General features: G+C 71.5%; 102 protein-coding genes and 5 tRNA genes (1 of these 107 only partly in view). 29 read left to right on the plus strand and 78 right to left on the minus strand.

Annotation, left to right across the window (positions count from 1 at the left end; genetic code table 11):
* From ACFY1P_RS00005 to proS, 15 genes are all read right to left on the minus strand, one after another.
* Positions 1 to 1,079: ATP-binding protein (locus tag ACFY1P_RS00005; RefSeq protein ID WP_390749211.1), on the minus strand; the 1,079-nt coding region annotated here is incomplete at its 3' end.
* Positions 1,079 to 1,486, minus strand: a complete 408-nt coding sequence (locus tag ACFY1P_RS00010; RefSeq protein ID WP_361525281.1) for a YraN family protein — start codon at positions 1,484 to 1,486, stop codon at positions 1,079 to 1,081. The genes ACFY1P_RS00010 and ACFY1P_RS00005, both read right to left, overlap by 1 nt.
* A 124-nt stretch (positions 1,487 to 1,610) precedes the next feature.
* Positions 1,611 to 1,919 carry a DUF2469 domain-containing protein gene (locus ACFY1P_RS00015; protein WP_009714730.1) on the minus strand — a complete coding sequence of 103 codons (309 nt, stop codon included), beginning with the start codon at positions 1,917 to 1,919 and terminating at the stop codon, positions 1,611 to 1,613.
* A gap of 39 nt (positions 1,920 to 1,958) precedes the next feature.
* Positions 1,959 to 2,477 (minus strand): NUDIX hydrolase, encoded by a 519-nt coding sequence (locus ACFY1P_RS00020; protein ID WP_390749212.1) that lies wholly within the window; start codon positions 2,475 to 2,477, stop codon positions 1,959 to 1,961.
* Positions 2,467 to 3,252: a signal peptidase I gene (gene lepB, locus ACFY1P_RS00025; RefSeq protein ID WP_390749213.1), complete on the minus strand. Its 786-nt coding sequence runs from the start codon at positions 3,250 to 3,252 to the stop codon at positions 2,467 to 2,469. Before lepB (ACFY1P_RS00025) ends, ACFY1P_RS00020 begins: the two co-directional genes overlap by 11 nt.
* An 82-nt stretch (positions 3,253 to 3,334) precedes the next feature.
* Positions 3,335 to 4,342: a signal peptidase I gene (lepB, locus tag ACFY1P_RS00030; RefSeq protein WP_361525278.1), complete on the minus strand. Its 1,008-nt coding sequence runs from the start codon at positions 4,340 to 4,342 to the stop codon at positions 3,335 to 3,337.
* On the minus strand, positions 4,281 to 5,333 hold the full coding sequence (gene lepB, locus ACFY1P_RS00035; RefSeq protein ID WP_361525275.1) for a signal peptidase I: 1,053 nt from the start codon (positions 5,331 to 5,333) through the stop codon (positions 4,281 to 4,283). Before lepB (ACFY1P_RS00035) ends, lepB (ACFY1P_RS00030) begins: the two co-directional genes overlap by 62 nt.
* Positions 5,326 to 6,159, minus strand: a complete 834-nt coding sequence (lepB, locus tag ACFY1P_RS00040; RefSeq protein WP_390749214.1) for a signal peptidase I — start codon at positions 6,157 to 6,159, stop codon at positions 5,326 to 5,328. The genes lepB (ACFY1P_RS00035) and lepB (ACFY1P_RS00040) overlap by 8 nt, the downstream gene beginning before the upstream one ends.
* Positions 6,160 to 6,204: 45 nt before the next feature.
* Positions 6,205 to 6,555, minus strand: a complete 351-nt coding sequence (rplS, locus tag ACFY1P_RS00045) for a 50S ribosomal protein L19 (protein ID WP_030369336.1) — start codon at positions 6,553 to 6,555, stop codon at positions 6,205 to 6,207.
* A gap of 127 nt (positions 6,556 to 6,682) precedes the next feature.
* The gene (trmD, locus tag ACFY1P_RS00050) at positions 6,683 to 7,492 is read right to left on the minus strand and encodes a tRNA (guanosine(37)-N1)-methyltransferase TrmD (RefSeq protein ID WP_361525272.1); all 810 of its coding nucleotides are present in this window, start codon (positions 7,490 to 7,492) and stop codon (positions 6,683 to 6,685) included.
* On the minus strand, positions 7,492 to 8,088 hold the full coding sequence (gene rimM / locus ACFY1P_RS00055) for a ribosome maturation factor RimM (protein WP_390749215.1): 597 nt from the start codon (positions 8,086 to 8,088) through the stop codon (positions 7,492 to 7,494). Before rimM ends, trmD begins: the two co-directional genes overlap by 1 nt.
* Before the next feature lie 105 nt (positions 8,089 to 8,193).
* Positions 8,194 to 8,433, minus strand: coding sequence for an RNA-binding protein (locus tag ACFY1P_RS00060; protein WP_020868149.1), 240 nt, complete (start codon positions 8,431 to 8,433; stop codon positions 8,194 to 8,196).
* A gap of 2 nt (positions 8,434 to 8,435) precedes the next feature.
* On the minus strand, positions 8,436 to 8,876 hold the full coding sequence (gene rpsP, locus ACFY1P_RS00065; protein ID WP_361525207.1) for a 30S ribosomal protein S16: 441 nt from the start codon (positions 8,874 to 8,876) through the stop codon (positions 8,436 to 8,438).
* A 155-nt stretch (positions 8,877 to 9,031) separates the two neighbouring features.
* Positions 9,032 to 9,622, minus strand: a complete 591-nt coding sequence (locus ACFY1P_RS00070; protein WP_361525204.1) for a hypothetical protein — start codon at positions 9,620 to 9,622, stop codon at positions 9,032 to 9,034.
* A 279-nt stretch (positions 9,623 to 9,901) separates the two neighbouring features.
* Positions 9,902 to 11,317 (minus strand): proline--tRNA ligase, encoded by a 1,416-nt coding sequence (gene proS / locus ACFY1P_RS00075; RefSeq protein WP_361525201.1) that lies wholly within the window; start codon positions 11,315 to 11,317, stop codon positions 9,902 to 9,904.
* A gap of 274 nt (positions 11,318 to 11,591) precedes the next feature.
* Between proS and ACFY1P_RS00080 the strand changes: the two genes are divergently transcribed.
* Positions 11,592 to 12,419, plus strand: coding sequence for a class I SAM-dependent methyltransferase (locus ACFY1P_RS00080; RefSeq protein ID WP_390749216.1), 828 nt, complete (start codon positions 11,592 to 11,594; stop codon positions 12,417 to 12,419).
* Positions 12,420 to 12,489: 70 nt separating this feature from the next.
* Here ACFY1P_RS00080 and ffh read toward each other — a convergent pair whose 3' ends face one another.
* The 5 genes from ffh to ACFY1P_RS00105 all read right to left on the minus strand — a co-directional run bounded on the left by ffh (position 12,490) and on the right by ACFY1P_RS00105 (position 20,241).
* Entirely contained in the window at positions 12,490 to 14,037 is a 1,548-nt protein-coding gene (gene ffh, locus ACFY1P_RS00085; RefSeq protein ID WP_361525196.1) for a signal recognition particle protein, read from the minus strand.
* Between the two features lie 202 nt (positions 14,038 to 14,239).
* Positions 14,240 to 16,654 (minus strand): [protein-PII] uridylyltransferase, encoded by a 2,415-nt coding sequence (locus tag ACFY1P_RS00090; RefSeq protein WP_390749217.1) that lies wholly within the window; start codon positions 16,652 to 16,654, stop codon positions 14,240 to 14,242.
* 66 nt (positions 16,655 to 16,720) lie between these two features.
* Entirely contained in the window at positions 16,721 to 17,068 is a 348-nt protein-coding gene (locus ACFY1P_RS00095; protein WP_361534696.1) for a P-II family nitrogen regulator, read from the minus strand.
* Complete coding sequence (locus tag ACFY1P_RS00100; protein WP_390749218.1) at positions 17,065 to 18,390, minus strand: ammonium transporter; 1,326 nt, start codon at positions 18,388 to 18,390, stop codon at positions 17,065 to 17,067. Before ACFY1P_RS00100 ends, ACFY1P_RS00095 begins: the two co-directional genes overlap by 4 nt.
* Positions 18,391 to 18,729: 339 nt before the next feature.
* On the minus strand, positions 18,730 to 20,241 hold the full coding sequence (locus ACFY1P_RS00105; RefSeq protein ID WP_390749219.1) for a hypothetical protein: 1,512 nt from the start codon (positions 20,239 to 20,241) through the stop codon (positions 18,730 to 18,732).
* Between the two features lie 456 nt (positions 20,242 to 20,697).
* Between ACFY1P_RS00105 and ACFY1P_RS00110 the strand changes: the two genes are divergently transcribed.
* Positions 20,698 to 21,369, plus strand: a complete 672-nt coding sequence (locus ACFY1P_RS00110) for a bifunctional DNA primase/polymerase (RefSeq protein ID WP_361534690.1) — start codon at positions 20,698 to 20,700, stop codon at positions 21,367 to 21,369.
* An 85-nt stretch (positions 21,370 to 21,454) separates the two neighbouring features.
* Here the strand turns inward: ACFY1P_RS00110 and ftsY are convergent, their stop codons facing one another.
* Entirely contained in the window at positions 21,455 to 22,690 is a 1,236-nt protein-coding gene (gene ftsY / locus ACFY1P_RS00115; protein ID WP_390749220.1) for a signal recognition particle-docking protein FtsY, read from the minus strand.
* A 221-nt stretch (positions 22,691 to 22,911) separates the two neighbouring features.
* Here ftsY and ACFY1P_RS00120 point away from each other — a divergent pair, with 221 nt between their 5' ends.
* Positions 22,912 to 24,375 carry a purine-cytosine permease family protein gene (locus ACFY1P_RS00120; RefSeq protein WP_390749221.1) on the plus strand — a complete coding sequence of 488 codons (1,464 nt, stop codon included), beginning with the start codon at positions 22,912 to 22,914 and terminating at the stop codon, positions 24,373 to 24,375.
* A 508-nt stretch (positions 24,376 to 24,883) separates the two neighbouring features.
* Here ACFY1P_RS00120 and ACFY1P_RS00125 read toward each other — a convergent pair.
* From ACFY1P_RS00125 to ACFY1P_RS00140, 4 genes are all read right to left on the minus strand, one after another.
* Positions 24,884 to 26,302 (minus strand): sugar porter family MFS transporter, encoded by a 1,419-nt coding sequence (locus ACFY1P_RS00125; protein WP_390749222.1) that lies wholly within the window; start codon positions 26,300 to 26,302, stop codon positions 24,884 to 24,886.
* Between the two features lie 201 nt (positions 26,303 to 26,503).
* Positions 26,504 to 30,085 carry a chromosome segregation protein SMC gene (smc, locus tag ACFY1P_RS00130; RefSeq protein ID WP_390749223.1) on the minus strand — a complete coding sequence of 1,194 codons (3,582 nt, stop codon included), beginning with the start codon at positions 30,083 to 30,085 and terminating at the stop codon, positions 26,504 to 26,506.
* 280 nt (positions 30,086 to 30,365) lie between these two features.
* Positions 30,366 to 30,572, minus strand: a complete 207-nt coding sequence (locus tag ACFY1P_RS00135) for a hypothetical protein (RefSeq protein WP_361527654.1) — start codon at positions 30,570 to 30,572, stop codon at positions 30,366 to 30,368.
* Positions 30,573 to 30,995: 423 nt separating this feature from the next.
* Positions 30,996 to 31,277 carry an acylphosphatase gene (locus tag ACFY1P_RS00140; RefSeq protein WP_361527655.1) on the minus strand — a complete coding sequence of 94 codons (282 nt, stop codon included), beginning with the start codon at positions 31,275 to 31,277 and terminating at the stop codon, positions 30,996 to 30,998.
* A 212-nt stretch (positions 31,278 to 31,489) separates the two neighbouring features.
* On the opposite strand from ACFY1P_RS00140, the gene ACFY1P_RS00145 reads away from it, so the two are divergent.
* Complete coding sequence (locus ACFY1P_RS00145; RefSeq protein ID WP_361527657.1) at positions 31,490 to 32,383, plus strand: CAP domain-containing protein; 894 nt, start codon at positions 31,490 to 31,492, stop codon at positions 32,381 to 32,383.
* 33 nt (positions 32,384 to 32,416) lie between these two features.
* On the opposite strand, the gene mutM is transcribed toward ACFY1P_RS00145, so the two are convergent.
* From mutM to ACFY1P_RS00190, 9 genes are all read right to left on the minus strand, one after another.
* Positions 32,417 to 33,298: a bifunctional DNA-formamidopyrimidine glycosylase/DNA-(apurinic or apyrimidinic site) lyase gene (gene mutM, locus ACFY1P_RS00150; RefSeq protein ID WP_361527659.1), complete on the minus strand. Its 882-nt coding sequence runs from the start codon at positions 33,296 to 33,298 to the stop codon at positions 32,417 to 32,419.
* Positions 33,299 to 33,422: 124 nt separating this feature from the next.
* Positions 33,423 to 34,268 carry a ribonuclease III gene (gene rnc / locus ACFY1P_RS00155; protein WP_361527661.1) on the minus strand — a complete coding sequence of 282 codons (846 nt, stop codon included), beginning with the start codon at positions 34,266 to 34,268 and terminating at the stop codon, positions 33,423 to 33,425.
* 19 nt (positions 34,269 to 34,287) lie between these two features.
* Positions 34,288 to 34,461, minus strand: a complete 174-nt coding sequence (gene rpmF / locus ACFY1P_RS00160) for a 50S ribosomal protein L32 (protein WP_030087884.1) — start codon at positions 34,459 to 34,461, stop codon at positions 34,288 to 34,290.
* 2 nt (positions 34,462 to 34,463) lie between these two features.
* Positions 34,464 to 35,060, minus strand: coding sequence for a YceD family protein (locus ACFY1P_RS00165; protein ID WP_361527664.1), 597 nt, complete (start codon positions 35,058 to 35,060; stop codon positions 34,464 to 34,466).
* 189 nt (positions 35,061 to 35,249) lie between these two features.
* A complete protein-coding gene (locus ACFY1P_RS00170) occupies positions 35,250 to 36,344 on the minus strand; it encodes an ATP synthase F0 subunit B (protein WP_390749536.1) in 1,095 nt (364 codons plus the stop codon).
* A 99-nt stretch (positions 36,345 to 36,443) separates the two neighbouring features.
* Positions 36,444 to 36,923, minus strand: coding sequence for a pantetheine-phosphate adenylyltransferase (coaD, locus tag ACFY1P_RS00175; protein ID WP_361527703.1), 480 nt, complete (start codon positions 36,921 to 36,923; stop codon positions 36,444 to 36,446).
* A 26-nt stretch (positions 36,924 to 36,949) separates the two neighbouring features.
* A complete protein-coding gene (gene rsmD / locus ACFY1P_RS00180; protein WP_390749224.1) occupies positions 36,950 to 37,552 on the minus strand; it encodes a 16S rRNA (guanine(966)-N(2))-methyltransferase RsmD in 603 nt (200 codons plus the stop codon).
* Positions 37,553 to 37,660: 108 nt separating this feature from the next.
* Positions 37,661 to 39,904 carry an ATP-dependent DNA helicase RecG gene (gene recG, locus ACFY1P_RS00185; protein ID WP_390749225.1) on the minus strand — a complete coding sequence of 748 codons (2,244 nt, stop codon included), beginning with the start codon at positions 39,902 to 39,904 and terminating at the stop codon, positions 37,661 to 37,663.
* 78 nt (positions 39,905 to 39,982) lie between these two features.
* Entirely contained in the window at positions 39,983 to 41,704 is a 1,722-nt protein-coding gene (locus ACFY1P_RS00190; RefSeq protein WP_390749226.1) for a DAK2 domain-containing protein, read from the minus strand.
* A 325-nt stretch (positions 41,705 to 42,029) separates the two neighbouring features.
* Between ACFY1P_RS00190 and rpmB the strand changes: the two genes are divergently transcribed.
* On the plus strand, positions 42,030 to 42,215 hold the full coding sequence (gene rpmB / locus ACFY1P_RS00195; protein WP_087926075.1) for a 50S ribosomal protein L28: 186 nt from the start codon (positions 42,030 to 42,032) through the stop codon (positions 42,213 to 42,215).
* Positions 42,216 to 42,368: 153 nt separating this feature from the next.
* Here the strand turns inward: rpmB and thiD are convergent, their stop codons facing one another.
* Positions 42,369 to 43,157 carry a bifunctional hydroxymethylpyrimidine kinase/phosphomethylpyrimidine kinase gene (gene thiD, locus ACFY1P_RS00200; protein WP_390749227.1) on the minus strand — a complete coding sequence of 263 codons (789 nt, stop codon included), beginning with the start codon at positions 43,155 to 43,157 and terminating at the stop codon, positions 42,369 to 42,371.
* A gap of 10 nt (positions 43,158 to 43,167) precedes the next feature.
* Complete coding sequence (locus ACFY1P_RS00205; RefSeq protein WP_361527674.1) at positions 43,168 to 44,139, minus strand: thiamine-phosphate kinase; 972 nt, start codon at positions 44,137 to 44,139, stop codon at positions 43,168 to 43,170.
* A 137-nt stretch (positions 44,140 to 44,276) separates the two neighbouring features.
* On the opposite strand from ACFY1P_RS00205, the gene ACFY1P_RS00210 reads away from it, so the two are divergent.
* Together ACFY1P_RS00210 and ACFY1P_RS00215 are read left to right on the plus strand one after the other, a co-directional pair.
* Complete coding sequence (locus ACFY1P_RS00210) at positions 44,277 to 44,510, plus strand: Lrp/AsnC ligand binding domain-containing protein (protein WP_361527676.1); 234 nt, start codon at positions 44,277 to 44,279, stop codon at positions 44,508 to 44,510.
* Between the two features lie 20 nt (positions 44,511 to 44,530).
* Entirely contained in the window at positions 44,531 to 45,037 is a 507-nt protein-coding gene (locus ACFY1P_RS00215; RefSeq protein WP_390749228.1) for a DUF3515 domain-containing protein, read from the plus strand.
* Here the strand turns inward: ACFY1P_RS00215 and ACFY1P_RS00220 are convergent.
* Genes ACFY1P_RS00220 through ACFY1P_RS00230 form a run of 3 tightly spaced genes read right to left on the minus strand, consistent with a single transcriptional unit; the run spans position 45,034 to position 47,967 of the window.
* Positions 45,034 to 46,188, minus strand: coding sequence for a D-alanine--D-alanine ligase family protein (locus ACFY1P_RS00220; protein WP_390749229.1), 1,155 nt, complete (start codon positions 46,186 to 46,188; stop codon positions 45,034 to 45,036). The two genes, ACFY1P_RS00215 and ACFY1P_RS00220, sit on opposite strands and share 4 nt — an antisense overlap.
* 34 nt (positions 46,189 to 46,222) lie before the next feature.
* A complete protein-coding gene (locus tag ACFY1P_RS00225; RefSeq protein WP_361527682.1) occupies positions 46,223 to 47,224 on the minus strand; it encodes an NAD(P)H-dependent glycerol-3-phosphate dehydrogenase in 1,002 nt (333 codons plus the stop codon).
* On the minus strand, positions 47,221 to 47,967 hold the full coding sequence (locus ACFY1P_RS00230) for a lysophospholipid acyltransferase family protein (protein ID WP_361527684.1): 747 nt from the start codon (positions 47,965 to 47,967) through the stop codon (positions 47,221 to 47,223). The genes ACFY1P_RS00225 and ACFY1P_RS00230 overlap by 4 nt, the downstream gene beginning before the upstream one ends.
* Positions 47,968 to 48,127: 160 nt before the next feature.
* On the opposite strand from ACFY1P_RS00230, the gene cofC reads away from it, so the two are divergent.
* Positions 48,128 to 48,793 (plus strand): 2-phospho-L-lactate guanylyltransferase, encoded by a 666-nt coding sequence (cofC, locus tag ACFY1P_RS00235; RefSeq protein WP_390749537.1) that lies wholly within the window; start codon positions 48,128 to 48,130, stop codon positions 48,791 to 48,793.
* A 117-nt stretch (positions 48,794 to 48,910) separates the two neighbouring features.
* Entirely contained in the window at positions 48,911 to 49,120 is a 210-nt protein-coding gene (locus tag ACFY1P_RS00240; protein ID WP_361527688.1) for a hypothetical protein, read from the plus strand.
* An 83-nt stretch (positions 49,121 to 49,203) separates the two neighbouring features.
* On the opposite strand, the gene ACFY1P_RS00245 is transcribed toward ACFY1P_RS00240, so the two are convergent.
* From ACFY1P_RS00245 to leuC, 4 genes are all read right to left on the minus strand, one after another.
* Entirely contained in the window at positions 49,204 to 49,902 is a 699-nt protein-coding gene (locus ACFY1P_RS00245; protein WP_361527690.1) for an HU family DNA-binding protein, read from the minus strand.
* A 125-nt stretch (positions 49,903 to 50,027) separates the two neighbouring features.
* Positions 50,028 to 50,273, minus strand: coding sequence for a hypothetical protein (locus ACFY1P_RS00250; RefSeq protein ID WP_116214085.1), 246 nt, complete (start codon positions 50,271 to 50,273; stop codon positions 50,028 to 50,030).
* Positions 50,274 to 50,442: 169 nt separating this feature from the next.
* Positions 50,443 to 51,036 carry a 3-isopropylmalate dehydratase small subunit gene (gene leuD / locus ACFY1P_RS00255; protein WP_361527692.1) on the minus strand — a complete coding sequence of 198 codons (594 nt, stop codon included), beginning with the start codon at positions 51,034 to 51,036 and terminating at the stop codon, positions 50,443 to 50,445.
* 5 nt (positions 51,037 to 51,041) lie between these two features.
* Entirely contained in the window at positions 51,042 to 52,475 is a 1,434-nt protein-coding gene (leuC, locus tag ACFY1P_RS00260) for a 3-isopropylmalate dehydratase large subunit (RefSeq protein ID WP_361527694.1), read from the minus strand.
* Positions 52,476 to 52,605: 130 nt separating this feature from the next.
* On the opposite strand from leuC, the gene ndgR reads away from it, so the two are divergent.
* The gene (gene ndgR / locus ACFY1P_RS00265; RefSeq protein ID WP_087926089.1) at positions 52,606 to 53,334 is read left to right on the plus strand and encodes an IclR family transcriptional regulator NdgR; all 729 of its coding nucleotides are present in this window, start codon (positions 52,606 to 52,608) and stop codon (positions 53,332 to 53,334) included.
* A gap of 51 nt (positions 53,335 to 53,385) precedes the next feature.
* Here ndgR and ACFY1P_RS00270 read toward each other — a convergent pair whose 3' ends face one another.
* The 10 genes from ACFY1P_RS00270 to ACFY1P_RS00315 all read right to left on the minus strand — a co-directional run bounded on the left by ACFY1P_RS00270 (position 53,386) and on the right by ACFY1P_RS00315 (position 58,800).
* Positions 53,386 to 54,366: an anti-sigma factor RsbA family regulatory protein gene (locus ACFY1P_RS00270; RefSeq protein ID WP_390749230.1), complete on the minus strand. Its 981-nt coding sequence runs from the start codon at positions 54,364 to 54,366 to the stop codon at positions 53,386 to 53,388.
* Positions 54,356 to 55,276 carry an MEDS domain-containing protein gene (locus tag ACFY1P_RS00275; RefSeq protein ID WP_390749231.1) on the minus strand — a complete coding sequence of 307 codons (921 nt, stop codon included), beginning with the start codon at positions 55,274 to 55,276 and terminating at the stop codon, positions 54,356 to 54,358. The genes ACFY1P_RS00270 and ACFY1P_RS00275 overlap by 11 nt, the downstream gene beginning before the upstream one ends.
* An 87-nt stretch (positions 55,277 to 55,363) precedes the next feature.
* Positions 55,364 to 55,436, minus strand: a tRNA-Glu gene (locus tag ACFY1P_RS00280).
* Positions 55,437 to 55,464: 28 nt separating this feature from the next.
* A tRNA-Gln gene (locus tag ACFY1P_RS00285) sits at positions 55,465 to 55,536 on the minus strand.
* Positions 55,537 to 55,548: 12 nt separating this feature from the next.
* Positions 55,549 to 55,621 (minus strand) — tRNA-Glu (locus tag ACFY1P_RS00290).
* 60 nt (positions 55,622 to 55,681) lie between these two features.
* Positions 55,682 to 55,754 (minus strand) — tRNA-Glu (locus ACFY1P_RS00295).
* 73 nt (positions 55,755 to 55,827) lie between these two features.
* A tRNA-Gln gene (locus tag ACFY1P_RS00300) sits at positions 55,828 to 55,899 on the minus strand.
* 306 nt (positions 55,900 to 56,205) lie between these two features.
* Positions 56,206 to 57,684 carry a glutamate--tRNA ligase gene (gene gltX / locus ACFY1P_RS00305; protein WP_361534862.1) on the minus strand — a complete coding sequence of 493 codons (1,479 nt, stop codon included), beginning with the start codon at positions 57,682 to 57,684 and terminating at the stop codon, positions 56,206 to 56,208.
* The gene (locus tag ACFY1P_RS00310; protein WP_390749232.1) at positions 57,677 to 58,459 is read right to left on the minus strand and encodes a fumarylacetoacetate hydrolase family protein; all 783 of its coding nucleotides are present in this window, start codon (positions 58,457 to 58,459) and stop codon (positions 57,677 to 57,679) included. The genes gltX and ACFY1P_RS00310 overlap by 8 nt, the downstream gene beginning before the upstream one ends.
* Before the next feature lie 128 nt (positions 58,460 to 58,587).
* Positions 58,588 to 58,800 (minus strand): hypothetical protein, encoded by a 213-nt coding sequence (locus ACFY1P_RS00315; RefSeq protein WP_361534868.1) that lies wholly within the window; start codon positions 58,798 to 58,800, stop codon positions 58,588 to 58,590.
* 483 nt (positions 58,801 to 59,283) lie between these two features.
* Here ACFY1P_RS00315 and ACFY1P_RS00320 point away from each other — a divergent pair, with 483 nt between their 5' ends.
* The 8 genes from ACFY1P_RS00320 (at position 59,284) to ACFY1P_RS00355 (ending at position 69,583) form a co-directional block, all read left to right on the plus strand.
* Positions 59,284 to 62,886, plus strand: a complete 3,603-nt coding sequence (locus ACFY1P_RS00320) for a nitrate- and nitrite sensing domain-containing protein (RefSeq protein ID WP_390749233.1) — start codon at positions 59,284 to 59,286, stop codon at positions 62,884 to 62,886.
* 9 nt (positions 62,887 to 62,895) lie between these two features.
* Positions 62,896 to 63,309, plus strand: coding sequence for a roadblock/LC7 domain-containing protein (locus ACFY1P_RS00325; RefSeq protein ID WP_361526074.1), 414 nt, complete (start codon positions 62,896 to 62,898; stop codon positions 63,307 to 63,309).
* Positions 63,310 to 63,412: 103 nt separating this feature from the next.
* Positions 63,413 to 63,820: a DUF742 domain-containing protein gene (locus ACFY1P_RS00330; RefSeq protein WP_116214075.1), complete on the plus strand. Its 408-nt coding sequence runs from the start codon at positions 63,413 to 63,415 to the stop codon at positions 63,818 to 63,820.
* Positions 63,801 to 64,382 carry an ATP/GTP-binding protein gene (locus tag ACFY1P_RS00335; protein WP_361526071.1) on the plus strand — a complete coding sequence of 194 codons (582 nt, stop codon included), beginning with the start codon at positions 63,801 to 63,803 and terminating at the stop codon, positions 64,380 to 64,382. The genes ACFY1P_RS00330 and ACFY1P_RS00335 overlap by 20 nt, the downstream gene beginning before the upstream one ends.
* Positions 64,383 to 64,710: 328 nt before the next feature.
* Positions 64,711 to 67,971 carry a nitrate- and nitrite sensing domain-containing protein gene (locus ACFY1P_RS00340; RefSeq protein WP_390749234.1) on the plus strand — a complete coding sequence of 1,087 codons (3,261 nt, stop codon included), beginning with the start codon at positions 64,711 to 64,713 and terminating at the stop codon, positions 67,969 to 67,971.
* Between the two features lie 10 nt (positions 67,972 to 67,981).
* Positions 67,982 to 68,395: a roadblock/LC7 domain-containing protein gene (locus tag ACFY1P_RS00345; RefSeq protein ID WP_162890378.1), complete on the plus strand. Its 414-nt coding sequence runs from the start codon at positions 67,982 to 67,984 to the stop codon at positions 68,393 to 68,395.
* Between the two features lie 86 nt (positions 68,396 to 68,481).
* Positions 68,482 to 69,021 (plus strand): DUF742 domain-containing protein, encoded by a 540-nt coding sequence (locus ACFY1P_RS00350; RefSeq protein WP_361526065.1) that lies wholly within the window; start codon positions 68,482 to 68,484, stop codon positions 69,019 to 69,021.
* The gene (locus ACFY1P_RS00355) at positions 69,002 to 69,583 is read left to right on the plus strand and encodes an ATP/GTP-binding protein (RefSeq protein WP_116214070.1); all 582 of its coding nucleotides are present in this window, start codon (positions 69,002 to 69,004) and stop codon (positions 69,581 to 69,583) included. Before ACFY1P_RS00350 ends, ACFY1P_RS00355 begins: the two co-directional genes overlap by 20 nt.
* A gap of 153 nt (positions 69,584 to 69,736) precedes the next feature.
* Here ACFY1P_RS00355 and ACFY1P_RS00360 read toward each other — a convergent pair whose 3' ends face one another.
* The 3 genes from ACFY1P_RS00360 to ACFY1P_RS00370 all read right to left on the minus strand — a co-directional run bounded on the left by ACFY1P_RS00360 (position 69,737) and on the right by ACFY1P_RS00370 (position 74,128).
* Positions 69,737 to 69,934: an acyl-CoA carboxylase subunit epsilon gene (locus ACFY1P_RS00360; RefSeq protein ID WP_361526061.1), complete on the minus strand. Its 198-nt coding sequence runs from the start codon at positions 69,932 to 69,934 to the stop codon at positions 69,737 to 69,739.
* Between the two features lie 12 nt (positions 69,935 to 69,946).
* Entirely contained in the window at positions 69,947 to 71,530 is a 1,584-nt protein-coding gene (locus tag ACFY1P_RS00365; protein WP_361526058.1) for an acyl-CoA carboxylase subunit beta, read from the minus strand.
* A 219-nt stretch (positions 71,531 to 71,749) separates the two neighbouring features.
* Positions 71,750 to 74,128, minus strand: coding sequence for a polysaccharide lyase 8 family protein (locus tag ACFY1P_RS00370; protein ID WP_390749235.1), 2,379 nt, complete (start codon positions 74,126 to 74,128; stop codon positions 71,750 to 71,752).
* A gap of 423 nt (positions 74,129 to 74,551) precedes the next feature.
* Between ACFY1P_RS00370 and ACFY1P_RS00375 the strand changes: the two genes are divergently transcribed.
* Entirely contained in the window at positions 74,552 to 75,196 is a 645-nt protein-coding gene (locus ACFY1P_RS00375; RefSeq protein ID WP_361526052.1) for a YceI family protein, read from the plus strand.
* 12 nt (positions 75,197 to 75,208) lie between these two features.
* On the opposite strand, the gene ACFY1P_RS00380 is transcribed toward ACFY1P_RS00375, so the two are convergent.
* Complete coding sequence (locus tag ACFY1P_RS00380) at positions 75,209 to 76,762, minus strand: FAD-dependent monooxygenase (protein ID WP_390749236.1); 1,554 nt, start codon at positions 76,760 to 76,762, stop codon at positions 75,209 to 75,211.
* Between the two features lie 105 nt (positions 76,763 to 76,867).
* Here ACFY1P_RS00380 and ACFY1P_RS00385 point away from each other — a divergent pair, with 105 nt between their 5' ends.
* Entirely contained in the window at positions 76,868 to 77,500 is a 633-nt protein-coding gene (locus ACFY1P_RS00385) for a TetR/AcrR family transcriptional regulator (RefSeq protein WP_390749237.1), read from the plus strand.
* 228 nt (positions 77,501 to 77,728) lie between these two features.
* Here the strand turns inward: ACFY1P_RS00385 and cimA are convergent, their stop codons facing one another.
* The 4 genes from cimA to ACFY1P_RS00405 form a co-directional block, all read right to left on the minus strand.
* Positions 77,729 to 79,327, minus strand: a complete 1,599-nt coding sequence (gene cimA / locus ACFY1P_RS00390) for a citramalate synthase (RefSeq protein ID WP_361526043.1) — start codon at positions 79,325 to 79,327, stop codon at positions 77,729 to 77,731.
* Between the two features lie 280 nt (positions 79,328 to 79,607).
* Positions 79,608 to 80,924, minus strand: coding sequence for an MFS transporter (locus ACFY1P_RS00395; protein ID WP_361526041.1), 1,317 nt, complete (start codon positions 80,922 to 80,924; stop codon positions 79,608 to 79,610).
* 117 nt (positions 80,925 to 81,041) lie between these two features.
* The gene (locus ACFY1P_RS00400; protein WP_361526038.1) at positions 81,042 to 82,130 is read right to left on the minus strand and encodes a branched-chain amino acid aminotransferase; all 1,089 of its coding nucleotides are present in this window, start codon (positions 82,128 to 82,130) and stop codon (positions 81,042 to 81,044) included.
* Positions 82,131 to 82,326: 196 nt separating this feature from the next.
* Complete coding sequence (locus ACFY1P_RS00405; protein WP_361526036.1) at positions 82,327 to 83,370, minus strand: 3-isopropylmalate dehydrogenase; 1,044 nt, start codon at positions 83,368 to 83,370, stop codon at positions 82,327 to 82,329.
* Positions 83,371 to 83,500: 130 nt separating this feature from the next.
* Between ACFY1P_RS00405 and ACFY1P_RS00410 the strand changes: the two genes are divergently transcribed.
* Positions 83,501 to 85,099, plus strand: a complete 1,599-nt coding sequence (locus ACFY1P_RS00410; protein WP_390749238.1) for a purple acid phosphatase family protein — start codon at positions 83,501 to 83,503, stop codon at positions 85,097 to 85,099.
* A gap of 54 nt (positions 85,100 to 85,153) precedes the next feature.
* On the opposite strand, the gene ACFY1P_RS00415 is transcribed toward ACFY1P_RS00410, so the two are convergent.
* The 3 genes from ACFY1P_RS00415 to ACFY1P_RS00425 form a co-directional block, all read right to left on the minus strand.
* Positions 85,154 to 85,297: a hypothetical protein gene (locus ACFY1P_RS00415; protein ID WP_361526030.1), complete on the minus strand. Its 144-nt coding sequence runs from the start codon at positions 85,295 to 85,297 to the stop codon at positions 85,154 to 85,156.
* 300 nt (positions 85,298 to 85,597) lie between these two features.
* Positions 85,598 to 87,229 carry an L-glutamate gamma-semialdehyde dehydrogenase gene (gene pruA, locus ACFY1P_RS00420; RefSeq protein WP_390749239.1) on the minus strand — a complete coding sequence of 544 codons (1,632 nt, stop codon included), beginning with the start codon at positions 87,227 to 87,229 and terminating at the stop codon, positions 85,598 to 85,600.
* A 45-nt stretch (positions 87,230 to 87,274) separates the two neighbouring features.
* Positions 87,275 to 88,201, minus strand: coding sequence for a proline dehydrogenase family protein (locus ACFY1P_RS00425; protein WP_361526024.1), 927 nt, complete (start codon positions 88,199 to 88,201; stop codon positions 87,275 to 87,277).
* Between the two features lie 234 nt (positions 88,202 to 88,435).
* Between ACFY1P_RS00425 and ACFY1P_RS00430 the strand changes: the two genes are divergently transcribed.
* Positions 88,436 to 89,686, plus strand: coding sequence for a PucR family transcriptional regulator (locus ACFY1P_RS00430; RefSeq protein WP_390749240.1), 1,251 nt, complete (start codon positions 88,436 to 88,438; stop codon positions 89,684 to 89,686).
* 9 nt (positions 89,687 to 89,695) lie between these two features.
* Here the strand turns inward: ACFY1P_RS00430 and ACFY1P_RS00435 are convergent, their stop codons facing one another.
* Entirely contained in the window at positions 89,696 to 89,899 is a 204-nt protein-coding gene (locus ACFY1P_RS00435; protein ID WP_361526018.1) for a ferredoxin, read from the minus strand.
* A 174-nt stretch (positions 89,900 to 90,073) separates the two neighbouring features.
* A complete protein-coding gene (locus tag ACFY1P_RS00440) occupies positions 90,074 to 90,706 on the minus strand; it encodes a TetR/AcrR family transcriptional regulator (RefSeq protein WP_361526016.1) in 633 nt (210 codons plus the stop codon).
* Between the two features lie 96 nt (positions 90,707 to 90,802).
* On the opposite strand from ACFY1P_RS00440, the gene ACFY1P_RS00445 reads away from it, so the two are divergent.
* Positions 90,803 to 92,356 carry an MFS transporter gene (locus ACFY1P_RS00445; protein WP_390749241.1) on the plus strand — a complete coding sequence of 518 codons (1,554 nt, stop codon included), beginning with the start codon at positions 90,803 to 90,805 and terminating at the stop codon, positions 92,354 to 92,356.
* Between the two features lie 82 nt (positions 92,357 to 92,438).
* Here the strand turns inward: ACFY1P_RS00445 and ACFY1P_RS00450 are convergent, their stop codons facing one another.
* Entirely contained in the window at positions 92,439 to 92,780 is a 342-nt protein-coding gene (locus ACFY1P_RS00450; RefSeq protein WP_361526011.1) for a hypothetical protein, read from the minus strand.
* Between the two features lie 382 nt (positions 92,781 to 93,162).
* On the opposite strand from ACFY1P_RS00450, the gene uppS reads away from it, so the two are divergent.
* The 3 genes from uppS to ACFY1P_RS00465 are packed head-to-tail and all read left to right on the plus strand — an operon-like array spanning position 93,163 to position 96,056.
* A complete protein-coding gene (gene uppS / locus ACFY1P_RS00455) occupies positions 93,163 to 93,870 on the plus strand; it encodes a polyprenyl diphosphate synthase (RefSeq protein ID WP_390749242.1) in 708 nt (235 codons plus the stop codon).
* A 26-nt stretch (positions 93,871 to 93,896) separates the two neighbouring features.
* On the plus strand, positions 93,897 to 94,970 hold the full coding sequence (locus ACFY1P_RS00460) for a terpene synthase family protein (protein WP_361526007.1): 1,074 nt from the start codon (positions 93,897 to 93,899) through the stop codon (positions 94,968 to 94,970).
* A 6-nt stretch (positions 94,971 to 94,976) separates the two neighbouring features.
* A complete protein-coding gene (locus ACFY1P_RS00465) occupies positions 94,977 to 96,056 on the plus strand; it encodes a Rieske 2Fe-2S domain-containing protein (RefSeq protein ID WP_390749243.1) in 1,080 nt (359 codons plus the stop codon).
* Between the two features lie 47 nt (positions 96,057 to 96,103).
* Here the strand turns inward: ACFY1P_RS00465 and serA are convergent, their stop codons facing one another.
* The 6 genes from serA to ACFY1P_RS00495 form a co-directional block, all read right to left on the minus strand.
* The gene (gene serA / locus ACFY1P_RS00470) at positions 96,104 to 97,708 is read right to left on the minus strand and encodes a phosphoglycerate dehydrogenase (protein WP_361528130.1); all 1,605 of its coding nucleotides are present in this window, start codon (positions 97,706 to 97,708) and stop codon (positions 96,104 to 96,106) included.
* A gap of 220 nt (positions 97,709 to 97,928) precedes the next feature.
* Entirely contained in the window at positions 97,929 to 98,927 is a 999-nt protein-coding gene (gene ilvC, locus ACFY1P_RS00475; RefSeq protein WP_361528132.1) for a ketol-acid reductoisomerase, read from the minus strand.
* A 102-nt stretch (positions 98,928 to 99,029) separates the two neighbouring features.
* Positions 99,030 to 99,554 (minus strand): acetolactate synthase small subunit, encoded by a 525-nt coding sequence (gene ilvN / locus ACFY1P_RS00480; RefSeq protein WP_361528134.1) that lies wholly within the window; start codon positions 99,552 to 99,554, stop codon positions 99,030 to 99,032.
* A 22-nt stretch (positions 99,555 to 99,576) separates the two neighbouring features.
* Positions 99,577 to 101,439, minus strand: a complete 1,863-nt coding sequence (locus ACFY1P_RS00485) for an acetolactate synthase large subunit (RefSeq protein ID WP_361528136.1) — start codon at positions 101,437 to 101,439, stop codon at positions 99,577 to 99,579.
* 244 nt (positions 101,440 to 101,683) lie between these two features.
* Positions 101,684 to 104,587: a putative bifunctional diguanylate cyclase/phosphodiesterase gene (locus tag ACFY1P_RS00490; protein ID WP_390749244.1), complete on the minus strand. Its 2,904-nt coding sequence runs from the start codon at positions 104,585 to 104,587 to the stop codon at positions 101,684 to 101,686.
* 357 nt (positions 104,588 to 104,944) lie between these two features.
* Positions 104,945 to 105,907 (minus strand): 2-hydroxyacid dehydrogenase, encoded by a 963-nt coding sequence (locus ACFY1P_RS00495; protein ID WP_390749245.1) that lies wholly within the window; start codon positions 105,905 to 105,907, stop codon positions 104,945 to 104,947.
* Positions 105,908 to 105,979: 72 nt separating this feature from the next.
* Here ACFY1P_RS00495 and ACFY1P_RS00500 point away from each other — a divergent pair, with 72 nt between their 5' ends.
* From ACFY1P_RS00500 to ACFY1P_RS00510, 3 genes are all read left to right on the plus strand, one after another.
* The gene (locus tag ACFY1P_RS00500) at positions 105,980 to 106,972 is read left to right on the plus strand and encodes an aldo/keto reductase (protein WP_361528142.1); all 993 of its coding nucleotides are present in this window, start codon (positions 105,980 to 105,982) and stop codon (positions 106,970 to 106,972) included.
* A 128-nt stretch (positions 106,973 to 107,100) separates the two neighbouring features.
* Positions 107,101 to 108,285, plus strand: coding sequence for a PQQ-dependent sugar dehydrogenase (locus tag ACFY1P_RS00505; protein WP_390749246.1), 1,185 nt, complete (start codon positions 107,101 to 107,103; stop codon positions 108,283 to 108,285).
* Positions 108,286 to 108,362: 77 nt separating this feature from the next.
* Positions 108,363 to 108,527, plus strand: a complete 165-nt coding sequence (locus ACFY1P_RS00510) for a DUF6191 domain-containing protein (protein WP_361528146.1) — start codon at positions 108,363 to 108,365, stop codon at positions 108,525 to 108,527.
* Positions 108,528 to 108,777: 250 nt separating this feature from the next.
* Here ACFY1P_RS00510 and ACFY1P_RS00515 read toward each other — a convergent pair whose 3' ends face one another.
* The 5 genes from ACFY1P_RS00515 to gatA form a co-directional block, all read right to left on the minus strand.
* The gene (locus ACFY1P_RS00515) at positions 108,778 to 111,090 is read right to left on the minus strand and encodes an MMPL family transporter (RefSeq protein WP_390749247.1); all 2,313 of its coding nucleotides are present in this window, start codon (positions 111,088 to 111,090) and stop codon (positions 108,778 to 108,780) included.
* Between the two features lie 186 nt (positions 111,091 to 111,276).
* Positions 111,277 to 111,897: a hypothetical protein gene (locus ACFY1P_RS00520; protein ID WP_361528150.1), complete on the minus strand. Its 621-nt coding sequence runs from the start codon at positions 111,895 to 111,897 to the stop codon at positions 111,277 to 111,279.
* A 210-nt stretch (positions 111,898 to 112,107) separates the two neighbouring features.
* On the minus strand, positions 112,108 to 113,616 hold the full coding sequence (gatB, locus tag ACFY1P_RS00525) for an Asp-tRNA(Asn)/Glu-tRNA(Gln) amidotransferase subunit GatB (RefSeq protein ID WP_390749248.1): 1,509 nt from the start codon (positions 113,614 to 113,616) through the stop codon (positions 112,108 to 112,110).
* Between the two features lie 14 nt (positions 113,617 to 113,630).
* Entirely contained in the window at positions 113,631 to 113,894 is a 264-nt protein-coding gene (locus tag ACFY1P_RS00530) for a hypothetical protein (protein WP_361528154.1), read from the minus strand.
* A protein-coding gene (gene gatA, locus ACFY1P_RS00535; RefSeq protein WP_361528156.1) for an Asp-tRNA(Asn)/Glu-tRNA(Gln) amidotransferase subunit GatA crosses the window boundary here: on the minus strand, positions 113,891 to 114,483 show its 3' portion. It continues 910 nt past the right edge of the window; only the last 593 of its 1,503 coding nucleotides appear in the window; its start codon lies beyond the right edge, outside the window; the stop codon is at positions 113,891 to 113,893. The genes ACFY1P_RS00530 and gatA overlap by 4 nt, the downstream gene beginning before the upstream one ends.

Raw genomic sequence — 114,483 nt, forward strand, 5'->3', positions numbered from 1 at the left:
TGAGCGATCCTCTGCGGCACCCACTTCACATGGCGAACATGCTCGTTAGCCAAGGCGCAGGTCACAAGCCCTTCGCAGCCTCCATGGCCGGAAAACTTGAGGAACAACACGCCCCTGTGGGCCAGGGACACCGCGCCGGGCCGTGGGAGGCCGACGCCGCCGCCCACGAGGGCCGCCATCGTCGCCGAGTGGTGGGGAGCGCAGTACGGCGGGACCTCCACCAGCGGCTTGCCGGGTGGCAGGACGCCGGCGACGGAGTGCACCGCCGTGACCTCCAGTGCCTCCTGGGACGTCAGCGGTGGCAGGAGGCCGGGGAGCCGCTCGGCCAGCATCGTCTTGCCGGCGCCCGGTGGGCCCTTGAGGTAGAGGTGGTGACCGCCCGCGGCCGCGACCTCCAGGGCCTTGCGTGCGAGGTGCTGGCCCGCGACCTCGGCCAGGTCGGGGACGTGGCGCGCGGCGCCGACCCCGCAGAGCACTCCCGTGCCGATCCCGGCCCCGGCCACCGACAGGCCCGCCAGGGCCGGATCCGGCCGCCCCTCCTCGGCCGGATCCTCCTCCGGCACGGGCTCGTCCGAGAGCACCGCGATCAGCTGGCGCAGGCTGCGGACGCCGAGGACCGAGACATCGGGCACCAGCGACGCCTCCGCGGCCGTCCGCTCGGCGACGACGACCTGGCGATAGCCCGCGTCGGCGGCGGCCAGCACCGCGGGCAGCACACCGCGGACCGGCCGGACCCGGCCGTCGAGACCGAGCTCGCCGACCATCACCAGGTCGGCGATCTGGCGGGGGTCGATCCGCTCGGCGGCGGCCAGCACCGCGCAGGCCACCGCGAGGTCGAAGCCACTGCCGCCCTTGGGGACCGATGCCGGGCTGAGCCCCACCGTCAGCTTCTTCTGCGGCCACTCCGCGCCGGAATTCACCACCGCCGACCGGACTCTGTCGCGGCTCTCCTGCAAGCTCTTGTCGGGCAGGCCGACCAGGGTGAAGGCCGCGATGCCCGGCTCCAGACCGGCCTGGACCTCGACGACCACCCCCTCGACCCCGACCAGGGCCACCGAGCACGTACGGGCGAAGGCCATCACGCCACCCCCTTGGCGTGCTCCACGAGGGGGGCTCCCCGGCCGGGGACGACCACGCCCACGAGGTCGATCCGCACCCCGCCCGGCGGTGGTCCGCCATGTCTCTCCAGCCATCGCCCGGCGAGCCTGCGCAGCCGGTCGGCCTTCACGGTCCGGACCGCGGCCATGGGGTGTTCGTAAGGGCCCGCGCGCCGGGTCTTGACCTCGCAGACCACCAGGGCGTCACCGTCCGACGCGATGATGTCGATCTCGCCGTCCCGGCACCGCCAATTGCGGTCCAGGATCCTTATCCCGGCCTCCGTGAGCCGGCGCACCGCCAGCTCCTCGCCGTAACGGCCGAGCGCCTGGCGCGCCGATCCCTCGCGCGCTCCGGCCGGCTTCGAAGCCTCCGCCGGTCCCGTCGGCACGGCCGCTTCCCCCGGCCCCGCGGGCCGCTGTGATCGCAGCACGGTCACCACCTCCGGCACCGACTGTGCCGCGACCGCGCCCCGCTGTTGGATCTTGGTGGATAACCCGCCGGTTGTGGATAACTCAGCCACCCGGGAGGTCGAGATCGCTCTTGTTGAGTTCCTCGATGTTCACGTCCTTGAAGGTGAGCACGCGCACCTGTTTGACGAACCGGGCCGGCCGGTACATGTCCCACACCCAGGCGTCGGCCATCGAGACCTCGAAGAAGACCTCGCCCTGGACGGAGTGCACCTGCATCTCGTAGTCGTTGGTGAGATAGAAACGCCGCTCGGTCTCGATCACGTATTTGAACAGACCGACGACATCGCGGTACTCCCGGTAGAGCTTCAGCTCCATCTCGGTCTCGTACTTCTCGAGGTCCTCGGCGCTCATGGCATGTTCCCCTTCAGCCGTGCGTCCCCCTATTGTGCGTCAGGCCCGCTCCGTCTCCAGGAGCACCGGCGTACTCGGGGGTCCCTCGTCGAGCAGCGTACGCAGCAGCTCGGCGAGCCTGGTCGGATACACCGTCTCACGGGTCGCGAGGAGTTCCCCGCACGTCCACCAGCGCAGTCCCGTGACGCTGCGCCGCTCCAGCTCGGTGCCGCCTCCGGTCCACACCGCGGCCTGCCGGGTGCGGGCCAGGTAGTAGCGCTCGTCCTGGTCCCAGCGGCGTCCGTCGAAGGGGAAGGAGCAGCGGCGCCGCCACAGCACCGGGCCCAGCTCGATGTCGGTGACCCCGGTCTCCTCGGCCAGCTCCCGGCGGGCCGCCTGCTCCCAGGTCTCGTCGCCCTCCAGACCGCCGCCCGGTGTGAACCACCAGGTGGTGGCGGGGTCGTCGGGCTCGAAGCCGTGGAGGAGCAGCACCCGGTCCCGCGGGTCGAGCAGGATGACCCGTGCGGCCCTGCGCGGCCCCGTGCCCGTCGCCTCGGGCAGCGGCACCTCACCCGACACCCGCTGTCACTCCCTTCCCGCTTCCGGGACCACCGGAGCCGCCCTTCCGCCCGGCCCCGCCCCGTGGCGTCAGCCGGCGCGCCAGAGGCCCGTACGCCGCTCCGCCCAGGATCAGCACCGCCCCGGCGATCACTGCGGCCAGCACCAGGGGCAGCGGCCCGGGGCGGGACGTGCCGCCCGGCAGCGCGGCGAACGCCTGGGGTCTGTCCATCATCCCCCAGCCGCCCACGGGCCAGGCGATGGCGTCCACCCGCCCCTTCACCGCGGAGGCGGGCACCGCGCCGTGCGTGGCGTCGGACAGATGGGAGCGGGAGTCGACCGAGGTCATGCGGTGGTCGCCGATGAGGAAGAGCTGTCCCTCGGGCACGGTGGCGGAGAAGGGCATGAGCGAGGCCGGGCTTCCGGGCGGCAGATATGTCTCGTCGACGGGCTTGCCGTCAACCGTCATCCGGCCCTGCCGGTCGCAGCACTCGATCTTGTCGCCGCCGACGCCGACGACGCGCTTGAGCATGGGCACATTGCCCCAGATCTTGTCCTTGAAGACCACGACGTCCCCGCGCCGCACCTCGCTGCCGTCGATGCGCTCGGCGAGCACCCGGTCGCCGCGCGCGACGGTCGGCTCCATCGAGTCGGTGGGGACGGTGTACGGCTGGTACAGCAGGGCGCCCCAGACGAATCCGCCGAGGAAGAGCAGACAGCCGACGGCCACGGCCAGCCCGGACAGCACCCTGCCCGCGCGGCCGTGGCCGTCGTCGTCACGTCCCGCTGCGCTCATACCGGCTCCCGCCCCCGTAAAGATCGGATTCCGCATGCCCTCGGGCATGGGATCGCACCTTACCGGGCGGTACGGACGCGAGTCAGCCCTTCGGGCCGGTCTTCCCGATGATCCTGCGGCGGCGCCACAGCACCAGCGGCACCGCGCCCGCGAGACCGAGCGCGGCGGGCGTCGCCGTGGCGGCGGCGTTCAGGCCGGACTGGTCGAAGGTGCCGGGCACCGAGAGGAACGACCAGCGGTCGATCGGCCAGGCGACGCTGAAGGCGCGGCCCACGACGTCCTTCACCGGCACCGTGCCGTTGTACAGGTCCGGGTGGTAGCGGGAGTCCAGCGAGTCCTGGCGGTGGTCACCCATCACCCAGATGTGGTCCTTGGGAACCTTCACCGGGGCAAACGGCTTGTCGTCGCACGGGGAGTTGCCCTGGAAGATGTACGACTTCTCGTCGAGCGCCTTGCCGTTGACCTTCACCGGGCCGCCCTGGCCCTGGCATTCCACGGTGTCGCCGCCGACCGCGATGACCCGCTTGATGAGGTCCTTCTCCTCGGCCGAGGGCATCAGGCCGATGAAGCTCAGCACCTGCTGCACACCGCGCCCGAAGGGACCGGAATTCTGCTGCTGGGTATCGGGACCGAGCCAGCTCTGGTCGCCCTTGCCCGGGTCGTGGAAGACGACCACTTCGCCCCGCTCGGGCTTGGACCCGAACCACGGCGTCAGCTTGTCCACCAGCACCCGGTCGCCTCGCTGGAGGGTGTTCTGCATCGAATCGGAAGGAATCGAGAACGCCTGGACGAGAAAAGTCTTGATGAACAGGGCGAGCAAGAGGGCGATACCGACGAGGATCGGCAGCTCTTTCCAGAAGGATCGTTGCTTCTTGGGCTGCTGCCCGCCCGGCTCCTCGGCCTCCTCGCCGGGTGCCGCGCCGTCGTTCTCCGCGTTCACCGGCCCGTCCGCCGCATCCCGGGAAGCCTGGGCCGACCGGGCCGCCTGGGACGAGGCGGCATCCTCCGGCGCGCCGCCCCCGGGTGACTCATCGGTCCCTCCGGGTCGTTTCTCGGGTTCTCCATGACCGGAACGTGCGCCGACCGCCAAGTCCCCCACATCCGCTCCTCTCTCCACGCTGCCGCCTGTCGTGCATACGACGCAGGCCCACCACTCCCATAACGAGCGGGAGTTCCGCAGGGGTCGGGAGCTGGATCAATCCGTCCTGATCCATGAGGGACACACTATTCGGCGAAGCGCCCGCTCGCGCCCCCGCACGCGGCGCGTCCCCGACCGATGCGAAGGTGTCCCGTTCGGACAGTCCCCGCCAGTGGCCGAACGGCCAGGCGATGACCACGGCCCGCCCCACCACCAGCTTCTCCGGGACCGTGCCTTGTCCGGCTTCTTGCAAGTGATAGCGGGAATCGGCCGAATCGGAGCGGTGGTCACCCATGACGAAAATGCGCCCCGCCGGGACCCGTACCGAGAACTCGATCTGTGACGGCGGGTTTCCCGGGTGAATATAGGGCTCGTCGAGCGGTGTTCCGTTGACGGTGATTTTGCCGTCCTTGTCGCAGCACTTGACCGTGTCACCGCCGACGGCGATCACCCGCTTGATCAGATCCTGCTCCTTCGAGGAAGGGAGCAGGCCGATGAAGGTCAGGAACTGCTTGCCCTGTTTGATGCCCACCGGGTCCTGCCCGGCCCCGGTCCCCTGTCCCGTGTCCCACCCGCCGGGGTCCCTGAAGACCACCACGTCGCCCCGTTCGGGCTTGGAACCGAACCACGGCGTCAGCTTGTCGACCAGCACCCGGTCGCCGATCCGGATCGTCTGTTCCATCGAGCCGGACGGGATCACGAACGCCTGCACCAGGAACGTCTTGACCACCAGGGCGATCAGCAGGGCCACCGCTATGAGGATCGGCACCTCCTTGACCGCGGACCTCCGCCGGCGCCGCTTGACCCGCCGCGCCGCCTTCCGCCGCACCGCGCGCCCGCCCGTCCCCTCGCCCGCCCGCTCGACCGCCGGGCCCTCGGTGTCCGGCGGGCCCGCCGGGCGCGCGTGCGAGCGCGGTGGGCCCGTACGTCCCCGGCTACCCATGCGGCTGTCCAGCCGCATGCGGTTCCGGTACGTGCGCGAAGGCGTCCGGCCTGCGCAGTGAGGTGATCCGTCCGAACGGCCAGCCGATCCAGTCGGCGCGGCCGACGACCCGGCCGACCGGGACGGTGCCGCCGCCCGGCTCCCCGAGGTGGTCACGCGAGTCGCGGGAGTCGCTCCGGTGGTCGCCCATCACCCAGAGCTTCCCCGGCGGTACGACGATGTCGAAGGGCACGCGCGAGGGCGCGTCCCCCGGAAAGAGGTACGGCTCGTCGATCGGTTGACCGTTGACCTGGAGCCGGCCACGCGCGTCACAGCAGGTGACCCGGTCGCCGCCGATGCCCACGACCCGCTTGATGTAGTCGGTCCGGGCCGGGCTCATCAGGCCGACCGACGACGCCCCCTTGCGGATCAGCGAGGTGATCACGTTCTCCGAGGGCGCGTCCTGGACGAACGAGCCCGTGCCGTCGAAGACCACCACGTCGCCGCGCCTGGGTTCGCCGCCGAAGCCGTAGGCGAGCTTGTTGACCACGACCCGGTCGCCGACCTGGAGGGTGTTCTCCATCGAGCCGCTCGGGATGAGGAACGGCTGGACGACATAGCTGCTGAGCAGCAGCAGGAAGACCAGGCAGGCGGTCAGCAGCAGGCCGGCCCTGCGCAGCGGCCCGCCGCCCCTCAGCCAGTCCCGGATCCGCTCCGGCCGGCTCCGGCCGGGTATCTCCGCCGGACGCGTCTCCCCGGGAAAACGCGAGGAGCGCGACCCCTGCTCCTCCCCCTGTGCGGGTTCTGGAGAGTGGTCGCGCTCCGAAAGCTGTGCGTCGGTGTCCATCGAGCCGAAAGCTTATCCGGCCTGGCCCGGACTCCGGACGGAAGCTCAGTTGTCGCGCTTCTCCTTGATCTTCGCGGCCTTGCCACGGAGCTCACGGAGGTAGTACAGCTTGGCGCGACGGACGTCACCGCGGGTCACCAGCTCGACCTTCTCGAAGATCGGGCTGTGCACCGGGAAGGTGCGCTCGACGCCGACGGAGAAGGAGACCTTGCGGACCGTGAAGGTCTCGCTGATGCCCGCGCCCTGGCGGCGGATGACGACACCCTTGAACTGCTGGATGCGGGAGCGGTTGCCCTCGATGACGCGAACGTGGACGTTCACGGTGTCACCGGGACGGAAGGCCGGGACGTCGGTGCGCAGGGACGCGGCGTTGACGTTGTCGAGCAGGGAGGACATGTTCGTCTGCTTCCTCGCCGATGCCACAGGTCATCAGCGGAATCGAAATGATGCTGGGGTGGTGCATGAGCCGGGCGGACGTCGTTCCCCCTGTGGCAGGGGCGCGCGCCGGGCGCAAGGCAACGGCTTATTCTTCCACGTCGGGGGCCACTCGCCCAAATCGGCCATCCGGGCCCGGGGCCCAGCCCAGGATCGAGAGCATCTCGCGGTCCTTCTTGTCGAAGGCCGCCGGATCGGTGCGCTCGATCAGATCGGGCCGGTTCGCGACCGTGCGCCGGAACGCCTCGTCGCGGCGCCAGCGGGCGATCTTGCCGTGGTGGCCGCTCACCAGGACATCCGGGATGCCCCGGCCGCGCCACTCGGGGGGCTTGGTGTAGACGGGCCCTTCGAGGAGGTCGGCCATGGCGCCGGGCGCGAAGGAGTCGTCGCGGTGGGACTCCGCGTTGCCCAGCACGCCGGGGAGCAGCCGGGCGATGGCCTCGACCATCACCAGCACGGGCGCCTCGCCGCCGGCCAGGACGTAGTCGCCGATGGAGACCTCGCGCACGTCGAGGCGGTCGCCGTACTCCTCGATGACGCGGCGGTCGATGCCCTCGTAGCGGGCGGGGGTGAAGACCAGCCACGGCTTCTCGGACAGCTCGACGGCGAGCTGCTGGGTGAACGGCTTGCCGCTGGGCGTGGGCACGACCAGGGTGGGCAGGCCTTCCCCGGAGGCGATGACGGAGTCGAGCGCCTCGCCCCAGGGCTCGGGCTTCATCACCATGCCGGGGCCGCCGCCGTACGGGGTGTCGTCGACGGTGTTGTGCTTGTCGTGCGCCCAGTCCCGCAGGTCGTGCACCCGGACGTCCAGCTGGCCGCGCGCGCGGGCCTTGCCGACGAGCGAGACGTTCAGCGGCTCCAGGTACTCCGGGAAGATCGTGACGACGTCGAGCCGCATCACGCGTCACCCTTCGCCGCGTCGTCCTCGTCCTGACCGGCGGCGCCCTCGGCCTCGGCGTCGCGGGAGCTCGCGACCTCGGCCTGCTCGGTGTCGATCAGGCCGCGCGGCGGATCGACGACGGCGCGCTGCGCGTCGAGGTCGATCTCCGTGACGATCTCGGAGACGAAGGGGATCATCACCTCGCCGCCGTCGGGCCGCTCCACGATGAAGAGGTCCTGCGAGGGCAGGTGCGCGATCTCGGTGATCCGGCCGATCTCGGTGCCGTCGGCGGTGACGACGTCGAGGTCGATCAGCTGGTGGTCGTAGAACTCCTCGGGGTCCTCGGGGGTCTCCTCGGGGTCCACCTCGGCGATCAGGAGCGTGTTGCGGAGCGCCTCGGCGCCCGTACGGTCCTTGACGCCGGCGAAGCGCAGCAGCAGCCGACCGCTGTGCACCCGCCCGGTCTCGATGGTCAGCGGGCCCACTCCGGCGGGGTCCGTGGCCAGCACGGCGCCCGGCCCGAGCCGCAGCTCCGGGTCGTCCGTGCGCACCTCAACGGTGACCTCACCCTTGATCCCATGGGCGCGGCCGATCCTGCCGACTACCAGCTGCATGCCGTTCCTTCTCTGCTTCTCCGTACGAATACGACGAGCGAACGCGACAACGGGCCGGGAGGGGCCATAAGCCCCTCCCGGCCCGTGCCGGTGCTCAATCGCTTCTCAGCGGACCTGGTCCACGTCGACGAGGTCGACGCGGATGCCACGGCCGCCGATGGCGCCCACGACGGTGCGCAGTGCGCGCGCGGTGCGGCCGTTGCGGCCGATCACCTTGCCGAGGTCGTCGGGGTGGACCCGGACCTCCAGCACGCGCCCGCGTCGCAGATTGCGCGACGCGACCTGCACCTCGTCGGGGTTGTCGACGATGCCCTTCACGAGGTGCTCAAGGGCCTCCTCGAGCATCCTCAGGCCTCGGTCGACTCAGCGGACTCGGCCGCGGCGGCCTCGTCCTTCTTCTCCGACTTCTTGGCCTTCGGGGTGATGGCCTCACCCTTCGCGGCGCTGTCCTCGAGGCCCTTGGCGAACTCGTCGAACGCGCGACGCTTGTCCTCCTTGGTCTCGGGGAGGAGCATCGGGGCCGGGGCCGGCAGACCCTTGAACTTCTGCCAGTCGCCGGTGACCTTGAGGATGGCCATGACCGGCTCGGTCGGCTGCGCGCCGACACCCAGCCAGTACTGGACACGCTCGGTGTCGACCTCGATGCGCGAGGGGTTCTGCACCGGGTGGTACAGACCGATCTCCTCGATGGCCCGGCCGTCACGGCGGGTGCGGGAGTCGGCGACGACGATGCGGTAGTGAGGCGAACGGATCTTGCCCAGACGCTTCAGCTTGATCTTGACTGCCACTGGAGTGGTGTCTCCTGGTCTTGACGTGGTTGGGCACAACGAGATGCCACGTGGGGTTGCGGTACTCGGGTGCCCGATGGACGCGTCAGCCGGAGGAGAGAGGGGTCCTGTGCGACTGTCGAGTACAGCGTCCCATTGTGCCACACCGCTCCAGGTCAGCCGACCGATACGGCCTCCGGGATGCGGAAGGGCTGCCCGCAGCCGCCGCACATGATCGGCGCCTGCGCGAGCACAGAAGGCACAACGCGGACGTTGCGGCCGCAATCGCACACGGCCTTGACCCGCACTCCCCCGCCGGAGGAGCCGTGCCGCGCCGCCGGACCCCGGAAGGTGCGCGAGGTGTCGGCGGTGGTGGCGACGGTGTGCGCCTTCAGGGCGCGCTGGAGTCTCTCGATGGTGGGGCGGTAGCGCTTGCGCGCCTCCGGGTTGAGCACGACCAGCGAGAAGCCGCTGCTGGGATGCGGCTCGTCCCCATGGTCGAGACCCAGCTCCTCGGCGATCGCCAGGAACCGGCGATTGTGGTAGCGGCCCGCACGTGACGTGTCACGGACACCGCGGGCGGCCGCGATGCCGTGCACTGCCTCGTGCAGCAGCCGTTCGAAGGAGAGCTCGGCGCCGCAGGCGGACGACGACTCCCCGATCAACGATTCGGGCGCGGCTAGATCCGGCAGCTCGGGGTGGTACCGCTGAATGTCGGCCCACGCCTGCGCCAGCTCTGCGGCGAGAACAGGTGGTGTCGTGCTCACGTCGTGACAACGAGCAGGGACGGCCCGGTGTTCCGATACCGGGCCATCCCAAATAATTTGCACGTACCAGTCAGTTTCACGCTCATGCGTCCTGACGAGGGCGGGTGCGCAGATCTATGGAGAACCCGCGCACCCGTTCGCAACATGGGACGTACTGACTCACGAGTAAGCGCGCATCAGGGGGCGTGCGCCCCCACGCCCTTCCGTACGTCTGCCCGCCCCGGAGCGATCCATTCCGCACCGGGACCTCACCGCACCGGCCGCGCGGGGCCGGTGCGATCAGTAGGCGCGCGCGACGATCGCGATCGTGCCGGGGGCGTCGTCGGCGTCCGGCACCGAGCCGTCCTCGGCGACCAGGCAGCGCACGGACACGGCCTGCTCGGCGAGCTTGGCCTCGCCCTCGGGGCCGAGGTCCGCCCACGGGATCCGCGCCCAGCCACCGGCGACGGCGGCCTCCGCGGCCTCGTCGATGGTGCGCACGTCGGACGTCAGCGACTCGCGGCGCTCGCGCGACTGGGTCAGCAGCAGCTCCTGGTCCTCCTCCAGGACCTTCGGCAGCAGCGCGACCAGCTCGTCGAGGCGGACCGGCGCCTTGCCCCCGGGGATCCGGCGGGCCAGCATCGCGGTGCCGTTCTCCAGGTCGCGCGGGCCGACCTCGATGCGCACCGGAACGCCCTTGAGCTCCCAGTCCACGGCGCGGCGGCCGAAGGGGGTGTCGGTGCGGTCGTCGACCTGCACCCGGATCCCGGCGGCCTTCAGCGCCTCACCGATCTCGCGGACCTTGGCGATCACGGCGTCGTCACCCTTGATCGCCAGGACGACGGCCTGGACGGAGGCGAGGCGCGGCGGCACCCGCAGGCCGCTGTCGTCGCCGTGCGACATGATCAGACCGCCGACCATGCGGGTCGAGACGCCCCACGAGGTCTGCCAGACCATCTCCTGCTGCCCGTCCTTGGACAGGTAGGAGGTGTTGAACGCCTTGGCGAAGTTCTGGCCGAGCTCGTGGCTGGTGCCCATCTGGAGGGCCTTGCCGTCCCGCATCATGCCCTCGAGCGTGAGGGTGTTGATGGCACCCGCGAAGCGCTCCTTGGCCGTCTTGCGGCCGAGCACGACGTCGATGCCGAGCACGTTCACCATGAAGTCGTAGTAGACGTCGCGGTGGATGCGGGCCGCGTACTCACGCGCGTCCTCGTAGGTGGCGTGGGCGGTGTGGCCCTCCTGCCAGAGGAACTCGCTCGTGCGCAGGAAGACGCGCGGACGCATCTCCCAACGCACCACGTTGGCCCACTGGTTGATCAGCAGGGGCAGGTCGCGGTAGCTCTGCACCCACTTGGAGAAGTATTCGTTGATGATCGTCTCGGAGGTGGGCCGGACGACGACCGGCTCCTCGAGCTCCTTGCCGCCGCCGTGCGTGACGACCGCGAGCTCGGGCGCGAAGCCCTCGACGTGCTCGGCCTCCCGCGTCAGGTAGGACTGCGGGATGAACAGCGGGAAGTACGCGTTGGAGGCGCCCGCGTCCTTGATGCGCGCGTCCATCTCCTGCTGCATGCGCTCCCAGAGCCCGTACCCGTACGGGCGGATGACCATGGTGCCGCGCACCGGGCCGTTGTCGGCCAGCTCGGCCTTGTTGATCAAGTCCTGGTACCAGCGCGGGAAGTCTTCCGCCTGGGGGGTGAGAATGGGAGCCTTTGCCATGGTGCGAATGGTACGGGGCCGATCCACCCGAGCGTGAATCCCCTCCCCGCGGCCCCACGCCCGCCGGCGGACCGCCGCCCCCGTTGCCCGTGCGAGAGCGCCCGGCACATGCCATCGTGGGCGGACGGGAACCTTCTCGCGCCACCCACTGGACTCGGGGACGGAAGCGGAGTTCTCTGGCATACGGGGGTGCTTCACAGCAGCGCGCGCACGGCAGCACATCGGGGGGCCGATTCGGCACACACACGTCTCTCGGCGGATTGGGGCGCTTTCGATGACACCAACGCTCGTGCGGCGGCACCGGCCGTCCGCTGCGTCGCCCGGCTCCCGGGCCCGCGACTGGGCGGAGATCCAGGAACGGATGCTGGTGCCGCTCTACGAAGCGGTGTACCAACGGCTGGAGGTCTCCTCCGGCACCCGGCTGCTCAGCCTGGGCTGCGGATCCGGGCTGGCCCTGCTGATGGCGTCGGCCCGGGGCGCCACGGTCTGCGGCATCGACTCCGACCGGCGGCGGCTGGACCTGGCCCATGAACGGCTGTCCCCCGAAGGCGGCGCCGGACGCGGCGCACGCCTCGGGCACGGCGGCCCCGAATCCGTCACCGAGCCGGGCGCTCCCCCCTTCAACCTCGTCACGGCCTTCGACCCGCTGTACTGCGCGGGCGGCGGCGCCCACCACCTGGCGGGCGCCCTCGCCAAGGCGGCCGCGTGTGCCGAATACGGCGCGCCCGTCGTCCTGGCCGGCTGGGGACCGCAGGAGCGCTGCGCCGCCTCGGGGGCGCTTCGAGTCGCGGCCCGGCTCGCGGACCCCATGTGCGCGCCCTCCCGCTGGCGGCCGAGCGGCCGCGACGACCTGGAGAACCTCGCCCAGCGCGCCGGACTGCGCCCGGACGGATCGGGCCGCGTGGCCTGCCCGTACGGCTACGCCGACCTGGGCAGCGCGGTCCGCGGGATGCTCTCGACCGGCGCCTTCGACGCGGCGATCGAGGCCACGGACGAGGAGCAGGTCACCAAGGAGCTCGCCGAGGCGCTCCACCCCTACCTGCGCCATGACGGCACCGTGTGGATGCCCAACGTCTTCCGCTATCTCATAGCCCGCGTCTAGCCCTGCCCCACGAAAGCGCTTGAGGTCCTACTGACGTCAGTAGGACCTCAAGCGCTTTCGTATGACGGGATCAGCCCATGAACTTCTTGAACTCGTCGGGGAGTTCGAAGTTCTGCGGCTCCTGGCCGGCGGCGGGCAGGCCCAGCGGGTTGGCAGCCTGCTGCTCGCGGCGCGCCGCCGCTGCCTCTTCCTCGGCCTTGCGCTTCATCGGGTTGCCGCTCTTACGCTTGCCCTTGGCCTGCTTGACCTGCTTCTTCTTGCGAGCCGCGCCGCCGCCCATGCCCGGCATCCCGGGCATCCCCGGCATGCCGCCGCCCTGGGCCATGCGGGACATCATCTTGCGGGCGTCGAAGAAGCGCTCCACCAGATTCTTGACCGCGCTGACGTCCACACCCGAGCCCTTGGCGATACGGGCGCGGCGCGAGCCGTTGATGATCGTGGGGTCCTGGCGCTCGGCCGGGGTCATCGACTTGATGATCGCGGCGGTGCGGTCGACGTCGCGCTCGTCGAGGTTGTTGATCTGCTCCTTGATCTGCCCCATGCCGGGCAGCATGCCAAGGAGCTTGGAGATGGAGCCCATCTTGCGGACCTGTTCCATCTGGGACAGGAAGTCGTCGAGCGTGAACTCCTTCGGCCCCTTCGCCAGCTTGGCCGCCATCTTCTCGGCCTCGTCCTGGCTGAAGGTCTGCTCGGCCTTCTCGATGAGGCTGAGCATGTCGCCCATGCCGAGGATGCGGGACGCCATGCGGTCCGGGTGGAACGCGTCGAAGTCGTCCAGCTTCTCGCCGTTGGAGGCGAACATGATCTGCTTGCCGGTCACGTGCGCGACCGACAGGGCGGCACCACCGCGGGCGTCACCGTCGAGCTTGGAGAGCACCACGCCGTCGAAGCCGACGCCGTCGCGGAACGCCTCGGCGGTGTTGACCGCGTCCTGACCGATCATGGCGTCGACGACGAAGAGCACCTCGTCGGGGCCGACGGCGTCGCGGATGTCCGCGGCCTGCTGCATCAGCTCGGCGTCGATGCCGAGGCGGCCGGCGGTGTCGACGACGACCACGTCGTACTGCTTGGACTTCGCGAACTCGATCGAGTCCTTGGCGACCTGCACCGGGTCGCCGACGCCGTTGCCCGGCTCCGGCGCGTAGACCGCGACACCGGCGCGCTCGGCGACGACGGACAGCTGGTTGACGGCGTTGGGGCGCTGGAGGTCGCAGGCGACCAGCAGCGGCGCGTGGCCCTGGCCCTTGAGCCAGAAGCCGAGCTTTCCGGCGAGGGTGGTCTTACCGGCACCCTGGAGACCGGCGAGCATGATGACCGTGGGACCGGTCTTCGCGAAGCGCAGCCGGCGGGTCTCGCCGCCGAGGATGCCGATGAGCTCCTCGTTGACGATCTTGATGACCTGCTGGGCGGGGTTCAGCGCCGCGGAGACCTCGGCGCCGTTGGCCCGCTCCTTGACCTGGCGGATGAACGCGCGGACGACCGGCAGGGCGACGTCCGCTTCGAGCAGCGCGATACGGATCTCGCGGGCGGTGGCGTCGATGTCCGCCTCGGACAGTCGGCCCCGGCTCCGGAGGTTCTTGAATACGTCCGCCAAGCGGTCGGAAAGAGTATCGAACACAGCGCTCGTCGGTCCTCGGGGTCGGGGGCGGGGTCAATCGCCCTCCAGAGTATCTGGCCCCGCCGACCCGGTGTCCTCGCCCACCGGATATGACGAACCGGAGACGGAACCGGAAAGGACGGGAAATGCGCCGCGGGCACGGCGGAGCGCCCGTGTGCGCTCGGATGCCGCCGGGATGCCCACGGTGCGCGGCGGTCCCGGCTCAGGTCAGTGCCGCCTCCACAGCCTGGGCCACCGCCGTCGCCTCGTCGTCGGGCAGCGGCCCGCCGTCGCTCCGCGTCACATAGAACGCGTCCACCACATTGGCCCCGAGCGTGCTCACGTGCGCGCTGCGCACCCACACCCCGGCTTCCTCCAGGGCCCGCCCGATGCGGTGCAGCAGGCCGGGGGCGTCCTGGGCCCGTACCTCCAGGACCGTCGCGTCCCGCGAGCCGCCGGCGGCCACGGTCACCCGCGGCGGCGCGTGCGCGCCCCGGCGCCGCTTGGCGTACGCCGCCTCCCGCTCCGCGAGCCGTCCGACGAGGTCGAGGCCGCCGTCCAGGGCCCGTACGAGATCGTTCCGCAGCCGCGCGGGCTCCGGCAGGGAGCCGAACTCGGCGGCCACCCGCCAGCGCAGCAGCAGCGTGCCACCGACCGACCGGAGGTCCGCCGCGCGGACAGTCAGCCGGTGCAGTGCGAGGACCCCGGCGGTCGCGGGCAGCACCCCCGAGCGGTCGGGAAGGGCGATGGCCAGCTCCACGCCGACCGTGCCCGTGCCGTCGGGGGCGTCCTCGCCCTCCGGCCGCTCGCGCAGCTCCAGCACGACGCCTCCGGTGCGCAGCGCCTCGGCCACCAGGCGCTCGTGCCCGGTGGCCGGCGGCTCCGCCCGCTTACAGCCGGGGGCGTCGCCCGTGAGCGCTGCCGCGGCGCGGCGCACGAGGCCCGCCACCAGCGAGGCCCGCCAGGCGCTCCAGGCCGCCGGCCCGGTGGCGAGGGCGTCGGCCTCGGTGAGGGCGTGGAGCAGCTCCAGGGTGTCGGTGCGGGCGACGGCGTCGGTGACGGTCCGGACGGTCGCCGGGTCGTCGAGGTCGCGCCGGGTGGCGGTGTCGATGAGCAGCAGGTGGTGGCGTACGAGCGTCGCGAGGGTCTCGGTGTCGGCCGGGCCGAAGCCGAGCCGGGCGGCGATGTCCCGGGTGAGGGCCTCCCCCACCACGGAGTGGTCGCCGGGGCGGCCCTTGCCGATGTCGTGCAGCAGGGCGGCGACGAGGAGCAGGTCGGGGCGGTCGACGTCGCGTGCGAGGGCGGCAGCCCGGACCGCGGTCTCGATCAGGTGGCGGTCGACGGTCCAGCGGTGCACGGCGTTGCGCTGCGGGCGGCAGCGCACGTGCTCCCATTCGGGCAGCAGCCGCGAAATGATCCCTTCCGCTTCGAGGGCCTCCCAGACCTCGACGGTGGGAGGGCCCGCGCCGAGCAGGGTGACCAGCGCCTCGCGCGCCTCGTCGGGCCAGGGCACCGGCAGCGGGCCCGCGGTGGCGGCCAGCCGGCGCACGGCGTGCGGCGACAGCGGCAGCCCCGCCTGCGCGGCCGCGGCCGCGGCGCGCAGCGGCAGCACGGGGTCGCGCTCGGGCCGTGCCGCACGGGCGAGGACCGCCTCGCCGTCCTGCTCGACGACGCCCTCGGCCAGCGGCAGCCGCTCCGGCTCCACGAAACCGCCGCGGCCGCCGCGCCCGCCGAGGATCCGCCGCAGGCGCGGCCGGGCCGAGCGGGCGCGCAGGACGCGCCCTACCTCGCGCCAGGTGACGTCGGCGGCGTAGGAGACGGTGCGGGCGGCTTCGTAGACCTCGCGCAGCAGGGTGTCGCCGTCGGGGAGGCCGACGGCGGCGGCCACTTGGTCCTGCTCCTGGAGGGCCAGCCGGTCGGTGGCGCGGCCGGTGGCCAGGTGGAGGGCGTCGCGGGTGTCGAGCAGCAGGGCACGGGCGCTCTCCAGCCCCTCGCGGGGCGCGTCCGCGAGCCAGGAGGCGGCAACGGCGCGCAGGGCGGTGGCGTCCCGGAGGCCGCCGCGCGCCTCCTTGAGGTCGGGCTCCAGCAGGAACCGCAACTCGCCCTGGAGCCTGGCGCGTTCCTCCCCGAGCTCACGCAGCTCCGGCAGCCGGGAGGGGGCCTGGGCCCGCCAGTCGGCATAGGCGGTGGCGCGCAGCCCGGCGGTGAGGTGCTCGTCGCCGCCGAGGTGGCGGGCGTCGAGGAGCCCGAGGTGGACCTTGAGGTCGGCGGCCGCGGTCCGGCGCGCCTCGGCCGGGGTGCGCACGGAGTGGTCGAGCGCGAGGCCCATGTCCCAGACGGGGTACCAGACGCGGTCGGCGATCGCGGCGATCTTCGACATGTCCGCCGAACCGTCGTGCAGCAGCAGGACGTCGAGGTCGCTGCGCGGGGACAGCTCGCCGCGGCCGTAGCCGCCGACGGCCACGAGCGCCACGCCGTGGGTCTCGCCGAGCAGGGTCCCCAGCCACTGGTCGGTGAGCCGGGCGAGGGCGGCGCGGCGCGGCGGCCCGGCCTGCCGCCCCTGGTGCAGGAGGCGCAGCCGGGCCGCCGCGTAACCGCCGGGTTCCGAGCCGGTCGCCGGGGAACCGGTGTCCGTCACGTCAGGACTCCTTGAGAGTGCTCGTGGAAGGGGGCCGGCCGGTCCGGGCCTCGAACGGCCGCGGGCCTACAGGGCGTCCGGGCCGTGCTCGCCGGTGCGTACGCGGACGACGTCCTCGACCGGGACGACCCACACCTTGCCGTCGCCGATCTTGCCGGTGTCGCCGGAACGGGCCGTCTTCACGATGGTGTCGACGACGTCCTCGGCGTCGTGGTCCTCGGTGAGGATCTCTATCCGGATCTTCGGCACGAGGTCGACGGTGTACTCGGCGCCGCGGTAGACCTCGGTGTGGCCCCGCTGGCGGCCGGACCCGCTGGCCTCGCTGACGGTCATGCCGCGCACGCCGAGGCTCCGCAGCGCGGCCTTGATGTCGTCGACCATGTGCGGCTTGACGACCGCGGTGATGAGCTTCATGCGTCCACCTTCTTGTGCTGTGCCGTGCCGTTGTCCGGGGTGTGGCCGGACGCGTCGTCGCCGGTCTCCGAGGACGGGCCCGGCGGGGTGTGCGCGACGGCCCGGGTGACCGCCGAGACGCCGCCGACCGCGCTGAAGTCATAGGCGGTCTCGGCGTGGAACGCCTGGTCGATGCCGCTCAGTTCGTCGTCCTCGGCGGCCCGGAAGCCGATGACCTTGTCGACGAGCTTGGCGAGGAGCCAGGAGACGGTGAAGGAGTAGCCCAGCACCGCGAACGCCCCGACGGCCTGCCGTCCGAGCTGGGTGCCGCCGCCGATGCCACCGGTGGCGAGGAGGCCGACGAGCAGGGTGCCGATGACACCGCCGACGAGGTGGACGCCGACCACGTCGAGCGAGTCGTCGAAGCCGAGCTTGAACTTCAGGGCGACGGCCCAGGAGCAGACCGCGCCGGCGACCACGCCGATGAGGAGCGCGCCGAAGGCGTTGACGGCGGCGCCGGAGGGCGTGATGGCGACCAGGCCGGCGACGGCGCCGGAGGCCGCGCCGAGGGTGGTGAACGCGCCGTGCCGGATGCGCTCGTAGGCGAGCCAGCCGAGCATGGCGGCGCCCGTCGCCACCTGGGTGTTGAGCGCCATGTTGGCCGCGGTGCCGTTGGCGGCGAGCGCCGAACCGGCGTTGAAGCCGAACCAGCCGAACCACAGCAGCGCCGCGCCGAGCATCACCAGCGGCAGGCTGTGCGGCCGCATGGGGTCCTTCTTGAAGCCGATGCGCTTGCCGACGACGAGCACGGCGGCGAGGGCGCCGATGCCCGCGTTGATGTGGACGGCCGTGCCGCCCGCGAAGTCGATCACCTTCAGCTTGAAGAGCCAGCCTCCGGGCTGCCAGACCCAGTGGGCGACGGGGAAGTAGACGACCGTGACCCAGAGGGTGATGAAGAGGGCCCAGGCGCTGAACTTCACCCGGTCGGCGAGCGCCCCGCTCATCAGGGCGGGGGTGATGACGGCGAACATCAACTGGAAGAGGGCGAAGGCGAAGACCGGGATGCCGCCCTTGCCGGTCAGTGTCTCCGGGCTGATGCCCTTGAGGCCGATGTGGTCGAGATTGCCGAGCAGCCCGGCGCCGACATCGTCACCGAAGGCGAGTGAGTAGCCGTAGAGCACCCACAGCACGGTGACGATGCCGAGCGAGATGAACGACATCATCAGCATGTTGAGCGCGCTCTTGACCCGCACCATGCCGCCGTAGAAGAAGGCCAGGCCCGGGGTCATCAGCATCACGAGCGCGGCACTGATCAATACGAATGCGGTATCTGCGCCATTCACGCGACGTCTCCTCGAAAGCGGCGGCCCGTACGGGCGGGTTGTCAGCGGGCCGGGTTTCGCCAAGAGGTTGACGCAGCGCGGTTTCAGCCGGTGCGGCCGGTTGTTTCACCGGGATGACGATGGCGTCGTAGGTGTTACACCCCGATGAACTGCGGTGATCGGCCCGCGCCGTGCTGTGCTTCGCGGCGGCGGTCCATGAGGTGCTCGGACCGGCCGCGGCGACCGCCCTGTCGGACCTGGCGTGGGGGAGCCGAGTCGGGCTGTACGGGAGGGCCGCCGCGGTCGGGGTCGTGGGTCGGGAGGGACGTGTCGAGGGCCGGCCAGGACGGCCGGGCGGGGTCAGACCGCTTGCACGGCTTCCGGGGTTTCCGGCAGGTGAATGCCCAGTTGCTCGGTGAGGGCGACGACCTCGTGCACCTCGCCGAAGTCGCGGGCGGCGGTGCCCACGGTCTTGCGCAGGCGGTTGTTGACCCGCTCCGAGCGCACCTGCTTGGCGATCTTCAGGGCCTTGCCGGCCAGGACGGTCGCCTGCTCCGGCTCGCGCTGCATCAGGTGCACGGTGGCCATGCCGATGAGATTGAGTGCATACGACCGGTGGTGGTCGCCGTCCTGCTCGAAGAGCTCGACCGCGCGCTCCATCTTGGGCCGGGCGAGCGAGGCGTACGTCGGGCTGCGGCCGGCCACATAGGCGAGGTCGCGGAAGGAGTGGGCGTTCTCGGCGTTGAGCTCGGCCTCGGAGAAGAAGCGGATCCAGTCGGGCTCGTCGTCACCGGAGCCGCAGTCGGCGAAGCAGTCCTCCGCCATGGTGACCGCGCGCTTGCACTTGGCGGGCTGCCCCATATTGGCGTACGCCCGGGCCTCCACGGCGTAGAGCATCGCCTGGGTGCGCGCGGTGGCCGTCTCCCGCGAGCCGTACTGCCCGAGGTGGATGAGCTCCAGGGCGTCGTCGGGCCGGTCGAGGTGGATCATCTGGCGGCCCATGCTGGAGAGGATGTACGACCCGAGGGGGCGGTCGCCGGCCTCCTTGGCGGCGTGCAGGGCGAGCACGAAATACTTCTGGGCGGTGGGGTGGAGGCCGATGTCGTAGCTCATCCAGCCCGCCAGCTGGGCCAGTTCGGCGGCGGCCTTGAACAGCCGCTTGGAGGTGGCCTCCGGCTGCGGCTCCTGGAGCAGGTCGGTGACCTCGTGGAGCTGCCCGACCACGGCCTTGCGGCGCAGCCCGCCGCCGCACTGGGCGTCCCACTGCCGGAACATCACGGTCGTGGACTCCAGCAGATCCAGCTCGGGCGCGGAGAGGCGGGACGCGCGCGGGGAGCGGTCCGACACGCTGTGCAGATCCCGGCCGACGGGGCCGGGCGTGAGCCAGCGCTGCATCGGCTCGATCAGCGAGGGGCCCGCCGCGAGGGCGAGCGAGGCACCGAGGAAGCCGCGCCTGGCCAGCATCAGGTCGCTGCGGGAGAACTCGCTGATCAGCTCGACGGTCTGCGGGCCGGCCCAGGGCAGATCGACGCCGGCCACGGAGGGCGACTGGTGCGCGGCCCGCAGCCCGATGTCCTCGACGCCGACGACGCAGCCGAAGCGCTCGGAGAACAGCTCGGAGAGGATCTTGGGAATCGGCTCGCGCGGCTGCTCGCCGTCGAGCCAGCGGCGCACCCGCGAGGTGTCCGTGCTGATGTGGTGGGCGCCCAACTGCCGCGCCCTGCGGTTGACCTGGCGCGCCAGCTCGCCCTTGGACCAACCGCTGCGCAGGAACCAGGAGCCCAACTGCTCGTTGGGACGCTTCTCGGCCCGGTCGGACCCGGCCTTCTCAGCTTTCTCGGCACCACCGGTGCCGCTGCCGTTGCCGCCCACCTGGAAGCCCCCATCCCGAACTCTGTGATCAGTGCGTGAACCGCAAACAGCTTGCCGCCCACTGCGGCGGCCTGTCCGGTGATGCTCCACCCCGGCCGGGGGTTGTGCGGCCGGGCGGCGAAACGGGCCGCGCCTCCGACGAATTCGACTTGTCGGCGGGTGCATCTCCGAGGTCCGTGCACCGAAAGTAATCCTACGATCACTGATCACGCGAGGGCAGTCCAGGAAACGCCACCATTCGCCACCCCAAGGAATGAACTCAACCGCACCTCCACGCGATTGACTTGACACATACCGATCAGGGGCAGGTCGGACCGATGCGCGCCACGGCGCGCATTCGGCCGCGCGCACCGGGCCGCACACCTTCACGCCGCCACGGGGAGGGATTCGACGACCGTCCGTGTTCGAGACACTCCGAGTCGTAACCATCGGCGAGCACGACCCGTTGGAGGGGGCATGGGCTTCACTATCGGCGGCATCCGGGATCTGCGCTCGGGCTCTCGGCGCCGCGGACGCGCGGCCGAGACCGTGACAGCGGTGGCGGAGTACACCGGCCTGTGGGGATGGGATGTGGTCCCGGGCGCACGCGCCTCCCGCGGCGGGCGCGTGGCCTGTTCCTGCGGCACCACCGACTGCCCGGACCCCGGCGCGCATCCGCTCGCCTTCGCCCCGCCCGTCCCGGCGGGCGCCACCCTCGGCGCCGCAGCGGCCGCGTGGGGCGAGGTGCCGGGGGCCGCCGTGCTGCTGCCCGTGGGCCGCTCCTTCGACGTCCTGGAGGTCGCCGAGACGGCCGGGCGGCACGCCCTCGCCCGGCTCGAGCGCATGGGGCTGCCGCTCGGCCCGGTGGCCCTCACCCCGCACGGGCGGGCCCTGTTCTTCGTCGCGCCCGGCGCCGCCGCCGAACTCCCCCAGCTCCTCTACCGCATGGGCTGGGACGACGCCCGCCTCGACCTCCGCTGCCTCGGCCCCGGCGACCACATCACCGCGCCGCCCTCCGATCTCGCGGGCCTCGGCCCGATGCGCTGGCTGCGCCCGCCGACCCTCGACACCGCTGGCCGGCCACCGCAGGCGCGGCTGCTGCTGGGCACGCTGGCCTACGTCTGCCACCGCGCGCCGCTGTGCCGTTGAGGCCGCCGCCCCGGCTTCAGCGCGCGACGAGCGGGGCCCCACAGCCGAAGCTGTGGGGCCCCGCTCGTCGCGCGGATCGCGTCGGTCAGTCGCCGATCAGGGCGTCCACGAACGCCTCCGGCTCGAACGGCGCGAGGTCGTCCGCACCCTCGCCCAGGCCCACCAGCTTCACCGGCACACCCAGCTCGCGCTGGACCGCGATGACGATGCCGCCCTTGGCGGTGCCGTCCAGCTTGGTGAGCACGATGCCCGTGATGTCCACGACCTCGGCGAACACCCGCGCCTGCACCAGGCCGTTCTGCCCGGTGGTGGCGTCGAGGACGAGCAGCACCTCGTCGACCGAGCCGTGCTTCTCGACGACGCGCTTGACCTTGCCGAGCTCGTCCATGAGCCCGGTCTTGGTGTGCAGGCGGCCCGCGGTGTCGATGAGGACGACGTCCGCCTTCTCGGCGATGCCCTCCTTGACCGCGTCGAAGGCGATCGACGCCGGGTCGCCGCCCTCGGGCCCGCGGACCGTGCGGGCGCCGACACGCTCGCCCCAGGTCTGGAGCTGATCGGCGGCGGCGGCGCGGAAGGTGTCCGCAGCGCCCAGGACCACGGACTTGCCGTCGGCGACGAGGACGCGCGCGAGCTTGCCCGTGGTGGTGGTCTTGCCGACGCCGTTGACGCCGACGACCAGCACGACACCGGGCTTCTCCTCACCGTTCACGCCCACGCCGGGCTCGGTGTGGACCATGCGGTCGGTGTCGGCGCCGATGAGGGCGACGAGCTCCTCGCGCAGGAGGACGCGCAGTTCCTCGGGGGTGCGGGTGCCGAGCACCTTCACCCGCTCGCGGAGGCGCTCCACGAGCTCCTGCGTGGGCGCGACGCCGACGTCAGCGGTGAGCAGGGTGTCCTCGATCTCCTCCCAGGTGTCCTCGTCGAGGTGCTCGCGGGAGAGCAGGGTCAGCAGACCCTTGCCGAGGGAGTTCTGCGACCGGGAGAGCCGGGAGCGCAGCCGGACGAGCCGGCCGGCGGTGGGCTCCGGGACCTCGATCTCGGGCGCTGCCGGGGCCTCGGGGGCCTCCGGCTCCGCGACGGGCGCCTCGGCCACCGGGGTGTCGGCCGCGGGCAGCTCGACCTCTTCGACGGTGCGGCGCGGCTCCGGGCGCGGGGTCTCGGCCTCCTCGCCGACGTGCGGCTCGGCGGGCGGCGCGGTGACGGACGGGCTGCTCGGCGGGGCCGGGGGCAGCTGCTTCTTCTTACGGCTGCTGACCACGAGCCCGCTGATCGCGCCGAGCGCGACCACAGCGATGACTACAGCAAGGATGACGATTTCCATAACGTCCCCAGTATCGGACACCGGGCCGTCATCGCGCCGCCGCCTCCGCGACCTGTGGATTCGTACGAAGTAACGAGGACCAAAGGCACTATCTGGCCAAAGTTGGAGCAAAGTACGATGGCGTGTGACGTTGTGACGCGCGTAGAGTCCGCAGCGTCTCTTTCTGCCCCGGCCCTTCCGCTGTGGCTTTTGCCCCGCTTCACCCGCACGGAGCCCCCCACATGGACAACGTCGTCCCCGCCGAGTCCGACGGCGCGATAGAAACCCGCGGCATCGAGCCCGTCCCGGACCATGAGCGGCACGGTCGCGTCCGGGAGCTGTTCCCCACCTGGGTCGCCGCCAACATCAGTGTGCTGCTGCTCACCATGGGCGCGGCCCTGGTCGTCTTCAACCAGCTGAACTTCTGGCAGGTCCTGATCGTCGCCGGGTGCGCCGCGCTCGCGTCGTTCGGCATGGTCGGCGTGCTGTCGGTCTCCGGCAAGTGGGGCGGCGCCCCGGGCGCGATGCTCTCCCGCGCGACCTTCGGCGTCCGCGGCAACCTCTTCCCGGGCGCGATCCTGTGGGTCGCCCGCTTCGGCTGGGAGACGATCAACGCGGTCACCGGCGCCTACGCCGTACTGACCGTCCTGGACCTGCTCTTCGGCATCAAGAGCAACACCCCGCTGATCGTCGTCACGCTCTTCCTGTTCGTCGCCAGCACCTTCCTGGTGAGCGGCATGGGCCGCAAGGCGCTGAACGTCTGCAACAAGTGGTCGACGTACCTCTTCGGGGTCTTCTCCGTGCTGGTGCTGGGCTACCTCGTCGTCCACATGGACTGGAGCGAGGTCTTCTCCAAGCCGACGGGCACCACCGCCATGATGATCACCGGCATCGGCACCATCGCCGCCGGTGGCATCAGCTGGGTGCCGACCGGTCCCGACTTCGCGCGCTACCTGCCGCACAAGGCGTCCGGCAAGAAGATCGTCGGCGCGACGGTCTCCGGCGCCGGCCTGGTGATGGTCCCGATGGTGCTCATGGGCGCGGTCATGGCCGTGGCGACCCCGGATCTGGCAAAGGCGCCGGACCCGGTCTCCTTCCTGGGCGACATCCTGCCGACCTGGCTGGCCGTGCCGTACCTCGCGACCGCGATCGTGGGCATGCTGCTGATCAACAGCCTGTCGATGTACTCGGCCGGCTTCACCGCCCAGACGATGGGCGTCAAGCTGCCGCGCGCGATGGCCGTCAGCATCAACGCCGTGATCTCCCTCGTCGGCGGTCTGATGCTGATGCTGGTCGCCAAGAGCTTCCTCAGCTCCTTCATCACCTTCCTGATCCTGCTCGCGGTCTCCTTCTCCGCGTGGATCGGCGTCTACGCCGTCGACATGGCCCGCCGCCGGGCCCGTGCGGTGCGCTACGACGCGGAGGCCCTGATGGACACCGGCCGCACCAGCCGCTACTGGTACGTGGGCGGCTTCTGCTGGCAGGCGATGACCGCCTGGACGGTCGCCCTGATCGCGGGTGCCTGCTTCACCAAGTGCGACTGGTTCGCCGGTCCGCTGTCCGGCACGTTCATCGGTGAGTACGGCCTGGGCTGGGCGGCCACGATCGCCATCGCGGCCCTCGTGATGCTTCTGCTTCCGACGCCGCAGGAGTCCGTGGCGGAGGCCTCGCCTTCGGCCCCGGCCCGCGAGAAGGTCTCGGCGTAGCCGGGCCGCTGCGCTTGGCTTCACCCCGTCCCCTTCCGCCGTTCCCCGGCGGGAGGGGACGTTTGCGTGTCGGGCGGGCTCGTGGTCTGTTCCCCTGCCCCGCCCCTTCCCGGCTGTATCTGATGTGCGGCTCCGCCGCGTGGGGGGCTTCGCCTGCGGCGCTTTGTTCCCCAGCCCCGCCCCTTCCCGAAACTGGCGGCAAGCCCCCCAGACCCCCGCAACACGGCTTCGCCGCGTTGTCCTCAAACTCCCCCAGCTACCGCTGGGGGAGTTTGAGGACTAGCGCCGCAGGCGCTGCGCGTCAGCCGACGTCCCCGCGCATCGGGGTCTGGGGCAGAGCCCCCCACGCGGCGGAGCCGCAAATTCAGATGCAGCCGGGAAGGGGCGGGGCTGGGGAACAAAGCGCCGCAGGCGCCGCACCCCACCCGCATACAAAACGGCCGCTGCCCCCGGCTCACGCAAGTGAGCCAGAGGCAACGGCCTTCGAGGAGAGAGGCGGCGGGGTGGGTCAGCCCATCTCCTCCAGCGCCTTGCCCTTCGTCTCCTTCACGAACTTCAGCACGAAGGGGATGGAGAGCACGGCGAAGACCGCGTAGATGACGTACGTACCGGAGAGGTTCCAGTCCGACAGGCTCGGGAAGCTCGCGGTGATGGCCCAGTTGGCGATCCACTGCGCGGACGCGGCGACGCCGAGCGCCGCGGCGCGGATGCGGTTGGGGAACATCTCGCCGAGGAAGACCCAGACCACGACGCCCCAGGACAGGGCGAAGAAGAGCACGAACGCGTGGGCCGCGATCAGGGCCACCGTGCCCTGCGCGGTCGGCAGCGAGCCGTCGGCCGCCTTGGAGGCGAAGGCCCAGGCTTCCAGCGCGAGGGAGATCGCCATGCCGGCGGAGCCGACGAGCGCGAGCGGCTTGCGGCCGATGCGGTCGACGAAGATCATCGCGATCACGGTGCCGACGATGTTGATGATCGACGTGGTGAAGGAGTAGAGGAAGGAGTCGCTCGGGTCGATGCCGACGGACTGCCACAGGGTCGCCGAGTAGTAGAAGGCGACGTTGATGCCCACCAGCTGCTGGAAGACGGAGAGGCCGATGCCGACCCAGACGATGGGCAGGAAGCCCGCCTTGCCGCCCAGCAGGTCCTTGAAGGTGGACTTCTGCTCGCTGTGCATGGCCAGTTCGATCTCGGCGACGCGCTTGTCGAGGTCGACGGTGTGGCCCTCGACGTCGGCCAGCACGACCTTCGCCCGGTCGACCTTGCCGACGGAGATCAGGAAGCGCGGGGACTCGGGGATCGCGAAGGACAGCAGGCCGTAGAGGACGGCCGGGACGACCATGACGCCGAGCATGAGCTGCCAGGCCTCGATGCCCAGGACGTGGCCGCGCTGCTCACCGTGCGCGAGGTTGAGGATGCCCCAGTTCACGAGCTGCGAGACGGCGATGCCGACGACGATCGCGGCCTGCTGGAAGGAGCCGAGCCGGCCGCGGTAGGCGGGCGGCGAGACCTCGGCGATGTAGGCCGGGCCGATGACCGAGGCCATGCCGATGGCGATGCCGCCGAGGACGCGCCAGAAGGCGAGGTCCCACAGCGCGAAGGGCAGCGCCGAGCCGATCGCGCTGATGGTGAAGAGGGTCGCGGAGATCTGCATGACGCGGATCCGGCCGATGCGGTCGGCGATGCGGCCCGCGGTGGCGGCACCGATCGCGCAGCCGATCAGGGCGATCGCGATGACCTGGGCCAGAGCGGCAGAGCCGATGTCGTACTTCCCGCGGATACCCTCGACGGCACCGTTGATCACGGAACTGTCGTAGCCGAAGAGGAAGCCACCCATGGCCGCGGCCGCGGTGATGAAGATGACATGGCCGAGGTGGTCCGGCTGGGCCTTGCGGCCCTCGGACCCCTGCGCCATCGCAGTGCTGGTCAACGTGTACTCCTGAGGCCCGGCGGCATTGCCGGGCGTGGGGGGCTTGGCCCTTCAAGTGGGGCACAACTCCGGGGGGCCCACCACTTGAAGGTATTAGCAACGTTGCAGACCTTATGCCTTCAATTTTCTAAGTCAATAGGTCGTAACCAAGAAGTTTCCTGGGGGCTTCCTGAGCGTTGCGTTCAACACTTGAAGTAGCGGTCAGGAACTACGCAGTCGCTGACTGATCACCTTGGAAACTCCGTCGCCCTGCATGGACACGCCGTACAGCGCGTCCGCGACCTCCATCGTCCGCTTCTGGTGGGTGATCACGATCAGCTGGGAGCTCTCCTGGAGCTCTTCCATGATCCGGATCAGCCGCTGCAGATTGGTGTCGTCCAGCGCCGCCTCGACCTCGTCCATCACATAGAACGGGCTGGGCCGCGCCTTGAAGATCGCCACCAGCAGTGCCACCGCGGTCAGGGACCGCTCGCCGCCCGACAGCAGCGACAGCCGCTTGACCTTCTTGCCCGGTGGCCGCGCCTCCACGTCCACACCGGTCGCCAGCATGTCGTCCGGGTCGGTGAGCACGAGCCGGCCCTCCCCGCCGGGGAAGAGCCGCGAGAAGACGCCCTCGAACTCCCGGGCGGTGTCGTGGTAAGCCTCCGTGAAGACCTCCTCGACCCGCTTGTCGACGTCCTTCACCACCTGGAGCAGGTCGCTGCGGGTCTTCTTGAGGTCCTCCAGCTGCTCGGAGAGGAACTGGTGCCGCTCCTCCAGCGCCGCGAACTCCTCCAGCGCGAGCGGATTGACCTTGCCGAGCTGCTGGTACGCGCGCTCCGCGGCCTTCAGCCGCTTCTCCTGCTCGGCCCGCAGATAGGGCACCGGCCGGTTCCTCGGGTCCTCCGGGTCCTCGGGCAGCTCCTCGCCCTCGGCCGGCGGCGACGGCGGTACGGGCTGGTCCGGCCCGTACTCCGCGACGAGCGCCGTGGGCTCCACGCCCAGCTCCTCCAGGGCCCTGGCCTCCAGCTGCTCGATGCGCAGCCGCTTCTCCGCGCCGAGCACCTCGCCCCGGTGCACCGAGTCCGTGAGCCGGTCGAGCTCGTCCTTGAGCTCGCGGCCCCGGTTGCGCTCCGCGATCAGGTCCCGTTCGCGTTCGGCCTTCGCCGCCTCCGCGTGCGTACGCTCCTCGTCGGCACGGACGACCGACACCTCCACGTGCGCCAGCAGCTGCCGGGCACCCGCGGCGACGGCCGAGGCGACGCGAGCCTCGTGGCGCAGCCGGGCGCGCCGCTGCTCCGCACGCGCCCGCGCCTCCCGTTCGGCGCGCGCCACCCGGTCCAGCCCGTCCGCCCGTCCGGCGAGCGCCTTCACCCGCTCCTCGTGCGTACGGACCTGGAGCCGGGCCTCCATCTCGGTCTGCCGAGCGTTGGCCCCGTCGGCCGCGAGCCGGTCGCGTACGGAGGTGTCCGGCTCGTCCGTGTCCTCCGGGCCCGCCTCCTCGGCCACCGCCAGCCGCTCGGCCAGCTCCTCGGCCTCCTCGGTGGCGCGGACGAGTGCCTCCTCGGCCCGTGCCACGGCCGCCGCCGTACGGCCCGCCTCGTCGGCCGCCGCGCGCGCCTGCCCGCCGAGGCGCCCCAGAGCCTGGGCGACCTGCGACTTCTCGCGGTCCGCGGCGCTGCGCCTGCCCGCCAGCTCCTCGACCAGGGCGGCGCATGCGACGCGCCGCTCGTCCGCGGTCCGCTGGGCGAGCGTCAATTCCTCGCAGCGGGAGTCCAGTTCGGCCAGTTCGGCGGTGGCCTCGTCGACGGCGGACTGCACCTCCAGCAGGCTGGGCGCGCCACCGGAGCCGCCCTGCGCGAAGTGTTCCCCGAGGAGGTCGCCCTCGGCGGTCACGGCGACGTACTCCGGCCGTTCGGCCACCAGTTCCTCGGCCTCGTCCAGCGTCCCGACGACCATGACGTTCCGCAGCACCGGTGCCACGGCGGCCAGCAACGCGGCGGGCCCGTGGACGAGTTCGAGCGCGGGACGGGGGCCGGGGCCCGCGGGCGCCGGGGCGGTGCGGTGTTCTCCGGCATCGCCCAGACCACGCGCCACCAGCAGTGCCGCGCGCCCGGCGTCCTGCTTGCGCAGCAGGCGCAGGGCCTCGGCGGCCGTGGCGGTGTCGGTGACGGCGAGGGCGTCGGCGGCGGCGCCCAGGGCGGCTGCGATGGGGAGTTCATGGCCGGAGGCGACCGTCAGGAGCTCGGCGGCCGGTCCGAGCAGTCCGGACAAACGATCCTGCGCGGACAGCAGCGCGCCCGTGCCGTCCTTGCGGCGCAGGCCCAGCGCCAGGGCGTCGCGGCGGGCGGCGGTCGCCGCGCGGCGGCGCTCGGTGGCCGTCGCCGCCTCCCGGGCCTCCGTCAGCGCCGCCTCGGCCGCGGCCAGCTCGCGCTTGGCGTCCTCGTGCCGGGCGGCGAGCTCGAGGTCCCCCGCGTCGAGCCCCTCGACCTCGGCCCGCTGCCGCTCGTACTCCTCCTCGGCGGTGGCCGCCCGTTCGCGGGCCTCGTCGCGGGCGGCGGTCAGCCGGTCGATCTCGGCCTGCGCGGAGGCGGCCCGGCCGTGCGCGGCGGTGACGCGCCCGTGCAGGCGGGCGAGGCCCTCGCGGTGGTCGGCGACGGCGCGGGCGGCGTCGCGCAGCCGCCGCTCCTCCTCCGCGAGCCGGCGCTCCAGCTCGGCCCGGTGCGCGGTGGTCTCCTCCAGGGCCGTGCCCGCCGCTTCGAGCGCGGCCTCGAGCTCCGCCTCCTGCTCGCGGACCCGGGCCGCCTCGCGCTCCAGATCCTCGGGGTCGCGGCCGCGGCGCTCCTCGGCGGGCGCGGTGGTGGTGCTGGTGACCCGGGCGTCGGCCAGGCCGATCGTGCCGCGCACCCGCTCGGCGAGCTGCGACAGCTCGTACCAGGTCCGCTGGGCGGCGGCGAGGCGCGGTGTGAGCGCGCGGACCTGCTCCTCCAGCGCGGCCTCGCGCTGCGCGGCCGCCCGCAGCGCGCTCTCGGCGGCCTCCTTGCGGGCCTTGAGGGCGGCCTCGTCGGCGAGTTCGGCGTGCAGGGCCCGGCGCAGGGTCACCAGGTCGTCGGCGAGCAGCCGCAGCCGGGCGTCGCGGAGGTCGGCCTGGATGACCGCGGCCCGGCGGGCGACCGCGGCCTGCCGGCCGAGCGGCTTGAGCTGGCGGCGCAGTTCGTCGGTCAGGTCCTGGACGCGCGCGAGGTTCGCCCGCATCGCGTCGAGCTTCCGCAGCGCCTTCTCCTTGCGCTTGCGGTGCTTCAGTACGCCGGCCGCCTCCTCGATGAAGGCGCGGCGGCCCATGGGGTCGGCGTGCAGGACGGAGTCCAGCTGGCCCTGGCCGACGATGACGTGCATCTCGCGGCCGATGCCGGAGTCGGAGAGCAGTTCCTGGATGTCGAGGAGCCGGCAGGTGTCGCCGTTGAGCTGGTACTCGCTGCCGCCGTTGCGGAACATGATCCGCGTGATGGTGACCTCGGCGTAGTCGATGGGCAGCGCGCCGTCGGAGTTGTCGATGGTGAGCGAGACCTCGGCGCGGCCCAGCGGCGGACGGCCGGTGGTCCCGGCGAAGATGACGTCCTCCATCTTGCCGCCGCGCAGTGACTTCGCGCCCTGTTCTCCCATGACCCAGGAAAGCGCGTCGACCACATTGGACTTTCCGGAGCCATTGGGTCCCACCACGCACGTGATCCCGGGCTCGAAGCGCAGGGTCGTCGCGGAGGCGAAGGATTTGAACCCTCGCAGGGTCAGGCTCTTGAGGTGCACGCGGAAGGACTCTACCGGCCGCGCGCCCCCCACGACCGCCCGGCACGAGGCAGCCGGGGGCGACAACAAGCTGCCCCTTTCAATTTTCCGGTTTCACCCGGGAAGGGGCAGGGCACATCAGTCCAAGGGGACGGGAGGAAAACGGCCGGAAAACGGCACGGTGATACGACGATCAGATGGGGCCCACCGGATACGACGAAGGGACGCCGGAGCGTCCCTTGCAACTCTCAAGCGGCTGACAGTGCAGCCCGACCGGGCCCCCGGGGCAGGGCGGCTGCGGTCAGGCGAGCGCAGGCTCCGCCTGGGATACGTCGATGCTGTCGAGCAACGAGTCGCCGTGGTGAGCGGCGGCAGTCAGCGCGTCGTTCTCGGCCTGCATCCGGATGAGCTCGGATTCAAGGTCCTGGACACGCTGCTGAAGCCGTCGCATCTCGGAGAGGACTCGGGGGTCGGAGCCGCCGACGTAACCGAGAAGCGCCTTTGCCATGATGGATGGTCCTCCACACTGAGTGACCGACCGAAGCGGTGTGGGTCGTGAGGGATTCGCACCCGCGGTCTGCCATCACTACTGCGGTGTTCAATGCCAAACAGCTAAGGTGCGCGGGGCTTCCAGAGTCTCACCAAAAAGTTTGACGGTCAACACGATCACACCCCGTATCGGCGGGCGTCCCAGGGGTGCGCGGCGGTGAATACGCGGCGCAGTCGCTCCCGGGCCCGGAGGGGCGTAGAGATCATCCGTTGAGCAGCAGCCTTCCACGAGAGCGGCGAGTTGGCAACCATCAGGGAATTTCTTCCGTTCGCATATGCCAATGACATATCAATAAGGTCGCCGCGCCTCACGGACACCGCTTCTCTGCGGGGGTCCGCCCCGCCCGCCCCGGGATAAAAATCCCCATTCCGGCATGGATGGTCAGCGGATCTCGAAGCCGTCATAACCGCCGCGCGGCACGTCCCAGATCTCCGTGACGCCCTCCACGCGGCCGGGCGTGTTCCCGTCACGCAGCCAGTCGAGCAATTGTTCACAGCCCTCGCGCGCGCCCTCGGCGACCACCTGGACCCGGCCGTCGGCGAGATTCGAGGCGAAGCCCTCGAGCCCACCGATCCGCAAGGCGTTCTCCCGGGTGAACCATCGGAAGCCGACACCTTGCACATGGCCCCGGACCCAGGCCGTCAGACGGACATTCTCGTTCATGTCTGCACGTTAACCGACCAATTGCATACGAAGCGCTTAGACCCTGGCCCTATTGCCGTACAGTCGCCGGTCGTCAGGTCCCACCCCCGTACGAGTGACGCACGATGACGCCGAACACGTGAGGAAGGCAGCGGATGGGTCGCCATCGACGCTCTGCCCACCAAGCCCCCGGTCACCCCGCAGCCGCTCCCCCGCCGGCCGAGACGCCCTCGGTGCACGGGACCTCCGGCACCGGGCCCCCGTACGGGCCCGGCGAACCCACCGACGCAGGCCGGCACCGCACCGCGCGGCGGCGCGGCCGGGTGAGCGCCCCCGTGCGGACCGGGCTGCTCGGCGCTTCTGCGGCGATGGCGATGGGTGTGGTCGCGATGGCCTCGGGGCTGTTCTCCGGAGGGGACACCCTCCAGCTAGGCGGCGGCAGCCCCGGCGGGCAGGTGCGCGCCGACGACCCGCCCGTCCTGCAGAGCGACCCGCAGCCGCGCGCGCAGGCCCCCGCGCCCGACCGCGGCGGGCTGCCGGTGAGCCGCGGGGCGCAGCGCCCGGAGGCGCGGCCCACGCCCTCCGCCGACCCCTCCCCGGAGGCGCCGTCGCCCGAGCCGGACGGGTCCGGCATCGATCCCGGCAGCGAGGCGCACACCCTCCCGGCCACGATCCCCGGCACCGCCGCCGCGGATCTGCCCGTGGCGGACCCCGGCGATCCGGGCACGGCTACCGAAGCGGTCGACCTCCAGGCGACGCCCGTCGCCCAGATCCTCGCCCTGGTCAACAAGGAGCGGGCCAAGGTCGGCGCCCGGCCGCTGGCTCCCAGCCCCCGGCTCTCCTCGCTGGCGCAGTCCTTCAGCGACGACATGGCCCGGCGCGGCTTCTTCGCGCACACCGACCCGGACGGGCGCACCCCGTGGGACCGCGCGGCCGGCCGCGGCATCGGGAACCTCGGCGGCGAGAACATCGCGCGCGGCCAGCCCGACCCCGAGGCCGTCATGGAGGCGTGGATGCACAGCACGGGACACCGGGCGAACATCCTCAACCGGGAGTACCGCACGCTGGGGATCGGTGTGAACCCCGGGGCGGGCGGGCCCTGGTGGACGCAGGACTTCGGCTATTGAGCGCGGGGAGGACGGCGTGCCCCGCCGCCGGCGTCAGGCCCCGCGCGGCGGGCGCTGGCAGCGGGGGCAGAAGTAGCTGGAGCGGTTCATCCACGGGCGCCGCCGCATCGGCGTGCCACAGCGGCGGCACGGCTCGTCCTCACGGCCGTACGCGTCCAACGACCGGTCGAAATAGCCGGATTCACCGTTGACGTTGACGTAGAGGCTGTCGAAGCTCGTGCCGCCGACGGCGAGCGCCTCGTTCATGACCTCACGGATGTGCGTGAGCAGTTCTGCGCTGCGCGGGCGGGTGAGCGTCGCCGTGGGGCGGTCGTAGTGCAGCCGAGAGCGCCACAGCGCCTCGTCGGCGTAGATGTTGCCGACGCCGCTGATCAGCGACTGGTCGAGTAGGGCCCGCTTGACGGTCGTACGGCGGCGGCGCAGCGCGGTGTGGAACGCGGCCTCGTCGAAGGCGGGGTCCAGCGGGTCGCGGGCGATGTGCGCGATGACGTCGGGCAGCCCGTCGGGGTCGCCGGGCACGGGCTCGTGCAGCGAGAGGCCGCCGAAGGTGCGCTGGTCGACGAAGCGCAGCTCGGTGGGGAGGGTGTCGGCGAAGCGGATGCGGATCCGCAGGTGCTTCTCGTCGGGCGCTTCCCGCGGCTGGACGAGGAGTTGACCGCTCATCCCGAGGTGGGCGAGCAGGGAGAGGCCGGGAGCGGCCTGCCCGGCCGCTTCGAGCGGCACCCAGAGATACTTCCCGCGGCGGTGGGCGGTGCCGAGCGTGCGCCCGGTCAGCCGGTCGGCGAAGTCGTCGGGCCCGGCCGGGTGCCGGCGGATCGCCCGGGGGTGCAGGACCGCCACGTCGGCGATGGTGCGTCCGCTGACCCACTGCGCCATACCGCGCCGTACGACCTCGACCTCGGGCAGCTCGGGCACGGCAGCGGTACTCCTTCGCGGGGGATATTTCGCCCGCCGGGGCCGCGGCCCCGGGGCACTCGGTGAAACGTGATCGCCGGGCGGGTCTTCGAGGACCCGCCCGGCGATCACGGACGAACACGCGTCAGTGCGACGCGCCCTGCACACCGTCGGCGGGCTCGGAAGCCGCCGGGTCGGTCCCGGTGGCCGTGGCCTCCGGGGCGGCCTCGGCCGTGGCCTTGGCCTGTGCGGCCGAGGCGCGTGCCTCCGCCGCTTCGTGGATGGCGCGCCAGGCGGCCTCCGCCGCCTGCTGCTCCGCTTCCTTCTTGCTGCGGCCGGTGCCGGTGCCGTACGCGACACCACCGACGCGGGCAGCAGCCGTGAAGGTCTTCTCGTGATCGGGGCCGGTCTCGGAGACGAGATACTCCGGGACGCCCAGTCCCTCCGTGGCGGTCAGTTCCTGGAGGCTGGTCTTCCAGTCCAGGCCCGCACCGAGGTTGGAGGACTTCTCGATCAGCGGATCGAAGAGCCGGTGCACCAGCTCGCCGGCGGCTTCGAGGCCCTGGTCGAGATAGACCGCACCGATCACGGCTTCCAGCGTGTCCGCGAGGATGGACGCCTTGTTCCGGCCGCCCGTGCCCTCTTCGCCCCGGCCGAGCCGGATGAAGGAGCCGAGGTCGAGACCGCGGCCGACCTCCGCCAGCGCACGGGAGTTGACCACCGCGGCCCGCAGCTTGGCCAGCTGGCCCTCGGGCAGGTCGGGGTGGATGCGGTACAGCGTGTCGGTGACCACCAGGCCGAGCACGGAGTCACCGAGGAACTCCAGCCGCTCGTTGGTGGGCAGCCCGCCGTTCTCGTACGCGAAGGAACGGTGAGTCAGCGCACGCACCAGAAGGGCGGTCTCGAGTCTGTACCCGAGCCGCCCTTCCAGAAGCGTGTGAGACGAGGCCGTGTCCGCCGGCGCCTTCTTCGGCGTAATGGCGTCTGACATTGAGCCTGTCACCCGCCGATCAGACCTCGAGGACCTGGCGCTTGTTGTAGGTGCCGCAGCTCGGGCACGCGATGTGCTGCAGCTTCGGCTCGTGGCAGCTAGCGCATGCCACCAGGGTGGGGACCGCAGCCTTCCACTGCGACCGGCGGTGGCGCGTGTTGCTGCGCGACATCTTCCGCTTCGGAACAGCCACGGCTACTTCTCCTGTGAGTCATCCCCGCCGGAGCGGGGTGCGTTGTCCATCTCGCCGTCCTGGTTGGACCCGGCGAGTCCCTGCAGTGCCGCCCAACGAATGTCGACGGACTCATGGTGGTGCTCCGGGTCGTCCGCCAGCCGCGCTCCGCACTCGGAGCACAGGCCAGGGCAGTCTTCCTGGCACACCGGCTGCAGCGGCAGTGCGAGCACCACCGCGTCACGCAGCACGGGTTCGAGGTCGAACAGGTCGTCCTCGAGGAAGAGCATGTCCTCCTCGTCTTCCTCGGCGTCGTCGTCCGTGGCCGCGGGGCGGCTCCGGGCGTCGGCGTCGGGGTAGGAGAACATCTCCTGGAAGTCCGCTTCGAGCTCTCGCTCCAGCGGCTCCAGACACCTTACGCACTCCCCTGTCAGCGGTGCACGGGCGGTGCCTGTGACAAGCACCCCTTCCATGACCGACTCCAGGCGGAGGTCGAGCTCCACCGTCGCGCCCTCGGCGACCCCGATGACCTCGATACCGAGATCGGCGGGTGCCTCGATCGAACGGGAGACCCGCTTCAGCGCACCGGGACGCCGGCCCAGCTCGCGTGTGTCGAACACGAGAGGGGAACGGTGATCAAGGTGGGCGTTCAGGGTTTCCTGCTTTCTACGCTGCGGCGAGGGCCCCCCGACGCGCGATACGCGTCCCGGGCAGCCCTGATCGCGAATGCACACGCGACCGAAGAGCCAGAATACTCGACGGGCCGCCGTACACCCAATCGGCAACCGGCCGATGCGGCCCTCGGGCCGTCAGCGTCCCTGCTCGTACCGGCGGAGCTGATCGAGGTCGATCATGCTCGTGTCGAAGAGACTCGTCTCGTCGAGCTGGGGCTGCTGGGACGGCTGGTGCTGCTGGGCTTGAGGTGACTGCTGTTCGTGGCCCTGGTGGCCGGCCGGAGCGGTGTAGCCGCCGTGCTGGTCGTAGCCCCCCGACGCGGCCGGGGCGGGCCAGGCGTAGGGGTCGTGCTGGGCGTAGCCGCCCTGGACCGCGTACGGATCGGGCCGGCCGTAGGACGTCTGGTAGGCATACGGGTCGGGCTCGTAGGCCTGGGCCGGGTAGTAGTCCGGCTGCGCGGGCACGGGCGGCGCCGCGGGCGGTGGGCCGACGGGCTCCCGCGGGGCCGCCAGCTCCGCGAGGAAGTCGGCGTCGCTGGTGTGGTGGCCGCCGGGGAGGCCGTCCTGGGCGGCCATGTGGGCACCCAGCTCGTCCGTCGGACGGGCGCCGGTCAGCTTCTCCCGGCCCCGGCCGACCGCCTCCAGGGTCTTGGCCAGCACGGCCGCGACCGCGCCGAGCTTGGCGTCGACGTAGGCGTCGGCACGCTGCCGCTGGAGCCCGGGGTCCGAGCTGCGCTCGGGGCCGTCGTCGGGCAGTCCCTCCGCGTCCCGGTCACCCTCCGCCCCCGGCAGGCCCAGCAGCTTCTCGCGGCCGCGGTCGACGGAGCCGATGGTCTTGGTGAGGACGACCTCGAAATTGGCGAGCTTGCTGTCGACGTAGTCGTCGGCCTCGGCACGGATCTCCTCGGCCTCCCGGCGGGCCTCCGCGAGGATGCGGTCGGCCTCCTCCTGGGACTGGCGGGCGACCTCGGTGTCGGAGATCAGCGAGCCGCGGTGGGCGCGGGCGGACTCGATGATCCGCTCGGCCTCCTCGCGGGCGTCGGCGACGAGCCGCTCACGGCCGCCGATCAGCTCCTCGGCCCGGGCCAGGGAGTCGGGCAGGGCGGCCCGCACCTCCTCCAGCAGGGCGAGCAGCTCGGCCCGGTTGACGACGCAGGAGGCCGACATGGGCAGGGACCGGGCGCCGGAGACGGCCCGGACGATCTCGTCGAGCTTCTTCTGCACGTCCACCTTGGCGCTCGCCACTCTCTTCTGACGATGGGCACGAACGGGGACGACTGTACGGCCAGTCGACCCCCGCCCGACACCGGGTGACGAGCTGTCAGCCCGTCAGTCCCGGCCGAGCCGCTCGCCGAGCGCCTCCAGCACCAGCGGCGGCACCAGGTGGGAGACGTCGCCGCCCCAGGCCGCGACCTCCTTGACGAGGCTGGAGGACAGGAAGCTGTAGGTGGGGTTGGTGGGGACGAAGAGGGTCTCCACCCCCGAGAGCCCGTTGTTCATCTGGGCCATCTGGAGCTCGTAGTCGAAGTCGCTGACCGCCCGCAGGCCCTTCACGATGGCGGGGATGTCGCGCTGCTTGCAGAAGTCGACGAGGAGTCCGTGGAACGCCTCCACTTCCACGTTGCCGTACTCCGCGGTGACCTGGCGGAGCAGGTCGATGCGCTCGTCGACGGTGAACAGGCCCTGCTTGGACTTGTTGATCATCACGGCGACGTGCACGACGTCGTACAGCTTGGAAGCGCGGGCGATGATGTCGAGGTGTCCATTGGTGACGGGGTCGAACGACCCCGGACAGACGGCGCGGCGCAACTGTGGTTCCTCGCTCTCCGGTCCATTCATGACGCGCGGGGAGATGTCGTCTCTTCGGCGCACGTCGAAGCGGCGCGACCGTACCAAAGCGTTCCCTCGCCGTAGCGACGGGCCCTCAGGGGCTCGAAGCCGTCCGGCCAGGGGAACTCCCCGCCCCTGGTGCTGCGCTCAACGGTGACCAGCGCGTCGTCCGCAAGCCAGCCCTGGGCGCGGAGTGTGAGGAGAATCTCCCGAAGATCGTCGTTTTCGACGGCGTAGGGCGGGTCGAGGAAGACCACGTCGTACGGGGCGGTGGGCACCGGTCCGGCGACGACCTGCGCGGCCTTGCCCGCGCGCACCTCGGCGCCCGGCAGCCCGACGGCGCGGACGTTGTCACGGATGGTGCGGACCGCGCGGGCGTCGGCCTCCACCAGGAGGACATGCGCGGCGCCGCGCGAGAGGGCCTCCAGGCCGACCGCTCCGGAGCCGCCGTACAGATCCAGCACCCTGGCCCCCTCCAGGGGGCCGAAGAGCGATTCCCAGGTGGAGAACAGGCCCTCGCGCGCCCGGTCGGAGGTCGGGCGGGTGCCGGTGCCGGGCGGCACGGCCAGGCGGCGTCCGCCGGCGGTACCGGCGATCACGCGGGTCATGGGGTCCTCGGTCCTTCGCGGTCGGTCGGCGGGTCGGGTGGGCCCGCCGTCCACTCAGATTAGAACGTGCGGGGCGCGCTCACCCCCGGCCCGTGGGGCACTCCTGTCTCAGCCCTTGTCCAGATACCGCTCGCGTTCACGGTCCAGCAGCGCGTCCAACGCAGTGCGCAGCTCGGGCAGTCGTGTCAGCTCGGGGTCGGCGGTGACCACCGCGGCGGCCTCCTCGCGGGCGGCGGCGATGACCTCCTCGTCCTCGATGACCGTGAGCATCCGCAGCGACGAGCGGACGCCGGACTGCGCCTGGCCGAGGACGTCGCCCTCGCGGCGCTGCTCCAGGTCGATGCGGGAAAGCTCGAAGCCGTCGAGGGTGGCGGCGACCGCCGCCAGCCGGGCGCGCGCGGGGCTCGCCTCGGGCATCTCGCTGACCAGCAGACACAGGCCGGGGGCCGAGCCGCGGCCCACGCGGCCGCGCAGCTGGTGGAGCTGGGAGACACCGAACCGGTCCGCGTCCATGATCACCATGACGGTGGAGTTGGGGACGTTCACCCCGACCTCGATGACGGTGGTGGCGACGAGCACGTCGACCTCGCCGGCGGCGAAGCGGCGCATGACGTCGTCCTTCGCCTCCGGCTGCATCCGGCCGTGCAGCACCTCCACGCGGAGCCCGCGCAGGGGACCCGCGGCCAGCTGCGCGGCGATGTCGAGGACGGCGAGCGGCGGCCGCTTCTCGGCCAGGTCCTCCGCGGTGGGCTCGCTCTCCTCGGGCTTCTTGCGGGACTTGGGGGTCTTGGCGGCCGTGGGGCCGTCGGCCTCCTCCGCGAGGTCGTCGCCGATGCGCGGGCAGACCACGTACGCCTGGTGGCCGCCCTCGGCCTCCTCGCGCACCCGCTCCCAGGTGCGGGCCAGGAAGTGCGGCTTGTCCTTGGCGGGCACGACGTGGGTGGCGATGGGCGAGCGCCCGGCGGGGAGCTGGTCGAGCACCGAGGTCTCCAGGTCGCCGAAGACGGTCATGGCGACGGTGCGCGGGATCGGGGTCGCGGTCATCACCAGCAGGTGGGGCGGCTGCTTGCCCTTGGACCGGAGCGCGTCCCGCTGCTCGACGCCGAAGCGGTGCTGTTCGTCGACGACGACCAGGCCGAGGTCGTGGAACTGCACCTTGTCCTCGATCAGGGCGTGGGTGCCGATGACGATGCCTGCCTCGCCGGTGACGAGGTCCAGCAGGGCCTGCCGCCGGGCCGCCGTGCCCATGGAGCCGGTGAGCAGCACCACTTTGGTCCCCTGCTCGGCCCCGCCGAGCATGCCTCCCTCGGCGAGCTCGCCCATCATCTCGGTGATCGACCGGTGGTGCTGCTGGGCGAGCACCTCGGTGGGCGCGAGCATCGCGGCCTGACCGCCCGCGTCGACGACCCCGAGCATGGCCCGCAGGGCGACCATCGTCTTGCCGGAGCCCACTTCGCCCTGGAGGAGGCGGTGCATGGGGTGTTCGGCCGCGAGGTCGGTGAAGATCTCCGCGGAGACCTTGAGCTGGCCTTCGGTGAGGGTGAAGGGGAGCTTCGCGTCGAAGGCGTCGAGGAGGCCGCCGGGGACGGGTTTGCGGGCGACCGCGGGCAGTTGGGAGTCGGCGTGCCGGCGGCGGGCGAGGGCGACCTGGAGGACGAACGCCTCGTCCCACTTCAGGCGGGCCCGCGCGTCCTCGATGTCGGCCTTCGAGCGCGGGCGGTGGACCTTGCGGAAGGCGTCCGGGAGCTCGGCGAGGCCCCGGCCGTCGCGCAGCGCCGGGGGCAGGGGGTCGGCGATGTCCCGCCAGTGCTCGGCCTCGAAGAGGTCGAGCAGGGTGTCGACGGCCTTGGTGAGCTTCCAGGACTGGAACTGCTTGCACGCCGGATAGATCGGCAGGAGCCGGCCTGCGAAGGACTCGGCGGCGTCGGCGCCGCTCTCCTTGTCGAGGAGTTCGTAGTCGGGGTGCAGGAGCTGACGGGTCCGGTTGAAGAGGGAGACCTTGCCCGCGAACATCCCCCGACGGCCGGGCAGCAGCTCCTTCTCCCGCACATAGGCGCCCCGGCCGAAGAAGACGAGGGTCAGCGAGCCGCTGCCGTCGGTGACCACGACCTCCAGGCGGACGCCCTTGCCGTGGTTGAAGGTCTTCAGGGCGGCCTTGGCGACCTGGGCGACGACGGTGACGTGCTCGTCGAGCGGCAGGTCGGCGAGCCGGGTCAGCTCGCCGCGCTCGGCATAGCGGCGCGGGTAGTGGTGCAGCAGGTCGCCGGCCGTGTGCAGGTCGAGGTGCTCGGCCATCACCTTCGCGGTGTTGCCGCCGAGGATCTTCTTCAGGGGTTCGTCTAGCGCGGGCACGCCCCTATTGCACACCACGGGACTGACAAACCGCGTTCCGCGGCCGCCTCCCGGCGGGGCCGGGGCGGGCGCGGCGCGTCACTCGACGCCGATGAGCAGCGGCGCCGTCTGCTGGCCCCCGCGGTAGACCACGGTGTCCACGGCGAGGTGGCCGTCGCGTACGTGCCGTTCCAGGCGGTCCGCGACGGAGCCGGGGACGCCCGCGCCGAGGACCAGGGTGACCATCTCGCCGCCCGCGGCGAGCATGCGGTCGAGGACGGTCTCGGCGGTGGCGGCGAGCTCCGTGCCAATGACGGCCACATCGCCGTCGATGAGGCCGAGCACGTCCCCGGCCTGGCAGATGCCGGCCATGGTCCAGGACTGCCGCTCGGCGACGGCCAGCTCGGCGTAGCGGGTGGCGCCCGCGGCGGCGGTCATGGCGACGACGTCCTCGTCGAAGCCGCGCTCCGGCTCGTGGACGGCGAGCGCGGCGATGCCCTGGACCGCGGAGCGGGTCGGGATGAGGGCGACGCGTACGCCTTCGGTGCGGGCCTGGTCGGCGGCGGCCGCGGCGGTGTGGCGCAGCTCGGGGTCGTTGGGCAGGAGCACCACCTCGCGGGCGTGCGCGCGCCGGATGGCCGCGACCAGCTCGCCGCTGGCGGGCACCTCGCCGGGCCCGGCCGGGACGACGGTGGCGCTGGCCTCGCCGCACAGCCCGGCCAGCCCGTCGCCGGGCACGACGGTGACGACGGCCCGCTGTACGGGCTCCCGCGTGCGGGCCGTGGTCCCGGCCGCGGGGCCGAAGTGGGTGATGCGGACGCGGTGGGGGCGCCCGGCCTCGATGCCGGCCTCGACGGCCGCTCCGGCGTCGTCGACGTGCACGTGGACGTTCCACAGGCCGTCGCCGCCGACGACGACGAGCGAGTCGCCGAGCGCGTCGAGCCGGGCCCGCAGGCGGGCGACGGCGGTGTCGTCGGCGTCCAGGAGGTAGATCACCTCGAAGGCGGGGGTGGCGTGGCCGCCGGGCGCGGGGCGGCAGCCGGTGGCGGATTCCGGCTCCGTCTCCGGCTCCGTGCGCCACACGCGCGTGGACGGCGCGTCGCCTCCGGCCTCCTGCCGCCCGGCGCGGTGGTGGCGTTCCCTGCGGGCCTCGGGCGGGGCGCTCTCGCCGGACAGCGCGCGGGAGAGCGCCCCCAGGACCTCCACCAGGCCGAGGCCGCCGGCGTCGACGACGCCTGCCTCGCCGAGCACGTCCAGCTGGCCGGGGGTGACCGCGAGGGCGGCGCGGGCCGCCTCGTCGGCGGCGCGGGCCACTTCCGGGGCGCCGCCGGGCGCCCGCGAGGCCGCCTTCGCCGCGGCGGCGGCGACGGTGAGCACCGTGCCCTCGACCGGCCGGGCCACGCCCTCGTAGGCGGACGCGACGGCCCGCCGCAGCGCCCGGCGCAGCGCCTCCCCGCCGTCGGGCCCGGCCGCGGGCTCCCCGGCCGCGAGGACCTCCGCCATGCCGCGCAGGAGCTGGGCCAGGATCGTGCCGGAGTTGCCGCGCGCGCCTATGAGGGCGCCGTGGGCCATGGCCCGTACGGCGTCGGGGAGGCCGGGGAGGCGGTCGCGGGCGGCCGGGTCCGCCGTAGCGTGGCCCTCGAAGACCGCCTCGACCGCGCGGGCTGCGGACTCGACGGTCAGATAGAGGTTGGTGCCGGTGTCGCCGTCCGCGACCGGATAGACGTTGATCGCGTCGATCTCCTCGCGGGCCCGCCCGAGCGCGTCGAGGGCCAGAGCGCACCAGGTGCGTACCGCGGTGGCGTCCAGCGTTTCCGGCACGTGTGTCCTCCTCGGACTCCTCGGGGCGGTGTGGCAGTGACCGGCAGCGTAGTCCCGCGGCGGGCCGGTGCGGGCGGCCGGTGGAAACCCCGCGGGCGAGGCCGGAGGAGGCGGGTCCGGCCCGCCGGTGCGGCCCCGGCCGGTGCCGGGCGGCCATGGTAGTTTCGTTGTACGGGAGCAGCCGATGTATGCTGCTCCGGTTGCCTGATGAAAATCAGGAACATCCCCTGATACTGCCGGTCACTCAGATTTCGGCACGCAGGGATTCACCGTACGTGCCTGTTGTTCCCGCGCAAGTGGGGATGACCCGTCTTTGGAGTAACCCGTGGCTGCCAACTGCGACGTCTGCGGCAAGGGGCCGGGCTTCGGCAACGCTATTTCGCACTCGCACCGCCGTACCCCCCGTCGTTGGAACCCCAACATCCAGCGGGTGCGCGCAGTGATCGGGCGCACGCCGAAGCGGATCAACGCCTGCACCTCGTGCATCAAGGCCGGCAAGGTCTCGCGCTGAAGCGCCTGACTTTTCCCGAGCAAGCGGACACCGGTCCACCTTTGGGTGGGCCGGTTTTTCGCATGTCCGGACGCGGTTGACGGAAGGCTCCCGGGGGCGCCCCGGGAGCCTTCCGTCGTACAGAAGCCTTCGTCGTCCAGAAGCTTGCGTCGTCTAGAAGCGCCAGCCGTGGTGCACGGGGCCGATCCCGGCGCCCAGCGGGAAGCCCGCGGCGATGGCCCCGGTGACGTACTCCTTGGCCGCCGCGACGGCCTCCGGCACCTCGCTGCCCTTGGCGAGTTCCGCGGCGACGGCGCTGGCGAGGGTGCAGCCGGTGCCGTGCGTGTGGTGGTTGTCGTGGCGGGGGGCGCGCAGCCAGTGTTCCTCGGTGCCGTCGGTCAGCAGGTCGACGGCCTCGGCGCCGTCCAGGTGGCCGCCCTTGACGAGCGCCCATGCCGGTCCGAAGGCGAGCACCGCCTCGGCGGCCCGGCGCAGGCCGGCCTCCTCGGTGACGTGGATGCCGGTGAGCCAGGCGACCTCGTCGAGGTTGGGGGTCGCGACGGTCGCCACGGGCAGCAGCTCGGTGCGCAGCGCGTCGAGCGCGGAGGCGGCGAGCAGCGGGTCGCCGTGCTTGGAGATGCCCACCGGGTCGACGACCACGGGGGCGTCGAGGCCGGTGAGGAGTTCCGCGACGGTCTCGACGAGTGCGGCCGAGGCGAGCATCCCGGTCTTCACGGCCTGGACGCCGATGTCGTCGACGACGCTGCGGTACTGCGCGCGCACCGCTTCGGCGGGCAGCGACCAGGCGCCCTGCACCCCGCGGGAGTTCTGCGCGGTGACGGCGGTGAGCACGCTCATGCCGTGCACGCCGAGGGCGAGCATCGTCTTGAGGTCGGCCTGGATGCCCGCACCGCCGCCGGAGTCGGATCCGGCGACGGTCAGCACGCGTGGAGGTATCGGCATGCCGCCGAATCTACTCGTCGGGCTCGGTGTCGCCGAAGTGGTCCCAGCCGCCGGTCTTGTCCCAGGGCGCGCCGTCGACGGTCACCTGCGGGAGCGCGGAGGGGCTGACGACCTCACCGATGACCTTCCAGCGGGCGGGGAGCTTCACGTCCGGCGGGAAGGTGGCCACGATCGCGTGGTCCTCTCCCCCGGTGAGCACCCACTGCAGGGGGTCGACGCCGACCGCCTGCCCGATGTCGGACATCTGGGTGGGGACGTCGATCGCGGCGGTCCGCAGGTCGATGCGGACCTTGCTGGCCTCGGCGATGTGCCCGAGGTCGGCGATCAGGCCGTCGCTGACGTCGGTCATCGCCGTGGCGCCGAGCCCGGCCGCGGCGGGGCCCGCGTGGTACGGCGGCTCCGGGCGCCGGTGCGCCTCGACGAAGGCGCGCGGCGAGCGGAAGCCCCGGACGAGCACGGCGAGTCCGGCGGCGGACCAGCCGAGCCAGCCGGTGACCGCGACGACGTCGCCGGGCTGTGCGCCGGAGCGGGTGACCGGCTCGTGGTTGCGCAGGTCGCCCAGGGCCGTGATGGCCACGGTGATGGTGTCGCCGCGCACCACGTCGCCGCCGACCACGGCGGCGCCCGCGACCTGGCACTCGTCGCGGATGCCGTCCATCAGCTCGGTCGGCCAGGTGGCGGGCAGTTCGGCGGGCACGACGAGGGCGAGCAGGACGGCGGTGGGGACCGCGCCCATGGCGGCGATGTCGGCGAGGTTCTGCGCGGCGGCCTTGCGGCCGACGTCGTACGCCGTGGACCAGTCGCGACGGAAGTGCCGCCCTTCCAGGAGCACGTCCGTACTGGCCACGACCCTCCGGTCGGGCGCAGCGACCACCGCGGCGTCGTCACCCGGCCCGAGCCGGACCGCCGGGGTGGTGGTGAGCCGGGAAGTAAGCTCTCTGATGAGCCCGAACTCCCCCAACTCGCCCACGGTGCCTTTCACTGAGCTCCTCCTAGGAGTATCGGTTGTGACATTCGCCGCGCCGCGCAGTCAGCGCGGGTCTCCCCGCGCCGTACGGCGACGCGGTACCGTGGCGTCTCTTCTCCCCACATGATCCTCGTAGCCGCCCTGGAGGTTCCGTGGTACAGGCGTACATCCTGATCCAGACCGAGGTCGGCAAAGCGTCGACCGTGGCCGAAGTCATCGGAAAGATCACGGGAGTGATCCAGGCCGAGGACGTGACCGGTCCGTACGACGTGATCGTGCGGGCCCAGGCCGAGACGGTCGACGAGCTCGGCCGGATGGTGGTCGCGAAGGTGCAGCAGGTGGAGGGCATCACCCGCACACTGACCTGCCCGGTCGTCCATCTGTAGGTCCCCCGTATGCTCGCCCGGTGAAGTTCTCGCCCCGCCGGTCGCTCGGCCTGCCCGCTGTCGTCGTACTGTTCGCCGCCGTTGGCTGTTCCTCGGGCAACGACACGGCGGGCCCGGCGGTTCCCACACCGCCGGCGCGGGCGGTCGAGCCCTGCCGGGCACTGCACAAGGCGCTTCCGGAGTCCGTGGACGGGCTGAAGCGGCGCGAGGCCGCTCCCGTCTCGGACTTCACCGCTGTCTGGGGCGACCCCGCGATCGCGCTGCGCTGCGGGGTGCGGCGCCCCGAGATCATCCGGGAGGGGTCCAAGACGTACGCGCCCTCCACGGGCTCGGTGGAGGCGGACGGTGTCGAGTGGCTGCCGGAGCGGCAGTCCGACGGGAGCATCCGCTGCACCACCGTGCACCGCGAGGTGTGGGTGGAGGTGACGCTGCCGAAGAAGGTCGCCGGTGACGCCGGCGATCTCGGTGCGCTCACCGATCTCGCCGACGCCGTCAAGAAGACGATCCCCTTCGGCTACGTCGACTAGCGCAGGCCCGTGGAGCGGCGCAGCGCCGCCTGCACGAGCGCGTCGACCAGCTCGGGGTAGCTCATGCCGCTCTCCTGCCACATCCGCGGGTACATCGAGATGGGCGTGAAGCCGGGCATGGTGTTGATCTCGTTGATGACGAACTCGCCGTCCTCGGTGAGGAAGAAGTCCGCGCGGACCAGGCCCTCGCAGGAGACGGCGTCGAAGGCCTGGACGGCCAGCTCCTGGACGCGCGCCGTCTGCTCCGGCGTCAGCGGCGCCGGGACGATGCCCGCGGCGGAGTCGATGTACTTCGCCTCGAAGTCGTAGAAGTCGTGGGCGGTGACCGGCGGGATCTCGGCCGGGAGGCTCGCGCGCGGCCCGTCCTCGAGCTCCAGCACGCCGCACTCGATCTCCCGGCCGCGCAGCAGCGACTCCACGATGATCTTGGGGTCGTGGCGCTGGGCCTCGGCGATGGCGTCGTCCAGGCCGGCGATGTCGTCGACCTTGGTGATGCCCATGGAGGAGCCGGCGCGGGCGGGCTTCACGAAGAGCGGCCAGCCGTGCTCACCGGCGAAGTCGACGATCTTCTTGCGGGCGGCGGCCGGATCGGCCTGCCACTCGCGCGGGCGGACCACCTCGTACGGGCCGACGGGCAGGCCGTAGGAGATGAAGACCCGCTTCATGTACTCCTTGTCCTGGCCGACGGCCGAGGCGAGCACACCGGCGCCCACGTAGGGGATGCCGGAGAGCTCCAGCATGCCCTGGAGGGTGCCGTCCTCGCCGTACGGGCCGTGCAGCACGGGGAAGACGACGTCGACCTCGCCCAGCACCTTGGGGACGGCGCCCGGCTCGGTGTAGACGACCTCGCGGGAGGCGGGGTCGACCGGGAGCACGACGGTGCCGTCGGGCGAGCGGTCGAGCTCGGCGACGCTCGGCAGCGTGCGGCCGTCGATGGCCATCCGCTCGGGGTCGTCGGCGGTGAGCGCCCAACGGCCGTCGGTGGTAATGCCGATCGGCAGCACGTCGTACTTCGTACGGTCGATCGCGCCCATGACGGCGCCGGCGGTGACGACGGAGATCGCGTGCTCGGAACTGCGACCGCCGAACACGACCGCGATGCGCGGCTTACGGCTCCGGTCAGGGCTCTGGGTGGTGGTCTCGCTGCTCATATCGCGACGAGACTACCTGGTGGTACGGGGTGCGTCAGTGCCGCTCGGGCTTGGCGCTGCGCGACATCAGCTCCTTGAGGGCCACCAGCGGCGGCTTCCCCTCGTGCACGATCTCCACGACGGTCTCCGTGATCGGCATGTCGACGTCGTGCCGGCGCGCCAGATCCAGCACGGATTCACAGGACTTGACGCCCTCGGCGGTCTGCTTGGTGACCGCGATGGTCTCGGCGAGGGTCATGCCGCGGCCGAGGTTGGTGCCGAAGGTGTGGTTGCGGGAGAGCGGCGAGGAGCAGGTGGCCACGAGGTCGCCCATCCCGGCGAGGCCGGCGAAGGTGTGCGCGTCGGCGCCCATGGCGAGGCCGAGCCGGGTCGTCTCGGCCAGGCCGCGGGTGATGAGCGACGCCTTGGCGTTGTCGCCGAGGCCCATGCCGTCGGCGATGCCGACGGCGAGCGCGATGACGTTCTTGACGGCGCCGCCCAGTTCGCAGCCGACGACGTCGGTGTTGGTGTAGGGGCGGAAGTACGGGGTGTGGCAGGCCGTCTGGAGCCGCTTGGCCACGCTCTCGTCCCGGCAGGCCACGACGGCCGCGGCGGGCTGCCTGGCGGCGATCTCCTTGGCGAGGTTGGGGCCGGTGAGGACGGCGACGCGGTCGGCGGAGACCTTGGCGACCTCCTCGACGACCTCGCTCATCCGCTTGGCGGTGCCCAGTTCGACGCCCTTCATCAGGGAGACGAGGACGGTGTCGGCGGCCAGCAGGGGCGCCCACTCGGTGAGGTTGCCGCGCAGGGTCTGCGAGGGCACGGCGAGGACGGTGAAGTCCGCGCCGGCGGCGGCCTCGGCGGGGTCGGTGGTGGCCCGCACGGCCGCGGGGAGCTCGGTGCCGGGGAGGTAGTCGGGGTTGACGCGGGTGGTGTTGATCGCCGTCACCAGGGATTCCCGGCGGCCCCACATCGTCACCTCGCAGCCCGCGTCGGCGAGGATCATCGCGAAGGCGGTGCCCCAGGATCCGGTGCCGTAGACGGCGCAGCGCGTCACTTGGTGTCCTCCTGGGCCTGGCGGGCCGCGGCGCGGGCCTTGCGGTGGCTGTACGGCTCCGCGGGGGCACTCTCGCCGCGGAGTTCGGCGAGGAGGGCGGTGATGGCGGCCATGATGTCGTCGGTGGCGGCGCGCAGCACCTCGGCGGTGGGTTCCTTGCCGTAGTACGCGGAGAGGTCGACGGGCGGGCCCGCGAGGACCTTGAGCGTCTTGCGGGGGAAGAGCCGGAGCTTGTTCTCCTTGGCGTACGGCGGCATGGCCTCGTTGGCGCCCCACTGGGCGACCGGGATGACGGGCGCCTGCGTGAGCAGTGCCACACGGGCGGCGCCGGTCTTGCCCTCCATCGGCCACATGTCGGGGTCGCGGGTGAGGGTGCCCTCGGGGTAGAAGGCCACGCACTCGCCCTTGTTGATGGCGTCGACGGCGGCACGGAAGGCGGTGGCGGCGTCGGTGGTCTCGCGGTAGACCGGGATCTGCCCGGTGCCGCGCAGCACGGCGCCGACGAAGCTGCCCTTGAACAGCGCCGCCTTGGCCAGGAAGCGGGGGACGCGGCCGGTGTTGTACTGGAAGTGCGCGTAGGAGAGCGGGTCGAGATACGAGTTGTGGTTGACCGCGGTGATAAACCCGCCGTCGGCCGGAATGTGCTCCATTCCGCGCCAGTCCCGCTTGAACAGAACCACGAGCGGCGGTTTTGCCAACACCGCCGTAAAGCGGTACCAGAAGCCGATTCTGTGGCGGGACACTCGGACACCCTTCTCTTGGGACCTGGGGGCTGTATGAACCCGGGGGCCGCACAAGTGTCGCCCCAGGTACCCGGTCTGTCGAGAACACCGTAACCCCGCGCCCCTCGCACGACTGCGGCAGCGGGTGACAATGAGGCTGATGCGAAGAGAGGGGGCGGATGTGGCCTGGACCCTGGTGGTGCCGCTGAAGCCGCTGTCCCAGGCCAAGAGCCGTCTCGCGCAGGGCACCGGGCACGCTCCGCGGCCCGCCCTCGCGCTGGCGTTCGCCCTGGACACGGTGGCGGCCGCGCTGGCCTGTCCGGCGGTGGGGGGTGTGGTGGTCGTCACGGACGATCCGCTGGCCGGTGCGGAGCTGACGGCGCTCGGCGCCCGGGTGCTGCCCGAGCCGGCGGAGTCCGGCGGGCTGAACGGCGCGCTGGCGCACGGCGCGCGCACCGTGCGGGCGCACAGTCCGCGGTCCGCGGTGGCGACGCTCAACGCGGATCTGCCGGCGCTGCGTCCGGTGGAACTCGGGCGGGTGCTCGATTGCGCGGCGGAATTCCCGCGGGCTTTTCTCGCGGACGCGGCGGGAATCGGGACGACGCTTCTCTCGGCGGCTCCCGGAATGGAATTGGCTCCGGCGTTCGAGGGCCGTTCGCGCGCCCGTCACCGTGCGTCGGGGGCCCGCGAGATCGAGCTCACGGGGGTCGACTCCGTGCGCCAGGACGTGGACACGGAATCCGATCTGCGGGCGGCGCGGGCGCTGGGGCTCGGCCCGCGGACGGCCGCCGCGGCGGCGGGGCTGCCGGTGCGCGGACCCGGCCGGGCCGGCCAGGCGGTGCCGTGAGGGATTTCCCGGTTCGGTGAAGTCCGGTGCGGTCCGACAGGACCCCGGAGCTCGACCGGCCACGGCGCGGCCGCGGACGGCTTACCGCACTTCCGGCGGAGCGCATAGGCTCGCCCCATGCAGGCCACCGCGTACACCTACGACCCTTCGACCCGCTCCGGCAGCGTGCTGCTGGACGACGGCACCCCGGTGCCCTTCGACACCGCGGCGTTCGACGCCGGCGGCCTGCGGCTGCTGCGGCCCGGCCAGCGCGTACGGATCGAGTACGCGGAAGGCGAGGCCGAGAGCGCCGGGAACATCTCCCTGGTGACGCTCCAGACCTTCTGAACGGCCCTCCAGGGGCCGCGACACACACCGCGGGCCGGGCTCCCCGGAGGGAGCCCGGCCCGGCGCGTGACGCGGTCGCAGCCTTACTTCTTGGCGGCGGCCTTCTTGGCGGTGGTCTTGCGCGCCGTGGTCTTGCGCGCCGGAGCCTTGGTCGCCGTGGCCTTCTTGGCGGGCGCGGTCTTCTTCGCAGCCGCCTTCTTGGTGGTGGCGGTCGCCTTCTTGGCCGTGGTGGCCTTCTTGGCGGTCGCCTTGGTGGCCGTGGCCTTCTTGGCCGGGGTGGCCTTCTTCGCCGTGGTCTTCTTCGCGGCGGCCTTGGTGGCGGTGGCCGTCGTCTTCTTGGCGGTGGTCTTCTTCGCCGTGGTCTTCTTCGCGACGGCCGTGGTCTTCTTCGCCGTGGCCTTCTTGGCGGTGGCCTTCTTGGCCGCGGCCTTGGCCGTCACCTTGGTGCCGCCCGAAAGGCTGCCCTTGGGCGCCTTCTTCACGGCGACATCGTTCTTCGGCAGCTTCTTCGAGCCGCTCACCAGGTCCTTGAAGCCCTGGCCCGCGCGGAAGCGCGGCACGGACGTCTTCTTGACCCGCACGCGCTCACCCGTCTGCGGGTTGCGGGCGTAACGGGCCGGACGGTCGACCTTCTCGAACGAGCCGAAGCCGGTGACCGAGACCCGGTCCCCGGCGACAACTGCACGGACGATCGCGTCGAGTACCGCGTCGACCGCGTCTGCGGCCTGCTGACGGCCACCGAGCTTGTCGGCAATCGCTTCAACGAGCTGCGCCTTGTTCACGTCTTCCCCTTCGGAGACATTGCTGGAACGAATGCGTTCCAGCCTTTTCGCACGTTAGGCAGATATATACCGCAAATCAAACACGAAACGGTCTAATCACCCTTGTGCCGCAACGAACTCGACCATCACGGAGTTCCGTCACGGTCGGGCTCTTCGGGGAAACGGCCCTCGTCGAGGTCGTTCATCAGCCGGTCCAGACGCTTTGCCGCGCCTGAGAGATCGTGCTTTGCCGCAGCCGTGATGGCCAGCAGCTTCCGGGACAGCGCCATCCGTACGCCCTCCGGGACTTGCAGTGTGCGCACCCTGGTGTGCGCTTGCTTGAGTTGGTCGGCGACGAGCCGGTAAAGCTCGAGTTGGCTGTCGCGTTCCATGCACCGATTGTGCCATCTGAGGCGAGTTGTCGCTTCACAGGGCCTCAACAAAGCGATGCGCCCCCTGTCCGAAGACAGGGGGCGCATCATGTCAAACCCTGGGTGAGCAGCGAAAATCCGGGTCCCCGCAAGCGTGTCGGCCGGCGGCCGGACGGGCTCGAAATCCGTGTCAGAACTGGGCCGTGGATGGCTTGTACGCGGGCCTGCGGGCCTCGAAGGCGGCGATGTCGGCCTCGTGCCGGAGGGTCAGGCCGATGTCGTCCAGCCCCTCCAGCAGACGTCGGCGGGCGTTCTCGTCAAGCTCAAAATCAGCCGTGATGCCCGCGGCCCGGACCTGGCGCCCGACGAGGTCGACCGTCACCTCGGCGGTGGGGTCCGATTCGGTCAGCTGCCAGAGGGCGTCGACGGTCTCCTGGGGCAGGACGACGGTCAGCAGCCCGTTCTTGAGGGAGTTCCCGCGGAAGATGTCCGCGAACCGGGCGGAGACGACGGCCTTGAAGCCGTAGTTCTGCAGCGCCCAGACGGCGTGTTCGCGGGAGGAGCCGGTACCGAAGTCGGGGCCGGCCACCAGGACGGTGGCGCCCTGGCGCTCCGGGCGGTTCAGCACGAACTCCGGGTCCTTGCGCCACGCCTCGAAGAGTCCGTCCTCGAAGCCGTCGCGGGTGACCTTCTTGAGCCAGTGCGCCGGGATGATCTGGTCGGTGTCGACATTGCCGCGGCGCAGCGGTACGGCCCGGCCGGTGTGCGTGGTGAAGGCTTCCATGTCTCTCAGACCCCTACGGAAGTGCGTACGTCGGACGCGTCGGTCAGGTCGGCCGGGGAGGCCAGCGTGCCCAGGACCGCGGTGGCGGCGGCGACCTGGGGCGAGACCAGGTGGGTGCGGCCGCCCTTGCCCTGCCTGCCCTCGAAGTTGCGGTTGGAGGTCGACGCGGACCTCTCGCCGGGCGCGAGTTGGTCGGGGTTCATGCCCAGGCACATGGAGCAACCCGCGTGCCGCCATTCGGCCCCGGCGGCGGTGAACACCTTGTCCAGCCCTTCCGCGACGGCCTGGAGGGAGACGCGCACGGACCCGGGGACGACCAGCATCCGGACGCCGTCGGCGACGCGCCGGCCGTCGAGGACGGCGGCCGCGGCGCGCAGGTCCTCGATGCGGCCGTTGGTGCAGGAGCCCACGAAGACGGTGTCCACACGGATGTCGCGCAGTGCCTGACCCGCCGTCAACCCCATGTATTCCAGGGCCTTTTCGGCGGCGAGGCGGTCGGATGGGTCGGCGTAGGAGGCCGGGTCCGGGACCTTCGCCGACAGGGGCGCGCCCTGGCCCGGGTTGGTGCCCCAGGTGACGAACGGCGAGAGCTCGGTGGCGTCGATGACCACCTCGTGGTCGAAGACGGCGTCGTCGTCGGTGCGCAGGGTGCGCCAGTAGGCGACGGCCTCGTCCCAGTCGGCGCCCCGGGGTGCGTGGGGGCGGCCTTCGAGGTAGGCGAAGGTGGTGTCGTCGGGGGCGATCATCCCGGCGCGGGCGCCCGCTTCGATGGACATGTTGCAGACGGTCATGCGCGCTTCCATCGAGAGCTTCTCGATGGCCGGGCCGCGGTACTCGATGACGTAACCCTGGCCGCCGCCGGTGCCGATGCGGGCGATGACCGCCAGGATCAGGTCCTTGGCCGTGACGCCCTCGGGCAGTTCGCCCTCGACGGTGACGGCCATGGTCCGGAAGGGGGCCAGCGGCAGGGTCTGGGTGGCGAGGACGTGCTCGACCTGGCTGGTGCCGATGCCGAACGCCAGCGCGCCGAAGGCGCCGTGGGTGGAGGTGTGGCTGTCGCCGCAGACGACCGTGGTGCCGGGCTGGGTCAGGCCCAGCTGCGGTCCCACCACGTGGACCACGCCCTGCTCGACGTCGCCCAGCGGGTGCAGCCGCACGCCGAACTCCGCGCAGTTTTTGCGCAGGGTCTCCAGCTGGATGCGGGAGACGGGGTCCGCGATCGGCTTGTCGATGTCGAGGGTGGGCGTGTTGTGGTCCTCGGTGGCGATGGTGAGGTCGAGGCGGCGGACCGGGCGGCCCTCCTTGCGCAGCCCGTCGAACGCCTGCGGGCTGGTCACCTCGTGGAGCAGGTGCAGATCGATGAAGAGGAGATCGGGCTCGCCCTCGGCGCGCGTGACGACGTGGTCGTCCCAGACCTTCTCCGCGAGTGTCCGTCCCATCGCTGTCCCTCCGGCCGGCGTGAGGCGCCGGTCCCATTCGTGTGGCTCGTGGGTTGCTGTTCCTCCAGGTTGGCGGGTTCGCCGGAAAATTGAACTTGCGTTTCACACTGTGAGACGTGAGTATCGTTTCATGGACAACTCTGGTGGCGCCTCGAGCGGTGTGGGCGTACTCGACAAAGCGGCTCTGGTTCTGAGCGCTCTGGAGTCCGGTCCGGCGACGCTGGCCGGACTGGTCACGGCGACCGGGCTCGCGCGCCCGACGGCGCACCGGCTGGCGGTCGCGCTGGAGCACCACCGCATGGTGGCGCGGGACATGCAGGGCCGTTTCATCCTCGGCCCCCGGCTGAGCGAGCTCGCCGCCGCGGCGGGCGAGGACCGGCTGCTGGCCACGGCCGGCCCGGTGCTCACGCACCTGCGGGACGTGACGGGCGAGAGCGCACAGCTCTACCGCCGGCAGGGCGACATGCGGATCTGTGTGGCGGCGGCGGAGCGGCTGTCCGGACTGCGGGACACCGTGCCGGTCGGCTCGACGCTGCCGATGAAGGCCGGTTCGGCGGCACAGGTACTGATGGCGTGGGAGGAGCCCGAGCGGCTGCACCGCGGCCTCCAGGGGGCCCGCTTCACGGCGACGGCGCTCTCGGGCGTGCGGCGGCGCGGCTGGGCCCAGTCGATCGGCGAGCGGGAGCCGGGCGTCGCCTCGGTCTCCGCGCCCGTGCGGGGCCCGTCCAACCGCGTGGTCGCCGCCGTCTCGGTCTCCGGACCCATCGAGCGCCTGACCCGGCACCCGGGCCGGATGCACGCCCAGGCGGTCATCGACGCGGCCGTGCGCCTCAGCGAGGCCCTGCGCCGCAACGGCTGAGCGGCGGGACCTCGCGCGAAAGCCCTGTGAGGGCGGGCACGGCGCCCGCCCTCACAGGGCTTCCGCGTCCGTCGGCCCCGCGACGCACAGGGTGATCCCGGTCCCGCCGCCCCGGAGCCGTACGTCCAGGGACACGCAGAGGCGGCGGGCGAGCCAGAGGCCGTCCTCGCCGCCCCGGTCGGCCCCGGGCGGGAGACAGCCCGCGAGCGCGGGCACGGGGGCGCTGTGCGGCCCGGGACGCCAGAGGTCGTACACCAGAGCCCCCGGCTCCTCCCAGGCGCTCAGCGTGACCCGCGTGCCCTCCGCGGTGTCCAGCAGGTGGCCGGCGGCCTCGTGGACGGCGAGCTCGGCCAGGGCGAGCCGCTCGCCGGTCAGCCCCGCGGCGGCGGCCCGTGCGCGGGCGAAGCGGCGCACGGCGGCGAGGTCGGCGGTCGGAGGGGCCGCCACGGCCGTGGGCGGCGGCGGGAGGTCCGGGGGCGGTACGGACGCCGTGTAGTCCGCGGGGTCTCGGTAGGCGGCGCAGGGGGTCACGTGTTCGCCGTCCAGCCGCGCCGGGTGGGTCGCGCAGGCCGCCTCGGCCACGTCGGCCGGCACAGTGCGGGTGTCGTACGGGCAGACCATCCACAGCGGCAGCGGGGCCAGCAGCAGGTTCAGGCCGGACTCCATGCGTTTCCACTCGGCGGTCTGGCGGCCGGATCTGCCGCCCCACACCGGTTCGGCGATCATCCGCATCCGCCGGCCGGGCCGGGCCCGGCGCTCGTGGTGGTGCAGGAAGGCGTGGACCCGCTCGACCGGCCTGCGGCCGAAGTACGCGGTCTCGGCGGTGTCCAGGGCGTACGCGCCGTCCCCGAGGGCGGCGCGCAGCAGCTCGATGTTGGCGGGCGTCGTCGCGGCCAGCACGGGTTCCCCGGCGGCCAGTCCGGCGCGGACGAAGGGCACCGCCATGGCCAGGAACTCCGTGTCGCTCCCGTACAGACAGGCGTGGTGGACGAACCCCTGCCCGGCTCCGGGCCCCGCGTGCTCAGCAGGCATGGGCGGCCCCCAGCCGCAGGCCCGGGGTCCGGTCCCAGCCGATGAGGGTGATGACGTGCAGCAGATGGGGCGGCATCCCGGCCAGTTCGACGGTGCAGTGGCGGGCGGCGCGGGCCCTGGCGAAGGTCATCAGCAGCCGCAGCCCGGTCAGGTCGAGGAATTCCACCCGGGACATCTCCAGGCGGACGTCGCCCCGGACGGCGGCGACGGACTGGAGGGCGTCGCGCAGGTGCCGGTGCGAGGCGGTGTCGACCACCCCCTCGATGCGCAGGCCCGGCGGGTCGAAGGTGCGGACGACGACGAGTTCGGCGGTGCGGATGAGGGGATCCACTTCGACGCTCCTGGGATGAGCCGATGCGAAGGCGTCCAGGGCGGCGGGGTCGCAGCGGCGGGTGTCGCACTGGCAGACCGCCAGCGCCTCCCCGGAGCCGAACTCCGCGGCCAGCAGGGCCTCGTAGCGCAGCAGCCGGGAGACGTCCCGGCCGTCGCACAGAGCGGTGCACAACTCCCCCGTGACGCGCAGCGCGCGGTAACCCTCGCTGCGGGACCGGTCGACGGCCTCCCGCAGCGAGCCGACTAACGCGGCGGGGTCCAACTCGCCCTGCCGCGGGGAGAGCTCGGCCGTGCGGAGCACCTCCAGCTGCCCGGCGGGCACCGGGGGCGGTCCGGTGAAGCGGCACTGCTCCAGCAGTTCGCCCGGCCCCTCGGGGCCGTCCGCGCCCGCGAGATAGAGGATCTTGTGCTTCGCGTCCAGGCCCGCGAGCAGGAATCCCCGCAGAACCGACGCCTGTTCCTCGTCCGAGGCGTAGAGAGCGCAGACGTGGTCACCGGGGCGGAGGTCACCGACGTGAACCGTGCCGGCCGTGCCGCTCGTGCCGCCGAGGTGTCGCGCGCCGTCGGTATGGGCCATGCGTGGATTATCGGGCCCGGTACGTGCCTGCGGAACCCCACACGAAAAAATGCCCCCCGCTTATGCGGGAGGCATCTTTCCTTTTTGTACCCCCGACCGGATTCGAACCGGCGCTACCGCCTTGAGAGGGCGGCGTGCTAGGCCGCTACACAACGGGGGCCTGCTTTGCAGAGCTGTCGCTCTCTGCGCTGGGCTACCAGGACTCGAACCTAGACTAAGGGAACCAGAAACCCTCGTGCTGCCAATTACACCATAGCCCATGGTGTTACCCGTACCCCCGACCGGATTCGAACCGGCGCTACCGCCTTGAGAGGGCGGCGTGCTAGGCCGCTACACAACGGGGGCCCTAGCGATCCATTCCTCGCCTCCGGGGAAATCTCCGGATGGTGATGAATTCAGGATCTGTACCCCCGACCGGATTCGAACCGGCGCTACCGCCTTGAGAGGGCGGCGTGCTAGGCCGCTACACAACGGGGGCTCGCACTGCGCTTTACTGCTTTGTTTACCGCGTTTCCTACTTTATCAAAAGAAATCCGAGTGAATTTCTTTTGCTGGGGTACCAGGACTCGAACCTAGACTAAGGGAACCAGAAACCCTCGTGCTGCCAATTACACCATACCCCACCAGAACTCGACCTCCCTGAAGGGGTCTTGCTCGGGCTTGCTCCGTCCGTTCCGGCCTCTCGGCCCTCTCGGGCGGCGCAGGAAGAACATTACCCGAAGGTGGAGGGTGCTCCAAAACCGATAAGCCCGCGCAGCGGCCGGGACACCTCCCCGGCCCGCCCGGGGCGGCACGCGAGGGCGCCAGGCGGTCCCCACGCGCCCCGTACGGGCCCCGGCACCACAAAGGCCGGCAAAGGCCGAGGGCCCTCTCCCGCGGTCGCGTACCGCGGGAGAGGGCCCTCGGCCCGGACGGGTGCCGTCGCGTACCTACGCGGCCAGCTTCGCCAGCGCCGCGTCGACGCGGGCCAGGGTGCGCTCGCGGCCCAGGATCTGGAGGGACTCGAAGAGCGGCAGGCCGACCGTGCGGCCGGTGACGGCCACGCGGACCGGGGCCTGCGCCTTGCCGAGCTTGAGCCCGTGCGCCTCACCGGCGGCCAGGACGGCCTCCTTGAGGGAGTCCGGGCTCGACCAGTCGGCCGCCTCGAGCTTCTCGCGAGCCGTGCGCAGCAGGGCGTCGGAGCCCTCCTTCATGGCCTTGGTCCAGGACGCCTCGTCCTGGACGGGCTCCTTCAGGAAGAGGAAGTCGACGTTGGCCGTGATGTCGGAGAGGACCGTGACGCGGGTCTGGGCGTACGGGGCGATCGCCTCCCAGGCCGCCGGGTCGAAGTCCTCCGGGGCCCAGTTGGCGTGCGGGGCCCGCAGCCACGGGGCGCACGCGTCGGCGAACGCCTTCACGTCGAGGCGCCGGATGTGGTCGGCGTTGATCGACTCGGCCTTCTTGAGATCGAAGCGCGCCGGGTTGGCGTTGACGTCGGCGAGGTCGAACTTCGCCACCATCTCGTCGATCGAGAAGATGTCCTGGTCGGCCGAGAACGACCAGCCCAGCAGCGAGAGGTAGTTGAGCAGGCCCTCGGGGAGGAAGCCGCGCTCGCGGTAGAGGTTGAGGGACGCCTGCGGGTCGCGCTTGGAGAGCTTCTTGTTGCCCTCGCCCATCACGTACGGCAGGTGGCCGAAGGCCGGGATGTCCTTGGCGACGCCGAGCTCGATCAGCGCCTTGTAGAGCGCGATCTGGCGCGGGGTGGAGGACAGCAGGTCCTCGCCGCGCAGCACGTGCGTGATCTCCATCAGCGCGTCGTCGACGGGGTTGACGAGCGTGTAGAGCGGGGCGCCGTTCGCACGGACGATGCCGTAGTCGGTGACGTTCTCCGGCTGGACGGTGATCTCGCCGCGGACCAGGTCCGTGAAGGTGGTGGCCTCGTCCGGCATGCGGAAGCGGACGATGTGGCTGCGGCCCTCGGCCTCGTACGCCTGCTTCTGCTCGGCGCTCAGGTCACGGCACTGGCCGTCGTAGCCGGACGGCTTGCCGGCGGCGCGGGCGGCCTCGCGGCGGGCGTCGAGCTCCTCGGTCGTGCAGTAGCACGGGTAGGCGTAGCCGGCGTCCTGGAGCCTGGCCGCCACGTCGCGGTAGATGTCCATGCGCTGCGACTGGCGGTACGGGGCGTGCGGGCCGCCGACCTCGGGGCCCTCGTCCCAGTCGAAGCCCAGCCAGCGCATCGAGTCCAGCAGCTGCTCGTACGACTCCTCCGAGTCGCGCGCCGCGTCGGTGTCCTCGATGCGGAAGACCATGGTGCCGCCGTTGTGGCGGGCGAACGCCCAGTTGAAGAGGGCGGTGCGGACCAGGCCCACGTGGGGGTTGCCGGTCGGCGAGGGACAGAAACGGACGCGTACGGGAGTTGCGCTAGCCACGCTTGATCACCTTATTGGTGAGAGTGCCGATGCCTTCGATGGTGACGGCGACCTCGTCGCCGACGTTCAGGGGTCCGACGCCGGCCGGGGTGCCCGTGAGGACGACGTCGCCGGGGAGCAGCGTCATCGCCTCGGTGATGTGGACGATCAGGTCCTCGATGGAGCGCACCATGTCGCTCGTGCGGCCCAGCTGGCGCTGTTCGCCGTTGACGGTGCACATGATGCCGAGGTCGCCCGGGTCGAGCTCGGTCTCGACCCAGGGGCCGAGCGGGCAGGAGCTGTCGAAGCCCTTGGCGCGGGCCCACTGCTTCTCGCGCTGCTGGATGTCGCGCGCGGTGACGTCGTTGGCGCAGGTGTAGCCGAGGATGACGTCCTTCACGCGCTCGCGCGGGACCTCGCGGCACATCCGCCCGATGACCACGGCCAGCTCGGCCTCGTGGTGCACCTCGCTGGAGAAGGAGGGGTAGGCGATGGGGTCGCCGGGGCCGATGACCGAGGTGGACGGCTTGAAGAAGGCGACGGGGGCGTCGGGGACCTCGTTGCCCAGCTCGGCGGCGTGCTCGGCGTAGTTGCGCCCGATGCCGACGACCTTGTTGGGCAGCACGGGCGGCAGGAGCCGCACCTTGGAGAGGGGGATCTTCTGCCCCGAGCGCTCGAATTCGGCGAAGGGGTGGCCCTTGATGATGTCGAGGACGGGGCCGCCTTCGGTTGAGGCGTCCCCTTCCACGACGCCGAAGGCGACGTTGCCGTCGATGGAGAACCTGGCGATGCGCACGGGAAGCTGTTGCCCCTTATCTGATCCGGCCGGAGTCTGACCACATCAGGCTATCGCGGGGGGCGTGCGCGGCCCGTGCGCCGCCGGGCGTCGGCCCTGACCTCAGGTGCCGGCCTCAGGTCCTGGCCTCAGTCCTGGGGGGCCGCGACGGGCGCGGTCATGAGGACGGTGCGGCGCGGGTTGGCCGTGACGGAGGGCAGCTCGACGGCGTGCTCGCGGGGCTCCAGGGCGCGCAGCGCCTGGGCGCTCTCCAGGTGGGCGAGCGTCGTGCGGCGCGGGTTGGCCGTCTTGCGGGACACCAGCGTCGTCGTGGTCTTCGTCTTCTTGGTCGTCGTCTGCACTTGCTGCCTCGCGGTGTCGTGTGTCGCGGTCGTTTTCGCGGCCTGTGTAAAGGACCAGGCTAGGCGCGCCTATCCCCAGTCGTCCGCGCGAGAAGTCATGAGTTGCTTGTGAGTTTGCTCACGAGAGTGCCGAAAAAAGCCGCATAGCGGGCGGCTGTTCCGCCTTCACGAAACGGACATTGCTGTGCTGAAGCTGACGTTCCGCTCCTGATCATGGCGACTGGGACACGCGGCTGCCATGGGTACCGCGGGTGCGAATTGCCGTTGATCACCCCATATAAAGGCTCTGGTCCTCTACAGGCCGTGACGAAGGGCGCCACCGAGCGTCACGGACCGCAGGGGGCCGTGCACCGGCCTTGTTGGGAGATCCGGCACTGTGCTGGAATTCCACGGACCGCCAGGGGGCAACCGCGGTCCCCCCACGACTCGACACCGTCCCGCCGCTCCACCGGTGGGACGCCTGGTCCAGAGGTTGCGACGCTAGTGCAGGGACGTTTCAAGAGGGATGGCAGCGCTGCGGCGGAGCCGGAGCCGCGCGGTGCGACCGACCGCGGCACGTCCGTCGACGCGCCGACCGGTGGCGAATCCGCCGAACGGTCGAAGTCCACGTCGAAGGCGAAGGGGCCCAGCGGGCCGGGTTCACGAATAGCCCTGCGCAACTGGCGCATTTCAACCCGTCTCGTCTCCCTGCTCGCCCTCCCCGTCGTGGCGGCGACGACCCTGGGTGCCCTGCGTATCGACAGCTCGCTTCAGAACGTCGACCAGCTCGACCACATGAAGCTCCTGACGGACATGACGAGCAAGGCCACCGCACTGGCCAGCGCCCTGCAGGACGAGCGCGACAAGTCCGCCGGCCCGCTGTCCGCCGGCACCCCGGACGACGACAGCGTCGTCTCGACCCGGCAGCGCACCGACAAGAACATCCAGGCGTTCAGCGACGCCACCCAGGGCCTGAAGCCCAACGACCCGACGATGGTCGGTGTCCAGAGCACCCTGGTGGACATCACCCGCCAGCTGAAGAAGATCCAGTCGGTCCGGCAGAACGCCTTCCACGATCCGGGCTACATCGCCCAGACCGTCAACAACTACGACTCGCTGATCAACTCCCTGCTGTCGCTCTCGCAGGACATGGCCCAGGCCACCAGCAACAGCGACATGATCACCGCGACCCGCTCGCTGGCGACGTTCTCCGCCGCCAAGGAGTACGCCTCCATCCAGCGCGCCGTGATCACCGCGGCGCTCGCCGCCAAGGGCGGCCCCAGCCTCTCGGCCAACGACCGCCAGTACGGCGACGAGGCGCGGCAGGCCGAGGACCAGGCGATGAAGCGGTTCTCCGCGATCCACGCCGACGACGCGAAGACGCTGCTCCAGGCCCTCGAGGGCGGTGTCGCCGACGTCACCGCGGCGGATGCCCTCGCCGGGCGCATCCTGTCCAAGGACGGCGGGATCAAGGACGCCCAGACCTCCTGGCGCGACTGGTCCGACCAGTCCGGCACCAAGCTCACCGAGATGTCCAAGGTCGAGCAGGACCTGCTCTCCCAGATGGTGCAGAAGGCGCGTGAACTGCGCGACGACGCCCAGCAGGAAGCCATCCTCAACGGTGTGCTGATCGTGCTCGTCCTCGGCATCTCGCTCGTCGGCGCCTTCGTCGTGGCGCGGTCCATGGTGCGCTCGCTGCGCCGCCTGCAGGACACCGCGCAGAAGGTCGCCCAGGAACGTCTGCCCGAGCTCGTCAAGCAGCTCTCCGAGACCGACCCGCAGGACGTCGACACGTCCGTGGAGTCCGTCGGCGTGCACAGCACGGACGAGATCGGCAAGGTGGCCGCGGCCTTCGACGACGTGCACCGCGAGGCCGTCCGCCTCGCCGCCGAGCAGGCGTTGCTGCGAGGCAACGTCAACGCGATGTTCACCAACCTCTCGCGCCGCAGCCAGGGCCTCATCCAGCGTCAGCTGTCGCTGATCTCCGAGCTGGAGAGCCGCGAGGCCGACCCCGACCAGCTCTCCTCGCTGTTCAAGCTCGACCACCTCGCGACCCGCATGCGCCGTAACGGCGAGAACCTCCTCGTCCTCGCGGGTGAGGAGCCCGGCCGCCGGTGGACCCGGCCCGTGCCCCTCGTCGACGTCCTGCGCGCCGCCGCGTCCGAGGTCGAGCAGTACGAGCGCATCGAGCTCAGCGGTGTGCCGCCGACCGAGGTCGCCGGCCGCGTGGTCAACGACCTCGTGCACCTCCTCGCCGAGCTGCTGGAGAACGCGACGTCGTTCTCCTCCCCGCAGACCAAGGTCAAGGTCACCGGTCACGCGCTGCCCGACGGCCGCGTGCTGGTCGAGATCCACGACACCGGCATCGGTCTCTCCCCGGAGGACCTCGCCTCGATCAACGAGCGGCTCGCCAGCCCGCCGACCGTGGACGTGTCGGTCTCCCGCCGCATGGGCCTGTTCGTGGTCGGCCGCCTGTCCCTGCGACACGGCGTCCGCATCCAGCTGCGCCCCTCCGACTCGGGCGGCACCACCGCGCTCGTCATGCTGCCGGTCGACGTCGCCCAGGGCGGCAAGCGGCCGATGCCGGGTGCCACCGGCACGCCTGCCCCGGCCGGCATGCCCCCCGCCCCCGGCGGCAAGGGCGGCGGCCCCGGCCTCATGGGCGGCTCCGCGCCGCGCCGTCAGGTCCCGGGCAGCGGCCCGCGCCCGGCGCTGTCCGGCCGCCCCGCCACGACGGAGAGCGGTCTGCCGACGCGCCCCGTCCCCGCGCCCGGCGCGGGCAACGGCGCCGGTCCGGCGGCCGGTTCGACCGGTGGCAGCCTCTTCGACGCCGCGCCGCGCGGTGGCGCGGACGCCAGGGGCGCCGACGGCCGCCCCGCGCTGCCGTCCCGTGGTGACGGCGGCCCCGCCGCCATCCCCCCGGCGAGCGAGAACGTCCGCCGCCCGCAGATGCCGAGGCGCCGGGGCAACGGTCCCGCGGCGGCTCCCGGCTCCGCGGCGCCCGACCTGCCGACCCGCAAGACCCCCAGCTGGGGCAACCAGCAGCAGCCGGACGCCCCGAAGCCGCCGGCCGACGACTGGCCGATGCCGTCCTCGGACGCCGCGGGCCGCGCCGCGCAGGACACTCCGCGCGGCCACCAGGACGTCGACGCCGCCTCCACGGGCAGCTACCCCGTGCCCGCGGACGGCACGTCGGGCGGGTTCGCCCTGCCCGCCGCCGGTCCCGGCGACACGGCCCAGTTCCCGGCGATCGGGTCCGCGCCCGAGCCGTCCGGCAGCACGTCCGGCCAGTACGCGCGGCCCGACGGACCCGGCTCCACCGGCCAGTTCGACCTCCCGGACAGCACGGGCGGCCGCCACGCGCAGCCGAACGACCCCGGTACGACGGGCCAGTTCGCCCTGCCCGCGGGCACGGACGCGCCGAACAGCACGTCCGGCCAGTACGCCCGGCCCGACGGACCCGGCTCCACCGGCCAGTTCGACTTCTCCGGCAGCACGAGCGGGCAGTACGCGCGGCCCGAGGCCCCGGCGGACGACTGGCCGCTGGGTGACGGCGGCACGGGCGGCCACACCCGCCCCGGCGCCGCACAGCCGCAGGGCGACGGCCGGACCCCGCTCTTCGAGGAGCTGGAGTCCAACTGGTTCCGCGGTACCGACGAGAACCAGCCACCCGCCGCGCCGGTGCCCCCGGCCGGCACCGCGCAGCGGCTGCCGCGGCGCGAGCCGCGCCAGACCCTCGACGACCCGCAGCGCTCGCAGGTGCCGCCCGCCCCGCGGGCGGACCGGCCGCAGCCGGCCGCGCAGGACAACTGGCGCGACTCCCCCAACGACGAGCGCTGGCGCCGGGCCGAGCAGGTCCGCGAGCCGGCCGCGGGCGGGATCACCCCGTCCGGTCTGCCGCGCCGCGTGCCGCGCGCGAACCTCGTCGAGGGCACCGCGGAGCAGCAGCAGAACCAACCGACCGGTCCGCAGGTCTCGCGCGCGCCCGACGACGTGCGCGGCCGTCTGACCAACCTTCGCCGGGGCATCCAGCAGGGCCGCCAGGCCGGCAACTCCTCGGCCACCGGCAGCCACAACGTTGGCCCCACTTACCAGCAGGAGCGTTAGTTGAGTCCGATGAGCCAGGCGGCGCAGAACCTGAACTGGTTGATCACCAGTTTCGTGGAGAGCACCCCGGGGGTGTCCCACACCGTCGTGGTCTCCGCCGACGGACTCCTTCTGGCGATGTCCGAAGGTTTCCCGCGGGACCGCGCGGACCAGCTGGCGGCGGTCGCCTCCGGCCTGACCTCGCTCACGGCCGGAGCCTCCCGGATCTTCGAGGGCGGCGCGGTCAACCAGACCGTGGTGGAGATGGAACGCGGCTTCCTCTTCATCATGTCCGTCTCCGACGGATCCTCCCTGGCCGTACTCGCCCACCCCGAGTGCGACATCGGCCTCGTGGGCTACGAGATGGCCCTCCTCGTCGACCGCGCGGGCACCGTCCTGACGCCCGATCTCCGCGCCGAGCTCCAGGGCAGCCTGCTGAACTGACCCCCGCACCCCGCAGATACCGTCCGACCGCACGGCCGAAAACCCCCCACCGGCCACCGCTCGACGGCATTATTGCCATCCTGCTGTCCCGTCCGGAGGATTCATGACCCCGCCCGCCTCGCCCGGCCCGTACGGCGCTTCTCATCACGCGTCGTACGGGAGTGAAGGCGACCAGCCGCTGGTCCGCCCCTATGCCATGACGGGTGGCCGCACCCGGCCGCGCTACCAGCTCGCCATCGAGGCCCTGGTCAGCTCCACGGCCGATCCGGCGCACCTTCAGGGGCTGCTCCCCGAGCACCAGCGGATCTGTCACCTGTGCCGGGAGGTCAAGTCCGTCGCGGAGGTCTCGGCGCTGCTGAACATGCCCCTGGGTGTGGCGCGCATCCTCGTCGCGGACCTGGCGGAGGCCGGAATGGTGGCGATCCACCAGCCGGGCGGCAGCGGCGAGTCCGGCGGGACGCCGGATGTGACACTGCTCGAAAGGGTGCTCAGTGGACTTCGGAAGCTCTAGCGGGGGCGTCGGCCGTTCCACCACGTCCGCGAAGATAGTCGTGGCGGGCGGCTTCGGCGTCGGCAAGACCACGTTCGTGGGCGCGGTCTCGGAGATCAGCCCGCTGCGTACCGAAGCCGTGATGACGTCCGCCTCCGCGGGGATCGACGATCTCACGCACGCGCCGGACAAGACCACGACGACCGTGGCGATGGATTTCGGCCGCATCACGCTGGACGACGATCTGATCCTCTATCTGTTCGGGACGCCGGGTCAGGACCGCTTCTGGTTCATGTGGGACGACCTGGTGCGCGGCGCGATCGGCGCGGTCGTGCTGGTGGACACCCGCCGGCTCGCGGACTGTTTCCCGGCGGTCGACTACTTCGAGAACAGCGGCCTGCCGTTCGTCATCGCCCTCAACGGCTTCGACGGCCACCAGCCGTACGGTCCCGAGGAGGTGCGCGAGGCGCTCCAGATCGGCCCGGACACCCCGATCATCACGACGGACGCCCGCCACCGCAACGAGGCGAAGAGCGCCCTCATCACTCTTGTCGAGCACGCCCTGATGGCGCGGTTGAAGTAGCTCCGCGCAATCTCCTGGTTGTCGGAAATGGGTTGTGGTATTGAACACGACCCGGCGGTGCGTTCATAACGTTTCGACAGAGAATCGGCCGGACGTGGACACAGTCTGCGTTCGGCCAGCTCCGCTCTGCTCATGATTCGCCCGCCATTTGGCGCCGCTCGCTCTTAATGCCCGTTTTATGTCGGGCAAATCGCTTCGGCCGTCGGCTGTGCGCACTGTTTGGAATGCGCACGCCTGACGTGCTGGAATTCCAGGAACTGAGCGGTAACGGCTCAGTTCGAAAAACGGCACACAACGCAGGTGCCGACGCCGAGAGGTTGTTGGTCGAGTGACGCGCAGAAAGACGGGCGCCGCACAGCAGGCGCGGGACGAGCGGGGCAACTTCACCCCGCCGTCGCGCACAGCGGTGCCGCCTTCCGACGTGCCCGAAACGCCCGCCCCGCCGACCGCGGCCCGCGGCGGCCGCTTCTCGCCCCGCAACTGGCGTGTGCCCGTCCGCCTGAACGCGATCCTGATGATCCCGGTGCTGGTGGCCCTGGTCTTCGGCGGACTCGACGTCAAGGGCTCGGTGGACACCTGGACCGAGGCCAAGGACGCGGCGAACACCGCGCGTCTGGTCCGTGCCGCGGCCACGTACGCCCACGCCGTCCTCGACGAGCGCGACCTGAGCACGCAGCCGATGCTGCTGGGCAACCGCGACGACGCCGTCGTCAAGAAGGCGCAGGCCACGACGGACTCCGCCAAGGCGGAGTTCGACAAGGCCGTCTCCAAGGCCCCGGCCACCCCGACCCTCAAGCGCCGCCTGAAGCTCTTCCGCGAGGCGGAGCTGACGCTGCCGAAGCTGCGCAAGGTGGCCTTCACCTCCGCGCTGCCGAAGGTGCAGTCGGAGGACGGCTACGGCGCGATCCAGCAGCCGCTGATGACCTTCGCCAACGAGCTGGGCCTGGGCACCGGCAACAACTCCTACGGCCGCATGGTCTACGCGATCGAGCTGGCGAAGGCCGCCGAGTCGCTCCAGCGCTCCATCGGCACCCACCTGCTGGTCAAGCCGGTCGAGAACGAGGCCGACCGGGCCGCCCTGACGACCGCGTTCATCTCGTACAACTTCCTGGAGTCCATCGCCCGGCGTGAGTACGACGCCGCCGGCGGCGAGGACGACATCAGCCGCCTGAACGACATCATGGCCACCAAGGCCAAGACGTCCGAGCAGGACAAGATCTTCAACGCGATCGCGGCGGGCAGCACGCAGAAGCAGCTGAAGGCCGCGGACATCACCGCGGACAGCTGGTTCACGGCCTCCACGGCGAAGTTCGACGCCTACCGCGAGGTCGAGAAGGAGCTGGCCGACAAGGCGGTGAACGAGGCCGAGAGCGTCTCGTCCGACGCCCAGCAGACCGCGTACATCAACGCCTCGATCCTGATCGCGGTTCTCATCATCGCCTTCTTCGTGGCCGGCATGATGGCGCGCTCGATGAGCCGCAACATGCGCCACCTGCGCCGCGCGGCCTTCGACGTCGCCGAGCAGCGGCTGCCCGCGCTGGTCGACCAGCTCTCGCGCACCGACCCCGGCCGCGTGGACACCCGGATCCAGCCCATCCCGATCACCACCCGGGACGAGATCGGCGAGGTCGCCCGCGCCTTCGACCAGGTGCACCGCGAGGCCGTCCGGCTCGCCGCCGAGCAGGCGCTGCTGCGGGGCAACGTCAACGCGATCTTCACCAACCTCTCGCGCCGCAACCAGTCCCTGATCGAGGGCCAGCTGACCCTGATCACGGAGCTGGAGGAGAACGAGGCCGACCCGGACCAGCTGGAGAACCTCTTCCGCCTGGACCACCTGGCCACCCGCATGCGCCGCAACGGCGAGAACCTCCTGGTCCTCGCCGGCGAGGAGCCCGGCCGCCGCTGGGACCAGCCGGTCCCGCTGGTCGACGTGCTGCGCGCCGCCTCCTCCGAGGTGGAGGCGTACGAGCGCATCGAGCTGTCCGGCGTCCCCGACGCCGAGATCCACGGCCTGGCCGTGACCGACCTCGTGCACCTCCTCGCGGAGCTGCTGGAGAACGCCACCACCTTCTCCTCCCCGCACACCAAGGTCCGCGTCACCGCGACCCGGCTGCCCGACGGCCGCGTCATGGTCGAGATCCACGACAAGGGCATCGGCCTGACCGCCGAGGACTTCGCGGACATCAACCACCGCCTGGCCAACCCGCCGTCCGTGGACGTCGCGATCGCCCAGCGCATGGGCCTGTTCGTGGTCGGCCGCCTGGCGACCCGCCACGGCATCCGCGTCCAGCTGCGCCCCTCCGGCGAGCAGGCCGGCACCACCTCGCTGGTGATGCTCCCGGACGCCATCACGCACGGTGGTGGCGGCGAGGACGAGCAGTCCGGCGACGACTTCACGGTCTCCCGGATGGTGCCCGAGCAGCAGGCGGCGCCCATCGGCCGGTTCCGCACCGCGGCCGAGCTCGGCTTCGACGACTCGCGCTACGAGCCCCGGCAGGAGAACTCCGGCGCCCCGGCGCTGGACCCGGTCGGCCGCTCGCGACTGCGCGAGGAGCGCCGCGCGGCCCTGGAGGCGCAGGTGGCCGAAGGCCGCCCGCTGTTCCAGGACCAGGTCTCCCAGCAGCCGTTCGAGCAGCAGTCGTTCGAGCAGCAGGGTTACGAGCAGCAGGCCGCTCAGCAGCAGCCTTACGAGCAGCGGCCCGACCAGGACACCGGCGGCCACGCGCTCCCGTACCCCGGTCAGCACGCGACGGGCCAGCACGCGGTGCCGCAGCACGGTCAGCACTCGACCGGGCAGCACGCGATGCCGCAGCAGGACCAGCACTCGACGGGTCAGCACCAGGCGCCGCAGCAGGGCCACGAGCCCTACGAGCAGACGGCCCAGCACGCCTACCCCGAGCCCGGCTATTCGGACGCCGGCTATGCGGAACCGGGTTACCCCGGGCAGCAGCAGGGCTTCGACGGTTTCGCCGGCCAGGCCCAGCAGGGCGGGTGGCAGGAGTCCGGTCCGTACCAGAACGCCACCCAGCGGGGTTACGGAGCGGATTCGGAATCCCTGGCGCCCGCTGACACGGCACAGCCGGAGCGCGTAGAGTTCGACCGTCCGGGCCCCGCCTCGAGCGGCTCCCACTCGCTGACCGGGTCCGGTCTGCCGCGCCGCGCGAAGCAGTGGCAGCAGTCCGATCCAGTCGAGGACGCCGCGGGGGCCGGCGATGCGGAGCAGCCTCAGCAGGACGTCCGACAGCAGCCGCAGGAGGGCGACGAGCCCGACTGGCGATCGACGAACGACGAGCGCTGGCACCGCGCCGAGCAGCTCCGTGAGCCGAAAGCCGGCGGAATCACCCCCTCCGGTCTCCCCCGCCGCGTGCCCAAGGCCAATCTGATCGAGGGCAAGGCGGCGCAGACCCCCCAGGGCGGCGCCCAGATATCCCGTGCCCCGGAGGACGTACGCGGCAGGCTGAGCAATCTGCGCCGCGGCATCCAGCAGGGACGCAGCGCGGGCGGCGACACCGCCGGCCCCGCGCAGGAGCAGCATGAGCAACACGACCAGGGCTTCGGCCCCGGCGGCACCTACGATCAGGAGCGTTAGTGTGAGCCCGATGAGCCAGGCGGCGCAGAACCTGAACTGGTTGATCACCAGTTTCGTGGAGAACACCCCAGGGGTGTCCCACACCGTCGTGGTCTCCGCCGACGGACTCCTTCTGGCGATGTCCGAAGGTTTCCCGCGGGACCGCGCGGACCAGCTGGCGGCGGTCGCCTCCGGCCTGACCTCGCTCACGGCCGGAGCCTCCCGGATCTTCGAGGGCGGCGCGGTCAACCAGACCGTGGTGGAGATGGAACGCGGCTTCCTCTTCATCATGTCCGTCTCCGACGGATCCTCCCTGGCCGTACTCGCCCACCCCGAGTGCGACATCGGCCTCGTGGGCTACGAGATGGCCCTCCTCGTCGACCGCGCGGGCACCGTCCTGACGCCCGATCTCCGCGCCGAACTGCAGGGGAGCCTTCTCAACTAGCAAAGAGGCAGTGCGTTTCGCGCCACCGCGCCATAAGGTGCGGTGGCGCGACCAGCAGCAGACAGGCGAGTTGGAGGAGGATTGACGTGGCAACGCCCCCAGGCGGTTACCCGTATGGCAATGAACAGCAGGGTCAGCCCCCGCTGAACCGCTTCAACTTCCCTTCTGCGCCGAGTCATCAAGCGCACGCGGAGCCGCCGCGCCCACCGCAGCACGTGCAGCAGGTGCCGCAGCAACAGCAGCACCGGCGCGCGGCTCAGGGGTCCCCCTCGGGGGGCAAGAAGCACAATCCGCTGGTCCGTCCGTACGCGATGACCGGTGGCCGTACCCGGCCGCGCTACCAGCTCGCCATCGAGGCACTGGTGCACACCACGGCCCAGCCGTCCCAGCTCCAAGGGCAGTTGCCGGAACACCAGCGCATCTGCCATCTGTGCCGTGAGATCAAGTCGGTCGCCGAGATCTCGGCACTTCTCTCCATCCCCCTCGGCGTCGCCCGAATCCTCGTCGCCGACTTGGCGGAGGCCGGGCTCGTCGCCATCCATCAGCCCGGCGGCGACGAGTCCGCCGGCGGCCAGCCTGACGTGACACTGCTCGAAAGGGTGCTCAGTGGACTTCGGAACCTCTAGCGGCGAGGCGGTCCGCTCCACCACCTCCGCGAAGATCGTGGTGGCGGGTGGATTCGGCGTGGGCAAGACCACGTTCGTCGGCGCGGTCTCGGAGATCAACCCGCTGCGCACCGAAGCCGTGATGACGTCCGCCTCCGCGGGGATCGACGATCTCACGCACGCGCCGGACAAGACCACGACGACCGTGGCCATGGACTTCGGCCGTATCACCCTGGACCAGGACCTGATCCTGTACCTCTTCGGCACCCCGGGCCAGGACCGCTTCTGGTTCATGTGGGACGACCTGGTGCGCGGCGCGATCGGTGCCGTCGTCCTCGTCGACACCCGCCGGCTCGCCGACTGCTTCCCGGCGGTCGACTACTTCGAGAACAGCGGCCTGCCGTTCGTCATCGCCCTCAACGGCTTCGACGGCCACCAGCCGTACACCCCGGAGGAGGTCCGCGAGGCCCTCCAGATCGGCCCGGACGCGCCGATCATCACGACGGACGCCCGTCACCGCAACGAGGCCAAGAGCGCCCTCATCACCCTGGTCGAGCACGCCCTGATGGCGCGCCTGCGGTGAGCGGATCGGCTGCGCCGACGCGAAAAGGTCCCCACACTCACGGAGTGCGGGGACCTTCTGCGTATGCCGGGGCTTGTCCCGGGGCTCGGGAACGGAACGCGAAACGCCGGACAGGCTGAAGGATCAGCCCGTCCGGCGTCGCGGTGGTGAGGGTCAGCCCTGCCAGCTGTGCGGCGCCCTGAAGCCCGGCGTGCGCTCCAGGCGGCGCCACCCGGCGGCCGTGCGGCGGGGCCGCGCGGGAGCCGCGTCGGTGCCGAACGCAGCCGCACGGGCGAGCAGGACGGCCGTGACCGCGGCCACTTCCTCCGCGTCGGCCGTGCCCTTCTCGACGCGTACGAGCGTGTTCTCCATGCTGTGACTCCCTTACTGGGGCGGGTTGCCGTGCTTGCGGGAGGGCAGGTCCGCGTGCTTCGTGGCGAGCATCGCCAGCGACCTGATGAGCACCGACCGGGTCTCGACCGGGTCGATCACGTCGTCCACCAGCCCGCGCTCGGCGGCGTAGTACGGGTGCATGAGCTCAGCCTTGTACTCCTTGACCATCCGCGCCCGCATGGCCTCGGGGTCGTCCGCCTCGGCGATCTGCTTGCGGAAGATCACGTTGGCCGCGCCCTCGGCGCCCATGACGGCGATCTCGTTGGTCGGCCAGGCGTAGGTGAGGTCGGCGCCGATGGACTGGGAGTCCATGACGATGTACGCGCCGCCGTACGCCTTGCGCAGGATCACCGAGATCCGCGGCACCGTGGCGTTGCAGTACGCGTACAGCAGCTTGGCGCCGTGGCGGATGATTCCACCGTGCTCCTGGTCGACGCCGGGGAGAAAGCCCGGTACGTCCAGAAGAGTGATGATCGGGATATTGAAGGCGTCGCACATCTGGATGAAGCGGGCGGCCTTCTCGCTCGCCTCGATGTCCAGGACACCGGCGAGGGACTGCGGCTGGTTGGCGACGATGCCGACGACCTGGCCGTCCAGCCGGGACAGCGCGCAGATGATGTTGGTGGCCCAGCGCTCGTGGACCTCCAGGTACTCGCCGTCGTCGACGAGCTCCTCGATGACCTTGCGCATGTCGTACGGGCGGTTGCCGTCGGCCGGGACCAGGTCGAGGAGGGCCTCGCCGACGCGGTCGGCGGGGTCCTCGCTCGCCACGCGGGGCGGGTTCTCCCGGTTGTTCTGCGGCAGCAGCGACAGGAGGTAGCGCACCTCCTCCAGGCACGTCTCCTCGTCGTCGTAGGCGAAGTGGGCCACGCCGGAGGTCTCGGCGTGCACGTCCGCGCCGCCCAGGCCGTTCTGGCTGATCTCCTCGCCGGTGACGGCGCGCACGACGTCGGGGCCGGTGATGAACATCTGCGAGGTCTCACGGACCATGAAGACGAAGTCCGTGAGCGCCGGGCTGTAGGCCGCGCCACCGGCGCAGGGGCCGAGCATCACGCTGATCTGCGGGATGACGCCGGAGGCCCGGGTGTTGCGCTGGAAGATCCCGCCGTAGCCGGCGAGCGCCGAGACGCCCTCCTGGATGCGGGCGCCGGCGCCGTCGTTCAGGGACACCAGGGGCGCCCCGGCCGAGATGGCCATGTCCATAATCTTGTGGATCTTGGTGGCGTGCGCCTCGCCGAGCGCACCGCCGAAGATCCGGAAGTCGTGGGCGTAGACGAAGACCGTACGGCCGTGGACGGTGCCCCAGCCGGTGATCACACCGTCGGTGTAGGGCTTCTTGCTCTCCAGTCCGAACCCCGAAGCCCGGTGCCGCCGCAGCGGCTCCACCTCGGAGAACGACCCCTCGTCCAGGAGCAGGTCGATCCGCTCCCGGGCCGTCAGCTTCCCCTTGGCCTTCTGGGCCTGGGTCGCCCGCTCGCTCGGACCACGCCGAACCTGCTCGCGGATGGCGTGCAGCTCGGCGACGCGCCCACGGACGTCACTCGCCTCTACGGGCGCACCTTCGAGATTGCTCATGCATAGACGGTACGCGGCGGAACGGCCGGAAACTCATGTCGGTTCCATACAACGTCCTGTGCGATTTGGTGGGCAGGCGTCACAGAAGCGCACAGTGACTGGGGTCCGACCCACCCCCAATAGGGGGTACCCGTTGTGAATACCTCACAAAAGACCGAGCCAGGAGCCGTAGACTGGCCAACTTGACGGCTTTCTCGCGCGAAGGCGCCGTCCCCATGATCACGCCAGCTCGACCGTACAGCGGTGGGTGGCGCAGGCCGTGCCCGGGGTCACCCTGATCCGCAGCGTGTCACCCGTGGCCAGCACTCGCACCGAGGGGTCGTGGGCGGTGACCCGGCGCACCGGGCGGCGCCAGGTGAGGTCGACGGGGGCGCCCGTGCGCGGCGGCTCGGCGAGGTGGAGGGTCGCGGTCCGCCCGCGCGCGGCCGGGGCCTGCCTGACGAGCACGGCGGCCGGGGCCGTGACGGCGAGGGCCTCGGCCGGGCCGGTGGCGCCCGCCGCCCAGAAGTTGGCGGCGGTGAGGCCGAGCGAGGGGATGCGAATCGCCTGGCAGGCCGGGGAGTTGGCGAGCACCGTGAGCCAGTGCGGGTCGGCCGCCCGCGCCGCCACGGCACGCTGCCCGGCGCCGGGCAGCAGCAGATACGCGTAGGCGGCGCCGTCCGGGTCCGTGCCGTGGGGGCAGAGCAGGGTGAGATAACGCCGGGTCAGCGGATCGGGGCTGCCGCCGGAGTTGATGTCGTGCCAGGCACCCGAGCGTGCCTCGCACAAGGCGTCCAGGGGTGCGCCGCCCGGGAAGACGTAGCCACCGTGGCCCGCGAGGTGGGCCCAGCGGGCGCGGGCGTAGGACCGCGACCAGCCGGCGGTGGCTGCCTGCGGTTCACCGTCGACGGTCAGCAGCGGCACCCCTCGCTCCCCCAGGGCGCGGTTGTCGACGACCGTTTCCACGGGGGTGCCGTCGCGGGCGGTGATGCCCGCGCCGAGGCAGACGACCGCGTCGGCCGCACAGAACCAGGACTTACGGGCCTCCAGGGTGGAGGCGAGCCCCTTGAGGTGCTGCCCGACGGCCGCGAACTCCCCGTCGGTGACACCGCCCACCCAGCGCACGGCGGGTCTGGGCGCGCCCCAGCCGCCGCCTTCGTTGTCGGCGAGCCGCTTGGCGGAGACGGTCGTCCCGGGCAGCCGGTAGGGGTCGACGGTGGGCCAGAAGGCGTCCGTGTACTGCCCGTCGCCGTCCGGCGCCGCCCACCAGGAGAGCATTCCGGCGCCGGTGTGCCAGCCGCGGGGGTTCTCGCCGTTGCCGTTCTCGTAGTGGGTGATGCGGTCGGAGGCCATGGCGATGTTGACGGTCCAGCCGGGGCGGCGGTGCACGGCCCGGTCCATGGCGGCGAACAGCCGGTGGCCGACGGGCTCGGGCGCGGCCGGGCCCGGGGCGTCGAGGGCGGCCGCGAGGCGGGCGAGATCGGCGACGCCGAACTGCGGGTCGGTCCGCAGGCCGGTGCCGCGCTCCGCCCAGCCCTTGATCAGCGCGTACCAGCGGTCCCGGTCGGCCGGGGCCGCGCCGCTCGCGAGCAGGGCGATGGCGGCGACGACCGCGTGGCCGCGCTGCCGGTCGCTCTGCGTCAGCCCCCGGGGGTCGGCGCGCTGTACGCCCCGGCTTATGGCGCGGCCGGAGACGCTGTCCATGATCAGGCCGTTGTGGATCAGGGGCGCGTAGGCGTTCTCGACGCTGTCGTGGATGTGCCGCGCGGCCGGGTCCGTGACTTCCCAGGGCGACCCTCGCAGCAGGGCGAAGAGCCGCCCGAGGCCGTCGAGCAGGACCTGGCCGTATGTGCCGGAGTAGGCGACCCAGGTGTGCTGGACGAAGGAACCGTCGGCGTAGAGCCCGTCCCCCTTGGTGACATAGGGGAAGACGGGCGAGAGGGCGTCGCGGGCGAGCGCGGTCCTGCCGGGGTCCGCGCCGAGGATGCCGCGCAGGGCGACGACGCGGCACAGGTCGACGCGGTTGGCCCCGGTGCTGGTGCCGGAGTAGTGGCCGAGCTCGGAGTCGGGGACGAAGTGGCCGACCGCGTCCAGGCATCCGGCGCGCCGCTCGGGACCGGCCTCGTCGTGAAGGAGCGTCAGGGTGTCGAGGAGCAGCCGCGGGCTGCCGATCTGCCACTCCCACCAGTTGCCGTACCGCGTGGTGCCCGCGTGGTAGACGCGCTCCCGCACGTGGTCGAGGCCGGTGAGGACGTCGGTGGCGAGGCCGGTGTCCCCCGTGAGCCCCGTGCCGGGCTGGGCGTACGCCTGGGCCATGGTGTGCAGCCGGGCGAAGCTCTGGGTGATCCCGCTCGGCGGGTCGAAGGGGGCGTCGGGCCAGAGCGAGCCGGGCGCCGGTCTCATGCTCGCGCGGTGGGTGCGGGCCAGCTCCCCGGCGTTCCGCAGGACGGTGGCATAGGGCTCGGCGGTGGCGTCGAACCCGGTGCCGAGCATGATGGCGCGCCACCGCCGCCGCAGCGCCGGGAAGTCCTCGCCCGGCCCGGCGAAGGTGAGGCCGAGCGCACCGGCGGCGGAGGCGGCGAGGAATCCACGACGGGTCCAGGCGGGGACGGTCGGCACGGCGGGGTCCTTCCCACGGACAGGGACGACAGGGACTGCGACGGCAGGGACGGCGGAGAAAGGGGCAGTGGTGACAGGGGCAGTGGCGACAAGGACCGCGGTGGCCACGGAGGCCGGCATGGACGGTGCGACGCGGGGTGCCGACGGGGCACGGCACCCCCGTGAGCGGTGCGGGCCGAGCGTGCGATCAGGGGCACGGGGCGATCGGGGAGGCGCGGAGAGGACGGGGAGGGCACACCGTGGCACGCCCCGGCAGGGCTCACAAGGGACACGACCGCACCCGGATCGGAATGCGCCAGGAAATCACTCCCTGAAATCACTTCCGGAAAACCCCTCTCGCGGGATGTTGAAACTTGAACCAGATCGCGCTACCGTCGTTCTCGTTGAACCTTCAACAACCACCTTCCTTCCCCAGGAGCAGTCATGGCACTCTTCACCCGCAAGCGCGGCACCTCCACGGCCACCGCCACCCTCGACACGTCCGGCACCTCGGCCACCGCCCTCGCCGTGGACCCCGCGCTGGCCGCCCTGACCGGCGAATACACCGTCGACCCGACCCACAGCAGCATCGGCTTCACCGTCCGCCACGCCATGGTCACCAACGTCAAGGGCTCGTTCACCGAGCACGAGGGCACCCTGCGCCTCGACGGCTCCGACCCCTCCCGCTCCACCGCCTCCCTGGACGTGCGGATCGAGAGTGTGGACACCGGCATGAAGGACCGCGACGCCCACCTGCGCGGCGCCGACTTCTTCGAGGCCGAGCGCTTCCCGCTGATGACCTTCCGCTCCACCACCGCCCAGCAGCTCGGCGGCGACCGCTACCGCATCACCGGCGACCTCACCATCAAGGACGTCACCCGCCCCCTCTCCATCGACCTGGAGTTCAACGGCTCGGCCACCGACGTCTACGGCAACGAGCGGGTCGGCTTCGAGGGCAGTGCCGAGATCCTGCGCTCCGACTGGGGCCTGACCTGGAACGCCGCCCTGGAGACCGGTGGTGTGATGGTCAGCGACAAGGTGAAGCTGACCTTCGACATCTCCGCCGTCAAGTCCGCTCCGTCGGCCTGACCCGGTGCGGTGTCAGCGGCCGAGGCGCTCCAGACGGTCGACGACCTCAGCGCCTCGGTCCACCGCCGCCGTCCACGCGATGTGGTTGTCGGGCCGCACCAGCACCAGGCCGCCCGCGCCTTCCTTCCCCGGCCCGTCCGCGGCCGGCTCCTCCCGTCCCGCCATGCCGTACGCCCTCCACGCGTGCCCATCGGGATCCGCCAGCCCCTCCCCGCCCCCGTCGACCAGGCACGTGCGGACCAGGGTGCCGCAGGCGGCCGACACCCTCGCTAGCGCGTCGGCGCTGCGCGGACCGAAGCCCAGCAGGGTGAACCGGGGGCCCGCGAAGACCTCGAAGAGCCCGACCGGCTCGCCGGTCGCGGCGTCGCGGCACGGCGCGTCCGGTGCCCGCTCCCCCGCCGCCCGCCCGCCCCACGCCAGCGAACTCCAGGCATAGCCGACGCCCAGGGTCGTGAGGTCCCGGCCGGCTCCCGCCTCCGTGCCGACCCCCGCCTTCCGCGTCCCCTCCATGACGGCCCGCAGCCGCTCGTTGGTGATCTTCAAGGTCCAGGCGGCCACCGGCAGCCGCTCCTCCTCATAGGTCTCCAACAACGCCTCCCCCGCCAGGCCGTTCGCGACGAGCGCGAGCTTCCAGCCGAGGTTGTAACCGTCCTGGATGCCGGTGTTCATGCCGAGGCCGCCGGCGATCGAGTGGATGTGGGCGGCGTCGCCCGCGAGGAAGACCCGGCCGACCCGGAAACGCTCGGCCATCCGGACGTTGACGCGATAGGTGGAGAGCCAGCCCGGGTTGGTCAGCCGCAGCCCCGGTATCCGCGCGTGCCGGTCGAGCTGCCGCTGGAACAGCTCCAGGGACGGCTCCTCGTACCGCCCCTCGGCGTCGCGCTCCGGTGAGCTCTGGAGCTGCCAGCGCTCGGTGCCGGGCAGGGGGCAGAGCAGGACGGCGCCGTCCTCGTCGATCCACTGGTGCCAGTAACCCCGGTCCAGGCCGCCCTCGACCTCGACGTCCCCGACGAGGGCCAGCTCCGGCGCGGTCTCCCCGTCGAAGGCCAGCCCGAGCGCCTTGCGGACCATGCCGCGGGCGCCGTCGCAGCCCACGAGATACGAGGCCCGGACGCGCCGCCCGTCCGCCAGCGCGGCCGTCACCCCGGACTCGTCCTGCGTGAACTCGGTGACCTCGGTGCCGAGTTCGACCCGGACGCCGTACGACGCGAGCTTCGTCCGGAGGATCTCCTCCGTCCGCCACTGGGGTATCCACAGCCCCGTCGCGTACGGCACGTCGGGCGTGGGGGCCGCGTCCTCCTGGGGCACATGGTCGGCGATCACGGCGCCGTCCCGGTACTTGCGGTAGATCAGGCGGGGGTTGCCCGCCGCGGTGCACTCCTCCCCCATGCCGAGGTCCGCGAGCACTTCCCGGCTGCGCTGGTTGAGCCCCTTGCCGCGCGAACCCCCGTGGAATTCGGGCGACTTGTCGACGATCCGCACCGGGATCCCGGCCCGGGCGAGCGTGCAGGCCAGCGTCAGCCCCGTCGGCCCGGCGCCCACGATCAGCACTGCGGTGGTGGTCATGCGGTGTCCCTCCGTCGTTCGATGCGTCCATCAAAGCCCTCGCGGAGAGAAAATGCAACCGAGTAACAAACGATTCCGGGTAACGCGACCTGATAGAGTGAATCCGTGACTGACGAGACCGGACTGCGGGAACGCAAGAAGCAGCGCACACGACAGGCGCTGTCCGAGACGGCGATCGAGCTCTTCCTCGCGCGCGGCTTCGACCAGGTGTCGGTCGCGGACGTGGCCGCCGCGGTGGAGGTATCCAAGCCGACGCTCTTCCGCTATTTCCCGTCCAAGGAAGACCTCGTCCTGCACCGCATCGCCGATCACCAGGGCGAAGCGGCCCGCGTGGTGCGGGAGCGGGCGGCCGGGCAGTCGCCGCTGGCCGCGCTGCGCACGCACTTCCTCGACCGCCTCGAAGCACACGACCCGGTCACGGGCCTCTGCGACCACCCCGCCGTGCTGGCCTTCCACGACATGGTCTTCACGACGCCGAGCCTGGTGGCGCGGCTGGTGCGGTACGCGGAGCGGGACGAGGAGGAGCTGGCCTCAGTGCTCGCCGAGACCGGTGGCGACGAGCTCACGGCCCGGCTGGCCGCGGCGCAGATCGTGGCGGTGCAGCAGCGGTTGGCGCGGGTGAACTGGGCGCGGCTGAACGGTGGGTTGAGTGCGGGGGAGGTGTTGCCTGTTGCTTGTGCGGATGCGGAGGTGGCGTACGGGTTGCTGGAGGGCGGGGTGGGGGTTGTGTACGGCTGAGGTGGGCGGGGGATTTCCCCTACCCGCCCCTTCCCGAAACCGGGGCGCGTGCCCCGGGCCCCCGGCACGGATCCGCCCCGGCCCCGGGGGCGGGTGGGTTGGGCGCCTGCGGCGGCGATTGTTCCCCAGCCCCGCCCCTTCCCGAAACCGGGGCTCCGCCCCGGACCCCGCAACACGGCTTCGCCGCGTTGTCCTCAAACGCCGGACCGGTTACGCACCCTTTGCCCCCTACTCCTGCGGTTCCACCCCCGCCCTCCGCAAGCCGTACGCGTAAGCGTCATCCAGTGCCTGCCACGACGCCGCGATGACGTTCTCCGCCACGCCCACCGTCGACCACTCGCCGCTCTCGTCGCTCGTCGAGACCAGGACCCTGGTGATGGAGCCCGTGCCCAGGCTGCCTTCCAGGATGCGGACCTTGTAGTCGGTGAGCTTCAGGGCCGCGAGCTGGGGATAGATGCGTTCCAGGGCCACGCGCAGGGCCCGGTCCAGGGCGTTGACCGGGCCGTTTCCCTCGGCGGTGGCGACGATGCGCTCGCCCTTGGCCCACAGCTTCACCGTCGCCTCGTTGGCGTGCGTGCCGTCCGGGCGGTCCTCGACGATGGCGCGCCAGGACTCCACCCGGTAGTAGCGGCGCGCCCGGCCCTCCGTCTCCTGGCGCAGCAGCAACTCGAAGGAGGCGTCGGCCGCTTCGTAGGTGTACCCCGCCAGTTCCCGCTCCTTGACGCGCTCGACGACGCGGCCGATCAGCTCGCGGTCGTCGCCCAGGTCGATCCCCAGCTCCTTGCCCTTGAGCTCGATGGAGGCCCGGCCGGCCATGTCGGAGACCAGCATCCGCATGGTGTTGCCGACGCGCTCCGGGTCGATGTGCTGGTAGAGGTCCGGGTCGACCTTGATCGCGGAAGCGTGCAGCCCGGCCTTGTGCGCGAAGGCGGAGACGCCGACGTAGGGCTGGTGGGTGGAGGGCGTGAGGTTGACGACCTCGGCGATGGCGTGCGAGATCCGGGTCATCTCGGCGAGCGAGCCCTCGGGCAGCACCTTGCGGCCGTACTTGAGCTCCAGGGCGGCGACGACCGGGAAGAGGTTGGAGTTGCCGACGCGCTCGCCGTAGCCGTTGGCCGTGCACTGCACGTGCGTCGCGCCCGCGTCCACGGCGGCGAGGGTGTTGGCGACCGCGCAGCCCGTGTCGTCCTGCGCGTGGATGCCGAGCCGCGCCCCGGTGTCGGCGGCCACGGTGCGCACGACGGCCTCGACCTGTGCGGGCAGCATGCCGCCGTTGGTGTCGCAGAGGACGGCCACGTCGGCGCCCGCCTCGTGCGCGGTGCGCACGACCTGCGTCGCGTAGCGGGAGTTCGCGCGGTAGCCGTCGAAGAAGTGCTCGCAGTCGACGAAGACGCGCCGGCCCTGCGCCCGGAGGTAGGAGACGGTGTCGCGCACCATCGCGAGGTTCTCCTCCAGCGTGGTGCGCAGGGCGAGTTCGACATGGCGGTCGTGGGACTTGGCGACCAGCGTGATGACGGGTGCGCCCGAGGCGAGGAGCGCCGCGACCTGCGGGTCGTCCTCGGCGCGGATGCCCGCCTTGCGGGTCGCGCCGAACGCGACGAGCCGCGCGTGCTTGAAGTCGATCTCCTCGCGGGCCCGCTGGAAGAACTCGGTGTCCCGGGGGTTCGCGCCCGGCCAGCCGCCCTCGATGAAGCCGACGCCGAAGTCGTCCAGGTGCCGGGCGATGGTCAGCTTGTCCGCGACGGTGAGGTTGATGCCTTCGCGCTGCGCGCCGTCACGCAAGGTGGTGTCGAAGACGTGGAAGCTGTCGTCGGTTGCGTCCGTCATGCTGCTCTGGCTCCTGTCGGATCTCGGTCTACCGGACTGACCGGTTCCACCGTCCCCTCATGGTCGCGCGCCCTCGGCTCCGGCGGAGGTGGTGCCGGGAAACGAAAAGACCTCTCGCGGGTGCGAGAGGTCTGCGCGCGGGTCTGGGACGACGGTGGCCGCGCCGTACGTCGTGAGTACGGCGGGGTCACTGCGGACCGGCGCGCTCACTGCCCATAATCATGGCGAGGTGAAGCACGGGGCCATCTTGGCACGAGGCCGCTCCTGGTGCGGCCCGGTCTCACGATGCGGTCACCTCGGGCGAGCGGGTCGCCTCCTCGCGCCGCTTCCCCTTCAGGTCGATGTCCCGCGTCTCGCGCATCGTCAGATAGACGACCAGGGAGACGGCCGCGCAGCCCGCCACATACCAATAGAAGCCCGATTCCACGCCCGCGTTCTTGAACCACAGGGCCACGTACTCCGCCGTGCCGCCGAAGAGGGCGTTGGCCACGGCGTACGGCAGGGCGACGCCGAGGGAGCGGATGGCGGTCGGGAAGAGTTCGGCCTTCACGCACGCGTTGATCGACGTGTAGCCGGTGACGACGACGAGGGCGAGCAGCGACAGGCCGAGCGCGGGCCAGAAGGAGCCCGCGTGCTTGAGCATGGTCATGATCGGCACGGTGAGGAACGTGGAGCCCACCGCGAAGGTGATCAGCAGCGGGCGGCGGCCGACGCGGTCCGAGAGCGCCCCGGCGAGCGGCTGGAGACAGGCGAAGACGATCAGCGCGCAGAAGCTGACCAGGGTCGCGGTCTGCTTGGACAGGCCCGCGCTGTTGGAGAGGTATTTCGTGAGGTAGGTGGTGTACGTGTAATACGCGACCGTGCCGCCCATGGTGAGCGCGACGACGAGGAACGCCTCCCGCTTGTGCCGCAGCAGCGCGCGGATCGTGCCGCGTTCCTCCCGCTCCGCCGCGTCCGCCTCGCCGATCTCCTCGTAGGCCTCCGTCTCCAGCATGTTGCGCCGCAGATAGAAGATGACGGCGGCACCGAGCGCGCCGACGACGAAGGGGATGCGCCAGCCCCAGCTGTGCAGTTCGCCGTTGGAGAGGGTGTGCTGGAGGATGATCTGGAGGGCGAGGCCGAGGATCTGGCCCGCGGTCATCGAGACGTACTGGAAGCTGGAGGCGAAGCCGCGGCGGCCCGGCGCGGACGCCTCGGTGAGATAGGTGGCACTGGCCGCGTACTCGCCGCCGACGGAGAGGCCCTGGAGCAGCCGGGCGACGAGGAGGACGGCGACGCCGCCGTAGCCCGCGACCGCGTAGGTGGGGGCGACGGCGATCAGCACGGCGGACGCCGACATCAGCGAGACGGTCAGGGTGAGCGCCGCCTTGCGGCCCTTGCGGTCGCCGACCCGGCCGAGCAGCCAGCCGCCGACCGGCCGCATGAAGAAGCCCACCGCGAAGATGCCCGCGGTGTTCATGAGCTTGGCGGTGTCATTGCCCGCGGGGAAGAAGGCTCCCGCGAAGTAGGTCGCGAAGCTCGCGTAGACGAACCAGTCGAACCACTCGACCATGTTGCCGGCCGAGCCGACCCAGATCTTCTTCCAGTGCTGTCCCATGGTCGATCACGGTGGCGGAACAGCGGGGTTTCGGACAAGGGTCCGAGCGACAACGATCATGCGTACTTGCGTGCGTTGTGATCACCGCGCACGCAAGTACGCACTGCCGGAGCGGTCTCAGCCGCCGAGCGGGTGCATCCAGCCGTGGGTGTCCGGGGTGGCGCCGGTCTGGATGTCGAGGAGCGCCTTGCGGAGCTTCATGGTGACCTCGCCGGGCTTGCCGTCGGCCACCGTCCAGTCGGCGCGCGTGGACTTGACCGAGCCGACCGGGGTGATCACGGCGGCGGTGCCGCAGGCGAAGACCTCGGTGAGGGTGCCGTCGGCGTTGCCGTTCTTCCAGTCGTCGACGGAGATCCGGCCCTCGGTGACCTCGTAGCCGAGGTCGGCGGCGATCGTCATCAGCGAGGCGCGGGTGATGCCCGGCAGCAGGGAGCCGGTGAGCTCCGGGGTGACGATCTTGTCTCCGTACACGAAGTACAGGTTCATGCCGCCCATCTCCTCGATCCAGCGGCGCTCGAGGGCGTCCAGCCAGACCACCTGGTCGCAGCCCTTGTCGGCGGCCTGGGCCTGGGCGACGAGGGAGGCGGCGTAGTTGCCGCCGGCCTTCGCGGCGCCCGTGCCGCCGGGAGCGGCGCGCACGTACTCCTCGCAGAGCCACACGGAGACGGGCTTGACGCCGCCCGGGAAGTAGGCGCCGGCGGGCGAGGCGATGACGACGAAGAGGTATTCGTTGGCCGGGCGGACGCCCAGGCCGACCTCCGTGGCGAACATGAAGGGGCGGAGGTAGAGAGAGGCCTCGCCGGAGCTCGGCACCCACGCCTTGTCCTGGGTGACGAGCGCGTCGCACGCCTCGATGAAGGTCTCGACGGGCAGCTCGGGCATGGCCAGGCGGCGCGCGGACGCCTGGAGGCGCTTGGCGTTCTCCTCCGGGCGGAAGATGGCGACCGAACCGTCGGGCTGGCGGTACGCCTTGGCGCCTTCGAAGATCGTCTGCGCGTAGTGCAGCGTCATGTTCGCGGGGTCGATCGACAGCGGCGCGTACGGGACGAGCTGGGCGTCGTGCCAGCCGCGTCCCTCGGTCCACTTGATGGTCACCATGTGGTCGGTGAAGTGGCGGCCGAAACCGGGGTCGGCCAGGATCCGTTCCCGCTCGGCGTCCGACAGCGGGTGCGAGGAAGGCTTGAGCTCGATCGTGGGCGTCGTCATGAATCCGTGTCCTTCACCTTTGTGTGTGGCGGACCGCGAACTCAAGCTCCGTCCCGTTCGGTACGGGACGTCCGAGATTCCCCTCGTACCGCGGCCCCACGTTCGATTATCGCTCGTGGGGCCGTGGACGGAAAATGTGTTACGCGGCCCGGGGTCGATGGTCGCACCCAACCGCGCGGTAGCACAGCAGGTGGGACTAGCCGGCGGCTACTCGCAGCGCGAGCGCGTCACCGATCTGGTCCGTGGTGCGGAAGGCGTTGCCGCGCTCCGCGAGATCCTCGCTCACGGCGGTCTCGATGCGCGCCGCCTCGCTCTCGTGGCCGAGGTGGCGCAGCAGCAGGGCCACGGACAGGACGGTGGCCGTGGGGTCCGCCTTGCCGGTGCCCGCGATGTCCGGCGCGGAGCCGTGGACCGGCTCGAACATCGACGGGAAGGCGCCGCCGGGGTTGATGTTGCCGGAGGCGGCGAGGCCGATGCCACCGGTGACGGCGGCCGCGAGGTCGGTGAGGATGTCACCGAAGAGGTTGTCGGTGACGATCACGTCGAAGCGCTCGGGCTGGGTGACGAAGAAGATCGTCGCGGCGTCGACGTGCAGATAGTCGGTGGTGACCTCGGGGTATTCCTCGCCGACCCGGTCGAAAATGCTCTTCCAGAGGTGGCCGGCGTGCACGAGGACGTTGTTCTTGTGCACGAGCGTGAGCTTCTTGCGGGGCCGCGTGCGGGCGCGCTCGTAGGCGTCGCGCACCACGCGCTCCACGCCGTACGCGGTGTTGACACTGACCTCGGTGGCCACCTCGGCGGGGGTGCCGGTGCGCAGACTGCCGCCGTTGCCGGTGTACGGGCCCTCGGTGCCCTCGCGTACGACGACGAAGTCGATCTCGGGGCGGCCGGCGAGCGGGGTGGCGGTGCGGGGGAAGAGCTTCGACGGGCGCAGGTTCACGTAGTGGTCGAAGGCGAACCGCAGCTTGAGCAGCAGCCCGCGCTCCAGCACCCCGGAGGGGACGGAGGGGTCGCCGATCGCGCCGAGCAGGATCGCGTCGTGCCGCTTGAGGGACTCCAGCTCGGCGTCCGGCAGGGTCTCGCCGGTGGCATGCCAGCGGCGGGCACCGAGGTCGTATTCCTCGGTCTCCAGCTTGACGTCCGAAGGGAGCACGGCACCAAGGACCTTGAGGCCCTGGGCGACGACTTCCCGGCCGATTCCGTCACCGGGGATGACTGCGAGGCGAAGGCTGCGAGACATGACCGGACCGTACTCCGCCGTCCCGCTGGATGACACACCGCGTCCACCATACGGACAGATTGCGATTCGTATAGGTCGCGTTCATGCAAAGTCCTCATTCAGGTCGCCGATCCCTGGCACGTTCTGCGTCATGGACACACCACGGGTAGGCATCCCCGACAAGCTCGCGAGCCGCATGACGATGGCCGAGCAGCACGAATATCTGCGGACCAAGCTGACGCGGCGCGGCATGCTCCGCGCCGGAGCCGTGACGGCGGGCGCCGTCGCGGGCGCGGGCCTGCTGGGCGGCGGCGGTACGAGCGCGTACGCCGCGGCACCGGCGCTCTCCCCCACCCTGCTCACCTCGGCCGCGACCACCAAGGTGGACGGCAAGCACGTGGCGCCCTTCGGCCGCCACCTCGCCTTCGGCGCCGACCCCAAGACGCAGATGCGGGTCTCCTGGCAGGTGCCGTTCGCCGTCAGGCGGCCGTATCTGCGGGTGGGCCTGAAGCCCTGGGACCTCAGCCACCGCATCGACGCGGAGGTGCGGGACCTGCACACCCCGGCGCTGTCCAAGAAGCTCCCGGCCGTCGACCAGGTCTATCTGCACGCCGCCCTCGACAACCTCCGCCCCGGCCAGACCTACTACTACGGCGTCGGCCACGACGGCTTCGACCCGGCCGACCCCGCCCACTTCTCGACCATAGGCACCTTCACCACCGCCCCGGCACGCGCGCAGAAGTTCGTCTTCACCGCCTTCGGCGACCAGGGCGTCAGCTACAACGCCCTCGCCAACGACCAGTTGATCCTGGGCCAGAACCCGGCCTTCCACCTGCACGCCGGTGACATCTGCTACGCCGACGACGACGGCGCCGGCAAGCCCACCGACCACTACGACGCCAGAGTGTGGGACCAGTTCCTGGCCCAGACCGAGTCGGTGGCCAAGTCGGTGCCCTGGATGGTGACCACCGGCAACCACGACATGGAGGCCTGGTACTCCCCCGACGGCTACGGCGGCCAGAACGCCCGCTGGACGCTGCCGGGCAACGGCATCGACGCGAAGAACTCGCCCGGCGTCTACTCCTTCGTCTACGGCAACGTCGGCGTCGTCGCGCTCGACGCCAACGACGTCTCGTACGAGATCACCGCCAACACCGGCTACACCGGCGGCAAGCAGACCCGCTGGCTCGACCGGCGCCTGGGCGAGCTGCGCAAGCAGCGGGGCCTCGACTTCATCGTGGTCTTCTTCCACCACTGCGCCTTCTCGACCACCAACGGCCACGCCTCGGACGGCGGCGTGCGCGACGCGTGGCTGCCGCTCTTCGAGAAGCACAAGGTCGATCTCGTCATCAACGGCCACAACCACGTCTACGAGCGGACCGACGCGATCCGCGGCACCGGGGTCGGCAGGAAGCTCCCGATCGGCGGCTCCGTCGACTCCACCCGCGACGGCGTCGTGTACGTCACCGCGGGCGGTGCCGGCAAGTCGCTGTACGACTTCCCGGCACCGGACAGCTACGAGGGCCACGTCAAGGACCAGGAGAGCGTGCCCACGTACCACTGGGTGAAGGGCGGGGGCCAGCACAAGGAGACGGTGGAGTGGTCCCGTGTGCGTTACACCGGCTACTCGTTCCTGGCGGTCGAGTCCGAGCCCGGCCCGCGGCCGCGGCTGCGGGTGACGGCGCTGGCGGAGAGCGGCGAGCGCGTGGATCACTTCGACGTGACGCGGAGCGGAGGGTCGAAGGGCTAGCACAGCGACGTCACGCGGAGCGGAGGGTCGAAGGGCTAAGGGCGCTTCGAAGAACTAGTGACCCGTCACGCCGCCGTTGTCGCGTCGGTCCAGCGCGCGCTGGAGCGCTGCGGCGGCGTTCACCCGGTCGGCCTTGTGCTCGGCGCTCTCGGCCGGACGGGGCGTGCGGCGGGTCCTGCGGGCTGCGGTTTCGGGCATGGAAGTCACGTCTCCTCTTACTGAGTCGTCTGGCTGATCCCCGAGAAGGGTCGGACGGAGCCGGGAGGAGGGCGCGGGGCGGGTGCCGCAGGGATCACCTGCTCGGGGCACACCGGCCGGGGCCGCTGTCGCTCGATGGAGCGGAAGTTTCGGCTTCCTCCACGCTAGGACAGGGCGGCGGCGGTGTCTCCCCGAATACTCGGTCTTCCTACTATCTGAGACGGCGGGCGTGCCCGGGACATGACGCCGCCCCCGCCCGGCTGGGGGGCCGGACGGGGGCGGGGATCAGTGAAGGGCAGGTCAGCCCATGTGCGGGTAGCGGTAGTCGGTCGGCGGGACCAGGGTCTCCTTGATGGAGCGGGTCGACGTCCAGCGCATCAGGTTGGACGCGGCACCGGCCTTGTCGTTCGTGCCCGAGGCGCGGCCGCCGCCGAAGGGCTGCTGGCCGACGACGGCACCCGTCGACTTGTCGTTGATGTAGAAGTTGCCCGCGGCGAAGCGCAGCTTCTCCATCGCGTCGGCGGCCGCGGCGCGGTCCTGCGCGATGACCGAGCCGGTCAGGGCGTACGCCGAGACGGACTCCATCTGCGCCAGCATCGCGTCGAAGTCGCCGTCCTCGTAGACGTGCACGGCGAGGATCGGGCCGAAGTACTCGGTCGTGAAGACCTCGTTCGCCGGGTCGGTGCACTCGATGACCGTCGGGCGGACGAAGTAGCCGACGGAGTCGTCGTACGTGCCACCGGCGACGATCGTGCAGCTCGGGTCGGCCTTGGCGCGGTCGATCGCGGCCTTGTTCTTCGCGAAGGAGCGGTCGTCGATGACGGCGCCGATGAAGTTCGACAGGTCGGTGACGTCACCCATGGTGATGCCGTCGACCTCGGCCGCGAACTCCTCCTTGAAGCCGTCCTCCCAGATGGAACGCGGGATGTAGGCACGGGAGGAGGCCGAGCACTTCTGGCCCTGGAACTCGAAGGAGCCACGGGTCAGCGCGGTCTTCAGGATGGCGCGGTCGGCGCTCGGGTGGGCGACGACGAAGTCCTTGCCGCCGGTCTCGCCGACCAGGCGCGGGTAGGACCGGTAGTTCTCGATGTTGTTGCCGACCGTCTTCCAGAGGTACTGGAAGGTCTTGGTCGAACCGGTGAAGTGGATGCCGGCCAGCTCGGGGTGGTTCAGGGCCACCTCGGAGACGGCGAGGCCGTCACCGGTCACCAGGTTGATGACGCCCTTGGGCAGGCCCGCCTCCTCCAGCAGCTGCATCAGCAGCACGGCGGAGTGGGTCTGGGTCGGGGACGGCTTCCAGACGACCACGTTGCCCATCAGGGCCGGGGCGGTCGGCAGGTTGCCGGCGATGGCGGTGAAGTTGAAGGGCGTGATCGCGTAGACGAAGCCCTCCAGCGGCCGGTGGTCGCTGCGGTTCCACACGCCGGTGGAGTTGGCGACCGGCTGCTCGGCGAGTATCTGGCGCGCGAAGTGCACGTTGAAGCGCCAGAAGTCGACGAGCTCGCACGGGGTGTCGATCTCGGCCTGCTGCGCGGTCTTCGACTGGCCCAGCATGGTGGAGGCGGCCAGCGTCTCGCGCCAGGGGCCCGCCAGCAGCTCGGCCGCGCGCAGGATGATCGCGGCGCGGTCGTCGAAGGACATCGCGCGCCAGGCCGGGGCGGCGGCGAGCGCGGCGTCGACGGCGTCCTGCGCGTCCTGCCGCGTGGCGTTGTTGAACGTGCCGAGCACGGCGGCGTGGTTGTGCGGCTGCACGACCTGGAACGGCTCGCCGCCGCCCATCCGCTTCTCGCCGTTGATCGTCATCGGCAGGTCGATGGGGTTGCCCGCCAGCTCCTTGAGCTTGGCCTCGAGACGGGCGCGCTCGGGGGAACCGGGGGCGTAGCTGTGCACCGGCTCATTGACCGGGGCGGGGACCTGGGTAACGGCGTCCATGGGTTCCGTTTCTCCTTCGGGGCTCGTCAGGGGGGATCGGGCGGCTCAGCCCTTGGTGAGGATGGACCGGGCGAAGAACAGCAGGTTGGCGGGCTTCTCGGCGAGGCGTCGCATGAAGTAGCCGTACCAGTCGGTCCCGTACGCGGTGTAGACCCGCATCCGGTGGCCCTCGGCGGCCAGCCGGACGTGCTCCTCACTGCGGATGCCGTAGAGCATCTGGAACTCGTACTCGTCCAGTTTGCGCCCCGCCTGCCGGGCCAGTTCCTGCGAGATGGCGATCAGCCGCGGGTCGTGCGAGCCGATCATCGGGTAGCCCTCACCCGCCATCAGGATCTTGACGATGCGGACGTACGCCTTGTCGATCTCGGCCTTGTCCTGGTACGCGACGGAGGCGGGCTCCTTGTACGCACCCTTCACAATACGCACCCGGCTGCCGGCCGCGGCGAGGCGGCGGGCGTCGTCCTCGGTGCGGAAGAGGTACGCCTGGATGACGCAGCCGGTCTGCGGGAAGTCGCGCCGCAGCTCCTCGTGGATCGCGAACATCGAGTCGAGGGTGGTGTGGTCCTCGGCGTCGAGCGTGACCGTGGTGCCGATAGCGGCGGCGGCCTCGACGACCGGGCGGACGTTGGCGAGCGCCAGCTCGTGGCCGCCCTCCAGCGCCTGGCCGAACATGGAGAGCTTGACCGACATCTCGGCCTTCACACCGAGATCGAGCTCCTTGAGGCGCTCGATCAGCGCGAGGTAGGCGTCGCGGGCGGCGTACGACTGCTCGACCGTGGTGATGTCCTCGCCGACCACGTCGAGGGTGACCTCCAGCCCCTCGGCCGCGGCGTCCTTCACGATCGGGATGACCTGGTCGAGGGTCTCGCCGGCGATGAAGCGGGCGACCACCTGCTTGGTGCCCGGCGCGGCCGAGACGAGACGGCGGATGGCGTCGCTGCGGGACGCGGCGAGCAGCACAGGACCCAGCACTGGGCACCTCCACGATGACGGCCGGCCCCACGGCGGGGGGCGGCATAAGTAACTCATCGTGAAAACTAGAGATCACAGCGATCCTCGGCCATCGACAGCTGTCACGCATCCGTGGCCCGGATCTCAGACACATGTATGACAATAGTGAGCAGCACATGAAACCGGGGGGGCGAATTCGGGCCATAACGGGTCCGCACCAAGGGGCCCCAGGTCCGAAGGGAGCGCGGCGGGGCGATGCGCGGCGACTATCAGCAGCTCGTGGACGAGATATCGGCCGCGCTCGGCGCGCCCGCGACCCTGGAGGACCGCGATTTCGGGCTGATCGCCTTCGGCGCCCACGACAGTGACGACGACGTCGAGCTGACGATGGACCCGGTGCGGACCCGGTCGATCCTCCAGCGGCGGTCGACGGCCGCCGTCCGGGCGTGGTTCGAGGCGTTCGGCATCGCGCGGGCCCAGGCGCCGCTGCGGATCCCGCCGGATCCGGCGGCCGGGGTCTTCAAGGGCCGCATCTGTCTGCCCGTACGCCATCGGGGCGTGGTGCTGGGCTATGTGTGGCTGCTGGACGACGAGCACCTGTCCGGGCTGGACCTCTCCGCGCCGCTGGCGGACCCGCGGCTCGCGCAGGCGATGGAGACGGCCACCCGGATCGGGGCGCTGCTGGCGGCGGAGGCCCGCGCGGGCGCCGAGCTGGGCGAGCTGTTGCGGGAGTTGCTGACCGGGCGGCCCGCGGGCCGGGACGCGGCGCGGGCCGCCCTGCGGGACGCGCTGGGCACGGCGGGTGACGGGCCGCTGGCCGTGGTCGCGGTGGCGCCCTGGCGGGCGGCGGGCGACGCCGACGGCGAGCCGGGTGAGGCGGACGGCGCGGAGGGGGCCGGGGCGGGTTCGGCGCTGGCCGGGCAGTCGGGGGTCGCGGCGCTGTGCGCGGTGCCGGACTCCCTGCCGGACGGCTCGGCGGCACTGGCCGCGCTGATCCGGCTGCGGGCGACGACGGCCCCGGCGCCCGCGCTCACGGCGGCGGACCGGCTGCTGCGCTCGCCCCGCGCGGGCGGTGCTGCGGGCGGCCGCGCCGTACGGGCCACGGCCGGGCTCGGCGCCCCGCGCCGGGGGCTCGCGGAGCTGCCCACGGCCTGGCGCGAGGCGCTGGCGGCGGCGCGGGCGGCCGGGGCGGAGGCACGGCTGGGGCCGGTGGCGGAGTGGTCGGGCATCGGACCGTACCGCGTGCTGTCCGCACTGCCGGCGGAGGCCGCGGCGGACCCTTCCGTACGTCCGCTGCTGGCCCCGGCGCACACGGAACTGGCCCGCACGGCGGAGGTCTTCCTCGACTGCGCGGGCCAGGCGGGCCGCACGGCGGCGGCGCTGGGCATACACCGGCAGACGCTCTACTACCGCCTCTCCCGGGTGGAGCAGCTCACGGGCCTGGACCTGGACGACGGCGAGGGCCGCTTGCTGCTCCACATGGCCCTGAAGGCGGGCCGGTTGTAGGGGCGGGCGCTACTCCTCCGCCGCGGTGATCGCCTGGACCGGGCAGGCGCGCACCGCCTCGCGGGCCAGCGGGTCGCCGCCGCCGTCCTCGCGGCCGGGGACCACGGCGCCGTAGCCGTCGTCGTCCTGGGTGAAGACGCTGGGCGCGGTCAGCGCGCACTGGCCCGAGCCGACGCAGAGGTCGGAGTCGATGGAGATGCGGAAGGTGCTCATGGTGGTTTCCGTTCCGTGAAGTCGTCACCAGGTGACGGGGTCGGCGCAGCCGGCCCGCGTGCCTCAAGTGCAGGCCGCTCCACCGCGGTCGGCTACGCGTAATCCGGCCACATCCGGTACAACGACGCAATACGGCACACGTTTCCGCGGATCTCCGGGGTGGCGCCGGATCGGTCAGGCGTCCTCGCCGCCGGCCGGGGCCCCCTCGTCCGGGGCCGGACGCGATCCGAAGACCTGCCCGGCGAGCGCGCGGCGCATCCCCTCGACCAGCTCCGTGCCGGTCGGCGCGGACTCGGCCTCGATGACCCACTGGACCCACATGCCGATGAACAGGGCGTGGTAGAAGGCGCCCGTGGTCCGCTTCGCCTCCTCGTCCACATGGCTGCCGTCGAGGCCCTCGAAGATCGTCAACATGCCTTCCCGGCCCTCCGGGAACACCCCGGCGAACCACTTCTTCAGCTCCGGATTGCTCCCCAGCTGACCGACCACCTCCAGCTGGAGCTCCCAGAACCGCCGGCTCTCCGCGAACCCGGCGTTCAGCGTGTCCAGCTTCGCCGTGAGGAGCTCCGCCCGCGAGGCGCTCGCGGGCGCGCCGTCCTGGACGGCGCGGGTCATCGAGTCACCCCACTCCTCGGTCATCTTGATGAACGCCGCCATCATCAGCGCGTCCTTCGAGCCGTAGTGGTAGCCGATCGAGGCGAGGTTGGCGCCGGAGGCCGCCACGATGTCGCGCGCGGTGGTGCGCACCCAGCCCTTTTCGAGCAGGCACGCCTTCGCACCGGCGAGCAGATCTTCACGATGTCCCATGTCAGCAGCCTAGCGCCGGGCCATACACGCGTACTAGACGCCCGTCTTATACAAGTGTTCTAGACAAGCGTTTAAGACGCTCGTATAGTTCCCGTCATGACGAACCCCAGCCCTCGTGCCGGGCGCAAGGAGTGGACGGCCTTCGTCGTCCTCCTGCTCCCTCTCCTCCTGGTCTCCATGGACGTGTCCGTCCTCTTCTTCGCCATCCCGGCCATCGGCAGGGAGCTGGCGCCGAGCGCCACCCAGCAGCTGTGGATCTTCGACAGCTACGCCTTCGCCCTCGCGGGGCTGCTGATCACCATGGGTTCGCTCGGCGACCGGATCGGCCGCCGCAAGCTGCTGCTGTTCGGGGCCGCGGCGTTCGGCGCCGCCTCGGTCGCCGCCGCCTACGCGCAGAGCGCGGAGATGCTCATCGCGGCACGGGCCGTGCTCGGCATAGGCGGCGCGACCCTGATGCCCAGCACGATGGCGCTGGTGCGCAACATGTTCCAGGACGACGCGCAGCGCACCAAGGCGATCGGGATCTGGTCCGGGGCCATGGCGGGCGGCATCGCGCTGGGCTCGGTGCTGGGCGGTCTGCTGCTCGACCACTTCTGGTGGGGCTCGGTCTTCCTGGTCAACGTGCCCGCGATGGCACTGCTGCTGATCCTGGTCCCGCTGCTCGTACCGGAGTTCAAGGACCCCGCGCCGGGCCGCTTCGACCTGCTGAGCGTGCCGCTGTCGATGGGCGCCGTACTGCCGGTGATCTACGGCCTCAAGGAGATCGCCGCCGACGGTCTCACCGTGGCCAGGGCGGTGTGCGTGGTCGTCGGGGCGGCCGTCGGTGCCGTCTTCGTCCACCGCCAGCGCTCCCGGCGGGACGCGATGATCAGCCGTGAGCTCTTCCGGCACCGCGCCTTCGGGGCGGGCATCGCGATCAACACCGTCGCCGCGTTCGGGATGATGGGCTCCGCCTACTTCACCACGCAGTACCTCCAGTCGGTCCTGGGCAAGAGCCCGTTGGAGGCCGCCCTGTGGGGCACCTTGCCGTCGCTCGCGGTGGGCGCCGCCGCGCCGCTGGCCACGACGGCGGGCGCGCGGATCCACAAGGCGTACGTCATCGCCGCGGGCTTCGTGATCGCCGCCGCCGGTTACGCGCTGCTCGGCCTCTGCGGCACGGATTCGCTGGTCCTCACGCTGGCCGGGTCGGCGGTCGTCGGCTGCGGCATCGTCACCGTGATGGCGCTGGTCTCCGACATGGCGCTGGGCACCGCCCCGCCGGAGAAGGCCGGCAGCGCGGCCGCGCTGCTGGAGACCGGCCAGGAGTTCGGCGGCGCGCTCGGGATGGCGCTCTTCGGCAGCGTCGGCGTGGCCGTCTACCGCCACGACGTCACCGGCTCGCTCCCCGCCGGACTGCCGCCCGGCACGCTCGCCGCGGTGCGCGAGACGCTCGGCGGCGCGGCCGGGGTCGCGGCCCGGCTGCCGGGGCGCGCGGGAGAAAGCGTGCTGACCACGGCCCGCGAGGCGTTCACCCACGGCATGAACATCGCCGCCGTCGGCGGCACGCTGATCCTGCTGGTCGCGGCGGTGCTCACGGTGGCGGCGCTGCGGAACGTACGCACGGAGGAGGCGGCCCCTCGACAGGCCGCTCAACAGGCCGCCCGGCACTGATTGTTCGGCACTGACAGCTCGGACACGAAGGCCGTGGACGGCGCCCGGGTGCGGGCGCGCGTCCACGGCCTTCGCCGTCCGCTCAGTCGTGCAGCTTGTGCAGCCAGAGGCCGACACCGACGCCGTTGCCGGTGAGCGCGCACACGTGGTTGTCGAACTTGCCGCGGTCGGCGTCCACGGCGCTGGTGCCCGCCTTGTTGCAGTTGTCGTACGTCCAGTACCAGGTCTGGTACTCCCAGCACGGCACCGTGTTGTTGTTGTCGGAACAGCTCGGCGCGGGCACGTTGTCCATCGGCCGCTGCGGCTCCGCGACGGCCCCGGCTCTGTCACCGGCCGCCTGGGCCGTGGTGGCGACGGCGCCCAGACCGCCGAGCGCGGCGATCGCGGCCACTACGGCGACGGCCGTACGCGTGGGAAACCTCATCCAGCATCCCCTCCTCCGGGAGCCCCGCTCCTCGCGCGAGCCCCCTGTCGTCCCGGGACCCCGAACGGGCCCCGGGCGAGGGCTACCCGGCAGGAACGTTCACGCATTCGCCCTCCGACGTGGAATTCGCATGCGGGGCACGACCCTGCTCCGCCCGGCACCCGACCGTCGCGGCACACCGGCGCGCCGGAGCGCGACGGCTCACCCGGGGATGGCGTGTCATGTCCGCGTGCCCAGTGCGGTCAAGTGCCTCTGTTCGCTCCGCGCGCCCCCCTGACGCGGTATACGCCTCGGTACTCGCGGAATACATCTGGGAGTCGGGGGGAGGTCGCACTGTGGGCTATGTCGTCCCGGACCTGGACGCGCCCGAGCGGGACGAACCATGCCGGCGCTGACAGCCCGAGAGCCGGAACTGCGCCATGTCGCCGTGATCCTGGACGGGAACCGCCGGTGGGCCCAGAGCCGGCGCGTGCCGCTGGAGCAGGCCTACCGTCAAGGGGCCCTGCGCGTCCACGACTTGGTGAGCTGGTGCGAACAGGCCGGGGTCCGCGCGGTCACGGTCTGGGCTCTGTCCCAGGACAACCTGCACCGCCGCCCGCAGGAGGTCGCGCAGATCCTGGACAGCGTCACCCACGGGCTCGAAAGGATCGTCACCACCACCCGGTGGCACATCCGCCTCGTCGGGGACCTCGACCGGATCCCCGCCCACCACACCGTCCGGCTGCGCACCCTCGCGCTGCGGTCCGCCAGGGCGCAGCGGGCGGGCACCCTCACCATCGCCGTCGCCTACGACGGACGCGCCGACATCGTCACCGCGATCCGGTCCCTGCTCCACGAGCGCACCCCGGAAGAGCGCACCTGCCCGATCGACGAGAGCGCCGTCGGCCGGCACCTCTCCACCGCCGGCCAGCCCGACATCGATCTCGTCATCCGCACCTCCGGCGAGCAACGCCTCTCCGGGTTCATGCCGTGGCAGGCCGCCCACGCCGAGCTGTACTTCACGGACACCCTCTGGCCGGACTTCACCCGCGGTGACTTCGACGAGGCCAGACGGTGGTTCGCCGGCCGACAGCGCCGCCACGGGAGCTGATGACCGTACCCACCGGGAGAAGTGACGTGCCCAAGCCCAGGCTGTTCGACGACACCCACGGCAAGGACGTGGCTGCCCTGGCCCGGTACGAGGTCCCCGAATACCACATGCCGTGGCCCGTGATCCTCAATCCGGACCACGAACGGGCCGAGCGGGCGGCCCGGAAGTGGGCGGCGGACTTCGGCCTGTTGACCGACGACGCGGCCCGGCAACGCATGATCGACATGCAGTGCGGCCTGTTCTCCGGCTGGTGGTGCCCGCGCACCGACACCCGCGGCGCCGTTCTCATGGCCAAGTGGGTCGCCTGGCTGTTCCTGTGGGACGACATCTTCGACGACGGGCCGCTCGGCAGGAACCCCGAGGCGTTCAAGGACCGCAAGGCCGTGCTCGACCGGCTCCTGAGCCAGGATCCGCCCCCGCCGCCGGACGCCCCCGGCCTCGGCTTCCCCCTCGCCCGCGCCCTGGCCGATCTGTGGGGCGATTTCTACGACTACTTTCCCGGACATCCGCGCGGCCGCTTCGCGGCACACGTCAAGCAGTATCTGAGTGCCATGGAAACCGAGGTCGGCAATCGGTCGGCGGAAGAACTCCCGGACACGGACGGCTATTTACGTCTGCGCGTGATCAACGGAGCCACCCGGCCCAGCATCGACGTCCTGGAAGGGCTCCAGGGTGCCGACATCCCCGACCACCTCCACCGGGGGCTCTTCTACGAACTCCGCGACATGGCGGCCGAGCTGTGGCTCTGGTCCAACGACACGTTCACCGTCCGCAAGGACCTGCATTACCGCAACCCCCACAATCTCGTCCTCGTCCTGCGCCAGGACCGGGACATCGGACTTCAGACGGCAGCGCACCACGTCGCATACATGACCCAGCAGCGCCTGCGCGACTTCCGCAGGATCGCCGAGCGACTGCGCGGCCTCACCGATATCGCCGACGACCCGCACGCCAGGCACAAGGAGGACATCCTGCGCGGCATCCAGGTCCTCCAGGACGCGCTGTCCGGCTACTACCGCTGGCAGGAGACGTGCCTGCGGTACAAGCGCAAGGAAGGATTCCTGACTCCCGCCCCCACCGGCCCGGCCCAAGGAAGGTGACAAGAATTGCGCAAGAATGCGGCTGCGCGAGTCCATCGTTTCCCCGATGAAGCCCGGCCCGGATACGGGGACGGCCGGCCCGCCCTGCCTTACCCCAACGGATGGTTCTGCGCGGGATTCTCCGACATGTGGGCCCCCGGAAGCGTCCACACCGTTCCCTTCATGGGCGAGGACCTCGTCGTGTTCCGCACCAGGCGGGGCACTCTCAAGGCCACCCGCCCCTACTGCCCCCACCTCGGCGCGCACCTCGGAGTCGGTGGCACGGTGCGGGGCGAGGAACTGCAGTGCCCCTTCCACCATCTGCGCTATTCGACGAACGGGGACTGCGTCCACAGCCCCTACGGACCCGCTCCGGACATCTCCTTGTCCATGCTTCCGCTGCGGGAGGAATGGGGGATCGTCTGGGTCTGGCACCATCACGAGAACACGGGCCCGACCTGGGACCTGACCGCCGGCCTCACCGGGCTCGAACACGCCCGCGACCCCGTCTACCGGATCACCGATCTCGGCGGATATCCCCAGGACGTCTCGGAGAACGTCGTCGACTACACCCATCTCACCTATCTGCACGGGCTGGTCGACCTCGAAGTCGTGGTGCCCCCGGCGTACGACGGCCCCTTCGGCCGGGTGACGATGAGGGCCGGGCGCAGGATCGGCCCGGTCGTCGCGAAATCCGATTTCCTCAACCAGTTCCCGGGGCTGGCCGGCGCCAACATCAACGTGGAAATGCGCGAATACGGCCTCTACTCCGTCAATTGGCTGCTCGCCACGCCCATAGGCCCCGGCCGCATGCGTTACAGCCTCGCGGCCGGCCTGGAATTCCTCGACCGCCCCGGCACGCCCGGGTCCATCGGCGCACGGCTCTCCCGGAAGGCGCTGCGGCTGCTTCAGTACCCCATCTTCTGGCAGACCAGGAAGGACGCGGCCCGCGACCTCGGGGTGTTCCACCACAAGCGGTTCACCGCGCCGCCCAGGCTCGCCGGCGGCGACGGCCCCATCGGGGCCCATCGCAAGTGGTCCCGCCAGTTCTATCCCACCCCTGAGGGCCAGGACCCCGACGCTTATTTCGCGCGGGCCAAGCTCTGAGGACGGGGCGGGCCGGACCCGTGGTCCGGCCCGCCCGCCGCCCTGCCTCAGTCCGTCAGATTCACCGCACGCGCCGACACCGCGCCGATCTCCTCCGCGATCTCGGCGAGGACCGGGGCCGGGATGGACTCGTCGACGGTCAGGGCGACGAGTGCCTCGCCGCCCTCCACCGCGCGGGAAACCTGCATGCCGGCGATGTTGATGCCCGCCTCGCCGAGGATCCGGCCGACCGTGCCGACGACACCGGGGCGGTCGCCGTAGCGGAGGAAGGCCATGTGGTCGGCGAGCGCCAGGTCCACGTCGTGGTCGCCGACCGCGACGATCTTCTGGAGGTGCTTGGGGCCCGCGAGCGTGCCGGAGACGGAGATCTCGTCACCGCCCGAGAGCGTGCCGCGCACGGTCACGACGTTGCGGTGCTCGGCCGACTCCGAGCTGGTGGTCAGCCGGACCTCGACGCCGCGCTCCTGCGCGAACAGCGGGGCGTTGACGTACGACACGGTCTCGTCGACGACGTCCTCGAACACGCCCTTGAGCGCGGAGAGTTCGAGCACCTTCACGTCGTGCTGGGTGAGCTCGCCGTAGACCTCGACGTCGAGCCGGACCGCGACCTCGCCCGCGAGGGCGGTGAAGATCCGGCCGAGCTTCTCGGCGAGCGGCAGGCCGGGCTTGACGTCCTCGGCGATGACGCCGCCCTGGACGTTGACCGCGTCCGGCACCAGCTCGCCGGCCAGCGCGAGGCGCACCGACTTGGCGACCGCGATGCCCGCCTTCTCCTGCGCCTCGCCCGTGGAGGCGCCCAGGTGCGGGGTGGCGACCACGTTGTCGAACTCGAAGAGCGGGGAGTCCGTGCAGGGCTCCTGGGTGTAGACGTCCAGGCCCGCGGCCGCGACCCGGCCCTCCTTCAGCGCGGTGGCCAGCGCCGCCTCGTCCACGATCCCGCCGCGCGCGGCGTTGACGATCCGCACCGACGGCTTGACCTTGTGCAGGGCCTCGTCACCGATGAGACCGAGCGTCTCGGGCGTCTTGGGCAGGTGGACGGTGATGAAGTCCGCGACCTCCAGCAGCTCGTCCAGCGTCAGCAGCCGGACACCCATCTGGGCGGCCCGCGCGGGCTGCACATAGGGGTCGTACGCGACGATCTTCATGCCGAACGCGGACATGCGCTGGGCCACGAGCACGCCGATGCGGCCGAGGCCGACGACGCCGAGGGTCTTCTCGGAGAGCTCGACGCCGGTGTACTTCGAGCGCTTCCACTCGCCGTTCTTCAGGGCGGAGTTGGCCTGCGGGATGTTGCGGGCGGTGGCGATCAGCAGGCCGCAGGCGAGCTCGGCCGCGGTGACGATGTTGGAGGTCGGGGCGTTCACGACCATCACGCCGGCCTTGGTGGCGGCGGCGACGTCGACGTTGTCCAGGCCGACACCGGCGCGCGCGACGACCCGCAGCCGCTTGGCGGCCGCGACCGCCTCGGCGTCGATCTTGGTGGCGCTGCGGACGAGGACGGCGTCCACATCGGCGATGGCGGGCAGCAGGGCGGCGCGGTCCGCGCCGTTGCAGTGCCGGATCTCGAAGTCCGGGCCCAGGGCGTCGACGGTCGCGGGGGAGAGCTCTTCCGCGATGAGTACGACGGGTTTACGGGACGAAGCTGTGCTCACGTGGTCCTCAGTCCTCACTAGTCCTTTGCGGACGGCCGTCCCGACGGCCGAAGGCGGTGAAGGGCAGCCGCGTGTGACGCACGACGCTGTGAGCCTGACGCGTTGATGCTCCGCAGTGTATCGGGGGTTGGAACCCCCTCGGGTGCGTGCGGAGAAACGTCACCCCGGCGTGACCGGGCGCGGGTCCCCGAAGCCGGCGAGGACCCGCGCCCGGGACCGGCTACTTGTCGTCGACCCAGCTCATGAGCTTGCGGAGCTTCTTGCCCGTGGTCTCCAGCAGGTGGTCCTCGTCGGCCTTCTTGTACTCGTTGTACTTCGGCAGGCCCGCCTCGTACTCCTTCATCCAGTTGTTGGCGAAGGTGCCGTCCTGGATCTCGCCCAGGACCTTCTTCATCTCGGCCTTGGTCTGGTCGGTGACGATGCGCGGGCCGGTGATGTAGTCGCCCCACTCGGCGGTCTCGGAGACCGACCAGCGCATCTTCTCCAGGCCGCCCTCGTACATCAGGTCCACGATCAGCTTGAGCTCGTGGAGGCACTCGAAGTACGCGATCTCCGGCTGGTAGCCCGCCTCGACCAGGGTCTCGAAGCCGGCCTTCACCAGCGCGGAGGCACCGCCGCAGAGCACGGCCTGCTCGCCGAAGAGGTCGGTCTCGGTCTCCTCGGTGAAGGTCGTCTTGATGACGCCGGCGCGGGTGCCGCCGATGGCCTTGGCGTAGGAGAGGGCGAGCTGGAAGGCGTTGCCGGAGGCGTCCTGCTCGACGGCCGCGATGCACGGCACGCCGCGGCCCTCCTCGTACTGACGGCGCACCAGGTGGCCCGGGCCCTTGGGGGCGACCATGCAGACGTCCACGCCGGCCGGGGGCTTGATGAAGCCGAAGCGGATGTTGAAGCCGTGGCCGAAGAACAGCGCGTCGCCGTCCTTGAGGTTGTCCTTGACGGACTCCTCGTAGACCTTGGCCTGGATCGGGTCCGGCACCAGGATCATGATGACGTCGGCCTCGGCCGCGGCCTCGGCGGGGGTGACCACGCGCAGGCCCTGCTCCTCGGCCTTCGCCTTGGACTTGGAGCCCTCGTGCAGGCCCACCCGGACATCGACGCCGGAGTCGCGCAGCGACAGCGCGTGGGCGTGGCCCTGGCTGCCGTAGCCCAGGACCGCGACCTTGCGGCGCTGGATGATGGACAGGTCGGCGTCGTTGTCGTAGAACAGCTCGGCTGCCACTGAGGTATCTCCTTGTTTTCCGGGTTTCCGGTTGTGCGTCCCACCGTATGCCGGGTGGGCGGGGGAAAGTCTTCGGGTCTCGTTATGCGGAAGGGCGGGCCGTCAGGCCGTGCGGTCCAGGGCGCGCAGGCTGCGGTCGGTGATGGAGCGGGCGCCGCGCCCTATGGCGATCGTCCCCGACTGCACGAGCTCCTTGATGCCGAACGGCTCCAGCATCTTGAGCATCGCGCCCAGCTTGTCGCTGCCGCCGGTGGCCTCGATGGTGACGGCCTCCGGGGAGACGTCGACGGTCTTGGCGCGGAAGAGCTGGACGATCTCGACGATCTGGGAGCGGGTCTCGTTGTCGGCGCGGACCTTCACCAGGACCAGCTCGCGCTGGATCGCGGCGCTGTCCTCCAGCTCGACGATCTTCAGCACGTTGACGAGCTTGTTGAGCTGCTTGGTGACCTGCTCCAGCGGCAGCGACTCGACGTTGACGACGATGGTGATGCGGGAGATGTCGGGGTGTTCGGTGACGCCGACCGCGAGCGAGTCGATGTTGAAGCCGCGGCGGGCGAACAGCGCGGCGATCCGGGTGAGGATGCCGGGGGTGTTCTCCACGAGGACGGAGAGCGTGTGCTTGGTCATGGTCTCTTTCTCTCTCCTGGCCTCAGTCGTCTTCGTTGTCGCCGAAGTCCGGGCGGACGCCGCGCGCCGCGAGGATCTCGTCGTTGGAGGTTCCGGCGGCGACCATGGGCCAGACCATGGCGTCCTGGTGGACGATGAAGTCCACCACGACCGGGCGGTCGTTGATGGCGTTGGCCTTCTCGATGACGGCGTCGAGCTGGGCCGGGTCCTCGCAGCGCAGGCCCACGCAGCCCATGGCCTCGGCGAGCTTGACGAAGTCCGGGACTCTGGTGCCGGCGCACGCCTCCTTGCCGCTGGCCTCGGGGCCGGAGTGCAGGACGGTGTTGGAGTAGCGCTGGTTGTAGAAGAGGGTCTGCCACTGGCGGACCATGCCGAGGGCGCCGTTGTTGATGATCGCGACCTTGACGGGGATGCCGTTCAGGGCGCAGGTGACCAGTTCCTGATTGGTCATCTGGAAGCAGCCGTCGCCGTCGATCGCCCAGACCGTGCGGTCCGGCGCGCCGGCCTTGGCGCCCATCGCGGCGGGCACGGCGTAGCCCATGGTGCCCGCGCCGCCGGAGTTGAGCCAGGTGCGCGGCTGTTCGTAGTCGATGAAGTGCGAGGCCCACATCTGGTGCTGGCCGACGCCCGCCGCGTAGATGGTGTCCTTCGGGGCGAGCTGGCCGATGCGCTGGATGACCTGCTGCGGGGAGAGGCTGCCGTCCTCGGGCTGGTCGTAGCCGAGGGGGTAGGTGTCGCGCCAGCGGTTGAGGTCGGCCCACCAAGCGCTGTAGTCACTGGTGTGACCCTCGGCGTGCTCGGTCTGGATCGCGACGATCAGGTCGGCGATGACCTCGCGGGCGTCCCCGACGATCGGCACGTCGGCGGCGCGGTTCTTGCCGATCTCGGCGGGGTCGATGTCCGCGTGGACGATCTTGGCGTACGGGGCGAAGGAGTCGAGCTTGCCGGTGACCCGGTCGTCGAAGCGGGCGCCGAGGGCCACGATCAGGTCGGACTTCTGCAGGGCGGTGACGGCGGCGACCGCGCCGTGCATCCCGGGCATGCCGACGTGGAGCGGGTGGCTGTCGGGGAAGGAGCCCAGCGCCATCAGGGTGGTGGTGACGGGGGCGCCGGTGAGCTCGGCCAGCACCTTGAGCTCGGCGGTGGCACCGGACTTCATCACGCCGCCGCCGACGTAGAGCACCGGCCGCTTGGCCTGGGTGATCAGCTTGGCGGCCTCGCGGATCTGCTTGGCGTGCGGCTTGGTGACCGGGCGGTAGCCGGGCAGGTCGGTGTGCGGGGGCCAGCTGAAGGTGGTCCGCGCCTGGAGGGCGTCCTTGGCGATGTCGACGAGCACCGGGCCGGGGCGGCCGGTGGAGGCGACGTGGAAGGCCTCGGCGATGGTCCGCGGGATCTCCGCGGGGTCGGTGACCAGCCAGTTGTGCTTGGTGATCGGCATGGTGATGCCGCAGATGTCCGCCTCCTGGAAGGCGTCCGTGCCGATCGACTTTGAGGCGACCTGACCGGTGATCGCCACCAGCGGCACGGAGTCCATGTGGGCGTCGGCGATGGGGGTGACGAGGTTGGTCGCCCCCGGCCCCGAGGTCGCCATGCACACCCCGACCTTGCCGGTGGCCTGCGCGTAGCCGGTGGCCGCGTGCCCGGCGCCCTGCTCGTGGCGGACGAGGACGTGGCGGACCCGCGCGGAGTCCATCATCGGGTCGTACGCCGGGAGGATCGCACCGCCCGGGATGCCGAAGACGATCTCCGCCCCTACCTCCTCCAGCGAGCGGATGAGGGACTGCGCCCCCGTGACGTGCTCGACGGTGGCGGGCTGCTGCGCCGCGCCGCTTCGGGCCCGCGGCTGCGGATGGTGGGCCCCGGTGGCCTGCTCGGTCATCGACATTCTCTTCTCGAGGGATTCGACGGTAAGGATTCGACGGTTACGACAGCTTCGGCGGTGGGAGGTTTGGGTGGGTCTGCGGGCATCCGGTGCAACAAAAAACCCCTCGTGCCGTGAGGCAAGCGAGGGGAGCGCGCCGGAGTGGTCAGCAGGACTTACTGGGTGGCCTGCTTCAGCCGACGCGCTTTCCAAGTACGAGAATTCGGGTGCGCATGGCTCCGACCCTCCACCCGCCGCATATGAGGTGTCAAGCGGGTGGGACGGGCGTCTCATTATTTGAGCGCAATGGAGCATGCGCGAGGGATCCCGCGCCGCCCGCCGCGCCCGAACGGGCGCCCGACGGCATGATCGCCGGGGCCGGTGGAGCGCCTCCGACGAGCACGTTCGCGCCGTCGGCCGGGCGGGGCACCGGATAGCTGCCGAGGTCGAGTGCGTAGCGGAGCCGGTGTTCGTCGAGCGGGCCCGCGAACGCCTTGCCCAGGCCGTGGGTGCAGCCCATGGCGCGCAGGGCGAGCGCCTGTTCGGGCACGTCGACGCCCTCGGCCACGGACTGCATCCCGAGGTCGGTGGCGATCCGCAGCAGCCCTGCGGTGATCTTGTGCAGCCGGGCGGACTCCACCACGCCGTCGACCAGCCCGCGGTCGAGCTTGAGCGTGTCGATGGGGAGCCTGCGCAGCGCGCTGATCGCGGCATAGCCGCTGCCGAAGCCGTCCAGGGCGATCCGCACGCCGAGCCTGCGCAGGGTGACCAGCCGCCGCTCCAGCTCGTCCAGCGGGACCCGGGGGTCGCTGCCGGAGAGCTCCAGGACGAGCGCGCCGGAGGGCAGGCCGTGGTGGATGAGCAGCCCTTCGAGGTACTTCGGTGGCAGCGACTTGTCCATCAGACGGGTGGCCGACAGCTGGACGTACACCGGGACGGGGTGGCCCGCGCGGCAGCGGTGGGCGGCCTGCTCGACGGCCTTCTCGACCGTCCAGCGGCCGAGTTCGGCGAAGCGCGCGGCCTCGTCGCCGCGCTCGCTCTCGGCCACGCGGAGGTATTCGGCGGGGGTGAACAGTATCCCCTGGGCCGAGCGCCAGCGGGGCTGCGCGGCGACGGCGGTGACCCGGCCGGTCTGGAGCTCGACCACCGGCTGGTGCAGCAGCGCGAACTCGCCGTCGTGCAGCGCGGTGCGCAGCCGGGTGGCCAGTTCGGCGCGGCGCACCACGTCGGCCTGCATCTGCGGGGCGTAGAGCTCGACGCGGCCCTTGCCCGCCTGCTTCGCGCGGTACATCGCGAGGTCGGCGTTGCGCATCAGGGCGCCGGGGGTGATGCCGGGCTCCGCGAAGGCGACGCCGATGCTGGCGGCCACGCGGACCTCGGTGCCTCCTTCCACCTTGTAGGGCTGGGAGAGGGTGAGCCGGAGCCGGTCGGCGATCTCGTGGATGCGGTATTCGCGGGCCGCGGGGTCGCGGGTGCCGTCGCCGATGATGAGCGCGGCGAACTCGTCGCCCCCGAAGCGGGCGGTGCTGTCGCCGGACCGCACGGAGTCCTGGAGCCGGCGGGCGGCCTGGACGAGCAGTTCGTCGCCCGCCTGGTGGCCGACGGAGTCGTTGACCGCCTTGAAGCCGTCGAGGTCGATGAAGAGCACGGCGGTGCCCGCGTCGGTCGCTCTGCGGCCGGCGAGGGCCTGCTGGACCTTCTTGGTGAACAGGGCGCGGTTGGGCAGGTCGGTGAGCGGGTCGTGCTCGGCGGTGTGCTGGAGCTGGGCCTGGAGCCGGACCCGCTCGGTGACATCGCGGCTGTTGAAGATGAGGCCGCCGTGGTGGCGGTTGACGGTGGACTCGACGTTGAGCCAGTCGCCGTTGCCGGAGCGGAAGCGGCATTCGATCCGGGTGGTGGGCTCCTCGGCGGGTGGTGCCGCGAGGAAGCGGCGCACCTCGTGGACGACTCTGCCGAGGTCCTCCGGGTGGATCAGCGAGGCCAGTTCGGACCCGACGAGCTCCTCGGCCTCGCGGCCGTAGACGCCCGCGGCGGCGGGGCTGACGTAGCGCAGTATCCCGGTGGGCGCGGCGATCATGATGACGTCGCTGGAGCCCTGGACGAGGGACCTGAAGTGGTTCTCCGCCTGGGCCAGTTCCTGGGTCAGGGAGATGTTGTCGAGCAGCATGATGCCCTGGCGGATGACGAGCGCCAGGACGACCGTGCAGCCGGTGAAGAGCACGACCTGGTCGACGTGGTGGCCGTCCAGGACGTTGTAGAGGATCCCCAGGGTGCAGACCGCGGCGGCCAGATAGGGGGTGAGGGCGGCGAGCGAGCCGGCGATGGGCCGGCTCGGGTGGTGCGGCTGCCGGTCGGAGCGGGCGGGCGCCGCGGTGTCGTCGCCCTCCTCGCGGGCCACCCAGGGCGCGTACGCCATCAGCAGATAGCCCGCGAACCAGCCCGCGTCGAGGATCTGGCCGGAGCGGTAGTGCGAGCGCAGCAGCGGTGAGGTGAACAGCGCGTCGCACAGGACGGTCAGCGCGAGGGCCGCGATGGCGGTGTTGATGGCCGAGCGGTTGGCGGTGGAGCGCCGGAAGTGCAGCGCGAGGACCATCGACACCAGGGCGATGTCCAGCAGCGGATAGGCGAGCGAGAGGGCCGCGTGCGCCACGGTCTCGCCCTCGAAGTGCGCGGTGTGCGCGAGGGCCAGGCTCCAGGAGAGGGTCAGCAGGGAGCCGCCGGTCAGCCAGGCGTCGAGGGCGAGGCAGACCCAGCCGGCCCGGGTGACGGGGCGCCTGGCGAGAACGAGCAGGCCGATGATGGCCGGTGGCGCGAAGAGCAGGAAGCAGAAGTCGGCCGCCGAGGGGGTGGGCACGCGCTCGTCGAGGACGACTTCGTACCACCCCCAGACGATGTTGCCGAGGCCCGCCATCGCCGAGGAGGCCGCGAAGAGCAGCCAGGCGAGCCGGAAGCGCGTCTTGTGCGTCCGGCCGTACCAGAAGCAGGAGACCGCGGCGAGGGCCGCGGCGCCGCCGAGCCCGAAGTCGCCCATGGCGGAGGCCAGCTCGCTCGATCCCCAGCCGAAGGCCGCGCCCGTGGCATAGCCGCCGCAGACGAGGGCGAGGAGGAGCTGGGACGCGGGCCCGGAACCGCCGGCCTGCCGGCGGGACAGCGTCGCTCCGGGGGCGCTCACCGCGTCGCCGTCCCGGGCGGGACTCCGAGCCAGGCGAAGTGGGCCCGGAGGAAGGAGAGATGAGGACGCCGGCATCCCGGACCGCCCGGCCGGGGCCGGGGGCGGGACGGCGGAGCCGCCGTGCGGTGGTGCCGTGGTCGGTGCGTGAGCCGCGTCGGGTTGATCGTCCAGTGGCCGTGCATCGCCCGTCGCCCCCCTCAGTGCCGGTACTTCGCTGCGCCGTACGGTGCCCGGCGCAGCCCCCGGTCCGGACGATACACCAGACTCGTCACTCAGGGACATAGCTCATATACATAGCGTAATCAGCAACGGGGTTATGAACACTGAGTGCAGCCGAACGGTACCTCTACGTGGCAACTAGGGGGCAGTGACTACGACATTTTGCAGGGGTGCGTCCAGAGCGAATCTGGCCAGCTGATCACGCAGGAGGCGTTCGGCGCGGGGCAGAAAGGCCGAAGAGGGCCCACCCACGTGGGGCGTGATCAGGGTGTTGGGCGCGCTCCACAGCGGGTGCCCCGGCGGCAGCGGCTCGGGGTCGGTGACGTCGAGCGCGGCCCGCAGCCTGCCCTTCTCCAGCTCGGCCAGGAGCGCCTCGGTGTCGACGATCGCGCCGCGCGCGATGTTCACCAGCAGGGCGCCGTCCCGCATCGCCGCGAGGAAGTCGGCGCCCACCAGACCGCGGGTGTCCGCCGTGAGCGGCGCCGCGATGATCACGACGTCGGCATCGGGAAGGAGGGACGGGAGCGCGGCGACGGGATGGACAGGCCCGCGGGGTGTTTCACGCGGGGAGCGCGCGACGCGCACGACCCGCGCGCACTCGAAGGGCACGAGCCGGTCCTCGATGGCGGATCCGATGGAACCGTAGCCGAGGATCAGCACGTTCTTGTCCGCGAGCGCCGGGCGGAAGCCCTGCGCCCACTCCCCCGCGTCCTGCGCCCGTACGAAGCCGGGGATGTCGCGCAGCGCGGCGAGGGTGAGCGTGAGGGCCAGCTCGGCGGTGCTGGTGTCGTGCAGGCCGCGGGCGTTGCACAGGAGGGTGCCCGACGGCAGCCGCGGCACGGCGGGCAGGATGTTGTCGACGCCCGCGGTGAGCGTCTGGACGACCCGCAGGCCCGTCATGGCGGAAAGCGGGCGCAGGCCGATGTCGCCGCTGGTCACATAGGGCGGGACGTAGAAGGCGCAGCGGGCGGGGTCGGTGGGGTAGTCGGGTTCGCCGTTCCAGTAGGCGTAGTCCAGGGCCGTGGGCAGGCCCTCGATCTCCTCGGGGCGGATCGGCAGCCAGGCCAGGGGGCGGGCGGAACCGCTGTGATCTGCACTCATGCCAGGAGGCTATGCGAAGCCGCCTGCCCGGCAGAGGTTAGTTTGGGGACGAGGAACGGGAGGGAACGGCCGGTGGAGCGCAGGACAATCGGTGCGGCGGCGCTCGAAGTGGGCGCGATCGGCCTCGGGTGCATGCCCATGCACTGGGCGTACACCGCCTCTCAGCAGAGCGGCGAGGGCGCGCTGCGCACGGTGCACGCGGCGCTCGACGCGGGGACGACGCTGCTGGACACCGCTGACATGTACGGGCCGTTCACCAATGAGCTGCTGGTCGGCCGGGTGCTGCGGGAGCGGCGCGCGGAGGCCTTCGTGTCGACCAAGTGCGGGCTGCTGGTGGGCGATCAGCACATCGTCGCCAACGGCCGTCCCGGCTATGTGAAGCGGGCGTGCGACGCCTCGCTGCGGCGGCTCCAGACCGATGTGATCGACGTCTATCAGCTGCACCGGCCGGATCCCGAGGTGCCGGTCGAGGAGACCTGGGGGGCGATGGCGGAGCTGGTCTCGGCGGGCAAGGTGCGCTCGCTGGGGTGGTGCGCGATCGGCGCGCGGGCCCACCGCCGGTCGCGCGCGGGGCTCTACGACGCGACGATCCGCCAGCTGGAGCGAATACAGCAGGTCTTCCCGGTGAGCTGTGTGCAGGCGGAGTTGTCGGTCTGGTCCCGGGAGGCGCTGGACTCGCTGGTGCCGTGGTGCGCGTCGCGGGGCGTCGGGCTGCTCGCGGCGATGCCTCTGGGGAACGGTTTCCTCAGTGGCACGCTCACCCCGGGGCAGGGCTTCGAGCCGGAGGACATCCGGGCGCGGCACCCCCGGTTCACCGCCGAGATGATGGCCGCCAACCAGCCGATCGTGGCGGGGCTGCGGCGGGTGGCCGGGCGCCATGGCGCCACGGCCGCGCAGGTCGCCCTGGCCTGGGTGCTGGCGCAGGGCCGGCACGTGGTGCCGGTGCCGGGGACGAAGAAGGCCGCGTGGGTGAAGCAGAACGCGGCGGCCGCGCAACTGCGGCTCACACCGGAGGACTTCGCGGAGATCGCGGCCCTGCCGAAGGCCATGGGTTCCTGGGACTGACAGGGGACTGACAGGGGACCGAGAGGGGCGTCGTCCGGGGCCGCGCCGACGGGAGCGTGTATAAGGAACTGTGCCGCCGCTGCTGCACGCCGCCCCGCCCCGCCCCGCCCCGGCGAGAGGAACGAACCATGCGAGCCCCACGACGACGCGCGGCGCGCCCCCGCCTCGCCGCTGCCGCGCTCGCGCTGGCCGTGACGCTGGCCGCCGCGGGCTGTTCGGGCGGTGCGGGCCTGCCGGGCCGCGGCACGCCGGGTTCGGGCCCCTCGGGCGTCAAGTCCCCTGAAGCGGGCGGCACTTCCGGGGTCACGGCGGCGCCCGCCAAGGGTTCGGTGAAGGTCGTCCGCACGCTCACCACCAAGCTCACCTCGCCCTGGGGCGTCGCCGCGCTGCCCGGTGGTGACCTGCTGGTGGGTTCCCGCGACACGGGGAAGATCATCCGGGTGGCCGCGAAGGACGGCGCGCAGAGCGAGGTGGGCTCGGTGCCGGGCGTCGCGGCGGCAGGCGAGGGCGGCCTGCTGGGCCTGGCCCTCTCCCCCGGCTATGCGACGGACCACCTGCTGTACGCGTACTTCACCACCGCCTCGGACAACCGGATCGCGCAGTTGCGCTACGACGAGGCCAAGCCCGACGGGCTGCGGCTGGGCGCGCCGAACACGATCTTCCAGGGCATTCCCAAGGGGCAGATCCACAACGGCGGGCGGATCGCCTTCGGCCCCGACGGGATGCTGTACGCGGGCACGGGCGAGGGCGGCGAGCGGGGCCGCGCCCAGGACCCGAAGTCGTACGGCGGCAAGATCCTCCGGATGACGCCGGACGGCCGGCCCGCGCCCGGCAATCCACGGCCCGATTCGGTGATCTATTCCTCGGGCCACCGCAATGTGCAGGGGCTGGCGTGGGACGCGGACCGGCGGCTGTGGGCGTCGGAATTCGGCCAGGACACATGGGACGAGCTCAATCTCATCGAGCCGGGCGGCAATTACGGCTGGCCGGTGGTGGAGGGCAAGGCGGGCCGCCCCGGCTATCGCGACCCCGTCGCGCAGTGGAAGCCCTCCGAGGCGTCCCCGAGCGGGCTCGCCTACGCGAAGGGGTCCCTGTGGATGGCGGCCCTGAGGGGTGAGCGCCTGTGGCGGATCCCGCTGCGGGGTGCCGTCCCGGCGGCGGATCCGCAGCCGTTCCTGGTGGGTGACTACGGCCGGCTGCGCACGGTCGTGGCGGCCGGCGACGGCGGCCTGTGGCTGACGACGAGCAACACGGACGGCCGGGGCAAGCCTGGGGACGCGGACGACCGCGTCCTGCGGCTGGAGGTGTCCTGAAGGGTCCTCGCGCACGCCCGGGGGATTCGCACGCGCGTCTGGCATGCTGGAGAGGCGGCGCTGCGACGGGAGTTGAGATGTTCAATGTGTTCGAGGAACTGTTCTCACCGGGGCGGGCACACACCGACGAGGAGAACAACCGGCTGGAGCTGACCCGGGAGGACGTCGGCGACGGCGACCCGGGCCGGGGCCCGGTGGACCTCGACTCGGGGCATGTGGTCATACGGCCCCGGCGGGGCTGACCGGGCCCGGGGCCCCGCGGAAGACGGCGTCAGAGCGGGTGCGCGTGCCCCGGACGCCCGGCTGCCGGTCCTTCGCCGCCTGCGGCCGCGTCCTCAAACTCCCCCAGCTACCTCCCCCAGACTCCGTCCGGGGGTGCCCCCAGAGGTGCCCCCAGCGGCGGGCGGCCTCAAGCTCCGGCCGGGCTGAGATGCGCGGACCGTAGTCCGCATTCCTGCGGCCCGCAGGCTACGAGCCCACGGCCCGTGAAAATCAGCCCGTCCGGCGTTTGAGGACACCGCGCGAAGCGCGGTCAGGGGTCTGGGGCGAAGCCCCCACGCGGCGGAGCCGCACATCAGACGCAGCCGGGAAGGGGCGGGGCTGGGGAACAAGAACTGGGGCACCCACCGGCACCGGGACCGGCACCGGAACCGGCGCGTCCGGCGGCTCCGGCGGCTCGATGCTGAAGCGCGGCAGCAGCCGTTCCAGCCACCCCGGCAGCCACCAGTTCGCACCGCCCAGCATGTGCATCAGCGCCGGCACCAGCAGCGTCCGGAGGACGAACGCGTCCAGGGCCACCGCCGCGGCCAGGCCGATGCCGAACATCGCGATCACGCGGTCGCCGCTCAGCACGAAGGCGAGGAAGACCGAAATCATGATCACCGCGGCGGAGTTGATGACACGGCTGGTCTCGGCGAGGCCGACGCGCACCGCCCGGCAGTTGTCGCGGGTGGCCCGCCACTCCTCGTACATCCGGCTGACCAGGAAGACCTGGTAGTCCATGGACAGGCCGAAGAGCACCGAGACCATGACGACCGGAAGGAAGGGCTCGATGGGGCCCGCGGCGCCCAGGCCGAGCGTCTCGCTGCCCCAGCCCCACTGGAAGACCGCGACGATCAGGCCGAAGGAGGAGGCGACCGCGGCGATGTTCATCAGCGCGGCCTTCAGCGGTATGCCGATGCTCCGGAAGGCCAGCAGGAGCAGCAGGCAGCCGAGGCCGACGACGGTGCCGATGAACAGCGGCAGCTTGCCGAGGATGACGCCCGCGAAGTCGTCGTAGCTCGCGGTGATGCCACCGACCTGGACCTCCGCGCCGGTGCCCGCCGTGGCCCGCGGCAGCACCGTGGTGCGCAGCCGGTCGACGAGGTCGCTGGTGGCGCGGGACTGCGGTGAGGTGGTGGGCACGACGGTGATCACGCCGGTGTCACCGCTGTGGTTCAGCGCCGAGGGGCTGACGGAGGCGACACCCTCGGTGTGGCGGAGGGTGTCGGGCAGGCGGTTGAAGGCGAGCCGGTCGGCGGCGCTGTCGAGGGGCGCGACGAGGGTCAGCGGTCCGCCCGCGCCCGGTCCGAAGCCCTTGCCGAGCATGTCGTACGCCTGGCGGGTGGTCGACGTGGCCGGGTTGTTGCCCTGGTCGGAGGTGCCCAGGTGGAGGGAGAACACCGGCAGCGCGAGGATCAGCATCACGGCCGCCGCGAGGCCGCCCAGCAGCTTGGGGTGGCGCTCGACGAAGGCCGACCAGCGGGCGGCGAGCCCGGTGGGGACCTCGGGGCGGGGGCCGCGCTCGGCGAGGGCGCGGCGTTCGCGGCGGCTGAGCGCGCGGTGGCCGATCAGCCCGAGCAGCGCGGGCAGCAGGGTGACGGAGGCCGCGACGGTGAGGACGACGGTGAGCGAGGCGGCGAGGGCCACGCCGTTGAGGAAGCTGAGTCGCAGAATCAGCATGCCGAGCAGGGCCACGCAGACGGTGCCGCCCGCGAAGACGACGGCGCGCCCGGTGGTGGCCACAGCCTTCTCCGCCGCCTCCTGCACGGACAGGCCCGCGCGCAGGCCCTTGCGGTGCCGGGTGACGATGAAGAGGGCGTAGTCGATGCCCACGCCGAGCCCGATGAGGGTGCCCAGCATCGGGGCGAAGCCGGCGACCGTCATGACGTGGCCGAGCAGCACGGTGCCCATGGCGGCGGTGCCGACGCCGACGAGGGCGGTGGCGATGGGCAGCAGGCTGGCGGCGAGCGAGCCGAAGACGACGAAGAGCACGACCGCCGCGACCAGCACCCCGATGATCTCGCTGAGGTGGCCCCCGGCGCTCTCGGTGGTGCCGATGGAGCTGCCGCCGAGGGCGACTTGGAGGTGGTCGGTGGCGGCGGCCCGTGCGGTGTCGACGACCCGCTGGACCTGTGCCTTGTCCGGATCGCCGCCGGTGTTCACGAAGTTCAGGGAGGCGTAGGCGGTGTGGCCGTCCGGGCTGATCCGGGCCGCGCCGTCGCTGCCGTACGGGCCGCTGACCCCGGCGACGCCGGGCAGCCCGGCGACCTCGCTCAGGACGGAGCTCATGCGCTGCTCGACGTCGGGTGCGCGGACGGTGCCGGAGTCGGTGTGCCAGACGATGGTGTCGTCGCCGCCCTCGCGGGGGAACGCCTTCTCCATCAGGGCGGTGGCGCGGGCGGACTCGGTGCCGGGGACGCCGTAGTCGTCGGAGTACGCGGAGCCGGCGAGGGTGGCGGCCGCGGCCGTGCCCAGCAGGGCGACGAGCCACAGCACGACGACGGCGAAGCGGCGGCGCAGGCACCACCGGGCAAGTGAGGTCATTCCCTGCTTCCCGGGTATCGCGTCGATCTCGCCGGGAAATGACCCGTGGTTCCGACCGCTGGAGCTGGAGGGCGAAAGGCCGCGGGCACGCTGACGGCGTGGGGGGCCTCTGCGGCACCACTGTGACAGGCGAAAAAGATCCTTTGTCCGCTTTGTGACCCAGCCCACACCCCGGCGCGGCCGGGTTCACCTCCGCCCGCGCGGCTCCGCCGTCGGCGGCAGCGGCTGCTCCCAGGTGTGGGCCACGTCGACGATCACGAGGTGCCCGTACTGGAAGACGCGGAACGGCAGCCGGGCCCGCACACCCAGGCCGACCTGGGTGTCCCCCTCGAAGCTGCCCGCGAAGCGGGTGTCCCGGAAGGTGCGGTAGCCCGTGAGGTCCACGTTCCGCAGCGGCTCCCCGAAGCGGCCGCGGTAGCTCCGCAGGCCCGTGGTCGGCTCGTAGCTGGGCGCGGCCACCCGGATCTCCAGGATCGCGCCGCCGTCCACCGGGAGCGGCTCGCCGGAACCGTCCTGATACAGCCGGTCGACATAGGCCACGCGATAGCCGATCGGGCGCTCGCCGCTGCCCTTGACGTCGAAGACCATGCGGTCGAAGCAGTCGTGCTGTCCGGTTCTGATGTCCCGCAGCGACTTGTAGGCACTGTCCGTGGCGACCTTGGCGAGGCTTCCCCAGCCGGTCTCGCAGTGCACGGCGGGCGCGGTGTCCGCCGTGCCGCCGTCGGCCGCGGTGACCGGAACCGTCATCGCCGTCAGCCCGGCCCCCGTCAGCACGAGCGCCGTCAGCGCCCTGCTCAACCGTCGCATCACTAACCCCCAGCCATCTGGTGACGGACACACCCTGGGCCCGCAACCCGCGATCATGCCGGACCGTTTCCACACCTGGCGGATGTACCGACCAAATCCAGCCAACTGGCGTCATGTGCGGCCGAATTCGGTTATTCGGCTATACGACAATGGCCGCCCCTCACGCGAGGGACGGCCATTGACGGCTGTGACAGCTGTGGTGCGTGAGGGTCAGCCCTCGACGCCCAGCCTTTCCAGGATCAATTCACGGACGCGCGCCGCGTCCGCCTGGCCGCGGGTGGCCTTCATGACCGCGCCGACGAGCGCGCCCGCCGCCGCGACCTTGCCCGCGCGGATCTTGTCCGCGATGGCGGCGTTGGCCGCGATGGCCTCGTCCACGGCGGTGCCCAGCGCGCTGTCGTCGGAGACGACCGCGAGACCGCGGGCCGCGACGACGGCGTCCGGGTCGCCCTCGCCCGCGAGCACGCCCTCGATGACCTGGCGGGCCAGCTTGTCGTTGAGGGAGCCCTCGGCGACCAGCGCGCAGACCCGCGCGACCTGCGCCGGGGTGATCTCCAGCGCCGCGAGCTCCGTACCGGCCTCGTTGGCCCGGCGGGCCAGCTCGCCCATCCACCACTTGCGGGCGCTGGCCGCGTCGGCGCCGGCCTCGATGGTGGCGACGATCAGGTCGACGGCACCGGCGTTGAGGATCGACTGCATGTCGTGCTCGGAGACGCCCCACTCCTCGCGCAGCCGGTTGCGGCGCACGCGCGGCAGCTCGGGCAGCTGGGCACGGAGCTCCTCCACCCACTCCCGGGCGGGAGCGACCGGCACCAGGTCCGGCTCGGGGAAGTAGCGGTAGTCCTCGGCGTTGTCCTTGATGCGGCCCGCCGTGGTGGACCCGTCCTCCTCGTGGAAGTGCCGGGTCTCCTGCACGATCGTGCCGCCGGAGGACAGCACCGCCGCGTGCCGCATGATCTCGAAGCGGGCGGCCCGCTCGACGGAACGCAGGGAGTTGACGTTCTTCGTCTCCGAGCGGGTGCCGAACTTCTCGGTGCCGTTGGGACGCAGCGACAGGTTGACGTCGCAGCGCATCTGGCCCATTTCCATCCGGGCCTCGGAGACGCCGAGCGCCTTGATGAGCTCGCGCAGCTCGGCGACGTACGCCTTGGCGACCTCGGGGGCCCGCTCGCCCGCACCCTCGATCGGCTTGGTGACGATCTCGATGAGCGGGATGCCCGCGCGGTTGTAGTCGAGCAGGGAGTGCGAGGCACCGTGGATGCGGCCGGTGGCACCGCCCACGTGGGTGGACTTGCCGGTGTCCTCCTCCATGTGGGCGCGCTCGATCTCCACGCGGAAGACCTCGCCGTCCTCCAGCTGGACGTCCAGATAGCCGTTGAAGGCGATCGGCTCGTCGTACTGCGAGGTCTGGAAGTTCTTCGGCATGTCCGGATAGAAGTAGTTCTTCCGGGCGAAGCGGCACCACTCGGCGATCTCGCAGTGCAGCGCCAGACCGATCTTCACGGCGGACTCGACGCCGACGGCGTTGACGACCGGCAGCGAGCCGGGCAGGCCGAGGCAGGTGGGGCAGGTCTGCGAGTTGGGCTCGGCGCCCAGCTCGGTGGAGCACCCGCAGAACATCTTGGTCCGGGTGCCGAGCTCGACATGGACTTCGAGGCCCATGACGGGGTCGTAGGACGCCAGCGCGTCCTCGTACGACACCAGGTCGATGGTGGTCACGGAAAACTAACCTCTCAGTCCGCGAGAACGTCGTCGCTGCTCATCCGGCGCAGTTCGCGCACGAGCAGGGCGACGCCGGTGGCGATGGCGGCGGCGGAGACGATGGCGTCCACGAGCTGGAGCGTGTCCTGCTCGCTCCGGGCCTTCTTGGCCTGCTTCACGACGCTCACCGCGCCGAACAGCGTGGTGCCGATGGACAGATACGTGCCGGGCCGGGACTTCTTGAAGCCCTTGGCCTTCGCGAGCTTGCCGGTGGTCCCGGCCTTTTCGACGGTCACAGCGACGGTGCCTCCTCGAGCAGCGGGTGTCCCCAGCGGGCGGTGAACGCGGCCTCGACCGCGGCACCCACCCGGTAGAGCCGGTCGTCGGCCATGGCGGGCGCGATGATCTGCAGGCCCACCGGCATCCCGTCCTCGGGCGCCAGACCGCAGGGCAGCGACATCGCGGCGTTGCCCGCCAGGTTGGTCGGGATGGTGCACAGGTCGGCGAGGTACATCGCCATCGGGTCGTCCGCGCGCTCGCCGATCGGGAACGCGGTGGTCGGGGTGGTCGGCGAGATCAGCACGTCGACACCGCCCTCGCCGAACGCCTTCTCGAAGTCGCGCGTGATGAGCGTGCGGACCTTCTGCGCCGAGCCGTAGTACGCGTCGTAGTAGCCGGAGCTCAGGGCGTACGTACCCAGGATCACGCGGCGCTTGACCTCGTCGCCGAAGCCGGCCTCGCGGGTGAGCGCGGTGACGTCCTCGGCGGACTTCGTGCCGTCGTCGCCGACCCGCAGGCCGTAGCGCATGGCGTCGAAGCGGGCCAGGTTGGAGGAGCACTCCGACGGCGCGATCAGGTAGTACGCGGCCAGGGCCAGGTCGAAGG

It is taken from the genome of Streptomyces sp. NPDC001407 (genome assembly GCF_042895325.1).
In the GTDB taxonomy this organism is placed as follows: Bacteria; Actinomycetota; Actinomycetes; order Streptomycetales; family Streptomycetaceae; genus Streptomyces.

Bases quoted from the DNA above. Each gene is read 5' to 3' on its own strand.
- ACFY1P_RS00015 (WP_009714730.1), bottom strand. From the start codon at position 1,919: ATGAGCGCCGAGGACCTCGAGAAGTACGAGACCGAGATGGAGCTGAAG.
- lepB (WP_390749213.1), bottom strand. From the start codon at position 3,252: ATGAGCGCAGCGGGACGTGACGACGACGGCCACGGCCGCGCGGGCAGG.
- lepB (WP_361525275.1), bottom strand. From the start codon at position 5,333: ATGGGTAGCCGGGGACGTACGGGCCCACCGCGCTCGCACGCGCGCCCG.
- lepB (WP_390749214.1), bottom strand. From the start codon at position 6,159: ATGGACACCGACGCACAGCTTTCGGAGCGCGACCACTCTCCAGAACCC.
- rplS (WP_030369336.1), bottom strand. From the start codon at position 6,555: ATGTCCTCCCTGCTCGACAACGTCAACGCCGCGTCCCTGCGCACCGAC.
- trmD (WP_361525272.1), bottom strand. From the start codon at position 7,492: ATGCGGCTCGACGTCGTCACGATCTTCCCGGAGTACCTGGAGCCGCTG.
- rimM (WP_390749215.1), bottom strand. From the start codon at position 8,088: ATGCAGCTGGTAGTCGGCAGGATCGGCCGCGCCCATGGGATCAAGGGT.
- ACFY1P_RS00060 (WP_020868149.1), bottom strand. From the start codon at position 8,433: ATGCTCGAGGAGGCCCTTGAGCACCTCGTGAAGGGCATCGTCGACAAC.
- proS (WP_361525201.1), bottom strand. From the start codon at position 11,317: ATGGCAAAGGCTCCCATTCTCACCCCCCAGGCGGAAGACTTCCCGCGC.
- ACFY1P_RS00080 (WP_390749216.1), top strand. From the start codon at position 11,592: ATGACACCAACGCTCGTGCGGCGGCACCGGCCGTCCGCTGCGTCGCCC.
- ACFY1P_RS00095 (WP_361534696.1), bottom strand. From the start codon at position 17,068: ATGAAGCTCATCACCGCGGTCGTCAAGCCGCACATGGTCGACGACATC.
- ACFY1P_RS00110 (WP_361534690.1), top strand. From the start codon at position 20,698: ATGGGCTTCACTATCGGCGGCATCCGGGATCTGCGCTCGGGCTCTCGG.
- ftsY (WP_390749220.1), bottom strand. From the start codon at position 22,690: ATGGAAATCGTCATCCTTGCTGTAGTCATCGCTGTGGTCGCGCTCGGC.
- ACFY1P_RS00120 (WP_390749221.1), top strand. From the start codon at position 22,912: ATGGACAACGTCGTCCCCGCCGAGTCCGACGGCGCGATAGAAACCCGC.
- ACFY1P_RS00135 (WP_361527654.1), bottom strand. From the start codon at position 30,572: ATGGCAAAGGCGCTTCTCGGTTACGTCGGCGGCTCCGACCCCCGAGTC.
- ACFY1P_RS00140 (WP_361527655.1), bottom strand. From the start codon at position 31,277: ATGAACGAGAATGTCCGTCTGACGGCCTGGGTCCGGGGCCATGTGCAA.
- rnc (WP_361527661.1), bottom strand. From the start codon at position 34,268: ATGTCAGACGCCATTACGCCGAAGAAGGCGCCGGCGGACACGGCCTCG.
- rsmD (WP_390749224.1), bottom strand. From the start codon at position 37,552: ATGACCCGCGTGATCGCCGGTACCGCCGGCGGACGCCGCCTGGCCGTG.
- thiD (WP_390749227.1), bottom strand. From the start codon at position 43,157: ATGCCGATACCTCCACGCGTGCTGACCGTCGCCGGATCCGACTCCGGC.
- ACFY1P_RS00220 (WP_390749229.1), bottom strand. From the start codon at position 46,188: ATGAGCAGCGAGACCACCACCCAGAGCCCTGACCGGAGCCGTAAGCCG.
- ACFY1P_RS00240 (WP_361527688.1), top strand. From the start codon at position 48,911: ATGCAGGCCACCGCGTACACCTACGACCCTTCGACCCGCTCCGGCAGC.
- ACFY1P_RS00250 (WP_116214085.1), bottom strand. From the start codon at position 50,273: ATGGAACGCGACAGCCAACTCGAGCTTTACCGGCTCGTCGCCGACCAA.
- leuD (WP_361527692.1), bottom strand. From the start codon at position 51,036: ATGGAAGCCTTCACCACGCACACCGGCCGGGCCGTACCGCTGCGCCGC.
- leuC (WP_361527694.1), bottom strand. From the start codon at position 52,475: ATGGGACGGACACTCGCGGAGAAGGTCTGGGACGACCACGTCGTCACG.
- ndgR (WP_087926089.1), top strand. From the start codon at position 52,606: ATGGACAACTCTGGTGGCGCCTCGAGCGGTGTGGGCGTACTCGACAAA.
- ACFY1P_RS00270 (WP_390749230.1), bottom strand. From the start codon at position 54,366: ATGCCTGCTGAGCACGCGGGGCCCGGAGCCGGGCAGGGGTTCGTCCAC.
- ACFY1P_RS00275 (WP_390749231.1), bottom strand. From the start codon at position 55,276: ATGGCCCATACCGACGGCGCGCGACACCTCGGCGGCACGAGCGGCACG.
- ACFY1P_RS00325 (WP_361526074.1), top strand. From the start codon at position 62,896: ATGAGCCAGGCGGCGCAGAACCTGAACTGGTTGATCACCAGTTTCGTG.
- ACFY1P_RS00330 (WP_116214075.1), top strand. From the start codon at position 63,413: ATGACCCCGCCCGCCTCGCCCGGCCCGTACGGCGCTTCTCATCACGCG.
- ACFY1P_RS00345 (WP_162890378.1), top strand. From the start codon at position 67,982: ATGAGCCAGGCGGCGCAGAACCTGAACTGGTTGATCACCAGTTTCGTG.
- ACFY1P_RS00360 (WP_361526061.1), bottom strand. From the start codon at position 69,934: ATGGAGAACACGCTCGTACGCGTCGAGAAGGGCACGGCCGACGCGGAG.
- ACFY1P_RS00365 (WP_361526058.1), bottom strand. From the start codon at position 71,530: ATGAGCAATCTCGAAGGTGCGCCCGTAGAGGCGAGTGACGTCCGTGGG.
- ACFY1P_RS00375 (WP_361526052.1), top strand. From the start codon at position 74,552: ATGGCACTCTTCACCCGCAAGCGCGGCACCTCCACGGCCACCGCCACC.
- ACFY1P_RS00380 (WP_390749236.1), bottom strand. From the start codon at position 76,762: ATGACCACCACCGCAGTGCTGATCGTGGGCGCCGGGCCGACGGGGCTG.
- cimA (WP_361526043.1), bottom strand. From the start codon at position 79,327: ATGACGGACGCAACCGACGACAGCTTCCACGTCTTCGACACCACCTTG.
- ACFY1P_RS00395 (WP_361526041.1), bottom strand. From the start codon at position 80,924: ATGGGACAGCACTGGAAGAAGATCTGGGTCGGCTCGGCCGGCAACATG.
- ACFY1P_RS00400 (WP_361526038.1), bottom strand. From the start codon at position 82,130: ATGACGACGCCCACGATCGAGCTCAAGCCTTCCTCGCACCCGCTGTCG.
- ACFY1P_RS00405 (WP_361526036.1), bottom strand. From the start codon at position 83,370: ATGTCTCGCAGCCTTCGCCTCGCAGTCATCCCCGGTGACGGAATCGGC.
- ACFY1P_RS00410 (WP_390749238.1), top strand. From the start codon at position 83,501: ATGGACACACCACGGGTAGGCATCCCCGACAAGCTCGCGAGCCGCATG.
- ACFY1P_RS00415 (WP_361526030.1), bottom strand. From the start codon at position 85,297: ATGCCCGAAACCGCAGCCCGCAGGACCCGCCGCACGCCCCGTCCGGCC.
- pruA (WP_390749239.1), bottom strand. From the start codon at position 87,229: ATGGACGCCGTTACCCAGGTCCCCGCCCCGGTCAATGAGCCGGTGCAC.
- ACFY1P_RS00430 (WP_390749240.1), top strand. From the start codon at position 88,436: ATGCGCGGCGACTATCAGCAGCTCGTGGACGAGATATCGGCCGCGCTC.
- ACFY1P_RS00435 (WP_361526018.1), bottom strand. From the start codon at position 89,899: ATGAGCACCTTCCGCATCTCCATCGACTCCGACCTCTGCGTCGGCTCG.
- ACFY1P_RS00440 (WP_361526016.1), bottom strand. From the start codon at position 90,706: ATGGGACATCGTGAAGATCTGCTCGCCGGTGCGAAGGCGTGCCTGCTC.
- ACFY1P_RS00445 (WP_390749241.1), top strand. From the start codon at position 90,803: ATGACGAACCCCAGCCCTCGTGCCGGGCGCAAGGAGTGGACGGCCTTC.
- ACFY1P_RS00450 (WP_361526011.1), bottom strand. From the start codon at position 92,780: ATGAGGTTTCCCACGCGTACGGCCGTCGCCGTAGTGGCCGCGATCGCC.
- uppS (WP_390749242.1), top strand. From the start codon at position 93,163: ATGCCGGCGCTGACAGCCCGAGAGCCGGAACTGCGCCATGTCGCCGTG.
- ilvN (WP_361528134.1), bottom strand. From the start codon at position 99,554: ATGACCAAGCACACGCTCTCCGTCCTCGTGGAGAACACCCCCGGCATC.
- ACFY1P_RS00485 (WP_361528136.1), bottom strand. From the start codon at position 101,439: ATGTCGATGACCGAGCAGGCCACCGGGGCCCACCATCCGCAGCCGCGG.
- ACFY1P_RS00495 (WP_390749245.1), bottom strand. From the start codon at position 105,907: ATGAGTGCAGATCACAGCGGTTCCGCCCGCCCCCTGGCCTGGCTGCCG.
- ACFY1P_RS00505 (WP_390749246.1), top strand. From the start codon at position 107,101: ATGCGAGCCCCACGACGACGCGCGGCGCGCCCCCGCCTCGCCGCTGCC.
- ACFY1P_RS00510 (WP_361528146.1), top strand. From the start codon at position 108,363: ATGTTCAATGTGTTCGAGGAACTGTTCTCACCGGGGCGGGCACACACC.
- ACFY1P_RS00515 (WP_390749247.1), bottom strand. From the start codon at position 111,090: ATGACCTCACTTGCCCGGTGGTGCCTGCGCCGCCGCTTCGCCGTCGTC.
- ACFY1P_RS00520 (WP_361528150.1), bottom strand. From the start codon at position 111,897: ATGCGACGGTTGAGCAGGGCGCTGACGGCGCTCGTGCTGACGGGGGCC.